The sequence below is a fragment of the Brevundimonas viscosa genome (assembly GCF_900116065.1).
Taxonomy (GTDB): Bacteria; Pseudomonadota; Alphaproteobacteria; order Caulobacterales; family Caulobacteraceae; genus Brevundimonas; species Brevundimonas viscosa.
The window spans coordinates 440,892-549,339 of the sequence record NZ_FOZV01000001.1 but is presented as its reverse complement, the minus strand read 5'-3'; the positions used below and the strand labels follow the sequence as shown (position 1 = coordinate 549,339).

Here is a 108,448-nt window from a genome sequence, read left to right as displayed (position 1 = left end):
CAGGTCGACCCCATACAGATCTACGCCAAGCTGGACGCCGACGTGCGCGTCCGCCTCGACCAGGAGCTCCAGGAGCTGCTGCGCGAAAACCCGAACCTGTTCTGATGCGAAAGGCCCCTCCGATGACTTTCCGCAAGCTCTTCGTCGTGACGGCCGCGATCGCCGCCCTCGGCGTGGCCGCGGGCGCGGCCTTCGCCCAGACCGCCCAGCAGAAGTCGCTCGTCGACGCCGCCAAGGCGCGCGGCGAGGTCGGCGAACTGGCCACCGGCTATCTCGCCTTCCGCACCTCCAGTTCCGACGCGGCCCTGACCGCGGCCGTCGAGGCGGTCAACGCGGGACGGCGCCAGGCCTATGCCCAGGCCGCCCGCGACACCGGCGTCTCGGTGGATGTCGCGGCCGCGCGGGCCTTCGAGACCATCGTCCTGCCGCGCATCAGCTCGGGCCAGTGGTACCGCAACGCCCAGGGCCAGTGGGTCCAGCGCTGACGATCGCGGGGATCGGTCGATGACCTCCCCGCTCGTCCGTTTCCTGCTCAACCTGATCCTCGCCCTGCTGGTCGCGGCCGCGGCGACCTGGGGCCTCGCCGCCGTGTGGCGCGCCATCGGCGGCGGCGACCTCAACGTCCACGGCTGGATCGCCATGTCGCTGGGCGTCCTCGGCACGGTCGGCCTTGCCTGGGTGCTGATGGCCCTGGCCTTCAAGTCGCACCGCGAGGGCTGGGACGACCGGGTCGACAACACCTTCGATCCTGGCCGCGACCCGGGCGACGACTCTTGAGCCCGGCCCCCGGCCGCGCGATAGGTCGGCCATGACCGACCCGGCCGCCCCCTCCGACATCACCTATTCCGGCTATCTGGCGCTTGACGACCTGCTCGCCGCCCAGCACCCCCTGTCGGACCAGCACGACGAGATGCTGTTCGTCATCATCCACCAGACCAAGGAGCTGTGGCTCAAGCAGATCCTGCACGAGGTGGCCCTGGCCCAGGCCCTGGTCCGGGCCGGCGACCTGGTCCCCGCCTACAAGAGCCTCGCCCGGGTCAGCCGCATCCAGGCGGTGATGACCATGAGCTGGGACATCCTCGCCACCATGACCCCGGCCGACTACCTGCGCTTCCGCGGCGAGCTCGGAACCTCCTCGGGCTTCCAGAGCGACCAGTTCCGCCGCTTCGAATACATGCTCGGCCTCAAGGACCGCCGCTTCCTGCGCTTCCACGAGCATCGCCCCCAGGCGCACGCGGCCCTGCAAGCCGCGCTGGCGGCGCCCAGCCTGTACGACGACGCCCTGTCCCAGCTCGCCGCCGCCGGCCTGCCCGTGCCCGCCGAGGTTCTGAACCGCGACGTCAGCCAGCCCTACGAAGCCTCCGAAGCGGTCGAGGCGGCCTGGCTGGAGGTCTATCGCGACACCGCCCGCTGGTGGCCGCTCTACCAGCTGGCCGAAAAGCTGGTCGACCTCGACGACGCCCTCCTCACCTGGCGGCACAAGCACGTGGTCACCGTCGAGCGCATCATCGGCCGCCGCCCCGGCACCGGCGGCACCGCGGGGGTGGCCTACCTCGCCGAGACCCTGCAGCGCCGCTGCTTCCCCGAACTCTGGTCCCTGCGCGGCAAGCTCTGACAGATCCCGCCGACTTGCGGCGGGACAACGCCCGCCGCGCCCGCCGGTGTCACCCTGGTCCCAATCGGGAGACCTCTCATGTCCTTGCGCCTCATCGCCGCGATCGCCCTGGTCTCGGCCAGCCTCGCCTCGCCCGCCCTCGCCCAGCACGCCCATGAAGCTCCGGCTGCGCTCGCCCTCGACCATGGCCAGCGCTGGGCGACCGATGCGCCGCTCAGGCACGCCATGGAGACGCTCCGCGCCGGGGCGCCGGACACGGCGCCGCTGGAGCTCGCCGCCCTCATCGACGCCCAAACGGCCTACATCATTGATCACTGCCGGCTTCCGCCCGAGGCGGACGCCAACCTCCACCTGATCATCGAGCGGCTGCTTGAAGCGGCGGAGCTGCTGCGCGCCGGCGAGGCCGACGCCGGCCGGAGCGGCGCCATCGCCGCCCTTGACGCCTATGGCGCGCATTTCGATCATCCGGGCTGGCGGCCGCTCCGTCCCTGACCGCTGCAACCTCTCCGTCCGTCGCCGGTTGTGGCGGCGTCGGCCAGACCGGAGTCCCGATGCGCCTCGTCCCTGTCGCCGCCCTGCTGGGCTTCTCGCTCGTCGCTTGCGGCTCCGAGCCGCCGCCTGTCCCGCCCGAAGCGCCGCGGCCGCCCGCAGCCCCGGCCGCCCCCGAAGCCCCCGCCACGCCGCCTCCGCCCGCCGGCGCCGAGCGCCTCGCCTTCGTCGACCAGGCCGGCGAACCGCGCCTCCTGCTCGACTGCCTCGGCGGCCCGCGCCCGGCGCTGCGCGCCAGCGTCGCGGAGTTCCGCAAGATCGGCAGCGAGGATCGCCTGACCCTCGGCGCCGGAAACGAGGCCTTCGCCCTGGTCGCCGACCTCGCCGACCCGTCGCCGGGCGTGGTCGCCTCGGGCGCCATCGACCTGGACCTGCTGCGCCGCATCGGCGACCGGCGGCCGGTCTCGGCGGTCTACGGCGCCCAGTCCGTCGGGCCGTTGCGACCGGCCGACGGCATGGCCCCCGACGGTTTCGTGGTCCGCTGCCGCGCCCTCGCCGGGCCCCAGGGCCAAGGCCGGGCCGGGGACCAAGCGCAACCATAAGCAGCGGCCCCGCGTTCCGCTGGCGACCCGTTCCGGGAGCCAGACCATGTCCAACGCCAACCGCCACGACGTCCATGTCCTCAACGGCCTGATCGGGGCGACCCTCGACAGCGCCGACGGCTACCGCGACGCCGCCGAGGGCAGCGCGGACCCCGGCCACCGCGAGCTGTTCGAACGTCGCGCCTTCGAGCGCCGCCGCCTCGCCGAGGAGCTGGGCTTCACCGTCCGCGAGCTCGGCGGCGAGCCCCACGCCGACGGCTCCATCCTCGCCAAGGCCCAGCGCGCCTTCACGGACGTCAAGCACGCCCTGCTGCGCGACGAGCTCACCGTCGTCGGCGCGGTGGAGACCGCCGAGGACCAGGTCAAGGTCCGCTTCGAGAAGGCGCTCGAGGACTCCGCCATCTCCGCCACCACCCGCGAAACCATCCGCCGCGCCTGGGACCAGGTCCGCGAAGACCACGACCAGATGCGCGACCTCAAGCACAGCCTGCAGGGCCAGCGGGACGCGGGCAGCCGGCTGTTTCCGCGGTAGGGCGGGGGGCGGTCGAGGCGGGCCGCCGGTCGGCGAGGGCCCCTTGGACGATCTGTTTCCCGGCCGTCAGTCGAACTACTACCACCGAGCGCGACCTGAAGGTGGCGGCCTTATAAAAGCGATTGCCCAACCATCGGTTATGCTCCAGCTTCACGCTAGGCCGGCAAGGAAGAGGAGATTTCCGTATGCGCGCATGGCGTTCGTCGGTGGCATTTCTAGCGATGGTCGCGGGCCTTGCGGCCGGTGCCGCACAGGCTGATCCCGCGACGGACGAGCGTAATCGCCAAGCCATGATGGCATCGATGCGAGCGCAAGATGCGGCCAACGATCGCGCCGCAGCCGACCGCGCTTTCCAGGCCGGGCTGGCGCAGCAGCGTTCGCTAGGCAGCAGCAGCGGCTCACCCGCTTCTTCGTCGCCGGGGTCGGGCGGCATGGGCACCCCGCTGGACGGGCTGGCGGCTGCACTTGGCAGCGGCGGGCAGTCGACAGGGGGGCCGCAGTCCGTGGTCGATCGCCGCAGTTACATCATCTATCAGCAGGAGACGGCTGAGCAGGTGGTTGCCCGGCTATTCGCCGGGGCGCAAGGAGGCGATCCTGAAAGTGCATGGAACCTGGGCCGGCTGTATTACACCGGGTATGCGGGGGTCCCGCGGGATGATGTCGAGGCGCGCCGTTGGTTTGCCATGGCCGGGGAGCGCGGCCATGCCGACGCGCTGGCAAACCTGGGCTATTTCGCGCACGAGGGCATCGGCGGTCCGCAGGACGAGGCGCTGGCGCTAGACGCCACGGCCCGGGCGGCGGCTGCTGGCAGCACCTACGGCGCGGGGCTGAACGGGCTCTATCGGCTCAGCGGCTTGGCGGACGGACAGCAGGATCCTGTTGCCGTGGCCAACCTGGAGCGTGCGGCCGATGCGGGCGAACTGTTTGCCCAAGCCGCTCTCGGTACAATCGTCTACGAATTGGGCGTCGGCGCTGCGGAGAACTGGGAACGCGCAGCGCATTATGCCCGGCTCGCAGCCGACCAGGGCCACGGCCCGTCGATGACCGAACTGGGGCGGATGATGTTCGTCGGCCGGGGTGTGGCGCAGGATGAACGCGGCGCCGTCGCCATGTTCCGCCGTGCGGCCGAAGCCGGCGATCCAGCAGGCATGTCATTCTTGGGACAGCTGTACATGACCGGCCAAGGGGTCCCTGGTGACGTGGCTGCGGGCATGGAATTATTCCGCCGCGCGGCCGACCTGGGCCATCCCGAGGCGCAAGGCGTTTATGGCCTTTCGCTGATGCTGGGCCAGGGCGTGGCAGAGAACGTTTCCGAAGGTCTGCGCTATATCCGCTTGGCAGCGGCCCACAACGATCCGCAAGCCTTGACCGTGCTCGGCAAGATGACCTTCGTGGGCGAAGGCGGCATCACCAGCGATGAGCGGCGAGGGATCGAACTGCTGCAGGCTGCCGCAGCGCGGGGCTACCAGGACGCCATCGACACCCTGGCTATGGACGAGGTGCAAGACGCGATGACCCGCCTCGGCATGACATCGACGGGTGCACCAGCGTCCGGCAAGAGGGATGTGGCGGGCAAGTCGAAGAGGTGACCATTCCGCCTAAGCCGCCCGGGGGTCGGTTACAGCGGGCGGTCGGGATAATGCTGACGGAGACATGTCAGTTTCCCACCGCTGTTCCGATAGCGTGGCGCCTGGTCAGGAGGAATCAGAACGACAATGCTCGCCACAGTCTTCGCTGCGGCCGCCCTCCTCCAACACGGCTCATGTCAGAGCGGCGGCCCCGATCGATCACGCACAGCGGCGGAAGCCGCTCAAGCTTACGTTCAGGGACTGGCGGCGCGCGATCCCGGACCGATCAGATGGGTGACCCGGCCGGGCGCCCTCTGGCGTTCGCCCTCTGGGACTATGACGGATGCGGAGTTCTATGACCGCCTGCAATCGAGCGAGCTCCCGAACCAGTACCCCGTGACCACTGGAATGATCGGCACGGCGAGGCAGGTTGCGATCGCCACCCGTCTGAGAGGCGTCGAAGGCAGCGAAACCCTGACGGTGCTGACCGTCGAAGACGGATGCATCGTGAACGTTCAACTGTTCTGAGGGCGTCCCGACGTCCGGGCGGCTCGTCGACCTGTCCAGGGGCTCATGGGGCTGTTAGATTTCGGCAGGGCCATCTGAGTGTACGCTCGCGAACAGGCTGAACAAATCTTGCCTTCGGTTGACATATCGTGTTGACGACCGTCGTTCTCCGGGCCAACCCTGCCGGACGGGGTTTGGCCCGGGGGATCATCATGAAGTCCATCGTTTGCAGCCTTGCCCTTGCGGCTGCCGTCCTGTCGCCAGCTGTCGCTCAGGCCCAGAACGCGGGCCTCACCGCGAACTTCGGCGAAATCCGGCTCAACGCCGGCTTCACGCCGGATCCGTACCGGGCCTCGATCACCGCGGGCGGGTCGATCGACGCCTATACCGACACCAACCTGCCCGGTTCGTGCGTTGGCAACATCAGCGCCGCCCCCGATTTCGAGGTGACCTACCGCGCCGGCAGTCTGCCGCTGGTGTTCCGCACCCGTTCATCGACCGACACGACCCTGATCATCAACGGGCCCGACGGGCGCTGGTACTGCGACGACGACAGCTGGGGCGACGGCGACGCCGAGGTGCGTTTCAACCGTCCGCAGAGCGGCACCTACGACATCTGGGTCGGGACCTTCGGCGGCGGCACCGCGGCCGCGAACCTGCTGATCACTGAAACGCCCTAGGCGCGCCGCAGGTAGGTCGGGCCGCTCCGGGTGAGCCGACTGGGGCCGGCTGATTTGCGCGTGTCGGCGTTTGGCCCCCCTCTCATGGAATGTCGGGGTTGCTGGTTTGGGATGTGCGATGTCGATCAGCTTGGCCAATGTACGAGGGACGGTGGTCGTTGGCCTCTGGCTCGCCTTGTCGCCCGCGGACGCTGCTGCACAGGAGCCTCCGCCAGGATTTGTCCGGTATGTCCTGGACGAACTTAACCGTGGGTCCCTTGACATCGAGGACCCGACCAACCGTTCGATCCAGCTGACTGAAACGCCCCCGGGCGTGCTTGTGCCTGTCGACGTCAGCAGGGATGGCGTTGCGGACTGGCTGATCCAGTGGCCGGAGGAGCCACGATTCTGCGGAACCGGAGGCTGTCGCCTCAGCCTGTACGTCAGCGAAAGCGAGCACTTTCTACGCGTTTTTGACCGTCAGGCCTGGGATCCGGAGATCCGGACCATCGGAGACGAGGTCCGGCTGGAGGCTTCGTTTCATCACCTGAACTGCTTGTCCGCCCGGGAGGTCTGTCGCCTTGCATGGTCCTGGGACCCGGTCACACGCAGCCTTTCCGAGCGCCCGAGCGCCGATGGCGAAGCTGTCATAAGCGGCTTTGGCGAGGCGACCGTGGACCTCGGCGACAGCGAGGGGCGGCCCGTGTTGCCCTCCAGCGTCCCGGCGGCTGTCCTTGACCGTCATCTCGCCGGCCGCCGCGCTTGCGGTCCTCCGGACGAGCCGGAGGAATTCACCGTGTCCTACCCCGCCGTAGCCTCGACGCCGGATCTGAACGGCGACGGCGGTCGGGACTGGGTTATCGAGGCGCCCAGCGCCTGCGAAGGCCAGAGCCCTCCGGCTTATGGCTACGAGGTCTGGGTCACCAACGGGACGGAAGAGGCTGTGCGAGCTTTCGTTTCAGAGCCCGGCCGATGGCCACGGTTCAAGGTCGACCGCGCGCCTGCGCAGCTGCTCGACGGTCCCGCTTGTCTTCCGGATACTGCGTGCGGGACGGTCACCCTGGAGTGGGACCCGGCAAGCAGAGCATTCCGACCAGCCTCATCCCAGAGCGCGCCTTCCCAGTCCTGACGCCTTGCCCCCCTGATCGGCGGTTGCCGAGCCGCTGCATGGAGCGAACGATGATCCCGACTCTGGCCCTTGCCGTGGCGCTCCTGCTCTCCGCTGGGCAGCAGCAGTCGGCGCCGCTTGACGGGCGGGCGTACATTCTCAGTCAGAGTGAAGGCCGCGGAGATTATCTCTCGGCGCCAGACCATACCGGGCCGAACGCCAGTACCGCCTGGTCATGGTCGGTCTCGTCGACTCCGGACGGCTCCCCGCTGATTGACGCCTTCCTCAACCAATACGATTGCGAGACATCCAAATTCCGGCGAATCCGCCAGGAACGATACCGAGCTGACCGGCTCTATGACACCCGGCTGTCGGACGCCGGATTCCGGTCGCCGCACTGGCTCGAGATGGAGGGCCGGATCATGAGAGAGATTTGTCGAGGCGGGTACCAAGCCTTGCCACAGGTCGAGAACATTCCCGTCGCGGCGGCCCGGCTGTCCTCCGAACGCCCTTGATCATGAAGTTTCTGCTCGGAGTGCTGTCCGTCATCATCGGACTGGAAGGCCTATGGTCGGCGATCCGGCACAGGCGCCTGCGGGACAAGTCCGGATGGATATACGCCCGGCTGGAGAGACAGCCGCTCTATTTCTGGGTGATGACGGTCGTCTTTGCCTTGATGGTCGGGACCGGCTGCTTTCTCCTGCTCCTAGCGATTACTGACGTCCGGTGATTCGTCGGAAGTAATCGCGGCTGGCGATTCGTTGGCGCCCGTTGGGTCCGTAGCCTAAGGGCAGAAACCGTTCTTGAGGAAGCTTTGGCCGTCCCGGATCGCGTGGGCCTCCCGGGCATCTTGAGCGGCAGAGCGACAAGAAAAGCCCCGGCGGTCTCCCGCCGGGGCCTTCTTCATCTCCCACAGGCGGGAGGCCTGATCAGGCCTCGGTGTTGTCCGCGGCCGGGGTCTCGGCGGCGCCGGTTTCCGGCACGGCGACCTCGCCCTTGACGCTGCGCTGGGTCTGGCGCTCGGCGATGCGGGCCGACTTGCCGCGGCGGTCGCGCAGGTAATACAGCTTGGCGCGGCGGACGACGCCGCGGCGCTTGACCTCGATCGACTCGATGTTCGGCGACAGGATCGGGAAGACGCGCTCGACGCCCTCGCCGAACGAGATCTTGCGGACGGTGAAGTTCTCGTTCACGCCGCCGCCGGCGCGGGCGATGCACACGCCCTCGAAGGCCTGCACGCGCTCGCGCTCGCCTTCCTTGATGCGCACGTTGACGCGCAGGGTGTCGCCGGGCTGGAATTCGGGGATGGCGCGCTTCTCGACGAGGCGGGCCTTTTCTTCGGCAGCGATCTGCTGGACGATGTTCATTCTATTCTCCTCGGGCTTTTTCGCCCTTTAGCTGTGAGTTGGCGAGATACGCCGACCAGAGGTCCGGCCGCCGCTCCCGCGTGGTCTTCTCCCGCTGCTCTTGGCGCCATTGTGCGACCTTCTTGTGGTCGCCCGACAGCAGGACCTCGGGAATGTCGAGCCCCTCGAAGCTCCGCGGTCGCGTGTACTGCGGATATTCCAGGAGCCCGTCCTCGAAGCTCTCCGAACCCAGGCTTTCGGCCTGGCCCAGCACCCCGGGGATCAGTCTTACGCACGCCTCGATCGCGACCATCGCCGCCGCCTCGCCGCCGGCGAGAACTGCGTCTCCGACCGAGACCTCCTCGAACCCGCGGCTGTCGAGCACCCGCTGGTCCACCCCCTCGAAACGGCCGCACAGCACGACGATCCCGTCGGCCTGGGCCCATTCCTTCACCCGCGCCTGGGTCAGGGGCCGGCCCCGGGCGCTCATGTACAAAAGCGGCCGCCGCGGTCCGGAAAGGCTGTCCACCGCCCGGGCCACCACGTCCGCCTTCAACACCGCTCCCGGTCCGCCGCCCGCGGGGGTGTCGTCCAGGAAGCCGCGCCTATCGTCGGAGAACGCCCGGATGTCAAGGGTTTCGAGGCTCCACAGCCCCTTCTCGCGCCACGCCGTGCCGATCAGCGACACGCCGAGCGGCCCCGGAAAGGCTTCCGGAAACATGGTCAGGACGGTGGCGGTGAACATGGCCGGGGCCATACACCACCCGCGCTCAAGCAGCGAGGCCCCGCGGGCCGAGCGTTAGCGCCCTAACAAGCCTGCCCCGCCGCCCAGCCCGACGACCAGGCCCACTGGAAATTGTAGCCGCCCAGCCAGCCGGTGACGTCGACCGCCTCGCCGATGACGTACAGCCCCGGCGCCGCCTTCGCCTGCATCGTCTGCTGGTCCAGCTGGTCGGTGGCGATCCCGCCGAGCGTCACCTCGGCGGTGCGGTAGCCCTCGCTGCCCACCGGCTTCACCGTCCAGCGGTTCACCGCCTCGTCCAGCCGGCGCAGGGCCTTGTCGCCGACCTCGGCCAGCTTGCCGTGCACGCCCTCGCGCTCGCACAGGCTCTCGGCCAGCCGGCGCGGGGTGATGTGGCCCAGCGCCGTGTGCACGGCCTGTTTGCCGTTAGCCGCCTTGGCCGCCTTCAGCGCCGCGAACACGTCCGCCCCGGGGGCCATGGCCACGGTGATCGCCTCGCCCTCGCGCCAGTACGAGCTGATCTGCAGGATCGACGGCCCCGACAGGCCGCGGTGGGTGAACAGCAGCCCCTCCCTGAAGCTCGGCCTACCGCCCTTCGGGCTACTTGAGGCCGAGGACACCACCGCCTCCACCGACAGCCCGGCCAGCGGCGCCAGCGTCTCCAGCAGCCCCGCCTCGAAGGTCAGCGGGACCAGTCCCGGCCGCGTCTCCGTGACCCGGAGCCCGAAGCCCCGCGCCGCGTCATAGGCCCAGCCCGTCGCCCCCATCTTCGGGATCGACTTGCCCCCCGTCGCCAGCACCAGCGACCGGGCCCGCACCACGCTCCCGTCCGACAGCGCCGCCTCGAACCCGTCGCCCGACCGCGCCACCCGTTCCACCGCCACGCCCAGCCGCAGCGTCGCCCCCGCCTCCGCCATGCCGTCCGTCAGCATGCGGACGATCTGCTTCGCCGAGTCGTCGCAGAACAGCTGGCCGAGCGTCTTCTCGTGCCAGCCGATCCCCGCCGCCTCGACCCGCTTCAGGAAGTCGTGCTGCGTGAACCGCTTCAGCGCCGAGGTGGCGAAGCGCGGATTCTCCCCCAGAAAGGCGTGCGGCCCGCAGCCCAGGTTGGTGAAGTTGCACCGCCCCCCGCCCGAGATGCGGATCTTCTCCCCCGGCGCCCGCGCATGGTCCACCACCCACACCGAGCGCCCGCGCCGCCCGGCCTCCCAGGCGCACATCATCCCGGCGGCGCCCGCGCCGACCACCAGCACATCGATCCCGAGCGGCTTCATCCCCGCCCCCTACCACAGCCGCGCCGAAATCCCCGAGGGCGGCGCGGTCCAGTCCAGCACCCGGATGCGCGGCCCCGGCCCCGCCCCGGTCCGGTCGATCAGCAGGTCGGTGATCGCCCACACCAGCGCATCGGCCCGGTCGAGGCTCTCGCCCGCCTCGTCCGGCCCGCCCAGCGCCATCAGCTCCTCCTCCAGCTGCACGAACGCCCCCGCGTGCGTCACCCGCCCCTGTTCGTACAGCGCCGCCACCGGCTCGGCCCGCACCCGCTTGCCCCGGGTCGCCCGCACCGCCCTGAGCTTCACCCGCGACCCCGCCGCGACCAGCACCGAGCGCACCAAGTCGCCGCCCTGGTTGACCTCGGCGACGATGGCCCGCGCGCCGAATTCCTCCGCCGCCCGCACCGCCCGCCGGGCCCAGCCCTCGGGCGACAGCCCCCGCGCCGAGCGGTCGGCCAGCACCACCGCCCGGTCGCCCGTGCGCCCCGCGACCACGATGCCGCAGGCGTCCCCGCCCGCCGTCACGCACGGATCCACCGCCACCACGACCCGGTCCCAGGGGCTACCGCCCTTCAGGCTACTTGAGCCCGAGGGGAGTCTGGCCCTCGCCAGCATCTCCGCCGTAAACAGCGCCCCGTCCAGCTCGACCACCTGGCCGTCCAGCTCCTGCGCCGCCCGCCGCGTGCCGCCGTACAGCGCCTCCAGCCCGGCCAGGAACCCCGGGGCCAGATGCGCCGCATTGTCCCGCGTCCCCGCATGCGTCTCCACGCACGACGCCTCCCCCCGCAGCCGCCGCAGCGCCGCCGTCGGCCTTGGCGTCGTCGTCACGCATAATCTGGGGGCGCATTCCTCCCCCGCAGGGGGAGGGGGACCATCCGAAGGATGGTGGAGGGGGCGAAGCGGCAGTCTCAACCCCATCCGCAGCAGCGCGAGAACTTCACCCCCCGCCCGCCACGCGCAGAACTCGTCCGCCCACGCCGCCTGGAACTGCGGCCCCCGCAGGCTGTCCGGATCCTCCGCCGAAAAGGCCCACGCCGTCGCCCCGTTCGGAAACGTCAGCCGCCGCCGCGTCGGCTCGTACACCGGCCGCGCCCCCGCCCCCCAGCGCGGCAGCGACCGCAGCCCCGACGCCCCCTCGATCATCACCTCGCGCACGTCGTGCAGGGTCGGCCCGATCAGCGCCAGCCGCCCGCCCGGCCCGACCGCCTCGGCCATGTCGGCCAGCCACATCGCCCCCGCCAGGGTCTTGCCGGCCCCGCGCCCGCCGAGGAACAGCCAGGTCGCCCAGTCCCCCGCCGGCGCCCGCTGCGCCGCCCGCAGCACCAGCGACGGACCCGCCGCCCCATCCTCCCCCTCCGGGGGAGGGGGACCATCCGGAGCCGCAGGCGAAGGATGGTGGAGGGGGGCCGCCCCGAACCCCGCCAGCACCGCCCGCTCCACCTTCTCCTTTGCCGCGCAGATGGCCGCCACCGCGGTGAAGTCGGCCTCGGCCGCCGCCGCCGCGATGCTGGCGTTGAAGGCGGCCCGCGTCGCCGCCGGGTCGTCCGGGTCGATCGCCACCGCATAGGCCGCCGCAACCGCCGCCGCGACCCCTTCCCCGACCCCTTCCCCGACCCCTTCCATACGCCCTTCCCCGGCGCCCGCCGCCAGCCCCGCCCGCGTCGCCGCGTCGGCCAGCGCCGCCGCGGCCGCGGCGGGATCGCGCGCCACCCCCGCGGCGTCGCGCGACAGGCCGCGCGCCTTCGCCTGGGAGCAGATGGTCGTCACATGCACGCCGAAGCGCACCGCCAGCACCACGTCAGGCACGCCCGCGTCGCGCAGCCGGAACAGCGCCCGCCATGCGCCCTCGGTCAGCCGGCTGTTGGGATGGCGCCAGTCGTCGCTCCGGTCTTCGAAGGCCGGAACCGCCCGCCGCCCCGGATGCGCCGGCGGCAGGTCCTTGCGCCGCATGCCCAGCCGCCGCGCATGGACGTGAAAGGTGTCCGCCGCCACCCCCGCCTCGGCGATCAGCCGCGCCGCCGGCTCCCCCGCGTGCCAGCGCCGGAACAACCCCCGCCAGGTCTCGTCGTCATGCGCCGCGCTGTGATGTTTGGTCATCCTCGCCCTCCAGGTTCCGTCCAACCCGAAAGCCTAACCCCGCCCCTTCCCATGGCGGGCAAAACGCCTCGTTTCGTTGTTTTCCCTGACGAATTCCCGTGGCGATCCGCGAACTACTGACATTCCTCCCCGTCGCAAGGCGACGGGGAGGGGACCATGCGGAGCATGGTGGAGGGGTGGAGCCGGATAGCCAGCGGCGCCGCGGCGACGAGCCGCCCCCCTCTCCCTCCCCTTCAGAGGAGGGTCGCCGAGCCCCGCGAGGCGGGGTGGAGACGACCCAGCAACCAGCCCGTCCGCCGCCCCCACCCGGTCGCTCCGCGACCCCCCTCCCCGTCCCGGGGAGGGAGAAAAGCCCCCGGACGCGCCCCGCGCGTCCGACCTGCCCGGCCCCCGCCGCCCGCCCCGGCGCGGGTCAGGGACCGGCCCGGCGGGCCGGCCGCGCGAGCGGCGCGCAGCGTCCTTGAGGCGCGCCGGGGCGGGCGGCCCTCCACCTCTCACCACTCCAGGACCGTCAGCTTCCATGGGCTTGCCCCCGCGCCCCGCGTCCCCGACTGTCCGCCACAGGATCACGAGGGGGAGACGACATGAGCTTGGCCGCCCTGACCGCTGTCGCCCTGCTGGCGGCGCCGCCGGAACTACAGGCCGCACCCTTTCCGACGCCGCCCCAGGCCCTGCCCGCCCCGGCGACCGCCGGCCAGTGCCGCCCCGACCCCGCCTCCGCCGAGACCCCCGAAGCCCTCGCCCGCCGCTTTCATGACATCGCCTTCCAGCAGGACATCGAGGCCATGGCCGCCCTGCTCGCCCCCGGCGCCGTCCTCCTCAACGCCCACGACGATTTCCGCATGTCGGACACGGACTTCCTCTCCCTCCTCGGCGTCGGCCGCGCCGGCCGCACCGAAATCGTCCAGACCCTGACCTCCGGCGCCGCCGCGGTCCTGCGCGAGCGCACGGCCACGGGCGGCGAGATCCTGCTGGTGGTCCAGACGGACGGCGGCTGCGTGACGGGGGTGACGAGCTTTTATGATTGAGGGGGCCGGTTAGGGGGCGCGCCCTGTCCATCGACGGGCCCAGCTCCAATTAAGCTTCCTATGCGTGCTTCCGGCACCTTGTCAGCCCGTGAACCACAGTCGGTGCGAAGTTCGATCTGACACGGCAGGGCTACCGCTCCGAAGAGCTCATGAATCGCGCCGCATGTGGCTGGCGGGATGTGGCGATCGCGTCACCGCGACCTCAGGCGCCGACGTGCACCAAGGATCGGATCTGGTCCTGAAAGCGGGAGCGAAGCTCGCCGGCACACTCCCCATAATGCGCCTCCCGATGGTGGCTGGGGCAAAGGGCTATCATGTTTTCCGCAACGTCCGGACCGCCCTCATGCAATGGAACGATGTGATGAGTTTCTAGGTAGAGTGACCCGTCAGGACACCGGAAGCCGCTGACACCGCAGTGTTCACACCGCCCCGCAGAACGGTCTAGGACGGCCTGCCGAACCCTCGCCTCGCGCACATACACGAAGCCTGAATGCTCCCGCCGCCGGGCGGTCCCGCCCAAGTCTGCTGTGATCGAGAACTGGTCAACAACCGCTGGGCCGACCGCGCCTCGTCTTAGAACGTGCTCTCCGGTCGCCCAATCGTAGCTGACGATAGTCCATGGCTCAGGATCGAGTTGGCGCTTGGTTACGGATGATGCGGCAGAGTGAGGGTCAGCAAGATCGCGACGCCGCCCGTCGTTGAGGATTACCCGGATGGTCAGCTTCTCCCGGACGGCAGTTTCCAAGGCTTCCACCAATCGTCGCGCGCGCCGAGCTCGCGGACTTCCTGGACTGCGGAGCGCGAGGGCATCTGCGTCTGCTCGGAAGTTCTCCCGATGGACGATTTGGCCAGCCGGGGTAACCGAGAGGGCTTGGTGCCAGAGGTTCAGAACTATCCCGGCTCCGGGTTCGATGAAGGCCCATTCGTAGCAGTATTTCGGGTTGGTTCTCGCCCCGGCCGCGCCTCTGCTGCTGCTGGCTGACCAATCCGAGACGTCGTGACCGGCCCGACGCACCAGATCGAGAACAGGATCCTTCACGGTGGGACGAAGGCTTTCTAGGCTTTGCGGGGGAGAAGTGTGAAAGGTCATGAACGAAATGATCGCACATGATTGTCGCCGCACCAGTGACAGCTCTCGAGGCGACCGCCGACCTTTACCAGACTGGGCCGACCTAGTCAGACGGTCCGGGAGTGTAGAACGCCGATACAGGGGGAGGGCAGGTTGTGATTGCCGAGAGGGATTGCGACCATTGCCCTGCGTTGCGTGCCCAAGGGTTATATCCTTGGTGGCGGGGGATAGCGCCGCTCGAACGCCTCCCAGATATCATCATCGAAATCGCTGTTTAGCCGCAGCGACCTTAATGCCGATCGCACTTCTTCTCTCGTTGGCTTGTGAGAATCAGGGAGTTGCCCTTCCTCTCGGGCGAAATCGAAGAGGGCGCTTGCTGACGCATAAAGCTCTGCCACTTCTACAACTTCACTGGCTATATATAGATTATCCGGTCGCCGCTGCTCGTCATTCGCCTGCCTTGCTGCGTCTCGCGCCCGAGCTACTCGAACCTGAATGTCTCTGATAAGAGAGGTGTAATATTCAGACTCCTTCGGGGGCGCAAACTGAACTATTTTACGTATATCGTCTAACCCGGTTGGGCTTATACGCGGAAAATCAAGCGACACTGGCGGCGAGTTCGGAGCCAGCTCAACAAGGGCTAGGTGGCTCTTAAGTAGGAGCCACTGTTCAGCAGTCTGCTCGGCAAAGTCACAGACCTCGGTTAGGACCAAGGGCGCCATCGCACGCGCCGCTCGATAAGATCTGTCGGTGCGCTCGCGCTCTTGCTGGTCTGATTGGCGTACCTGCTTATTCAACAAGTAGGCCCCAGCTATAGCGGCCCCCACGGCCATGACACCGGACAGTAATGTCTCGCGTTCTGACACCCAGAGAAAAAGTACTGAAGTCTCCAGGACCTCAACAAAATTGGCGCCGCATGCGCCCTGCCACGGCGGGCAAAGCCATCGCCGAGTAGCGAAAACTGCGAAGAGCACCCCCCAAACACAGAGCGCCACAAGGACGCTCACAAGCGTGACCCTTGCCCAACCAGTCTTCGAAGTCGTCGTGGCGGCGTGGCTCGTCATGCGAGGACAAAATTGGAAGTGCGCATCATGCTGTACGCGCGTTTAGGATATGTAGGCGGACTAACTCGCCGCTCGGTCGACGAGTCGGCTTCGCCTGCACCAGCAGACCACGATCGTCATTGAAGGCTTCGCTGTATATATTCGGAAAGCCGTCATATGCGGGATCCCGAATATCAGCTGGCAGATAGCGACCCGGATCTGAGGCAAGTTCCACCCGAGCTTGACGATTGTGCTTGGTCAGTTGGTCGATGCGAACTGAGAATTCTTCCATGTCTCCGACCTCAACCGGTTCCCCCGACCGGACAGCATCGGCAATCGCTACGTCAATTACGGTCGCATCGGGTGCGCTGCCCCCAATTCGAAGCTGATCAGCTGTGGGTCCAATCGGCGCAACGATCTGCTTTGCTTGGGGCTGCATAAGTTGAACAACATCGACCACCGCCCTGAGGGAACTATCGTGCATCCGCTCGACGGATTGGCGCTCCAAGTGCCTGTCTTCAATGAGCGCCTGCTGCTGCTCCTGAACAATATCGATCATTCGATCTATGTGGGAACCGGCCTCCGTTCGACGTCCGCCATGCCATAGCAGTACCGCGCTTAGCAGGTGCTTTATGTAGTCGGATCCCAAGTTCACGGCGACTTCATACGCGAAGGGAAGAACGCCTGCGGCAGCTACAATCACGCCGTGCAGTTCAACGCACGCTGTTCGGGGAGCCCCAACCTGAACAGAGAGCTCGATACGCTTCCGCCCCCGCGGAACATCCGGCAACACTGCGGCCCAAAGCCCACGATGTATCGCTTCATCGACCCCAATCATGGAGCGGCCGAGGAGGCGCATGTCCACACGATGGTCGCGCGCATCCAGTCCGGCGAATTGGAGAACGAATTCAGCTGCCATAACGCCCTCCCCAGGTATCGGCAGTAAGCCTGTGGTTGACCTAGATGTCGAGTTCGCGTGGCAGCAGCCTTCACATGGACCGCGACGTCAATGCGCCTCGTCCCAGTTCCCCGCCGCCCGCGCCTCCACCACCAGCGGCACCGACAGCGCCACGGCCGGCTCCGCCGCCCCCTCCATCACCCGCCGGATCACCGCGATCGCCGCCTCGGCCTCGCCCGCCGGCGCCTCGAACACCAGTTCGTCGTGCACCTGCAGCAGCATCTTCACCCCTGACAGGCCCTCCGCCTCAAGCGCGCCCGGCATGCGCACCATGGCCCGCCGGATGATGTCCGCCGCCGCCCCCTGGATCGGGGCGTTGATGGCGGCGCGCTCGCCGAAGGCGCGCTCGGCGGCCGATTTGGACAGGATGGCCGCGATGTGGATGCGGCGCCCGAACAGGGTCTCGACCCGGCCGGTCTCGCGCACCCGGGCCTTCATCGCGTCCATGTAGGCGCGGATGCCGGGGAAGCGCTCGAAATAGGTCTTGATGTAGGCCCCGGCCTCGCCCTGGTCGATGCCCAGCTGGTTGGCCAGGCCGAAGGCCGAGATGCCGTAGACGATGCCGAAGTTGATGGCCTTGGCGCGGCGCCGCGTCTCGGGGTCCATCTGGTCCAGCGGCACGTTGAACATCTCCGAGGCCGTGGCGGCGTGGATGTCCAGCCCGGCGGCGAAGGCGCGCTTCAGCTCGGGGATGTCGCCGATGTGGGCCAGCAGGCGCAGCTCGATCTGGCTGTAGTCGGCCGAGATCAGCACATGGCCGTCGGCGGGGATGAAGGCCTGGCGGATCTCGCGCCCCGTCTCGGTGCGGATCGGGATGTTCTGCAGGTTGGGGTCGGAGCTGGCGAGGCGGCCGGTGGAGGCGGCGGCCAGCTGGTAGGAGGTGTGGACGCGGTCGGTCTCCGGGTCCATGGCCTCGATCAGGGCGTCGGTGTAGGTGCCCTTCAGCTTCGACAGCTGGCGCCAGTCCAGCAGCACGCGCGGCAGCTCGTGGGTCAGGGCCAGCTCCTCCAGCACGCTGGCCTCGGTGCCCCACTGGCCCGAGGCGGTCTTGCGGCCGCCGGGCAGGGCCATCTCGCCGAACAGGATCTCGCCGATCTGGCGCGGCGAGCCGACGTTGAACGGGCGGCCGGCCAGCTGGTGGGCGCGCTGCTCCAGCTCGGCCATGCGCAGGCCGAACTCCGAGGACAGGCGGCGCAGGCGGGCGGGGTCGACGCGCACGCCGGCGCGCTCCATCTCCGCCAGCACGGCCGGCAGCGGGCGCTCGAGGGTCTCGTAGACGGTGACGAGGCCCTCTTCCGCCAGCCGCGGCTTGAGGATGCGCCACAGGCGCAGGGTCACGTCGGCGTCCTCGGCGGCGTAGCAGGTGGCCGGCTTCAGCTCGACGTGTCTGAAGGACTTCTGGGCCTTGCCGGTCCCGGCCACCGACTTGAAGGTCGTCGGCTCGTGGCCGAGGTGGCGTCGGGCCAGCTCGTCCATGCCGTGCGGATGGCGGCCGCCGTCCAGCACGTAGGAGATCAGCATGGTGTCGTCGATGGGGCTGACGACGATGCCGCGGCGGGCCATGACGGCGAGGTCGTATTTCCCGTTCTGCGTCACCTTGAGGACGGCGGGGTCCTCCAGCAGGGTCTTCAGCCGGGAGAGCGCCGTGGGCTTGTCGATCTGGGCGATCGGCTCCGGGGCCGGCCCGTCGCCGAACAGCCCCTCCCCCGCCTGCGGCGCCGCCTCGTGCGTCAGCGGCACATAGCAGGCCTCGTTCGGCCCCACCGCCAGCGACACCCCGCACAGCCCCGCATGCGTCGCGCTGAGCGAGTCCGTCTCGGTGTCGAAACCCACCACTCCCGCTTCTTTGGCCCGCGCGATCCAGCGGTCCAGCGCCTCCAGGGTCTGGACGCATTCGTAGGCGTCCATGTCGAAGCTCTGGGCCTCGGCCGGGGCGGGGGCGACGTCGCCGTAGCGCGGGGCCATGACCGGGGCCGAGGGCATCTTCGGGCGGGCGGTGAAGGCCGAGCCGTCCTTCTGCGGCGCCTTGCCGTCGCCAACCCGGGCCCTCAGGCCGCGGAACTCCATGCGGTCGAGGAACTCGCCCAGCCGCTCGGGGTCGGGGTCGCGGACCGCAAAGTCGTCGATCGGCTCGGGGGCCGGGGCGTCGCAGGTCAGGCGGCACAGTTCCCGCGACAGGCGGATCTGGTCGGCGAACGCGATCAGGGTCTCGCGCCGTTTCGGCTGTTTGATCTCGTGGGCGCGGGCCAGCAGCGCATCAAGGTCGCCGTACTCGCCGATCAGCTGGGCCGCGGTCTTGGGCCCGATGCCGGGGGCGCCGGGGATGTTGTCGACGCTGTCGCCGATCAGGGCCTGGACCTCGACCACCTTGTCCGGGGTCACCCCGAACTTCTCGAACACCGCCTCCTCGGCCAGCTTGCGGTCCTTCATCGGGTCCCACATCACCACCGACGGCCCGATCAGCTGCATCAGGTCCTTGTCGGAAGAGACGATCACCGCCTCGCCCCCCGCGTCGCGCGCCTTGCAGGCGTAGGTGGCGATCAGGTCGTCGGCCTCGTAGCCGGGCAGCTCCACGCAGTGCACGCCGAAGGCGGCGGTGGCCTCGCGGACCAGCGGGAACTGCGGGATCAGGTCCTCCGGCGGCGCCGAACGGTTGGCCTTGTACTGGTCGTACATCTGGTTGCGGAAGGTCTTCTCCGAGTGATCGAAGATGGCCACCAGGTGCGTCGGCCCGTCCGGACCCCGCATATCCCGGATCAGCTTCCAGAGCATGTTGCAGTAGCCCTGCACCGCCCCCACCGGCAGGCCGTCCGACTTGCGCGTCAGCGGCGGCAGGGCGTGGTAGGCGCGGAAGATGTAGGCCGAGGCGTCGATCATCCAGAGCCGGACGGCCGGGCCGTCCTGGGTGAGGGGGCGGTCGGGAGTCTCGGGAGCGGCGGCGTCGGTCATGGGCGCAACATAGGTGGGGCGGGGGCCGCCGTCACCGGCGGAAGCTCGCGCCGGGCGCCGCAGGCTGGCACGAAAACAGGGCGCCAAACCTGCCAAACGCGCCAAGCCGCCGTTCGAATGAAAGCCGTTATCGAACAGCTATTTGACGCGATGCGAGACCCCACGAGAGGGGCGGCGGCGTGCCAGATTATCGGAAATGCGTGGCGGGAGGCGCCGCCGTCCTCGCCGCGTGCTGATGAACTTTTCAAAGACCGCCCCACGGCCCCCAAAAGGGCATGGTCGTCTGAGGTGGGCGGGACGGGCCGGGAAACAAGAGGCGGAAAGGAATAAATTCCTTCCTCAGGACACCCAGGTGTTGCGGCATTCGCCCGCCGTCCAGCCGTTGAAGCCGGAATAGACCCGGCACTCGTAGCCCATGCCGGCCAGGGGACCGTGCAGGATGCCGGTCTCGACCAGCGCCCCGCGGCTATCGTAGCGCGGCTGTTTGAAGGACACCCACTGGATGCGGTCGCCGGGGCGATGCGGGCGGTCGGGATCGTGCGTCGTCGGGAAGCTGAGTCCGTGGCGGCTCCAGTCGCAATGCGGCGCCCAGCCGGAACCCTCGTCGTCCAGCCACAGGGGCGGCGGCAGGTTGTCGGTGGTGTTGAAGCGGTAGTGGTCGCGGGCGACGGCGGCGATGACGGCGCAGTCGTCGCCGAGGCTCTCGGTGAGCGGCGGGTGCTCGACGACCTCAGGCCCGGCCGGCTGCCCGGTGACCGGAGGCGAGCCCGCGCAGGCCGCGAGACCGAGGGCGGCGGCGAGGCTGAGGATGCGCATGGCGGCAGCTCCTATTTCGAACGCAGGCCGGTGATGGTCCGACCCGGCGCGATGTCCTCGGCCGAGGTGATCAGGTGAACGAGGGCGGGGCGGCCAGCGTTCCGGGCCGCCGCCAGCGCCGCCGGGAAGTCCTCCGTCCGCTCGCAGCGAACCCCGAAGGCGCCGAAGGCCTCGGCGTATCTGACGAAGTCCGGGTTCCTCAGGTCGGTGGCGATGGTCCGCTGCGCGCCCGGATAGTGGGTCTCCTGGTGCATGCGGATGGTGCCGTAGGTGCCGTTGTCGACCACCACGACCACGGCGTTGATCCCGTACTGGACGGCCGTGGCCATCTCCTGCCCGGTCATCAGGTAGTCGCCGTCGCCGGCGATGCAGATCACGTCGCGGTCCGGGTGAACCGACTTGGCGGCGAGGGCGGCCGGATAGCCGTAGCCCATGGCGCCGGAGGTCGGGGCCAGCTGTGTGCGGCGGGCGCGGTGGCGGTGGAAGCGGTGCAGCCAGGCGGCGAAATTGCCGGCGCCGTTGGTGAGGACGGCGTCGTCCGGCAGGGCCTCGGCGAGATGGCGGATCACCTCGCTCATATTGACCGCACCCGTAACCTCGACCGGCTCGCTGAAGGCGTCGTAGTCGGCCCGGGCGGCGGCGGCCTCATCGGCCCAGCAGCGGCCCGGATCGATCTGCGACAGGGCCAGCGCCGCCAGCGAGTTGTCGGCGGCGGCGCTGAGCAGCGGCGTCCAGACGCGGCCCAGCTCCTCCGGCCCCGGATGGATATGGATCAGGGTTTCGGCGGTGCGGGCACGGTCCAGCAGGGTGTAGCCCTGGGTCGGGTTTTCGCCGAGGCGGGCGCCGACGGCGAGGATCAGGTCGGCCGCCTTGACCCGCGCGGTCAGCTTCGGATTGCAGCCCAGGCCGAGGTCGCCGGCATAGTTGGCGCGGTCGTTGGAGATCAGGTCCTTGCGCCGGAAGGACAGGGCGACGGGCAGGCCCAGCCGCTCGGCCCAGTCGCCGATGGCCGCAGCCGCTTCGTCGCTCCAGCCGGAGCCGCCCAGCACCAGCAGCGGGTGTTCGGCCTCGGCCAGCCGGTCGCGGACCTGTTCGACGAAGGCCGGGTCCAGCGCCGCCCTCGCCGGCGTCACCGGCCGGATCGGGGGCGGACCGCCGTCCTCGTGCAGGATGTCCTCGGGCAGGCCGATCACCACCGGCCCCATGCGCCCCTGCAGCGCCGTGGCGAAGGCGCGCTCGACCACCTCGACGGTGCGCGCCGGGGTCTCGATCTCGGTGGCCCATTTGGCCAAGCCGCCGAACACCTCGCGGTAGTCGACCTCCTGGAAGGCGCCGCGGCCGCGGTCGGACAGCGCGATCTGGCCGACGAACAGGATCATCGGGGTGGAGTCCTGGTGCGCCGTGTGCACCCCGATGGAGGCATGGGTGGCCCCCGGCCCGCGGGTCACCATGCAGACGCCGGGCTTGCCGGTCAGCTTGCCGTAGGCCTCGGCCATGTTGGCGGCCCCCGCCTCGTGGCGGCAGGCGATCACCTCGATGCGGTCGCGCACGTCGGCCAGCGCGTCCAGCACCGCCAGATAGCTTTCTCCGGGCACGCAGAAGACCCGGTCGATGCCGTTCATGACGAGCGTCTCGACGAGGCGGCGGGCGGCGGTGTTCGGCGGCTGGGTCATGGCTCCGCCGTTAGCAGATCGCCCCCCGGCTTGGCCATGCAACCGAACGGCCACGCTTGCGTTCCCGGCCAAGGTTCCAATCCAGCCCCCGCCGAGACCATGAAGAAGATCGCCGTCCTGTCCCTGATCGCCGCCGCCCTCGCCGTGTCGGCCTGCAACACCATCTCGGGCATCGGCCGCGATGTGCGCGCCGCCGGCGACGCCGTCACCTCGGGCGCCGAGAGCGCCCGCAACTAGCCGTCGTAGCGTACGCCGGTGAGGTAGAGGCCCTCGGCCGGGGCCACCGGCCCGCAGGCGGTGCGGTCGCGCGCCGCCAGCGCCGCGGCCACGTCCTCGACCGCCCAGCGGCCCAGCCCGACCTCGACCAGGGTGCCGGTCATCGATCGCACCTGGCGGTGCAGGAAGCTGCGCGCCTCGAACGCCAGGTGCACCTCCTCGCCGACGCGGGTCACCGCCGCCACGTCCAGCGTCTTCTCCGGCGAGGCCGACTGGCAGCCGGCGTCGCGGAAGGTGGTGAAGTCGCGGAAGCCGACCAGCGCCTGCGCCGCCGCGTGCATGGCCCCGGCGTCGAGCGGCTTCTTCACGTGCCAGACCCGGCCGAGGTCCAGCGCCGGTCGCCCGGGCCGGTTGAGGATGCGGTAGAGATAGCGCCGGCCCGTGGCCGAAAAGCGGGCGTGCCACTCCGGATCGACCTCGGCGCAGTCCAGCACCGCCACCTCCTCCTCGATCAGGTGGGCGTTCATGGCGTTCATCACCGTCCGCGCCGGCCACGCCCTGTCGAGGTCGAAGCTGACCACCTGTCCGGTGGCGTGGACGCCGGTGTCGGTGCGGCCGGCGGCGGCGAGGCGGACCCGCTGGCCGGAGAAGGCGGCGATGGCTCGCTCCAGCGCGCCCTGCACCGTCGGCTGGCCGGCCTGGGCCTGGAAGCCGTTGTAGCCCGAGCCGTCGTATTCGACCGTGAGCCGGTAGCGCGGCATCAGGACAGCCGGGTCCCGGCCGGCAGGGGGAAGCCGCGCAGCATCTCGTCGGGGGCTTGAGCCGCCCGGCCCTCGCGTTGCACCCGCACCAGCCGCACCGCCCCCTCGCCGCAGGCCACCCGCAAGGCGTCGTCCAGCACCTCCCCCGGCGCGCCGGAGCCGTCGGCCGGCTGCGACATCAGCGCCTTGATCCGCGTCGGCCCCTGCGGACCGGCGGCCTCGAACCAGGCGCCGGGGAAGGGCGACAGGCCGCGGATGTGGGCGTCGACCTCGGCCGCCGGCCGGGTCCAGTCGATGCGGGCCTCGGCGGGGCTGATCTTGCGGGCGTAGGTCGGCTCGCCCGCCTGCGCCATCTCCGTCACCCCGCCGCGCTCGATGGCGGCCAGGGCGCGCGGCCACAGCCCGGCCCCGACGTGGGCCATGCGTTCCGACAGGGTGGCGGCGGTGTCGTCGGGGCGGATGTCCATCACCTCCGACAGCAGGATCGGTCCCTCGTCGAGGCCTTCCGACATGCGCATGATCTGCACGCCGGTCCGGCGGTCGCCGGCCATGATGGCGCGCTGGATGGGGGCGGCGCCGCGCCAGCGCGGCAGCAGCGAGCCGTGCAGGTTGAAACAGCCGAGCCGCGGCGCCTCGAGCACTTCGGGCTTTAGGATCTGGCCGTAGGCGACCACGCAGGCGGCGTCGACATCGAGACTGCGGAAGGTCTCGATCGCCTCGGCCGTCTTCATGGACGCCGGCGTGAACACCGGCAGCCCCATGGTCTCGGCGAAGGCGTGCACCGGCGACGGCGTCAGCTTCTGGCCGCGCCCCCTGGGCCGCGGGGGCTGGCTGTAGACGGCCACGACCTCGTGGCCGCTGGCGATCAGTTCGGCCAGCGACGGCACGGCGAAGTCGGGGGTTCCCATGAAGGCGAGGCGCATGGCGCCTCCTAGCCCCTCAATCCCAGCGCGTGAAGACGCCGCCGCCCTCGTCCCATTCGCCGCCGGCGTCGAGCGCGTCGTCGAACTGCAGCAGGCGGTCCAGCACGATGCCGGCGATCACGCCGACCGCGGCCACGCCGACCAGCGAGATCAGGCTGGCCACGCCGACCTTCTCGTTGCGGGTCAGACGACGGCGGCCGTCGGGGCCGACGATGCGATCCGGTCTGCGCTTCAGGCGGGCCATCAGGCGGCCAGCCTCGCGGCCTTCTTCACCTTGGCGACGGCGCGATCGCGCTTCAGCCGCGACAGGTGGTCGATGAACAGCACGCCCTGCAGGTGATCCATCTCGTGCTGGATGCACACGGCGTAGAGGCCCTCGCACTCCTCCTCGACCTGTTCGCCGGCGTAGTTCAGGTAGCGGACCCGCACCCGGGCGGGGCGCTCGACGCTGTCGAAATACTCGGGCACCGACAGGCAGCCCTCCTCGTAGGCGAACAGCTCGTCCGAGGCCCAGACGATCTCGGGATTGACGAAAAAGCGCGGGTTGGGCCGGCGCTGCGGCTCGTCCTCGCCCTCGGCCGGCTCGCCCTCGGGTTCGCCGTCGCCGAGGTCCATGACGATGACCCGGCGCGTGTCGCCGATCTGCACGGCGGCCAGTCCGATGCCCGGCGCCGCGTACATGGTCTCCAGCATGTCGTCCATCAGCGCCCGCAGGTCGTCCGTCACCGGCCCCTCGACCGGGGTCGAGACCTGCTTCAGCACCGCCAGGTCGGCGGGGTTGTCGATGGTGAGGATGCGACGGAGAGCCATGCCCGCGAGGTAGTCGCGACGGGCCAGAAGGTCAAGATTTCCGAGTCTTCCACTGGGTTATGCGGCGACGCCCGGAAGCAGCCGCGGCCGGCCGGCTTCATCCAGCGCCACATAGGTGAACACGCCCTCGGTCACCCGCACCGAGCGGGACTGGGCGACGTTGCGGGAGCGCTTCCACGCCTCGACATGGACGCGGATGGAGGTGCGGCCGGTCTTCAGCACTTCCGCATAGATCGACACCTCGTCGCCGACCGCCACCGGCTGGTGGAAGACCATGCCGTCCAGCGCCACGGTGGCGCAGCGGCCCTGGGCGATCTCGAAGGCGGGGGTGGCGCCGGCGAGGTCCATGTGGGCCAGCAGCCAGCCCCCGAAGATGTCGCCCTCGGGGTTGGTGTCGGCCGGCATGGCGATGACCCGGCCCACGGGTTGGCCCGACGGTTGCGTCGGCAGATCGGCGACGTCGGTCACGCGCGGCGGCTCCGGAGATGGGGGAAGGAAGGTGGCGCACCCGACACGATTCGAACGTGTGACCTTTGCCTTCGGAGGGCAACGCTCTATCCAGCTGAGCTACGGGTGCGTGCGCCGGCCGGGGCCGGGAGGAAAGGCCTCTACAGCAGGAGCGCGTCGCCCTCAATCCCGAATGCGCCCCGGCGAACCGGAGGCGCGGCGGCGGGTTTGCAGGATGGGAGAATTTCGATGCGCGCGTTCCTGATCGGCCTTGTCGCCCTGCTCGGCGCCTGCGCCGCCACGCCGACGGCCTCGCCGGCCGGCCCGGGCGGCGACAGCCTCGACGCGGCGGCGCGCGACTACGTCGCCCTGATCCTCGAGATCGGCGAGCACGAGGACGGCTATGTCGACGCCTACTACGGCCCGCCGGAGTGGGCCGCCGCGGCCGAAGCGAACCCGCGCTCCGTGCCGCAGCTGATCCAGGGCGCGGCGACGCTGAGCGACCGGCTGGAGGCGATCTCCACGGCCGGCGCGGACCCGGCCACGGCGCAGAGGAAGCAGTACCTGCTGGCCCACGTCTCGGCGGCGGCGGCGCGCCTGCGCATGCTGTCGGGCGAGCGCATGAGCTTCGCCGACGAGGCCGAGGCGCTTTTCGGGGTGCGGCCGGAGCTGCCGCCGCTGTCCAGCTTCGACCCGGTGCTGGCCGAGATCGACGCCCTCCTGCCCGGCCCCGGCTCGCTGGCCGAGCGGGTGACGGAGTTCAAGTCGCACTACGTCATCCCGAAGGACCGGCTGCAGGCGGTGATGGACGCCGCCATCGCCGAGTGCCGGGCGCGCACGGCGCGGCACATCGACCTGCCGGACAACGAGAACTTCACCCTCGCCTTCGTCGGCGACAAGCCGTGGTCCGGGTACAACTACTACCAGGGCGATGCGCAGTCGAAGATCGAGATCAACGCCGACTTCCCGATCTACACCGAGCGGGCCATCGATCTGGGCTGCCACGAGGGCTATCCGGGACACCACGTCTACAACGCCCTGCTGGAGCAGACCTTTGTGCGCGAGCGCGGCTGGGTGGAGATGAGCGTCTATCCGCTGTTCTCGCCGATGAGCTTCGTGGCCGAGGGCAGCGCCAACTACGGCATCGACCTCGCCTTCCCGGGCGACGAGGCGCTGGCCTTCGAACGCGCCGTGCTGTTCCCGCTGGCCGGGCTGGATCCGGCGATGGCGGAGAAGAAGGCCGAGCTGCAGGGCCTGCTGCGCCGGCTGGCGCGGGCGGAATACACCATCGCCGACAACTACCTCGCCGGCCGCATCGATCGCGACACGGCCATCGACCAGCTGATGACCTACAGCCTGTCGCCGCGCGACAAGGCGGCCCAGCGGCTGCGCTTCATCGACACCTACCGCAGCTACATCATCAACTACGGCCTCGGCCGCGACGTGGTGCAGGCGTGGGTCGAGGGACAGGGCGGCGACCGCTGGGACGCGATGGAGACGCTGCTGTCGAGCCAGATCCTGCCGGCGGACATCGACTGACGCTCACTGCGCCAGCATGCCCCCGTCGATCTTGAACTCGGCGCCGGTGACGAATTTCGACTCGTCCGAGGCGAGGTAGAGGACGCAGTACGCCACATCGTCGGGCTCGCCGATGCGCTTCAGCGGGATGCCGCGGGCCAGCTTCTCGTGGGCCGCCGCCTCGTCGCCGCCGGCCATGGCCACGAAGGGGTCGAGGATCGGGGTCCTGATGAAGACCGGGTGCACCGAGTTGCAGCGCACGTTCCAGCCGGCCTTGGCCGCCTCGAGCGCCACGGTCTTGGTGTACATCCAGACCGCCGCCTTGGTGGCGTTGTAGGCGCCCATGCCGGGGGCGGCGGCCAGCCCGGCGACCGAGCTGATGTTGACGATCGAGCCGGCCCCGGACGCGCGCAGGTGGGGCAGGGCGTGCTTGCAGCCCAGCATGACGCTCTCGAGATTGATCGCCTGGACCCGCCGCCAGTTCTCCAGCGTGTCCTGCTCGGCCCAGACCAGCGAACCCCCGATGCCGGCGTTGTTGACCAGCACGGAGAGGCCGCCCATGGCGGCGACAGCCTGTTCCGTGGCCGAGATCCACTGCGCCTCGTCGGTGACGTCGTGGGCGAAGGCGAAGGCGGCGCCGGGATGGTCGGCGTTGATCTCGTCGGCCAGGGTCCGGACGCCGTCCAGGTTCACGTCCGTGACGGCGACCTTCGCGCCCTCGCGCGCCAGCATCCGGGCCATGGCCTGGCCCAGCCCTCCGGCGGCGCCAGTGACCAGCGCGGCCTTGCCCGCGACCCGGCCGCTCATTTCGCCCCGTCGGCGGCGGCGTCGATGAAGCGGGCCATGTCGAGATCACGCTGCGTCACGCCGCCGGCGTCATGGGTGGTCAGCAGCACCTCGACGCGATTGTAGACGTTCGACCATTCGGGGTGGTGGTCGACCTTGTCGGCGTGGAGCGCCACCCGCGTCATGAAGCCGAAGGCCGCATTGAAGTCAGGGAAGGTCAGCGAGCGGGCGATGGCGGGGCGGTCGCCCTCCGCCTCGCGCCAGTCCGGCAGATCGCGCAGCACGGCGGCGACGTCGAGGGTGTCGGTCATCGGATCCTCCTCCCCCCGCGTATCCCGCTACGGCGTGCGCCACAAGCTGGCGCCGGTTCGCCGGAACACACGGCGAAGCTTCGAGTTTACTGCGCAGGTCTGGCGGAGGAGGATGCATGGAAAACCTGTGGCTCGCCGCTCTGGGCGCTTCTGACCGGGAGCGGCTCGAACCCCATCTCGAGGAACGGCCCTTCCAGCAGGGACAGACGCTCTACGACGCCGGCGAGGCCGTCGAGGTCGTCTGGTTTCCGCTGAGCGGCGTGGTGTCGCTGATGACCCTGCTGGCGGACGATCACATGGTGGAGACGGGCGTGATCGGACGGGAAGGTCTGGTCGGGGTCACCTGCGGCCCCCTCAATGCGCGCGCTTCGAGCCGCGCCATCGCCCAGATCGGCGGTTCCGCCGCCTGTTGCCCGGGGGAGGTCTTCTCGGCCGCCCTGGCGGAGAGCGACGCCATGCGCGACGCCCTGTCGCGCTTCACGGAAAGCCTCCTGGCCCAGGTGCAGCAGAACGCAGCCTGCAACGCCCAGCACCGGCTGGACGAGCGTCTGTCCCGCTGGCTCCTCACCGTGCACGACCGCGCCGGCGGCGACCGCTTCGCCCTGACCCAGGCCGACATCGCGGGCATGCTGGGCGTACGTCGGGCGACGGTCAGCGAGGTCGGATCTGAGCTGGAGGAGAAGGGTCTGATCCGCCGCGGGCGGGGCTGGGTGCAGGTGCTGGACCGGCCCGCGCTGGAGCGCGCTTCGTGCGGCTGCTACGCCATGGTGCGGAGCGTGATGAACGATCTCGGGGTCCCCGCCCCGAACGGCAAGCACTGAGCTGACCTGCGGCTACGCGCGTGGATGACGCCGCCGCCGCGACCCGCTAGACCGCTGCCCATGACCGAGCCCGCCCCGCCCTCCGGCAAGACCTCCTCCTTCGGCTTCCGCGACGTCGACGCGCGCGAGAAGGTGCGGCTGGTCCGGGGCGTGTTCGACAGCGTGGCGTCGAACTACGACCTGATGAACGACCTGATGAGCGCGGGCGTGCACCGGCTCTGGAAGGACGCCGCCGCGGCGAAGCTCAACCCCCGGCCAGGCGAAACCATCCTCGACGTCGCCGGCGGCACCGGCGACATGGCGCGGCGCTACGCCCGGATGGCGCGGCAGGCCCAGGAACGCCGCGGCGGGTCCGACGCTTCGGTGATCGTGCTCGACTACAACGCCGAGATGATCATGGCGGGCGTGAACAAGGGCGGCGAGCCGGAGATGAGCTGGAGCGTCGGCGACGCCATGGCCCTGCCGCTGCCGGACGCCTCGGTCGACGCCTATTCGATCAGCTTCGGCATCCGCAACGTGGCCGACGTCCCGCAGGCGCTGCGCGAGGCGCGGCGAGTGCTCAGGCCCGGCGGACGCTTCCTGTGCCTGGAGTTCTCGCGCCCGATCGCGGGGCCGATCCGCAAGGCCTACGACGCCTGGTCCTTCCACGCCATCCCGCGCATCGGCGAGTGGGTCGCGAAGGACCGCGACAGCTACCAGTACCTGGTCGAGAGCATCCGCCGGTTTCCGGACCAGCCCACCTTCAAGGGCATGATCGAGGCCGCCGGTTTCAGCCGGGTGTCGGTGACCAATCTGTCGGGCGGCGTGGCCGCCATTCACTTCGGGTGGGCGATCTGACCGGACGGATCGACCCCGCGACGCCGCCGCCCCCGCCGGCGACCCTTCCGGTGCGACGGCCGGTGGAGTCCTTCGTGCGCCTGCTCGGCTGGCTGGGCGTGCTGATCCGCCACGACGCCCTGGCGCCGCGCGAGATCACGCCCCTGCTGCCGGTCTGGGCGCGCTGGATCGCCCATCTGCTGCATCTGTTCGCCGGACGCGAGGGCCGGGAGGGGCGGCCCGGCCAGAGGCTGGGCAAGGCCTTCGAACATCTCGGTCCGGTGGCGATCAAGCTGGGGCAGGTGCTGGCCACCCGGGCCGACATCTTCGGCGTCGAGTTCGCCCGCGACCTCGGTCGCCTGAAGGACGCCCTGCCGCCCTTCCCGGTCGACCAGGCGCGGCGGGAGGTGGAACGGTCGCTGGGCCGCCCCGTCGAGAGCCTGTTCATCGACTTCGGCCCGCCGGTCGCCGCCGCCTCGCTGGCGCAGGCCCACCCGGCCATGCTGGCCGACGGCCGCAAGGTGGCGGTCAAGGTGCTGCGGCCCGGCGTCGAGCGCCGCGTCGCCCACGGACTGGATTCGATGCGGCTGGCCGCCGGTCTGGCCGTGCGCTTCGTGCCGCTGGCGCGGCGGCTGGAGCCGGCGGCCTTCGTCGAGACCATCGCCCGCGCGCTGACCCTGGAGCTGGACATGCGGCTGGAGGCGGCGGCCGCCTCCGAGCTCGGCGAAATCATGGGGAAGAGCGCGGCCACAGGCGACATCGGCGGCCACATGACGGCGCCGAAGGTGATCTGGGACGGGGTCGGCAAGCGGGTGCTGACGCTGGAATGGGCGCCGGGTCTGCCGCTGACCGACCCCGCCGCCGCCGAACAGCCGGGCATCGACCGCAACGCCCTGGCGGACAATGTCGTGCGCGCCTTCCTCAGCCAGGCCCTGGACCACGGCGCCTTCCACGCCGACCTGCACGAGGGCAACCTGTTCTGCCACGCCCCGGCCGAGCTGACCGCCATCGACTTCGGCATCGTCGGTCGCCTCGGCCCGGCCGAGCGTCGCTACCTGGCCGAAATCCTGTGGGGCTTCATCAGCCGCGACTACGAGCGCATCGCCCGGGTCCACTTCGAGGCCGGCTATGTGCCGCCTGAGCACTCGGTCGAGGCCTTCGCCCAGGCGCTGCGCGCGGTCGGCGAGCCGGTGATCGGCAAGCAGGCCTCCCAGGTGTCGATGGGCCGCCTGCTGGGCCAGCTGTTCGAGATCACCGACCTGTTCGACATGCACCTGCGGCCCGAGCTGATCCTGCTGCAGAAGACCATGGTCTCGGTCGAGGGGGTGGCGCGGCGGCTCAACCCCGATCACGATCTCTGGGCGGCCGCGCAGCCCGTCGTCGAGCGCTGGATTCGCCGCGAGCTGGGCCCGCAAGCGCAGGCGCGCGACGCCCTGAACGAACTGCGGGAGACGCTGAAGGCGCTGTCGCGGCTGGCCCGGAACCCGCCGCAGCCCCAGACGGTGATCGTCCGCGAGACGCACCTGCCGCGCTGGGCCGGCGTCGCCCTGGTGGTGACCGCCGCCGCGGCGGCCGCCGCCCTCGTTCTGTCGCTTTGGCCCGCCATCGTCTGATCTCGCTACGGAGACGACCCCATGAAGCCGCTTCTCATCGCCGCCGTTCTCGCGGTTCTGCCCGCCGCCGCCCAGGCGCAGGTCGCCGCCGGCACGGTGCCCGACCCGTTCGCGCGGCAGGGGCAGGCCGCCGAGGCCGAGCCCGCGCCGCCGGCGGCGCGCGAGCCGCTCCGGGCCGCCGCTGAACCGACCCTGCGGACGATCATCGCCAGCGCCCAGGCCGGGGCCATGGATTATTCGGCGATGACCGAGGATCTCGCCTCCAAGGTGCGGGAGCAGGAGGCGCAGGTGACGCCGCTGATCCAGAGCTTCGGGGCCCTGCAATCGGTCGAATTCGTGGGCAGCCAGAACGGCGCCGACCTGTTCGCCGTGACCTTCGCCGAGGCGGCCACCCAGTGGGTCATCGGCTTCAACGAGGACGGCAAGGTCGCCGCCCTGCTGTTCCGTCCCGCGGAATAGCAGACGGGCCGACGCGATCGCCGGCCCGCCGTCTTTCTCCGGGCTCTCGCCCTATCCGCGCTGGAACAGCCGGGCCGAAGCCAGGCACGGCCCATCCGCGCAGTCCTTCATGATCAGCCGGGCCCGGTAGGCGCCGTCGGCGGCCGGGGCGATCTCGACGATCGGCACGTCGTCCTCAAGCACGTCGCTGGTCACGACCGTCCCCGCGCCGTCGCGCAGTTCGAGGTCGAGGTTCTCGCACCCGATGTTGCAGACGCCGACGATGCGGTAGGTCTGGCCGCCGCGCAGATTCAGGGTCCATTCGTGCGACCCGTCCTGGGCGATGTCCCGGTGCTGGTCTGCAACGCCCTCGGCCGGTGTGAAGTTCTCGCGCGCCATCTGGACGGCGGCTTCCTGCAACAGGCGTTCGGTCAGGGCCTGGGCTTCGGGATCGGGCGCGGCGGCGGCGGCGGCAGCCGGCGCAGCGGCCGGGGCCGCGGCCTCCGTCTTGTCCGCGCCGCCCTCTCCACAGGCCGCGAGCAGCGTCAGCGACGCCAGAGCCGCCGCAGCGGTCAACGGTTTCAACATACTGGATTTCCCCTCCACGCCGCCGGTCGACGGCGAACGACGATCGGCCGCCGCGCGCGGCGCGTCAATCGTCGTGTCGGGGTCGGCCGCGCCGGCTCTTGATCGTCGACCGCTTGGCCTTGCTCTCCAGTCGCCGCTCCTTCGAGGCGCGCGTCGGGCGGGTGGGCACGCGATACACCGGCCGGATCGAGGCCTCGTCGACCAGGGCCTGAAGCCGTTCGACCGCGTCGGCGCGATTGCGCTCCTGGGTGCGGAAGCGCACCGCGGTGATCAGCACCTCCCCGGCCTGGGTCGCCCGGCTGCCGGCCAGCTTCAGCAGCCGTTCCTTGACCGGCTCGGACAGCGACGGCGAATTGACCACGTCGAAGCGCAGCTGGACGCTGGTCGAGACCTTGTTGACGTTCTGCCCGCCGGGCCCGCCGGCGCGGAAGAAGCGGAATTCCAGCTCGTCCTCGGGGATGACGGTCATCGGACCGCCCGCCTCGCGATGACCACGGCCCGGTCGAGCGCCTGCAGGAAGTTCGAACGGTCCTTCGGCCCGAACGGCGGCGGCCCGGAGGTGGCCACCCCCATCGAGCGCAGGTGCTCGCCGACCATGCGCCCCGCAAGCGCGGAGCCTATCGAATCCGGGGTGAACGGCTGACCGTTGGCCTTCAACGCCTGGGCCCCCGCCTTGAGGCAGCGGTCGGCCAGCGGGATGTCGGCGGTGATCACGATGTCGCCCGGCCCGGCCCGCTCGGCGATCCAGTCGTCGGCGACGTCGGGACCGGCGTCGACCACCACCTGCTCGATCCACGGTTCGCGCCGGGTATTGATCCAGCCGTTGGAGACCACGAACACCTTCAGCCCGCAGCGCTCCGCCACCCGGTAGACCTCGTCCTTCACCGGGCAGGCGTCGGCGTCGATGAAGATGCGGGGGGAAGACAAGGTTCTAGGTTCTAGGGGCTAGGGACTAGGTGTCAGTGGAGCCGCGCAGGCGGGAGCGCCAATCTACCCTAGAACGTAATCCCTAGAACCTAATCCCTGACTCCTACCGGCCGTAGGCCGGCGGCATGGCCCCCTCGCCGCCCTGCGCATAGCGGTCGCGCAGCAGGAACTGGCGGCTGGTCGGGGCCTGCTCCTGGCCGTTGACCCAGATGCGCTCGGCGATGGTCAGCGGCTCCAGCGGATCGCCGGACCAGACCACCACGTCGGCGGCGGCGCCGGGGCGCAGCTCGCCGAACTGGCCGGCCATGCCGAAGATGCGGGCCGGATTGACGGTGATCGCCTCGATCGCCGCCTCGTACGGCAGGCCGTGGGATACGGCGTTGCCGGCGTTGTAGCGGGTCTCGCGGGCGCGATGGATCGACCCCTCGTTGCCCTTGATGGCGATGGTCACCCCGGCGGCGTCCAGCGCCGCGGCGTTCTGCATCCGCGCGGCGCGGGTCTCGAGGCTGCCCGGCAGGTTGGAGATCGGGTTGAGCAGCACCGGCACGTCGGCGGCGGCGATCTGGTCGGCCACCAGCCAGCCCTCCTCGGCGCCGTCGAGGATGATCTTCACCCCCTCCTCGCGCGCCAGGCGGAGCACCTGCAGGATGTCGGCGGCGCGGCGCACGGTGACGATCAGCGGCATCTGCCCGTTCGCCACCGGGATCAGGGCCTCCAGATCGGCGCGAGACAGACTGAGGTCGCGCAGGCCGGCGCGGTCGTAGGCCGCCTTGTTGCGCGCGTAGAGGCGGACCTCGGCCAGGGTCTCCTTGAACTGGACGAACTGGGCCCCGCGGGCCCCGCCGGCGACGCCGGCCCCGGCCTCGCCGAACGGCGCGACCATGGCCACGCGCGGCTTGACCAGGATGTCGGTCCCGGCGGCGAGGTGGATCACCGCCGCCTGGCCGGCGAACAGGCTGGGCGACTGGAAGCCGCCGTGGCCGACGCCGGCGAAGTCGGAATCGTCGTGGGCGTGGCCGCCGCCCCCGCCGCCCGGGTGATTGGGCACCACCACCGCGCGGGTGATGCCGCCCAGCCGGGCCACCGGCAGGGTGATCGACCACGGATCGAGCCCGTAGCTGACGTCAAACGAGGCGCTGATGGTGTTGGCCCCGTTGCGCAGGTCGTCGGAGCCGCCGACCGAGGAGATCTCCGAACCGCCGAGGCCGGAGTCCACGGCGACGAGGCCGGGCGACACCACCTTGCCGCGGGCGTCGATGACCGTCGCGCCCGAGGGGGCCGCGCCGGTCCCGACCGAGACGACACGGCCGTCGCGGATGACCACGGTGCCGTTCTCGATGACCGAGGTGCCGGTCAGCACCCGGCCGCCGGTGATGGCGGTGAGCTGCTGGGCCATGGCGGGGGCGGAGAAGGCCAGCGCGCAGGCGGCGCCGAGGATGAGGCTCTTGAGGCGCATCAGCGGGCTCCCTGCGGAACGTTGGCGGCGGCGACGCCGAAGCCGGGCTGGCCCAGCTCGAAGTCGGACAGCGGCTGGTAGGCCGGGTTCATGCGGTCGAAGGCGAGGCCGCCGTCGACGAACACCTGGTCGGCGCGGGCGTAGACGCTGAACGGATTGGCGCTCCAGATCACCACGTCGGCGCGCTTGCCGGCCTCGAGCGAACCGGTCTGGTCGGCGATGCCGAGCGAGCGAGCCGGGTTGAGGGTGATCCAGCTGATCGCCCGCTCCTCCGGAATGTCCATGCCCATGCGGCGGCCGGCGGCCAGCGCGGCGGCGGCTTCCTGGTTGAGGCGCTGGGTCAGTTCGGCGTCGTCGGAGTGGATCACGGCGCAGCTGTTCGGCGGGGCGTCGACGAGGGCGGCGTTGGCCTCCACCGCGTCCAGCGCCTCCATCTTGAAGCCCCACCAGCCGGTCCACATGTCGGCGCAGATGCCTTCGCGGGCCAGGGTGGGGGCCAGCTTGTAGGCCTCGATGGCGTGATGGAAGGCGGTGATGCGGAAGCCGAACTCCTTCGAGAGGTCGATCATCTGGGCCATCTCGTCGGCCCGGTAGCAGTGGTTCTGCACCAGGATCGAGCCGTCCAGCACGCCGGCCAGGGTCTCGTTCTGCAGGTTGCGGGTGGGCGGCGAGCCCTCGCCGTCCTCGCGCCACTTGTCCCACTTGGCCTTGTACTCGCGCGCGGCGATGAAGGCGGCGCGGTAGCCGGCCATGTTGCCCATGCCCGTGGCCGGGCTCTGGTTGCGGCCGCCATAGACCCGGGACGGGTTCTCGCCGCAGGCCATCTTCAGCCCGTAGGGCGCGCCGGGCATCTTCATGCCCTGCATGGTCACCGAGGGCACGTTGCGGACGGTGACCCCGCGGCCGCCGAACAGGTTGGCCGAGCCGGGCAGGATCTGGAGGGTCGTCACGCCGCCGGCGCGGGCGGCGTTGAAGCCGGGATCCTGCGGCCACAGCGAATGCTCGGCCCAGACCTGGGCGGTGTTCGGGCTGGTCGCCTCGTTGCCGTCGCTCATCCCCTGCACGCCGGGCGAGGGATAGACGCCGAGATGCGAGTGGACGTCGATGATGCCCGGGGTGACGAAGCGGCCGCGGGCGTCGACCACCTGGTGGCCGGCCGGCACCGGGGTCGAGGCGTCGCCGACCGCCGCCACTCGGCCGTCGGTGACGATCACCACGCCGTTGTCGATGCGCTGGCCGGCGCCGGTGAACACGGTGCCGCCGACGATGGCCATGTTCTGGCGCGGCAGGCCGCGATAGGTCGAGGGGAAGGGGTCGGGGTTGGCCGCGGCGTCGAGGCCCCGGGCGAGGGCGGCGCGATCGCCGTTGTCGGACGAGGCGGCGGCGTCGCCGTCCGGGCCGTTGCTTCCGGTGGTGGCGCAGGCGGTCAGCGCCGCGCAGGCGAGGGCGGCGAGGCTGGCGCCCCGCAGGCGGTGAAGTCTCATCGAAGCATCCCCTGATGCGCCCGAGCTGGAGAACGGGGCGCCGGTCGGGAGGGATTAGAAATGGCTCCGCCGCGTCGCGACAAGGCCGGAAACATTACAAGTCTGTAAGGCGTCTCCGCAGATCATCGGTCGTCAATCCGGCGACCGAGATCATCTTGGTGCGGGCCTGTCCGCCGCGCTCCAGACTGACGGCGGATTTCGACACGCCGAGGGTCTTCGCCAGCAGTTTCAGCAGGGCCGCATTGGCCTCGCCCTCGACCGGCCGGGCGCGCACCCGGACCTTGAGGACGGGACGCCCGTCGGCGTCCACGTCCCAGCCGTCGATGCGGTCGAAGGCGGCGCCCGGCGTCAGCCTCACGGCCAGCCGGGCGGCTGCCTCAGCCAAGAGCGGCCATCAGCTCCGGCACGGCCGTCTTGTAGTCGGCGACCAGGCCGTAGTCGGCGACCTGGAAGATCGGCGCGTCCGGGTCCTTGTTGATCGCCACGATGACCTTGGAGTCCTTCATGCCGGCGAGGTGCTGGATGGCCCCCGAGATGCCGATGGCGATGTACAGCTGCGGCGCGACCACCTTGCCGGTCTGGCCGACCTGGTAGTCGTTCGGCGCATAGCCGGCGTCGACCGCGGCGCGCGAGGCGCCGACGGCGGCGCCCAGCTTGTCGGCCAGCGGGTCCATGACGGCGTGGAACTCCTCGGCGGAGCCGAGCGCGCGGCCGCCGGAAACGACGATCTTCGCCGCGCCCAGCTCCGGACGGTCCGACTTGACCATCTCCTCGCCGACGAAGGTCGTCTTCGGGGCCTCGCCGCCGGCGACGGTCTCCACCGACGCCGAACCGCCCTCGCCGGCCGCCGCGAAGGCGGTCGAGCGCACCGTGATGACCTTCTTCGCATCCGAGGTCTGGATCGTCTCCAGCGCGTTGCCGGCGTAGATCGGGCGCACGAAGGTGTCGGGCGCGACCACCTCGACGATGTCCGAGATCGGCGCGACGTCGAGCTTCGCGGCGATACGCGGGGCGTAGTTCTTGCCGTCGGTGGTGGCGGGGGCGAGGACGGCGTCGTAGCCGTCCGCCAGCGGCAGGACGGTGGCCTCGACCGCCTCGGCCAGCGCCTTGCCCAGGCCCGCGCCCTCGGCCAGCAGAACCTTGCGCACGCCGGCGATCTTGGCGGCCGCGTCGGCGACGCTCTGCGCGCCCTGTCCGACCACAAGGATGTCGACGTCCCCGCCGACCTGTCCGGCGGCGGTGACGGTCTTGTGGGTGGTGTCGCGAAGGGCCGAGCCGTCGTGGTCGGCGATGACGAGGACGGCCATTACAGGACTCCCGCGGACTTGAGGGTTTCGACCAGTTCGGCGGCCGAGGCCACCTTGACCCCGGCGGCGCGCTTCGGCGGCTCGGTGACCTTCTGCACCTTCAGGCGCGGCGCCGTGTCGACGCAGTAGTCGGCGACCGCCTTCACGGCGATCTCCTTCTTCTTGGCCTTCATGATGTTGGGCAGGGAGGCGTAGCGCGGCGTGTTGAGGCGCAGGTCGACGGTGACCACCGCCGGCAGTTCGGCGGCCAGGGTCTGCAGGCCGCCGTCGATCTCGCGCGTCACGGTCGCCTTGCCGCCGCCGATTTCCAGCTTCGAGGCGAAGGTCGCCTGCGGCCAGTCCAGCAGGGCGGCCAGCATCTGGCCGACGGCGTTGTTGTCGCCGTCGATCGACTGCTTGCCCATCAGCACGAGGTCGGGCTTCTCTTCCTCGACCACGGCCTTGAGCACCTTGGCCACGGCCAGCGGCTCGAGGTCGCTGTCGGACTGGATCAGGACGCCCCGGTCCGCGCCCATGGCCAGGGCCGTGCGGATGGTCTCCTGGGCCTGGGTCACCCCGATCGAGACCACGACGATCTCGGTCGCCGTGCCGGCGGCGTGATGCTCCTTGCCTTCCTTCAGGCGCACGGCCTCCTCGACGGCGATCTCGTCGAAGGGGTTCATGCTCATCTTGACGTTGGCCAGATCGACGCCGGTCTGGTCCGCCTTCACGCGGGCCTTGACGTTGTAGTCGATCACCCGTTTGACGGGGACGAGAACCTTCATTGCGCTATCCACAAAGTCGCCGGAATGTTGGGTCAGGCAATAGGTACCCCCCGCCCGGCCTGTCAACGTAACGCGGCGTCAACGCGCCAGCCTCCGGATCGTCCCATGCACCGTCTCCTGACCATGAAACGGCTCAGCATCCTGTTTCTCTGCACCTTTGCGGTGGCGGTGGGCCTGACCTTCGCCTGGCAGGGCCTGGTCAAGGCGCCGGAGGAGCGTTGCGAGGCCAGCGGCCGCTGGTGGGACCCCGAGGGCCGCGAGTGCGCCAAGCCGGTCTCGATCGCCGAGATCACCGGCCGGCCCATCGGCGTCAGCCGCGCCGAGGCCTCGGACGCCAAGAACCGGGAACTGATCGCCATCGAGGACCAGCTGCAGGCCCGGAAGGCCGCGCGCGACGCCGACGCCGCGCGCCAGCGCGCCGCCCTGGCCGAACAGCGCTGATCAGCGGGTCGCGCCCGGAACCCACTTCACGTCGTCCGCCCCGTTGGCGTTGGCCCGGCGCGCGGCGACGAACAGGTGATCCGAAAGCCTGTTGAGATAGCGAACGGCGGCCGGGGTGACGGCCTCGCCCGCTTCCATCAGCCGCACCGCCCCGCGCTCGGCTCGACGGCAGACCGTGCGGGCCAGATGCAGGTGAGCCGACAGGGCCGAGCCGCCCGGCAGGATGAAGCTGTCGAGGGCCTTCAGGCTCTCGTTCATCCAGTCGATCTCCTGCTCCAGCCGCTCCACCTGGCCGTCGAGGATGCGCAGCGCCTCCCATTTCGGCGGCGGGTCCAGCGGCGTGGCGAGGTCGGCGCCGAGGTCGAACAGCTCGTTCTGGATGCGTCCCAGCATGGCGTCGATGCGGTCGTTCTGGCCCGAATGCAGCCGCGCCACGCCGATCACGGCGTTGAGCTCGTCGACTGCGCCGTAGGCCGCGACGCGCGGGTCCGTCTTCGACACCGGCGCGCCTGAGGCGAGCCGGGTCTGACCGGCGTCCCCGGTCTTCGTATAGATGCGGTTGAGAACGACCACCGCCTCAGGCCCCGTGCGTGGATTTCCACCACATCCCGACGACCAGCAACACCACCGCCACCGCCTGCAGGGCGACGCGCAGCCGCATCAGCTTGTTGGAGCGCGATCGCGCCTCGGGCCCTTCCTGGTAGAGGGAGCGGATGCCGAAGCCGAGGGTGATCGCCACGGCGGCGATGGCCAGAAGGATGAGGATGTCGAACACGTTCATGTCCGACATCCTACGATCCCCGCGTCAGTAGCGGTAGTGCTCCGGCTTGAAGGGACCGGCGACGGGCACGTTGATGTACTTCGCCTGTTCGTCCTTCAGCACGGTCAGCTTGGCGCCCAGTTTGCCGAGGTGGAGCGCCGCGACCTTCTCGTCGAGGTGCTTGGGCAGGGTGTAGACGCGGTTCCCGTAGGCCGCCTTGTTGGTCCACAGCTCGATCTGGGCCAGCGTCTGGTTGGTGAAGCTGGCCGACATCACGAACGACGGGTGGCCGGTGGCGTTGCCGAGGTTCACCAGACGGCCTTCGGACAGCAGGATGATCTTCTTGCCGTCCGGGAACTCCACGTGGTGGACCTGCGGCTTGATCTCGTCCCACTTGAAGTTCTTCAGGCCGGCGACCTGGATCTCCGAGTCGAAGTGGCCGATGTTGCAGACGATGGCGTTGTTCTTCATCGCCCGCATGTGGTCGACGGTGATGACGTCCTTGTTGCCGGTGGCGGTGACGAAGATGTCGGCGTCGGACGCGGCGTCCTCGAGGGTGACGACCTCATAGCCTTCCATGGCGGCCTGCAAGGCGCAGATCGGGTCGATCTCGGTGACCTTCACCCGGGCGCCGCCCTGGCGCAGTGAGGCGGCCGAGCCCTTGCCCACGTCGCCGTAGCCGCAGACCACGGCGACCTTGCCCGAGAGCATGACATCGGTGCCGCGGCGGATGGCGTCGACGAGGGACTCGCGGCAGCCGTACAGGTTGTCGAACTTGGACTTGGTGACGCTGTCGTTGACGTTGATCGCCGGGAACGGCAGCTCGCCGCGCTCGGCCATCTGGTACAGGCGGTGCACGCCGGTGGTGGTCTCTTCCGACACGCCGCCGATGGCGTCGCGGATGGCCGAGTAGAAGCCGGGCTTCTCCTTCAGGTACCGCTTCATCACCGCGTAGAGGGCTTCCTCTTCCTCGTTGGTCGGCTTGTCGAGGACGGACGGGTCCTTCTCGGCCTTGGGCCCGAGCACGCACAGCAGGGTGGCGTCGCCGCCGTCGTCGAGGATCAGGTTCGGATAGCCGCCGTCGGCCCATTCGAAGATCTTGTGGGCGTAGTCCCAGTACTCCTCCAGCGTCTCGCCCTTGACGGCGAAGACCGGCGTGCCGGCGGCGGCGATGGCGGCGGCGGCGTGGTCCTGGGTCGAGAAGATGTTGCACGACGCCCAGCGCACCTCGGCGCCCAGCGCCTCCAGCGTCTGGATCAGCACGGCCGTCTGGATGGTCATGTGCAGCGAGCCGGCGATGCGGGCGCCCTTGAGCGGCTGGTTCTTGCCGAACTCGGACCGCAGCGCCATCAGGCCGGGCATTTCGGTCTCGGCGATGGCGATCTCCTTGTTGCCGTAGTCGGCCAGGGAGATGTCGCGGACGATGTAGTCGGTCATGGGTCGGTTCCGGTCGCTGTTTCGCGCGGCCTATAGACCGCCCGTCGCCACGGGGCAAGAAACGCATAAAGATGTCTTTATATGTTTGCCCGCGACCGCGCTGGCGGAGCACCGGGTTCTGCGCTCTATTGGCGGTTCAGTCGGCTGGAGGGCGGGATGCGACGAGCAGCGGCGGCATCTGTGGGCGCGGCGATCATGGCTCTTTCGGCGGGGGCGGCATGGGCGCAGGGCGCTCCGCTTCCGGCGACGCCTGACGGAACCGTGACGGTTCTTCACGCAGGGCGGCTGCTGGACCGCCCGGGCCGCGCCCCCCGTGGCCCCTCGACCGTGATCATCCGCGACGGTCGCATCGTGGAGGTCCGGGACGGATTCGTCGACGCTTCCGCCTGGCCCGGCGCCCGCGTGGTCGACCAGCGCGACCGCTTCGTCCTGCCGGGCCTGATCGACAGCCACGTGCATCTGGTCTCCGACCTCGGCGGCCAGGCCGGCTTCCTGTCCGGGATCACCGAGAATCTGCCCACGCACGCCTTCCGGGCGGCCGGGAACGCCGAGAAGACGCTGATGGCCGGCTTCACCACGGTGCGGAACCTCGGCGACGACGGCGGCGTGACCCTGGCGCTGCGCGACGCCACCGCCGAGCACCGCCTCGCCGGGCCGCGCATCGTCGACGCCGGAAACAGCATCTCGACCACGTCGGGGCACATGGATTCCCGGCTCGGCTTCAACGACGATTTTCGTGAGACCGTGCCCCACGACAACGTCTGCAACGGCCCGGAAAGCTGCCGTGAGGCCGTGCGGCTGCAGGTCGGCCGCGGCGCCGACGTGATCAAGATCGCCACCACCGGCGGGGTCAACAGCCGCATCGGCGCGGGCCTCGGCGCCCAGATGTTCGAGGACGAAGCGCGGGCCCTGATCGAGACCGCCCACCTGTACGGCCTGAAAGTAGCCGTGCACGCCCATGGCGCCGACGGCATCAACCTGGCCCTGCGGCTCGGCGCCGACTCGATCGAGCACGGGACCATCTTCGACGACGAGACCCTGCGGCTGTTCCGCCAGTCCGGGGCCTACTACGTGCCCACCCTTTCGACGGTGAACGGCTATATCGAACGGCTGGAGGCGGACCCGAACGCCTATCCGCCCGAGGTGCTGCCCAAGATCCGCTGGCGCATCTCGATCACCGGCCAGTCGCTCGCGCGCGCCGTCCCCGCCGGCGTGCGCATCGCCTTCGGCACCGACGCCGGCGTGTCGAAGCACGGCCGCAACGCCGACGAGTTCGCCCTGATGGTCCAGCATGGCATGACGCCCATGCAGGCCCTGGAGGCCGCGACGGTGAACGCCGCCGACCTGCTGGGTCTGGCCGATGAAATCGGCTCCCTTGAGCCCGGCAAACGCGCCGACATCGTCGCCGTCGACGGCGATCCGCTGCAGGACGTGACCGTGCTGACCGACATGGATTTCGTGATGCGCGACGGGCGGGTGTACCGGAACGACCGATAGGTGGCTGGTGGCTGGCGCCTGGCGGCTGGTGAGGGAAAGGTATGTCGAGCGACGTCCGAAGCTATCAGGATCTGGACGTCTGGCGCTTCGCAGTTGACTGGGCGGAGCTGATCTATCGAACCACCGCCGGCTGGCCCCGGGACGAACGCTTTGGCCTCGTCAGTCAGATCCGGCGCTCCGCCGTCTCTGTCGCGTCGAACATCGCCGAGCGCCCGGCCAGACGAAGCACCGGCGAGTTTCTCCAGTTCGTCGGAATGGCGCAAGGTTCGCTGGCTGAAGCCGAAACTCAGCTTTTGATCGCTGCTCGGCTCGGATATTTGCAGCAGCAGGAGCACCGTGAGTTGACGGAGTCCGCCGGCCGGATCAGCCGCATGTTGGCGTCTCTGGGGTCGGCCCTGAAGCGTCGCAAGAGCAGTTGAATGCCCAGCCACCAGCCACCAGCCGCCAATCACCCCTTCACGCCCCGCCACGACTGGACCCTCGCGGAAGTGGAGGCCCTGTTCGCCCGCCCTTTCATGGAGCTGGTCTACGAAGCCGCGACCGTGCACCGGCGCTGGTTCGATCCGTCGGAGGTGCAGAAGAGCCAGCTGCTGTCGGTCAAGACCGGCGGCTGCGCCGAGAACTGCGGCTACTGCTCGCAGTCGGCCAGCTTCGACACCGGGCTGAAGGCGGAGAAGCTGATGGACGCGTCGGCGGTGATCGCCGAGGCGATGGCGGCGAAAGCGGGCGGGGCCAGCCGCTTCTGCATGGGCGCGGCCTGGCGCGAGCTGAGGGACCGCGACACGCCGAAGCTGGCGGCCATGATCGCCGGCGTGAAGGCGCTGGGGCTGGAGACCTGCGCCACCCTGGGCATGCTGACGGCGGACCAGGCGCGGCAGCTGAAGGCGGCGGGGCTGGACTATTACAACCACAACCTCGACACGGGCCCCGAGTACTACGCCGAGGTGGTGACCACCCGGACCTATCAGGACCGGCTGGAGACGCTGGCCCATGTGCGCGACGCCGGCATGAGCACCTGCTGCGGCGGCATCGTCGGCATGGGCGAGAGCCGGCGCGACCGGGCCGGTCTGCTCCACGCCCTGGCCACCCTGCCGGAACACCCCGACAGCCTGCCGGTCAACGCCCTCGTGCCGGTGACCGGCACGCCGCTGGGCGACCGGGTGAAGCGCGAGGGCGAGATCGATCCGATCGAGTTCGTGCGCACCGTCGCGGTGGCGCGGCTGGTCTGCCCCAAGGCGATGGTGCGCCTGTCGGCCGGCCGCGAGACGATGAGCCCGGAGATGCAGGCGCTGTGCTTCCTGGCCGGGGCCAACTCCATCTTCGTCGGCGGCCGCCTGCTGACCACGCCCAATCCGGAGCAGGACGAGGACGCCCGCCTGTTCGCCCTGCTCGACCTGCGGCCGATGGAGCCCCTCCCGGCGGGCGCCGCCGCCGCCCTCGGCGTCGTCAGCGCGTGTAGTAGTAGTCGGCGATCTCGCAGACGTTGACCCCGAAGCGGGTCAGCTCCTGGCCGTTCGAAAAGCGCGCCCTGAAATCGTAGAGGCAGGCTCCCGACCCGTCGTCGATGTTCATCATCACGCTGGCGCCCGCGGCGAGCACGCCCGCGCCGAGCATGTCTTCCTGCCAGTCGTCGAGACGGGCGTCGGAGGCGTAGAAGTGCGTCATCGTCCAGCCGGTCTGGTTGTGGATGCGCACCCGCCGGTTCAGACCGTCCCGCGACTGCGCCGGGACGGCGGCGGTCCTGTCGGCGGCGATGAAGGGCCCGGCGGCGGCGACCACGGGAGCGGCGGAGAGCACGGCCGCGACGAGGCAGGCGCGAACAGCGGTTTTGAAGGCGATCATCTCATTCTCCTTCGGGGCCGGACCCGCGCCGGCGACCCTGACCACCGCCTTGTGCCGGTCTCGCGGCGCTTCCGCGACTGACGACGCCTGACGGGGAATCCGCCGCGGGGCCTTGCGGCCCATGGGGTGTTTCCCATATCGGCGACAACCGCCGGAAAACCCCCGCACATCGTGGGGCTATCGGGCGAGACACGTAGCAACAGATCGGACCCTTGATCGGGGGCGGTCACGCGCGGCGCTCCCTGGCGAGGCCGCCGCATCGCCCGCTGAACGGAGAGAAAAAAGAGCCCATGGCCAAGATCATCGGCATCGACCTCGGCACCACCAACTCGTGCGTGGCCGTCATGGACGGCAAGAACCCGAAGGTCATCGAGAACGCGGAAGGCAACCGCACCACCCCGTCGGTGGTGGCCATCCAGGACGGCGGCGAGGTTCTCGTCGGCCAGCCCGCCAAGCGCCAGGCCGTGACCAACCCGGCCAACACCTTCTTCGCCATCAAGCGCCTGATCGGCCGCAACTACGACGATCCCGTCGTGGCCAAGGACAAGGGCATGGTGCCCTACGAGATCGTCAAGGGCCCGACCGGCGACGCCTGGGTGCGCGCCCATGGCAAGGACTATTCACCCCAGCAGATCTCGGCCTACACGCTCGGCAAGATGAAGGAGGCCGCGGAGGCCTACCTCGGCGAGACGGTCACCCAGGCGGTGATCACCGTCCCGGCCTACTTCAACGACTCCCAGCGCCAGGCCACCAAGGACGCCGGCAAGATCGCCGGCCTCGAGGTGCTGCGCATCATCAACGAGCCGACCGCGGCCGCCCTGGCCTATGGTCTCGACAAGAACGACGGCCAGAAGATCGCCGTCTACGACCTCGGCGGCGGCACCTTCGACGTCTCGATCCTCGAGATCGGCGACGGCGTGTTCGAGGTGAAGTCGACCAACGGCGACACCTTCCTCGGCGGCGAGGACTTCGACCTGCGTCTGGTCGACTACCTGGCCGACGAGTTCAAGAAGGAGCAGGGCGTCGACCTGCGCCAGGACAAGCTGGCCCTGCAGCGCCTGAAGGAAGAGGCCGAAAAGGCCAAGAAGGAACTGTCCTCCACGACCCAGTACGAGGTCAACCTGCCGTTCATCACCATGAACCAGTCGGGCCCGCTGCACCTCAACATCAAGCTGTCGCGCGCCAAGCTGGAGGCCCTCGTCGAGGACCTGGTCCAGCGCACCATCGAGCCGTGCCAGAAGGCCCTCAAGGACGCGGGCCTCAAGGCCTCGGACATCGACGAGGTGGTTCTGGTCGGCGGCATGACCCGCATGCCCAAGGTGCAGGAGGCGGTGAAGGCCTTCTTCGGCAAGGAGCCGCACAAGGGCGTCAACCCGGACGAGGTCGTGGCGCTGGGCGCCGCGGTTCAGGCCGGCGTGCTGCAGGGCGACGTCAAGGACGTGCTGCTGCTCGACGTGACCCCGCTGACCCTCGGCATCGAGACCCTCGGCGGCGTCTTCACCCCGCTGATCGAGCGCAACACCACCATCCCGACCAAGAAGAGCCAGACCTTCTCGACCGCCGACGACAACCAGTCGGCCGTGACCATCCGGGTCTTCCAGGGCGAGCGGCCGATGGCGGCCGACAACAAGATGCTCGGCCAGTTCGACCTGATGGGCATCCCGCCGGCCCCGCGCGGCATGCCGCAGATCGAGGTCGCCTTCGACATCGACGCCAACGGCATCGTGCACGTGACGGCGAAGGACAAGGCCACCAACAAGGAGCAGTCGATCCGCATCCAGGCCAACGGCGGCCTGTCGGACGCCGACATCGAGAAGATGGTCAAGGAAGCCGAAGCCAACGCCGCGGCCGACAAGGCCCGCAAGGAGCTGGTCGAGGCCCAGAATTCGGCCGACGCCCTGATCCACTCGACCGAGAAGGCCCTGTCAGAGCACGGCGACAAGATCGGCGAGACCGAAAAGGCCGCCATCCAGACGGCGCTGGACGACCTGAAGTCGGCCAAGGACGGCACGGATCCGGAAGCCATCCGCGAGAAGACCAACACCCTGGCCCAGGCTTCGATGAAGCTGGGCGAGGCCATGTACGCGTCCCAGCAGGGCGCGGGCGAGGCCGGGGCGGCGGAACAGCCGGCCGACGACGGCGTGGTCGACGCCGAGTTCGAGGAAGTGTCGGACACGGACGATAAGAAGAGCGCCTGACGAGGGCGCAGAACCTCAAGGCCCCGCTTGTCTTTCCGACGGGCGGGGCCTTTTCATGAAACTTGCATCGAGGGATCGGGCGCCCATGTCAGTCCGGTCGACGCCACCGCTTCAGACGCCCGGGAACAGGGCGCGGGGCGCGGCGGGAGAGTAAGAGGACGAACGCCGGATGGCGCGGGACTATTACGAAATTCTGGGGGTCGAGCGGACGGTCGACGCCGCGGGCCTGAAGTCGGCCTATCGCAAGCTGGCCATGCAGCATCACCCCGACCGCAACGGCGGTTGCGAGGAGGCGATGGCGCGCTTCAAGGAGATCTCCGAGGCCTACTCGGTGCTGTCCGACGAGCAGAAGCGCGCCGCCTACGACCGCTTCGGCCACGCCGGCGTCAACGGCGGCGGCGGCAATCCCTTCGGACAGGGCGGAGCCGGCTTCGCCGACGTCAACGACATCTTCTCCCAGGTCTTCGGCGAAGCCTTCGGCGACGTGTTCGGCGGCCGGACCGGCCGGTCGCAGGCGGGGCCGCGCCGCGGCTCGGATCTGCGCTACGACCTCGAGATCACCCTTGAGCAGGCCTACAAGGGCGCCGACGTCGAGATCGCGGTGCCCACCACCGCCGCCTGCGAGACCTGCGAGGGCTCGGGCGCCAAGCCGGGGACCAAGCCGGTCACCTGCACCACCTGCCAGGGCGCCGGACGCGTGCGCACCGCCAACGGCTTCTTCCAGGTCGAGCGCACCTGCCCCCGCTGCGGCGGCCAGGGCCAGATGATCGCCGAGCCGTGCGGGACCTGCCACGGCCACGGCCAGGTGCGGAAGAACCGCAAACTGCAGCTCAAGGTCCCGGCCGGGGTCGACGACGGCTCGCGCATTCGCCTGTCGGGCGAGGGCGACGCCGGCCAGCGCGGCGGACCGCGCGGCGATCTCTACGTGTTCATCTCGGTGACCCCGCACGAGCTGTTCGAGCGCGACAACCTCGACCTGCTGGTCACCGTGCCGGTGCCGATGACCGTGGCGGCCCTGGGCGGCGAGATCGACGCCCCCTGCCTGGTCTCCGACGCCTGCGACGGCCGCTGCAAGCAGCCGGTGACGGTGCCGGCGGGGGCCCAGACCGGCAAGACGGTGCGCATCAAGGGCAAGGGCATGCCCCACCTGAACGGCCGCCAGCGTGGCGACCTGGTGGTCGAGCTGTTCGTCGAGACCCCGACCGACCTGACGCCGCACCAGAAGGAGCTGCTGCAGGAGCTGGCCGCCTCGCTGGGCGAAAGCCAGACGCCGCGCAACACCAGCTTCGCGGGCAAGGCCAAACGCTTCTGGGCCGACATCCTCGGGGAAACGGCCCAGTGATCACGCCGGGGGGCAGGACTTGAGCGCCATCTTTCACGCCGGCATCTCCGGCGCCCGCGGCCGCATGGGCCGCGCCGTCTCCGCGGTGCTGGACGCGCGCGAGGACGTGGTCGTCGCCGCCCGCTTCGACCGGGGAGAGACGCCCGACGTGTCGCTGTGCGACGTGATCATCGACTTCTCGACGGCGGAAGCCTCGGTGGAGCTGGCGCGGACCTGCGCCGCCCGCGGCGGCCCCGCCCTGGTGATCGGCTCCACCGGCCTGTCGCCCGAGCAGGAGGGCGAGATCCTGAAGGCCTCGGAGAAGATCGCCATCGTGCGCAGCGGCAACTTCTCGCTGGGCGTCAACATCCTGATCGGCCTGGTGCAGCACGCCGCCCAGCGGCTCGACGCCGCCGACTGGGACATCGAGATCGCCGAAGCCCATCACCGCCGCAAGGTGGACGCCCCCTCGGGCACCGCCCTGATGCTGGGCGAGGCGGCGGCAGAAGGTCGCGGCCAGGACCTCCCGGACCTGCGCGCCGCTCCGTGGGACGGCATCACCGGGCCCCGGCCCGTGGGGAAGATCGGCTTCAGCTCGGTCCGCGCCGGCGGCATCGTCGGCGAGCACACGGTGATGTTCGCCTCGGACGACGAGGTGCTGACCCTCAGCCACTCGGCCATCGACCGCGCCCTGTTCGCCAAGGGCGCCGTGGCCGCGGCCGCCTGGGTGCGCAGCCGCAAGCCCGGCCTCTACGACATGCAGGACGTGCTGGGCTTCCGCCAGGCGTGATCAGTGTGCGTGGCGCGTGCGGTGGGCGCCGCCGGTCGCCAGCGACTTGATCAGGAAGAATACGGCGATGACGATGGCGTAGCCGAGGAACAGGGCCAGCAGCGCCATCCAGAAGCCCAGGGTCAGCAGCGGCGGCAGCTCCAGCGGACCTCCGTCCAACACCGGCCGGATCACCCCGATGGCCACGTGCGCCACCGCGGCGCCCAGCGCCGTCGCCCACAGCCGCCGCCAGCCGGTCATCAGCAGGGCCGCGATCACGGCGATGAGCAGGCCCATGACCTGGTTGACGCCGTCGAACCCGCCCTGCGCCAGGCCGAACAGGCCAGACAGGATGGCGCCGATCGAATCGAACAGGGACTCCATACGCCGACCTCCCTCTCATGCGGCCAGCTTGGCCGTGGAGCAGGGTTAACGCCGGTTCTCGGGATTGGCTCCCTAGCGCCCGGTCGAGCCGAAGCCGCCGGCGCCGCGCGCCGTCACGTCCAGGGTCCCGACCTCCACCATCGTCGCCTGTTCGTGGCGGGCGATGATCATCTGGGCGATGCGCTCGCCGCGGCGGACGACGAACGGCTCCGCGCCGTGGTTGATCAGGATCACCCCGACCTCGCCGCGATAGTCGCTGTCGATGGTGCCCGGCGAATTCAGGCAGGTGACGCCATGCTTCAGGGCCAGCCCCGAGCGCGGCCGAACCTGCGCCTCGAAGCCCGGCTGCAGGGCGATCTTCAGCCCCGTGGGGACCAGCGCGCGGGTGCCCGGCTGGAGCGTCAGCGGGGTCTCGTCGGGCACCGCCGCGCGCAGGTCCATACCGGCCGATCCGGACGTCTCGTAAGCCGGAAGCGGCAGGCCTTCGGCGTGCGGCAGACGTTCGACGCGGAGGGTGGTCATGGGCGACGGGACCTGAATGGACGATGTCGCGCTTATCTCCTTTCGGGTCGCGCTTTTCCACCCGCGATGTCGCGCTTGTGGACGCCCGGATATCGACTATTCGCCACCCGGTATGTGGCGGTTCTCACCCGATGTGATCGGCGATGCGAACGGCCAGCTTGCGCGCCACCTCCGCCTTCGATTGGCGGGGCCAGGCCTCGGCGCCCCCGTCCCGGGTGAACAGGGTCACCGCGTTGGCGTCGGCGCCGAACACCTCGCCCGAGACGTCGTTGCCGACGATCCAGTCGCAGCCCTTCCTCGACAGCTTGGCGCGGGCGTTGGCCTCGAGATCGGCGGTCTCGGCGGCGAAGCCGATGACCAGACCGGGCCGCTTCGGCCCCGGCGCCGAGACAGCGGCGAGGATGTCCGGGTTCTCGATCAGCGCCAGCGAGGGCGGCCCGCCAGGGGCCTTCTTGATCTTCCCCGAGGCGACGCCGTCGACGCGCCAGTCGGCCACGGCGGCGCTCATCACCGCCACGTCGGCCGGCAGGGCCGCCTCGACCGCCGCCTGCATCTCGCGGGCGGTCTCGACCCAGACCCGCTCCACCCCCGCGGGCACGGACAGGGCCACGGGGCCGGAGACCAGGGTGACCTTCGCGCCCAGCTCCGCCAGCGCCGCGGCGATGGCGTAGCCCTGCTTGCCGCTGGAGCGGTTGGTCAGGCCGCGCACCGGGTCGATCGGCTCGAAGGTGGGGCCGGCGGTGACGACGGCGCTTCGCCCCGTCAGCGGGCGGCCGTCGGGGCCGGCGAGCAGGCCTTCGATGGCGACCAGGATCGCCGCCGGCTCGGCCATGCGGCCGGGGCCGAACTCGCCGCAGGCCATCTCGCCCTCGTCCGGCCCGACCGCCGCCGCGCCGTGGAAGCCGTCGAAGGCCTTCAGCCGCTCGACGTTGGCCTGCACCGCGGGGTGCCGCCACATGCGGACGTTCATGGCCGGCGCCAGCAGCACGCGCTTGTCCGTGGCCAGCAGGGTGGTCGAGGCGAGGTCGTCGGCCAGGCCGTTGGCGGCCTTGGCGATCAGGCCCGCCGTAGCCGGCGCCACGACCACCAGGTCCGCCCAGCGCGACAGCTCGATGTGGCCCATCGCCGTCTCGTCCTCGGGCATGAACAGCGCCTGCCGGACGGGATGTCCGGTGAGGGCGGCCAGCGACATCGGCGTGACGAACTCCGCGCCGGCGGCCGTGAGCACGCTCATCACCTCCGCGCCCGCCTTGCGCAGCAGGCGGACCAGCTCGAGCGCCTTGTAGGCGGCGATGCCGCCCCCGACGATGAGCAGGATCTTGCGTCCGGACAGCGAGAGCGTGGCCATGCTCCTGATCTAGCGACGCGTTCCGCCGGCGTCGAGGGACGCGGCGGTCAGGGAGAACATTGCATGAACAGTTAACCTGTGGTTAACCTTTCGCGGGGTCGTCCCCCAGCAAGGGAGGGTGTGATGTCGGATTTGCGTACGATCACCGCCGCCACGGCGGTCCTTCTGGCGCTCGCCGCCTGCGACGACGGCGCGTCCGCGGTCGAGACGCGCGAGCGACGGGCGGCGGAGTTGGGGAGCGCAGCGCCGCTCGCGACCTCCGCACCGACCGGGGCGCCGCCCTCGCGCGAAGCGCCGCCGCCGATGACGGCCAACCGTCGCGAGACGGTCGACGAGAAGATCGTCCGGCTGTTTGAGCGCAACGGCGCCGACTTCGAGGCCCGTACGGCTGCCGAGTATCTGGAGAAGGTGCGGGCTTTCACGACCCGGCCGCCGGCGGGCACGGAGCGGGTGGAGCGCGCCAACGGCGACGTCCTGTTCTACCAAGCCTCGACCAACACCTTCGCGGTGGTGGCGCGCGACGGCGCGCCCAGGACCATGTTCAAACCGGACGACGGCGCCGCCTACTGGGCCGAGCAGAAGGCCCGGGCCCCCGACTTCGGCCGGCGGCGGAGCGCCCCGGACTGATCGTCAGGCCGCCTCGTCCTCGCCGCCGTCGGCCAGTTCGCGGATCAGCTCCAGCGCCAGCTTCTGCTGCCGGGTCGACAACTGCGGCGCCAGGCGGCCGATCTCGATGGTGTATCGGGTCGCCGGGTAGTCGTGCTCGTAGGCCGCGCCGCCCTCGGCCATGCCCGCGATCTGCGCCCCCGACAGGCCCTCGAAGAAATAGCCGATATCGACCTTGAAGAACCGCGCGATATCCCAGAGCTTCGACGCCGAGATGCGGTTTGCGCCCTTCTCGTACTTCTGGATCTGCTGGAAGGTCAGCCCGAGCGCACGGCCAAGGTCGCTCTGGTTATAGCCGAGCGCCAGTCTCTTTTCACACACCCTGCGGCCCACGTGCCGGTCGACCGGGTGGGGGCCTTCCTCGCCCTTGCCTCTCGCCATGGTCACTCGCCCTCTGCGTCAAAAGCCACGCCTGAACTGAAATGCGCCCGGGCGCTTCGCCTGTCACGAAAAAACGCACAAACCGGCGGCTCGGTCCTCTTTCCGGTTGCGTACACGATTACGCGCCTCACGCCGCGCGTGAATGAGATAGATCAAATATGCCCGCCGCCTCCAGCTCCACTGCGAAGCTCGCGTGCGAGGCGAGTGATTCGCCCGAGGCGAACGGCCAGCGCCAGCCCGCCGAGCACCGCCAGCCAGAACAGCAGGTCGCCTGCCCTCCCGTACAGGGTGACCGCCGCCGGCGCCGGCAGGCGGGCGTCGATGACGCCGCTCTCGCCCGGATCGAGGCGGGCCCCGTCCACCACCCGCCCCCAAGGATCGATCATCGCGGACACGCCGGTCGGCGTCGAGCGGACCACCGGCAACCCCGTTTCGATGGCCCGGTAGCTGGCGAGATTGAGGTGCTGCAGCGGACCCGAGGTGCGGCCGAACCAGGCGTCGTTGGAGATGTTGACGATCCAGCCGGGCCGGTCGGCAGCGCCGGGGGTGAAGCCGGGATAGAGGCTCTCGTAGCAGATCAGCGGCTGCGCCCGCGGGGCGCCGGGAATCTCGATCGGCGCCGGCGTCGGGCCCGGGCTGAAGTCGAGCGGCATGTGGGTGAGGCTTCGGACGCCCAACGCGCCCAGCAGATCGCCGGCGGGCAGGTATTCGCCAAACGGAACGAGGCGATGCTTGTCGTAGATGGCCGAGACCCGCAGGCCGGCGTCGCCGATATGGGTGAGCACGAAGGCGCTGTTGAAATACCGCGCGCCCTCGGCCGCCGAAGGATCGGCTTCGCCCCGGCCGAGACCGACGATCAGGGTCTGACCCGGCTGCACGGCCTCGGCGATGGCGTTCGCCTCCCACGCACCCGCAGCGAACACCTGGTTCGCCGAGGCGGGCAGCGCCCCTTCGGGCCAGACGACGATGTCCGGCGTCACGACGGCCGGACGGGCCGTCAGGTTCACATAGCGCTCGACGATCCCGTGATAGGCCTCGGGCGACCACTTGGACCCCTGCGGCACATCGGCCTGGACGATCCGCACCAGCGGGCCTCGGGCCTCGACCTGCGCCGACGCGAGACGCAGCTGGCCGCCGATCATCAGCGCGGCGAGCGCTGCGGCGCCCCCTGCGGCGGCGAGCAGACGGATCCGGCGGGGTGCCCGGTCGCACAGGGGACCGAACGCCGCCACGCTCGCCACGGTGACGAAGCCCAGGCCGTAGACGCCGGCCACGGCCGCAAACTGGGAGGCTGCCGAGCCCGCTTTCCAGCTCGCCCCGGCCGGGTTCCACGGGAAGCCGGTCAGGACATGTCCGCGCAGCCACTCGAGCAGGCAGAAGAAGGCGGCGAACACGAGCACCCGCCGCACGCCCGCCGGGGCGAAGCGGCGATAAAGAGCCGTCGCCGCGCCCCAGAAAATCCCCAGCCCGATCGGGAGAAGCGAGGCGGCGAACGGGGCCATCCACGCCTGGGCGGGATTGACCAGAAAGGCCTCGGCCACCCACCAGCAGCTGATGAAGAAGTAGGCGAAGCCCGCCAGCCAGCCCATCCAGAAGGCGCCGCGGAGGGTCGTCGACCGCTCCGCCAGCAGCATCAGCAGCGGGTAGCCGAGCAGGCCCGGCAGGATTCCGAAAGGCGGATGAGCCAGCGCCGCGCCCGCCCCGGCCAGCAGGGCGAGGGCGATGCGCCCGAAACGCAGGATCAGGCGCCGGCGGCGGGTCTCGGGATCAGACGTCGGCTGCATCGGACCTGTATGGGTCGGCCACGCCCAGACGGGCAAGGATCGCGCGCTCCTCGGCCTCCATGGCCTCGGCTTCGGCCGCGATCTCGTGATCGCGGCCGAGCAGGTGCAGCACGCCGTGCACGGTCAGGTGCGACAGGTGGTCGGCAAGGGTCTTGCCCTGTGCGTCGGCCTCGGCGGCGCAGACGCCGAAGGCGAGCACCAGGTCGCCGAGATGCGGCGCGGCGCTCCCCGCGGCGGGGAACGACAGCACGTTGGTTGGACGATCCTTGCCCCGGAAGCGGGCGTTGAGATCGCGCACCGCCGCGTCGTCGGTGAGCAGGGCCACGATGTCGCCCTGCGCCGGACCGAGCGCCGCCGCGGCGGCGCGCTCGACCAGCGCCGCCGCGGCGGGCAGGGCCGCGGTCCACGCCTCGTCCTCGATCTCGACCTCGATCACCGGTCGGGATCTTCCAGATCGGCCCGCGGACGCTGGTTCGTCGCATCGGCGTCGTAGGCGCGCACGATCCGTTCGACCATGGCGTGGCGGACCACGTCCGAAGCCTCGAACTTGAGCATTCCGACGCCCTCGACGCCGTCGAGAATGCGCAGGGCGTGGCCGAGGCCGGAATCGCGGGGATTGAGCAGATCGACCTGCGAGGGGTCGCCGGTGACCACCATCCGCGCCCCTTCGCCGAGGCGGGTGAGCACCATCTTCATCTGCAGGCGGGAGGTGTTCTGGGCCTCGTCGACGATGATGAAGGCGTGGGCCAGGGTGCGGCCGCGCATGAAGGCGATGGGCGCGGCCTCGATCTCGCCCTTGTCGCGCCGGCGGCGCACGTCGTCGGGGCCGAGGATGTCGTTCAGCGCCTCCCAGATGGGGGCGAGGTAGGGATCCACCTTCTCGTTCAGATCGCCGGGCAGGAAGCCCAGCTTCTCGCCGGCCTCGACCGCCGGCCGGGTGATGACCAGCCGGTCGACCTGGCCACGGCGAAGCAGCGAGGCCCCATAGGCCGCCGCGAGGAAGGTCTTGCCGGTGCCGGCCGGGCCGACGCCGAAGCTCAGCTCGCAGCGCGACAGCATCTCCAGGTAACGGGCTTGCGCCGCCGTCTTCGGCGCGATGGCCCCGCGGCGGCCGACGGGCAGGGCGACGGCGTCAGGCACCGTCCGGCCCTGCCCCGGTCGCGGCGCGCTGACCGCAGCGCCGAGCGCGGTGCGGACGTCGGCCTCGGTGATCTCGGCGCCGGTGTCGGCGCGGTCGGCCAGCACCTGCACCACCCGCTTGGCCTGGGCCCGGTCCTTGGGCGAGCCGTTGATCGTCACCCCGCCGCCGGGGGCCTCGATCAGCACCTTGAAGGCGTCCTCGATCAGGGCGACGTGTCGGCTGTTGGGTCCGAGGATCGCGCGCAGGGCGGCGTCGTCCAGGGCCAGGAACTCGGTCTCACGCGCCATCAGGCCGCCTTCTGCTGCATCAGGCGTCCCGTCAGGCTGTTCTGCTGGCCGCGCTCGATCTCCACCGCAAGGATTTCGCCGATCAGATGATCCGCATCCTCGACATGCACCGACTGCAGCCAGGGCGAGCGCCCGATCGCCTGGGCGCCGTGACGCCCCTTGCGCTCGAACAGGACGGGCACGGTCAGGCCGGCGCGCGAGACGTTGAAGGCGAGCTGCTGCTCGGTCAGCAGCGCCTGAAGGGCGTGGAGCCGGGCGCGGGCGACCTCTTCGGCGACCTGCGCCGCCATGGTCGCCGCCGGCGTGCCCGGGCGGGGCGAATACATGAAGGAGAAGGCCGAGGCGTAGTTGACCTGCCGCACCAGATCGAGGGTCTGTTCGAAGTCGGCGTCGGTTTCGGCCGGGAAGCCGACGATGAAGTCGCCAGAGATCGCCATGTCCGGCCGGGCTTCACGGATGCGGGCGATCAGATCGAGATAGGCCTGGCGGCCATGCTTGCGGTTCATCAGACGCAGGATGCGGTCCGAACCCGACTGCACCGGCAGGTGCAGATAAGGCATCAGCTGGGGCAGGTCGCGGTGCGCCTCGATCAGCTCGTCGGTGAAGTCGTTGGGATGGCTGGTGGTGTAGCGAATGCGATCGATCCCCGGGACCTCCGCGAGGGCGAAGGCCAGCCGCGCCAGCGACGACGGGGCCCCGTCCGCGCCTTCGCCGTCATAGGCGTTGACGTTCTGGCCCAGCAGGGTGACCTCGCGCACGCCACGCGCCGCCAGCTCGCGCGCCTCGGCCAGAACCGCCGCCACCGGCCGCGACCATTCGGCGCCGCGCGTGTACGGCACCACGCAGAAGGTGCAGAACTTGTCGCAGCCTTCCTGGACGGTGAGAAAGGCGGTGACCCCGTCGACGCCACGCGTCGCCGGCAGGGCGTCGAACTTGTCGACCGGGGCGAAGTCGGCGCCGATGCGCTCGCCACGGGCGCGGGCGGTGCGGGTCAGCAGCTCGGGCAGCTGGTGGTAGGCCTGCGGTCCGACGACGAGGTCGACGGCAGGCTGCCGCTTCATGATCTCCTCGCCCTCCGCCTGGGCCACGCAGCCCGCCACCGCAATGGTCAGGGCGCCGTCGCGGGCCTCCTTCAGCTGCCGCAGCTTGCCGAGTTCGGAATAGACCTTCTCGGCCGCCTTTTCGCGAATGTGGCAGGTGTTGAGGATGACGAAGTCCGCGTCCTCGACCGATTCCGTCGCGGAGTAGCCGAGCGGGCGCAGCACATCGGCCATGCGCTCGGAGTCGTAGACGTTCATCTGGCAGCCGTAGGTCTTGATGAACAGGCGCTTCGGGCGTGGGCCTGTCTTCTCGTCCGACGGCAGGTCGAGGGTCTCGGTCATGGGCGGCTTTTACCGGCCCGGGCGGCGTTGCGCCACCAGGTCCGACGCGGGCGCCGCTCAGGCGTCGTTATGATCGTCCCGGCGGGCGTGCCGCTTGAAGATCAGGCCCTCCCGGCTGGATGGCGCCGCCCCCTCGACAGGCTTGCCGTAGAGCTCCAGCTTGTGTCCGACCAGCTCGAAGCCGAGACGTTCCGCGATCTCCGTCTTCAGGCGCTCGATCTCGGCGTCGAAGAACTCGATCACCTCACCCGTGCGGGTGTCGATCAGGTGATCGTGGTGATCGTCCCCGGCCTCCTCATAGCGGCTGCGTCCGTCGCCGAAGTCGTGCTTCTCGACGACGCCCGCCTCCTCGAACAGACGGACCGTGCGATAGACGGTGGCGATCGAGATGTGCGGGTCGATGGCCGACGCGCGACGGTACAGCTCCTCGACGTCCGGATGGTCTTCCGCCGCCGACAGAACCCGGGCGATGACCCGCCGCTGCTCGGTCATCCGCATGCCGCGCTCGGCGCAGAGTTTCTCGATCCGGTCCATGACAGCGAGAATAGGCGGCCCCGCTACGGTAGGGAAGCCGGACCGGGGAAATTGAGGGCGAGCAGCAGGGCGTCGCGGCGACGACCCTCGGGACCGCCGTAATATCCCCGTCGCCGCCCGACCTCGCTGAAGCCGAGACGGGCGTAAAGCGCGCGCGCGGCGGCGTTGTCCTCGGCCACCTCAAGGAAGGCCCGTTCGGCGCCCCGGGCCCGGGCGCGCGCCAGACCCTCGGCCGTCAGCTCCCCGCCCAGTCCCTGTCCGCGGGCGGAGGGCCGGACGGCGAGGGTGAGGATCTCGGCCTCGTCGGCCACGACCCGCATCAGGATGAAGCCGTCCGGGCGCTCCGCGGCGAACACGCCCGGCTGGACCAGCAAGGCGGTGAAGGCGGCTGCATCCCAAGGGGCCTCGAAGGCGCTGGCGTGGAGATCCGCCAACCGCTCCGGGCTCGGCGCGGCCTGCCTGCTCATGACCGCGCCGGTCGCGCCTGGCCCGGCAGGCGGCTGGGCGGGGTGGCGTCCGGAGCACGCAGGTACAGCGGTCTGGGGGGAGCCGCGGCCGGGTCGGCGGCGGCGGTCAGCCGGGCCAGCGCGTCGGGCGCCGGTCCCGCCAGACCGAGGATCGCTGCGCCGACGGCCGCGTCGTCGAGGAGCGCCGCGCCCGAACCGACAAGGGCCGCGCCCGGCCCGAAACCCGCCAGTCGCTCGCGCGCCGTCTCGAGCGACAGGGCCTCAGGAGGTCCGTCAGCGGCGCCGGCGCGCCAGAAGCGGGCGTAGACCTGGCCGCGGCGGGCGTCGACGAGGGCCGCCACGTCCCGCGCATCGGTCGATGCGGCGAGCGCGTCGAGCGTCGAGATCCCCACCACGGGCCGGCCCAGCGCCGCCCCCAGGCCCTGCGCGAAGGCGAGGCCGACCCGAAGGCCCGTGAACGACCCCGGCCCCACGGTGACGCCGATCCGCTCCACGCCATCGAGACCGCCGGCTTCGGTCATCGCCTCTCGCGCCAGTCCGCCCAGCCGCTCCTGATGGCCCTTGGCCATCTCCACCGAGCGCACCCCGAGCGGGTTCGGCCGGGCATCGACGTCGAAGATGCCCGCCGAGCACAGGCCGAGAGCGGTGTCGATCACCATCACCCGCATGCCGGAGCTCCCGGCACAGCGGCGGTCAATGGCGCGCGAGCGCGGTGACGATGCGAGCGATAGCCTGACGCAGGTTGCGGTCGGTGATCATCGGAAAGCCGGCGGCCACCGCCCGACCGTCCGCCGTCGCCGCGATCGATCTCATCGCCTCCAGCCCCGCGCGGGTCGAATCCTTCTCGGGGTCGGCGGGAAAGAAGGATTCCACCGAGGTTCCAAGCACCCCGGCCACCCGGTGCAACCGGGACGCCGAGATGCGGTTCTGGCCGGTCTCGTACTTCTGGACCTGCTGGAAGCTCACGCCGATGCGTTGCGCCAGCGCGGCCTGGGACAGCCCGAGCGCCGAGCGTCTCAGGCTGATGCGCGCCCCGACATAGGCGTCCACCTCGTCTGCACCGCCCGGCCTGCCCATTCGCGCGCGCCTCCTGCTCGCAACGGAACAGTTTCATACTCGCGGCGAAGTTGCAACTTTTTCGTTTCATCCGAACTCCAGGCGGGCGATGACGGCCGAGACTTCCCCGGCGGCCGAGCGGGGCAGCGATTCCTCCGTCGCGAGCCCGGCAGGCCCGCCCCGGAGGATCAGGGTCTCGTCCTCCATTCGCTCGTAGAGGCGTGGCAGCAGGCGACCGTCCGTCATCTCCAGCACACATCCCTGCCGGGGCCGCGGCCAGAGCCCCGGGACGTACTCCAGCACCACGCCCGCCGCAGCCCATGGCGCGAGATCGTCGTTGGAGAGTTGCAGCCGACGGACCCTCGCCGGCGGCCCCTCCCAGGCGACGGCGGGGCTGCTGACGCCCCGGGCGGCGCCGGCGGGCTCCGTCGGGTCGCCCAAGGCCCCGGGCCTGACTCCGAGGGCCGCCGTCAACCGTCTCTGGACGTCGGGACGATAGAGGCCCGGCCGCTTGCCGGCCTCATAGAGGCCCCAGCCCTGACCGGTCATGCCCGCGCGTCGCCCGGCCTCGGCCTGGCTCAGGCCACAGGCCCGGCGGAGCGCGGCGAGAGCTTCGCCCAGTCGTCTCGCCTCGCTGTCCGTCTCAAATCGCGCCATCGATCGATCATGGCGGAGCGCGATCGGGAAGACGAGGACGGATTCGTTTCACAACCGGCGCTTCAGAGCACCTGCTCGACCCGCGTCACCTCGGGGATGTAGTGCTTCATCATCTGTTCGACGCCGGCCTTCAGCGTGGCGGAGGACGACGGGCAGCCGGCGCAGGCGCCGCGCATCCGCAGGGTGAGAACGCCCGTGGCCTCGTCGAAAGCGTCGAACAGGATGTCGCCGCCGTCCTGGGCCACCGCGGGGCGGATGCGGCTGTCGAGCAGCGCCTTGATCTCCATGATCAGCTCGGTGTCCGCGCCCGTCGTCGCGGCCGTTTCGCCGCCGTCGCGCAGCAGCGGGGCGCCGGACATGAAGTGATCCATGATCGCGGTGAGCGCCGCAGGCTTCAGCGCCGGCCAGCCCGGTCCGTGCGGCTCCCGCGTGATGGAGATGTAGTCGGCGCCGAAGAAGACCCCGCTGACGCCCTCGAGTTCGAACAAGGCCTCGGCGAGGGGGGAGGCGGCGGCCTCGTCGACGGACCGGAACTCGCGCGGTTCGGGCGCGACGTCCCGGCCCGGCAGGAACTTGAGCGCGTTCGGGTTGGGGGTCGGTTCGGTCTGGATGAACATGGCGCACAAGTGCGCCCGGCGGCCGGACCGTTCAAGGGCGCCCGGTTGCGACGCCCCGCCGCGTCAGGCCAGATCCTCGATGTCGTTTTCGGTCAGTTCGCCGGGGACGATGGTGACCGGCAGCTTGCGGCCGGTGAAGGCGGCGCCCTGCTTGACCATGGCGGTGACGAGCGGACCGGGCCCGCGGCCGCCCTCGCCGGCGGCGAGAACCAGGATCTTGATGTCCGGGTCCTCGCCCACGACCTTGCGGATGCAGTTCTGCGGCTCGCCCCGCTCGATGAGCAGGAGGGGCGTAGAGCCGGCGCGCTCGCCGGCCTCGGCCGCCCAGCGATTGAGCGAGGCCTCGGCCTCGGCGCGGGTCTGGCGCTCGATCTCCTCGCGGACGCCGGACCAGTGGGCGTCGGAGGCCGCCGGCGGGATCACCCGCAGCATGACGACCCGGCCGCCGGTCGAGCGGGCGCGCCGGGCGGCGTAACGAAGCGCCGCCTCGAACTCCGGGCTGTCGTCGACCACGACCAGGAACTTGCGCGGCATCGCCCTCTCCCTTCCAGCCCACACTAGCAGATCGCCCGGCGACGGACTCGCCGGGCCAGCAATCACCCGGCGACCGCCGCGATCTCGCGGATGGCCGCGTTGGCGATGGTCAGCTTGGCGAAGGTCCAGCCGGCGCCCGAGGCCTCGATCTCGTCGACCGAAGCCCGGACGCCCTCGACCGTCGCCAGCCGCGGACCGATCCAGGCGTCGACGGCCGCCTCGGCGGAAGCCTCCGAAGCGCCCACCGAGGCGTCGGACGCCCGCGCCACGGCGCGCGTCAGCACCATCTGCTCGGTCATCAGGTCCTCGATCAGGCGGCGCACCGCGAGCCGGTCGAAGTGATCGGCCGACGGCACGCCGCCGGCGGCGGCGCGAAGCCGGTCGAAGTCGAAGGCGGCCCCGACCTGGTGATACAGCATCGCCATCGCCGGCTCCGGCCAGCCGGCCTCGCGCGCCAGATCCCCGATGTCCGCGGTCGCCACGAGCGGCCTCAACATGGCCAGGTCGCGGGCCATCGTCTCGTCGACCCCCAGCTGGACGAAGGTGCGCACCCTGCCCTCAAGCTTGTCCTGCTCGAACCGGGACAGGACGGCCCCGCCCGCCGCCCGCAGGGCGTCGGCGGTCGACCGGTAGGCGGAAATCAGCGCGTCGACGCCGGCCCCCTCGCGGGTCGCCCGCCGCGCCAGCCAGAAGGTTTGCCGCCGGAGCACGGTGGCGATCTCCTCGTAGAGCGCCGTCTGGGCGTCGGCGCTGATCTTCAGGTCGAGCGCCGAGACGGCGTCCCAGGCCTGGTCGAGACGGAAGATCTGACGCGCGGCCTCGAACGCGATGACCATGGCGCCGGTGTCGCAACGGGCGGAAAGGCGCAGGCGCTCGGGGAAGGTCGCCCCGCACATGTTGACGATCTCGTTCGACAGGATGGTCGAGACGATCTCGCGACGCAGCCGGTGGCCCTGCATCTCCGCCTCGAACTTCGCCAGCGGGCCGGGGAAGTAGCGCACCAGGGTCCGGCGGAAGAACGGATCGTCCGGCGCCTTCGAGGCGACGATGTCGTCGAACAGCTCAAGCTTGGAGTAGGCGGTGAGGACCGCCAGCTCCGGCCTGGTCAGGGCGGCGCCGGACGCCTTCATCTCCGCCAGCCGGAGATCGTCGGGCAGGCCTTCCACCTTGCGGTCGAGCTTACCCTTGGCGCCGAGCCACTGCATGAAGCGCTGCTGGGCGTCGAGCGCTGCGGCCCCTTCGGCCTGCTGAAGGGTCAGGGCGAGGGTCTGGTCGTAGTTGTGGGCCAGCACCTTCAGCCCGACCTCCTCGGTCATCGAGGCGAGCAGGGGATTGCGATCCTCCACCTTCAGCGAACCTGAGGCGATGGCCGCGCCGGTGAGGATCTTGATGTTGACCTCATGGTCGGAGCTGTCGACGCCGGCCGAGTTGTCGATGGCGTCGGTGTTCACCCGTCCGCCGTTGCGGGCGAAGCCGATGCGGCCCGCCTGGGTCAGGCCGAGGTTGGCGCCCTCGCCGATGACCTTGGCGCGGACCTCCACCCCGTCGATGCGGATGGCGTCGTTTGCCTTGTCGCCGACCTGGGCGTCGGTCTCATGCGCCGCCTTGATGTAGGTGCCGATGCCGCCGAAGTAGAGCAGCTCCACCGGGGCCTTGAGGATCGCCTTCATCAGACCGGCGGGGTCCAGCACGTCATCGGAGATGTCGAGCGCCGCCTTGATCTCGGGACTCAGCTCGATCGACTTGGCGGAGCGCGAGAAGACGCCGCCGCCCTTCGAGATCAGGCTGGTGTCGTAGTCCTGCCAGCTGGAGCGCGGCAGTTCGAAGAGGCGCTGACGCTCGACCCACGAGGTCGCGGGATCCGGATCGGGATCGATGAAGATGTCGCGGTGGTCGAAGGCGGCGACCAGCTTGATCGCCTTGGACAGCAGCATGCCGTTGCCGAAGACGTCGCCCGACATGTCGCCGACGCCGGCGACGGTGAAGGGCTGGGTCTGGATGTCCTTGCCGATCTCCCGGAAGTGGCGCTTGACCGCCTCCCAGGCGCCGCGGGCGGTGATGCCCATCTCCTTGTGGTCGTAACCGGCCGAGCCGCCGCTGGCGAAGGCGTCGTCCAGCCAGAAGCCGTAGGAGGCCGATACGCCGTTGGCGATGTCGGAGAAGGTCGCCGTCCCCTTGTCGGCGGCGACGACGAGGTAGGGATCGTCCCCTTCCCAGCGCACCACCGCGGCGGGCGGGACCACCGAGCCATCGGCGGCGATATTGTCGGTGACGTCGAGCAGGCCGGACAGGAAGGTCTTGTAGGCGCGGATCGCCTCCTGTTGCTGCGCGTCGCGGTCGCCGCCGGCGCGCACCACGGCGGGCAGGTGCTTGGGATAGAAGCCGCCCTTGGAGCCGACCGGCACGATGACCGCGTTCTTGACCTGCTGCGCCTTGACCAGGCCGAGCACCTCGGTGCGGAAGTCGTCGCGCCGGTCCGACCAGCGCAGGCCGCCCCGGGCCACGGGACCGAAGCGCAGATGCACGCCCTCGACGTGCGGCGCCCAGACGAAGATCTCGCGGAACGGCCTGGGCAGGGGCAGGTCGTCCAGCTCGCGCGAGGCGATCTTGATCGAGATGTAGCGCTTGGGCGTCCCGTCCGCCGCCGGCTGATAGTAGTTGGTGCGCTTGACGGCGCCGATCAGCAGGGCGAGGCGGCGCAACGCCTTGTCGTGGTCGAGGCTCTTCACCTCGCGCAGAAGCTCCACGATGCGGCGGTCGAGTTCGGCGGCCGCCCGTTCGCGGGCGGCGCCCTCGAGGCCGGACGCGGGATCGAATCGCGCGCCGAACAGGCCGAGGAGCGCGCGCGCCACCTCCGGATAGTCGCGCAGGGCCTCTTCCTGCACCGCCTGGCTGGGGTCGAGGCCGGTCTGCTGGCGGTAGCGCGCCAGGGTGCGGATCAGGGCCGCCTCGCGCCACGAGACGCCGAGCTCCAGCACCAGCCGGTTGAAGCCGTCGCTCTCGGTGCGACCATTCCAGACTGCGATGAAAGCCTGCTCGAACGGCGCGCGCACGGCTGCGAACTCCAGGTCGCCCCCGCGCGGGTCCTCGAGCAGGAACTCGTGGACGTGGATTTCGGGGGCCCCGAGCGGCTTCAGCGAGTGGCCCCATTCCTCGAGGGTCTTCAGGCCCATGTCGGCGAGGATCGGCAGCACGTCCGACAGCGGCACGGCGTTGCCGCGGCGGTACAGCTTGAAGCGGAAGTTGAGCGGACCATCGCATTCGGTGCGGAAGGCCCTGACCGCGACGGCCTCGCCCTCGCCGACCAGCCCGGACGCATTGAGGGAGTCGATGGCCTGGTAGTCGCGCACCGCCTCGGTCGCGTCATAGCGGTCGCGGTATCCCGCGCCGAAGGCGTTGGCCCAGCGCGCGCTCACCGGTCCGACGGAGACTTCGTCGATGTCGCTGGCCCGCAGCGCGCTCTCGAACCGGTCGACCCAGCTCCGGCCGGCTTCGGCGATCTCGGCGGCCAGCGTCGCCTCGTCCGGGCAGGGGTGATCGCCTGGGGTGACGCCGATGATGTAGTGGATGCGGACCAGGGGCTGGTCGGTCAGCTGGGGGTACCAGGCCGAGACCCGGCCGCCCCAGGCGCGGGCGAGGATCTGGCCGATCCGTTCGCGGACCGAGGCATGGAAGCGCTCGCGCGGGATGAAGGCCAGGACCGAGACGAACCGGTCGAAGGGGTCGCGCCGGGTGAAGGTCTTGATCCGCGGGCGGTCGTGCAGGTGCAGGATGCCGAGCGCGATGTCGAGAAGTTCCTCGCCGCCGATCTGGAAGAGCTCGTCGCGGGGATAGTTCTCGAGGATGTTCCTGAGACGCTTGTAGCTGTGCGTCCCCTCGATCTTGCCGGCGGCGGCCAGCGCATTCGCCACCTTGCGGCGGATGAGCGGCACCTCGCTGGCGGCCTTGTCATAGGCCTCGGCGGTGAACAGGCCGACGAACCGGATCTCTCCCGACGCCTTGCCGTCCGGACCGAACCGCTTGACGCCGACATAGTCGAGATAGGCGCGGCGATGCACGCGGGAGCGGACGTTCGCCTTGGCGACCGTGACCGGTTCCGAGAGATTCAACTGGCGCTTCATCGACCGGGTCAGGACCGCCGGCTCGTTGGCCCGGCGCAGCACCGTGCGTTCCGGGTCGGCGAGCACGCCCAGCCCGACGCCTGACAGGGAGAGCGGGGCCTCGGCTTCGTAACCGCCGTCCGCCGTGCGCGGGAACTCGTAGGCGCGCGCGCCCAGGAAGACGAAGTGGTCCGAGGCCAGCCAGCGGAGGAAGGCGAGGTTCTCGGCCAGGATCTCGGGATCGATGACGAGCGGCGCGGCCTCCAGTTCGGCGATCGAACGCTCGATCAACGCCTGCATGGCCCCATGGTCCGCCACCGCCGCACGGACATCGGCCATGGTGGCGGCGAGGGTCTCGCCCAGCGCGTCCCGGCGCTCCTGCGGCAGGGAGTCCATCACCACGATGATCAGCGAGACCCGGCCGTCGGCCCGCTCGACGATGGGGTGGTACATCGAGCGGACGCTGACGTTGGCCTCGGCCAGTTCACCCATCACGCTGTCGACGAGGAAGGGCCGGTCGTCCTGGACGATCCAGAGCACATCGTAGCCGGTGGGATGGCCCGTGGCGCCCGTGTGCGGCCCGACGCTGATCAGGGCGGCCCCGCCGGGCTCGCGGTCGAGCGACGAGCGCCAGACCGCGCCCAGAAGCGCGGCCAGGTCGGCGACCCCGAGCTCCGGCGTCTCGTCGCCGGCGTGATCCTCCAGCACCTGGCCGAGGAAGGATTTCTCCGCGGCGCCGGGCGGCTGCCCGGTCACCGCCTCGAAGCCCGACGCCAGCGCCTCCAGGGTGATCGCCTGAGGGTGCATGGACGCCGTATCGCCGGACATGTCGGGTTTCTCGTGTGCAAAGCGGCATCGGGCCGCGGGTGGAGGCAGGCCGGGCCGCCTGTCGCCTGGACAAGCCGCCCTTGCCTTCGGCTCCTAGGCCAGCCGCGCGCTTCCGGGAAGCCCCCACCGCCTGCGAGGCCGGCGTAACCGCGGCCGCAAACGACAAGGCCGCCGGGCTTTCGCCCGGCGGCCTCTTCGGACCGGCGCCCAGGAGGGGAGGGGTTGGCGCCGATCAATTCCGCCGCAGCCTTGGGGGAGGGGAGGGGGCCGCGGCGACAAGGCGGAGATAGGCGCCGGTTGTGGCCAATCAAGGGCGGGAATCGTCCGGCGCCGGCGATTGCCTGCGGCGGGATGACGCGCTCTCCGGGGCGTCCGGATGATCGGCGTAGGGCTCGCCGTCGCCGGACAGCAGGATGGCCATCCACCGGGAGCCCCTGAACTCCGCGAGGATGGCCATGGCCATCACGGCGAGAGGCGTCGACAGGAACATGCCGACGACCCCCCAGACCTTGCCCCAGAACGCCAGCGACAGCAGCACGACGACGGGGTCGATGTTCTGGTTCTCGCCCTGCATGCGCGGCTGGATGAAGTTGCCGCTGACGAAGAGGATCGCCTGCAGGCCGACCAGCAGCACGGCCGCCTGCCAGTAGGTGCTGAACTGCACGAGAGCGAACAGCGGCGGCACCAGACCCGCCACGGCCCCGCCCAGCACCGGAATGAAGCCGACCACGAAGATGACGAAGGTCCAGAACTCGGCGTTCTGGAGCCCGACGGCGCGCATCAGCACCCAGGCGATGGCGCTGATCAGGGCGCCGGTGACGGTCTGGACCCACAGGTAGCCCTCGACGCCGCTCCGCACCCGCTGGAACACTTCCGCGGCCTCGCTTCGGGCCGCCCGCTCCGGGAACATGCCGACCAGCTTGCGCTTGAAACCCGCCTGCGAGGCCAGCAGGAAGGCGAGATAGATCAGCACGAAGACGGCGCCGGTCACCGCGCCCTGCGCCTGCAGGGCGAAGGCGGTGAGATAGCCGCGGATGTCCAGCTGGGCGATCAGCTCCGAGGCCGTCGGAGCCGTGTGCACGCCGAACAGCGCGGAGACGTCGCCGATGATCTGGTCGAGCCGGGGACCCATCTGGCTGGTCACCCCGGAGGCCTCGTCGAAGAAGTTCAGGGCGCCGTTGGCGATGATGGCGATCGAGGCGAAGAAGCCGAGGATGACGACAATCAGGGCCGCGGCCCCGGCGAGATGCGACGGCACGGGCGTGCGGTCCTCGATGAACCGCTTGAGGCCGTCGATCATGATCAGCAGGAAGATGGCCATCGCCAGCGGCGTCAGGATGTCCGCCAGCCAGTAGACGGCGGCGCCGACCGCGACGATCGCGACAGCCACGAGGGCGTTGCGGGCCACGGTCGAGGTCGGAACGGCGATGGGCGGCTTCATCGGCATATGGTCAAGGTCCGACCGGGTCGCGTCAATCGGCCTTGAACCGTCGCCGTGACCGATGGACCATGAGCGCCGATCCGACCCCGGAGTTCCCCATGCCCGACGCCCCCGCCGACCTGTTCCTCGGCCAGTCCGACAAGCCCGAACACCTGTTGCTGCACCGGGCAAACCGCCACGGCGTGGTGGCCGGGGCCACGGGCACCGGCAAGACCGTCACCCTGCAGATCATGGCCCAGGGGTTCTCGGACGCCGGCGTGCCGGTGTTCTGCGCCGACGTGAAGGGCGACCTGTCCGGCATCGCCGTGCCGGGGACGCCGAACGACAAGCTGCTGGCCCGCGCCGCCGGCATGGGCCTGACGCTTCAGCCGAAGGCCGCGCCGACGGTGTTCTGGGACCTCTACGGCGAGAAGGGCCACCCGATCCGCACCACCGTCAGCGAGGTCGGGCCGCTGCTGCTGGGCCGCATGCTGAACCTGAACGACGTCCAGGAGGGGGTGCTGTCGGTGGTCTTCCACGTCGCCGACAAGGAAGGCCTGCTGCTGCTCGACCTCGACGACCTCAGGGCCCTGCTGGTCCACGTCGGCGAGAACGCCGAGCGCATCGGGCGCGAGGTCGGCCATGTCGCCCCCGCCTCGATCGCCGCCATCCAGCGGGCCATCCTGCAGCTGGAGCAGCAGGGCGGCGCGGCCTTCTTCGGGGAGCCGGCGCTGCGGCTGGAGGACATGCTGCGCACCGGCCTCGACGGCCGCGGCCAGATCAATGTGCTGGACGCCACCCGGCTGATGAACAGCCCGCGCCTCTACGCCGCCTTCCTGCTCTGGCTGCTGTCGGAGCTGTTCGAGCAGTTGCCCGAGGTCGGCGATCCCGACAAACCGCGGCTGGTGTTCTTCTTCGACGAGGCCCACCTGCTGTTCGACGACGCGCCCGACGCCCTGCGCGAGAAGGTCGAGCAGGTGGTGCGTCTGATCCGCTCCAAGGGGGTGGGCGTCTACTTCGTCACCCAGAACCCGGCCGACATTCCCGACAGCGTGCTGGCCCAGCTCGGCAACCGCATCCAGCACGCGCTGCGCGCCTACACCCCGTCCGAGCAGCGCGGGCTGAAGGCGGCCTCGGAGAGCTTCCGGCCCAACCCCGCCTTCGACACCGCCGAAGCCATCCAGTCGCTGGGCGTGGGCGAGGCGCTGGTCTCGACGCTCGACGACAAGGGCGCGCCGCATGTCGTGGCGCGGACGATGATCCGGCCGCCGGACAGCCGACTGGGACCCGCGACCGAGGCCGAGCGCGCCCAGGTCATCGCCGCCAGCCCCGTGCGCGGCCTCTATGACATGCCGGTCGACCGCGAGTCGGCCGAGGAGATCCTCGCCGCCCGCCGCGGCGAGGCCGACCGGGCGGCGGCCGAGGCGAAGCTGGCCGAGGCGCGCGCGAAAGCCGACGCCGACGCCGCCAAGGCGGCAGAAAAGGCCGCCGCCGCCCGGGCGCGGGAACAGGCCCGCCTCGACCGCGAGGCGGCCCGCGCCCGCGCCCCGCGCCGCACCCGCGAGACGCCCATCGAGGCGGCGACCAAGTCGGTGCTGCGCACGGCGGGCAGCACGCTCACGCGGGAGATCCTGCGCGGCATCCTCGGCGGGATGCGGCGGCGGTGAGGTCGCCGCGGCTCCGGGACCGGGGAGTTTCGGCCCTCATCGTCCTCCTCATGGCCGGGGGGCTCGGCTACCGCTGGTTTGAGGACCGGCGAGCGGAGCGCGACCGCCTCGACTTCGAGGCCGCCGCCGGTGCTGCGGCCCTCAAGACCGTCGACGATCTGACGGGCGCACACCTCGTCTCCGTCCAGGCCGATCGGAACGGCAAGGCCTGCGGGTGGATGCGCCTGACGCCTGGCGTCGGGTCCGTGCCGTTCCGTGTGCTCGGACCGGTCACGGAAGGCGACGCGCTCCTCGTTGTCGTACCGCGTCTGGACACCGCTGATCCCGGCGCCTGGGCGGACGCCGCCTTCTCAAAGGCGCTGACCATGGTGATCTGCGAAAATCGCGGCCGCGCGGCGGGCCTTCCGCCTCCGCCGGCCGACGCCCACCTGGCGCCTGAAGTCGACCGGCCGCTGGGGGCGCTTTGGGATCACCCGGGCCCCGAATGGGCCGTGTTTCCGGTCGGCGACGCCGGCCACGTGGCCATGAGCCGTACAGTCGGGGGAGGCGCGACGCGGTCGCCGGTGTTCAGGACCCGTAGCGAAGCCGAGCAATGGACCCGCGGTGAGGGCGCCGCGCTGGCGCGGGAGAACGACCGGCGCGGTCGGAAACGTCTTCGGCAACTCGACGCCTGTCTGGAGCGACACCCGGTCGGCGATCCAACCAGACGATCCTGCTAGAGGGGACGCGGAACCAGCCGCCACATCCTGAGCGGGTGGCGCACCGCGCCGGCTTCCTCGCCCGCCTCGCGCCCCCGGCCCATGTAGAGATCGGCGCGGACCGGACCGCGGATGGCCGAGCCGGTGTCGAGCGCGGTCACCAGGCCGCGGTAGCTGCCACGGGCGCCGACGAGGTTTCCGCCGTCGGCCTCGATCCAGACGAGGTCGCCGTAGCGCCAGTGGTTCGGGTCGACGGCGATGGCGCGCCGGGCCGGGAGGGGCACGCCCGCGGCCCCGGCCGGGTGGCCGCCGTCGTCGGGGTCCAGACGGAAGAAGATGTAGCGGGGGTTCAGCGCCATCACGGCGCGCGCCTCGGGACCACGGTGGTCGGCCAGCCAGGCGCGGATAGCCTCGCCCAAGGTCCCGTCCGGCGGCAACAGACCCTGCTCCGCCATCGGCCGGGCGATGCCGACGAAGGGGCGGCCGTTGTCTGCGGCGTAGGCGGCGCGGGCCTTCGACCCGTCCGCGAAGGTCAGGTAGCCGGAGCCCTGGATCTGCAGGAAGAACAGGTCCTCGGCCCGCATCCAGGCGAGGGCCCCGGTGGGCGGCGCCGCCTCGATCTGCGCCCGCTCCGGCAGGGTCTGGCCGCGGGTCCAGCCCGCCGGCGCCGCCAGCACCGGCGTGTCGAACGCGCCGTCGGGGGCGCGCCGGGCCTCATATTCGGGGGCGAAGTAGGCGGTGAGCAGGCCGGGGCCGCCGTCGCCCGTCGTCGCCGGGACGACCGTAAAGCCGGTCTCGAAGTACGCGCGGGCCAGACTGGGGGTGACGGGGCGGGAGGTGCGCTGCAGGTCGCGCGCCCGCGCGCACTGGACCCGGGCGGCCGGGTCGCGGGCGACGTCGCAGTTCCGGGCCCAGGCCTCGAATGCGGCGAGGTGATCCTCCTCGTTCCAGCCGGGCAGGGCGGCCGGACTGAGCCCTGCGTCCGGCGGCGCGGCCGGCGGGGGCGCGGGCTCCGTTGCGGGGGGCGGCGGCGGGGTGGGAGCGACGGCGGGCGCGGTGGCGCAAGCGGCCAGGGTCAGGGCGAGGGCGGCGAGAGCCGCGGCGAGGCGAACGGGGGCCGGCGCGGCGCGCACGCCGCCGCTCACGCGGTCGCGGGTTCGGTGCGGGCCAGCACCCAGTTGGGGTCGCTGGCGCCCAGCTGGCGTTCGAAGGTCCAGATCTCGGCCACCCGGCGCTCCTCGATCTGCTCCGCGGCGGCGGGATCGGCCGGCTTCACCCGATTGCGCAGCTCGGCGAGGAAGCGGACCTTGGCCACGGCGCGGTTGTCCTCGGCGTTGGCCAGTTCGAGGTCGGCGCGGGCCGGGTGCACGAACTCGGCCGTCTCGGTCTCGCCGCGGGCCTCGCGGGCGGCGATGCCGGCCTCGAACGACTCCATCACCCGCGGCGTCAGCAGGGGGCGGAGCGTGTCGCGGTCGCCGGCGGCGTAGGCGCGCACGATGGTCTCGTGCGCCTGCCGGGCGCCGTCGAGGAAACGGACGGGGTCGAAGTTCGGATCGCGCGCCTTGAGGCCGGCGATGGCAGCGAGGGTGACGGCGTCCAGCACATTGGGGCGGCCGGGGCCGGCCTGTTCCCCCGCCGCGGCAGGCGTTGTCGGGACGGGCGGGCGGGCGCGGGCGTCTTCCTCCGGCTGCCGTCCGACCTTCTTGCCCAGCACGTTGTAGAGCTGGAACAGGACGAAGGCGGCGATGACGGCGAAGATGACGATCTGGACCTGGACCGGCACGGGCAATCCCTGACTGGCGCCCGGGGAGGGCGCGGACGACGATTAGGGGCTGATATGGGGCGGCGCAAGGCGCGGCGCCGCCCTCGCCGGGGGCGCCGCGTTGCCGCACGGGGCGCCCCGTGCTAGTCGCTCGCCCCTTCCGGGCCGCCGCCCAGCCACATTCCAGACAGACTTCGCCCGATGACCGACGCCGCTCCGCCCGCCGACGCGAACCCCACGCCCGACAACGGGGGCCAGCCGCCCGCCGGCCCGGGCTTCCGGATCGTCGCCCAGTACGTGAAGGACCTGTCGTTCGAGAACCCGAAGGCGCCGGACAGCCTCCGGGTCGACGGCAAGCCGGCCATCGACCTCGGCGTCGAGATGAACGCCCAAGGCCGCAAGGACGGCCTGTTCGAGGTCGATCTGCGCCTGACCATCAAGGCCTCCACCGACGCCATGACGGTGTTCAACGTCGAGTTGGTCTACGGCGGCCTGTTCGCCCTGCAGGGCGTGCCCGAGCAGGATATCGAGCCGCTGCTGCTGATCGAGTGCCCGCGCTACCTGTTTCCGTTCGCCCGGGAGATCATCGCCCGCGCGACCTCGGACGGCGGCTTCTATCCGCCCTTCATGCTGGACCCGATCGATTTCGCCGGAATCTACATGGCGCGCCAGCAGCAGATCGCCCGCGCCCCGGCCGAGACCGGACAGGCCTGATCCGGGCGCCGCGGCTCAGGCCGCGGTCGCCTCTTCGGCCGCCACCGCCAGCCCGTAACCTTCCCACAGCGAGCGATCCTTGAGCGTCGCCCGCAGGAAGGCGGCATGCGCCGCGCGCTCGACATCCGTGGACAGGGGCGCGAGCGGCCGCGGGCGGGGGCCGTAGCCGCCGACCGCCGTGGCCTCCACCGTCACCGTAGTGCGGACTGCGGTCAGATCGAGGCGGCGCTCCTTGCCGCCCTTCAGCTCCAGATAGACGTCGGCCAGCAGGCGGGCGTCGATCAGGGCCCCGTGCAGGGTGCGTTCGACCAGGCTGATCTTGAAGCGCTTGCACAGGGCGTCGAGCGAATTGGCCATGCCCGGAAAGCGCTTCTGGGCCAGCTGCAGGGTGTCGATCCAGCGCGTCTCCTCGATCAGGGCGTGACCGCACAGGCCGCACTCGTGGTCGATGAAGTTGCGGTCGAAGGCGGCATTGTGGGCGATCACCGGCGCGTCGCCGATGAAGGCCATCAGATCGTGGACCACGTCGCGGAACTTCGGTGCGTCGCGGACCTTGTCGTCGGTGATGCCGTGGACCCGGATGGCGTCGGGCGGGATCAGCCGCTCCGGATTGACGAAGCTGTGGAAGGTCCGGCCGGTCGGCAGCAGATCCTCGATCTCGATGCAGCCGACCTCGATCAGCCGGTCGCCGGTCTTCGGGTCGAAGCCGGTGGTTTCGGTATCGAGGACGATCTCGCGGGCCATGCCCCTTAATGGCCCGTTTCGGGGCCCGGCGGAAGGCGGCGGCGGGGCGGTTTCCAGTCCGGAGACAGAACCGTCCCCACGATTTCCCGCACCCGCACCCGGGCCGCCTCGAACCCCCCGCCGGTGTCGACCAGGAAGTCGGCGCGGCGGCGCTTTTCGGCGTCGGGCAGCTGGCGGGCGAGAATGGCCTCGAACCGCTCCCGGGTCATGCCCGGGCGGGCCAGCACCCGCTCGGCCTGCACCTCGGCCGGGGCGGTGACGACTACCACCGCGTCGACGGCGGCGTCGCCGCCGGTCTCGAACAGAAGGGGGATGTCCAGCACCGCCAGCTTCACGCCGCGGGCCTCGGCCGCCGCCAGGTCCTTGAGGCGGCCCCGAAGGACCAGCGGGTGGACGATGCTCTCGAGCCGCCGGAAGGCCGCCGCGTCGCGGCCCAGCGCTGCGGCGAGCCGGTCGCGGTCGACCGCGCCCTCGACCACCGAGCCGGGGAACGCTTCGGCGACGGGGGCGACGGCCGCGCCGCCGGGCGCATAGAGGCGGTGAACCGCCTCATCCGCGTTCCATACGAGAGCCCCTTCCTCGGCGAACATGGCGGTCGTGGTCGACTTGCCCATGCCGATCGAACCGGTCAGGCCGAGGACGATCATGCCGCGGCTCGCAGGGCGGAGAGCGCGACGGCGCGGACGTCGACCGGCGGCGGCGAAACGCCGAACAGGGCCTCGAAAGAGGGCCGCGCCTGACCGATCAGCATGGCCAGTCCGTCCACCGTCCCCAGCCCGCGGGCGCGGCCGGCGGCGAGGAAGGCGGTCTCCAGCGGGCGGTAGGTCATGTCCATCAGCACGGCGCCGGCCGGCAGGGCGGCGGGATCGACGTCCGGCGCGACGCTGAGCGCATTGACGACGAGGGCGGCGTCGGCGAGCGCCTCCGGCCCGCCGACCGTGGAGCCGAGGTCCGCCGCCAGCGCCTCGGCGCGCGACCGGGTGCGGTTGATCACCACCACGGAGGCGTCGGCCGCCCGCAGCGCCGCCACGGCGGCCCGGGCGGCGCCGCCGGCGCCCAGCACCACGGTCGTAGAGCCTGCAAGGCGCAGATCCGGGGCCTGCTCCGACAAGGCGGCGAGGAGGCCGGCGCCGTCTGTGCTCTCGGCCCGCAGGCGTCCGTCCTCAAACAGCAGCAGGTTGGCCGATCCGCAAGCGGAGGCGGTCGGGCTGGCGACGTCGGCGCGAGCGAGGGCCTGTTCCTTGAAGGGCGCGGTGACGTTCAATCCGTGCAGTCGGCCGGCCCGGCCCGCTTCCAGCAGCTGGTCGAAGTCCGCAGCGTCGACCGGTTCGAACGGCCGGTAGTCGGCGTCGAGCCCCGCCGCAGCGATCCAGGCGCGGTGGATCGCCGGGCTGAGCGAGTGGCCGATCGGGTTCCCGGCCACGCCGGCGACCAGCCGGGTCACGTGATCAGCACCCCGGCCCGGCGCAACTCGGCCAGCACCGGCCAGAGCGGCATGCCGAGCACGGTGAAGTAGTCGCCGTCCACCGCCTCGAACAGCTGTGCGCCCATGCCTTCGAGCCGGTACGACCCGACGCAGGCCAGCAGGACCTCGCCTTCGGCGGCGAGATAGGCGTCGAGGAAGGCCTCCGAGAAGGCGCGCACCCGCATCTCCGCCGTGTCGACCCCGGACCAGACGACCTGACCATTCCGCGCCAGCGCCGCGCCGGAGTGCAGATGGTGGGTGCGACCGCGCATCGACCACAGCCGGGCCCGCGCCTCGGCGGTCGAGCCGGCCTTCGACACCAGGGCCCCGTCGAAGGCGAGCGTCTGGTCGGCGCCCAGCACCCAGCTCTCCGGATCGTGGCGCGACACCGCCAGCGCCTTCACCCGCGCCAGCTCCTCGGCCAGGCCGGCGGCGTCGGCGGGGTCGTGGGCCGTCTTGACCGCGGCCTCGTCCACGTCCGCGACCTGTACGGAGAACCGTACGCCGGCGCCCTCAAGCATGGCGCGGCGGGCCGCGCTCTTCGAGGCCAGCACCAGACGTTCGCTCGGGGCGCTCACCACGCGGCTCCCACGCGGTGGGTGCGCTTCTCATTGAGCACGTTGATGATCGCCGCCGCCGTCTCCTCGACGGAGCGGCGGGTGACGTCGATGACCGGCCAGCCCCGGCGCTCGAACAGCCGCCGCGCCTTGACCGTCTCGTCACGCACGGCGTCGTGGTCGACGTAGGCGCTGGCCCGGTGGGCGTTCAGCCCGTCCAGGCGGTTCTTGCGGATCTGCACCAGCCGGTCGGGAGACACGGTGAGACCGATCACCAGGGGATTGCGCAACTGCGTCAGCCGCTCGCCGTCCTCCTGGCCGGGCACCAGCGGCACATTGGCGGCGCGGATGCCGCGGTGGGCCAGATAGATGCAGGTCGGCGTCTTGGAGGTGCGGCTGACCCCGCACAGCACCACGTCCGCCGACTCCAGCTGCTGGGTCGTTCCCTGGCCGTCGTCGTGGGCCATGGCGAAGTCGAGCGCGGCGATGCGGTTGAAATAGTCAGTGTCCAGCGCGTGCTGGGCCCCGACCCGGGTCGACAGCGCCGCGCCCAGGTAGCGCGACAGGGCCCCGACGAGCGGATCCAGCGCAGCGATCTGCGGCATGTCCAGCTTGCGACAGCCCTCCTCCAGCTGCTCGCGCAGCTCGCGGTCGACGAGGGTGTGCAGGACGACGCCGGGAGCCGCGGCGATCTCGTCGAGCACCCGCTCCATCTGCCGTTCCGAGCGGACCAGCGCGTAGATGTGCTCGATCGGAATGACCCCGTCGAAACGGGCCACCACCGCCTTGGCCATGGCGTTCAGGGTCTCGCCGGTGGAATCCGACACGAGGTGGACATGGAAGTAGGTGGCGAGCCGCGAGGGCCCCGAGGAACGACCCGGACTCATGGGGACGGTCTGTCCATGATGCGAGGACTCCTGTGGACGGGGCCGGGCGCCGATGCGCGGGCGACGGGCGCCGATTTCCATAGCAAGCGGTGGTCGGGGCCGCGAGCGGGGATGAGGGGGGAGAGACCGACAGCCTGTCCGGCGAGTCGTCCCGAAGGCGACGGCGAGGCCGTCCACGCCCTGTGGAGGACGCCGGTCGGGCGGAACGGCGCCCGCCCGCCATCCGGGCGAGCGGTCCAGCGAGGGCCGGGCCGTTAAGGTCTCGTTAGGACTTTTCCCCGGTTTCGACAGGCGGGCGGGCGCTGTCGATCAGCCTGTGGGTCGTCCGGGCGCCGTCGCGAGGCGATCCCGATATGTTCTGCGGGTTGTCCCCGCCATCCCCGGCCCAGCCTCTTCCTTCGCCTTTTCTCAATTCGAATGATTGGGAAGGGAGAAGGGTGCGACCCTGCTCCGGGCTTGAGCGATGACCGGGCCGCCGGTAAGGCCAAGGGTGCATGACCCCCCCTGACACGCCCCTGTTCCTGAAGGCCCTCGCCGGCGAGACGACGCCCCGGCCGCCGGTATGGTTCATGCGCCAGGCGGGACGCTACCTGCCGGAGTACCGGGCCCTGCGGGCGACGACGCCGGGGTTCATCGAGTTCTGTCTCGATCCGGAGAAGGCGGCCGAGGCGACGCTGCAGCCGATGCGCCGCTTCGGCTTCGACGCGGCCATCGTCTTCGCCGACATCCTGCTCATCCCCCGCGCGCTCGGCCAGGAGGTCTGGTTCGAGGCCGGCGAGGGGCCGCGGCTCGGCGCCCTGCCGCCGGTCGAGGCGATGCGGGAGAAGACCGCCGGGGCCGGCGAGGCCCTGCGCGAGGTCGGCCAGACGCTGTCGATCGTGCGGCGCGAACTGGAGCCGGAACGAGCCCTGATCGGCTTCGCCGGCGCGCCGTGGACGGTCGCCACCTACATGCTGGATGGCGAGGCGCGGACCATCGGCAAGGGCGAGCGGGCCCAGGCGCGGACCTACGCCTACGCGGAGCCGGAGCGGGTCGACGCCGTGCTGGAGGTGCTGGTCGAGGCGACGGCCCAGTACCTGAAGATGCAGGCCGACGCCGGGGCGCAGGCGCTGAAGATCTTCGAGAGCTGGGCCGAGGGCCTGCCCGACGACCTGTTCGAACGACTCGTGCTGCGGCCGCACCAGGCGCTGGTCAGGCGCGTGCGCGAGCTGGGCGTCACCGTGCCGCTGATCGGCTTCCCGCGCGGCTCGGCGGCGCTGGCCGAACGCTATGCGACCGCGTGCGACGTGCAGGCGGTGGCGCTGGACACCGCCTGTCCGCTCGAGGTCGGCAAGCGGGTGCAGGCGATCAAGCCGATCCAGGGCGCGCTCGATCCCCTGCTGCTGCGGGCCGGCGGGCCGCTGCTGGATCGTCGGGTCGACCAGCTGATGGAAGCCTGGGGACAGGGCCCGTGGGTGTTCAATCTCGGCCACGGCATCCTGCCGGACGTGCCGATCGCCCACGTCGAGCAGGTTCTCAAGCGGATCGGCGCCCAATGACCCCGCTGTCCGGCCGCCGCATCGCCGTGGTGCTGTTCAACCTCGGCGGCCCCGACGACCAGGCGACGGTCAAGCCGTTCCTGTTCAACCTGTTCAACGACCCGGCCATCATCGGCCTGCCGGGGCTCGTGCGCACGCCGCTGGCGCGGCTGATCTCCAGCCGTCGCGAAGCCTCGGCCCAGGCCAACTATGCGCTGATGGGCGGCGGCTCGCCGCTGCTGCCGGAGACGCGCAAACAGGCGACGTCGCTCGAGGCGACCCTCGGCGCCCGGCTGCCGGACGACGAGGTCCGGGTGTTCATCGCCATGCGCTACTGGCGTCCGCTGACCGAGGCGACCGCCGCCGAGGTGGCGGCCTTCGGGCCCGACGAGATCGTGCTGCTGCCGCTTTATCCGCAGTATTCGACTACCACGACCGCCTCGTCGCTGAAGCTGTGGAACGCCGTCTACGCCGGCTCGGGCGACAGCCGCACCGTCTGCTGCTGGCCGGAGGCGCACGGCTGGGTCGACGCCCAGGCCGCGGCCATCGCGGCGAAGCTGGACGAGGCGGGCGAGCGTCCGGTGCGGGTGCTGTTCTCGGCCCACGGCATCCCCGAGAAGCTGGTCTCGGGCAAGGGCGATCCCTACCAGGAGCAGGTCGAAAGCACCGTGGCGGCGGTGGTCGCACGCCTGGCAGACCAGGGTCGGGCGGTGGATCACGCCCTCTGCTACCAGAGCCGGGTGGGGCCGCTGAAGTGGCTGGGGCCCTCGACGCCCGAGGCGCTGGAGCAGGCGGCGCGGGACGGAAAGGGGGCCGTGGTCGTGCCGATCGCCTTCGTCTCGGAGCACGTCGAGACCCTCGTCGAGCTCGATATCGAGTACGGCGAACTGGCCCACCGGCTGGGCGTTGCGCCCTACCTGCGGGCGCCGGCGGTCGGCGTGGCCGAGGCCTTCATCGGGACCCTGGCCGACGCCGTGCTGAACGCGCTCGGTCGCACCGGCGTCGCCCCCTACGGGCCCGGCTGCCGCGGCGAGTGGAAGGCCTGCCCGTGCCAGGAAGAGCGGAGGGCCGGATGAGCTGGTACGACCTCGCCCGCGGCCTGCACATTCTGGCGGTGATCGCGTGGATGGCCGGCCTGCTGTTCCTGCCCCGGCTCTACGCCTACGACGTCGAGCAGAACGGCAAGGCGGAGCCCTTGCGCTCGGAGATGCAGGGCCTGCTGCGCCTCTGGCAGGCGCGGCTGCTGGGCATCATCCTGGGCCCCGCGATGGGCGCCGCCTGGGTGTTCGGCCTGTGGCTGCTGTGGCTGCGCAGCGGTAACGGGGCCGACTGGAGCTTCGCCCACCAGCCGTGGATGATCGCCAAGCTCGTCGGGGTGGTCGCGCTCAGCGCCTGGCACGGCTTCCTGGCCGGCGAGCGGAAGAGGATCGTCGCCGGCGCCTCGACCCGGTCGGGCCGGTTCTGGCGGATGACCAACGAGGTTCCCTTCCTGATCGCCATCGTCATGGTGGTGTCGGTGACCACGGAGTGGGCTTTCGGCTGAGCGCGGGAAGGCCTCGCTTGACCTGATCCCCGCGGCGTGGTTTCGCTGCTCCCGAACCGTTCCTGGCTGCGCCGGACGGTGCCTCTCTCCAGCGACGCCTGCCGGATCGACCCCGCGGGAGCCCGTCGTTTCTCCTTTCGGCCGCGAGGCCGCACATCGCCAGCCGCCCCGACCTCGCCCGCCGGCGAGCGCCCGGACGCGCACGCCTGAAGAAGCTGCCCATGACCGACGTCCGCGACACCGACCCGACCGCCCCTGAGGCCGAGACCCTCGACGGCGAACAGAACGCGACCGAAGTCGCCGCCGCCGACCTGCCGATGGTCGACCAGGAGGCCGAGGAGGAGGACGACGGCGAGCCGATCGTCCCCAACGGCCGCATCACCCTGGCGGAGCTGAACGAGAAGACGCCGGCCGATCTGGTCGCCTTCGCCGAGCAGCTGGAGGTCGAGAACGCCTCCAACCTGCGCAAGCAGGACCTGCTGTTCGCCATCCTCAAGGCCCTGGCCGAGGAGGAGGTGGAGATCATCGCCGACGGCGTGCTGGAGATCCTGCCGGACGGCTTCGGTTTCCTGCGCAGCCCGGACGCCAACTATCTTCCGGGTCCGGACGATATCTACGTCTCGCCGTCGCAGATCCGGCGCTTCGGCCTGCGATCGGGCGACACCATCCACGGCGCCGTGCGCGCGCCGCGCGAGGGCGAGCGCTACTTCGCCCTGCTCAAGGTCGACACGATCAACCTGGAAGACCCCGAGACGGTCAAGACCAAGGTCCTGTTCGACAACCTGACGCCGCTCTATCCGGAAGAGCGGCTGCACATGGAGATCCAGGATCCGACCCTGAAGGACCGCTCGGGCCGGGTCATCGACATCGTCGCCCCGCTCGGCAAGGGTCAGCGCTGCCTGATCGTGGCCCCGCCGCGGGTCGGCAAGACCGTGATGCTGCAGAACATCGCCAAGTCGATCGAACGCAACCATCCCGAGGTCTTCCTCATCGTCCTGCTCATCGACGAGCGGCCCGAGGAGGTCACCGACATGCAGCGCACGGTGAAGGGCGAGGTCATCGCCTCGACCTTCGACGAGCCGGCGACGCGCCACGTCGCCGTCGCCGAGATGGTCATCGAGAAGGCCAAGCGTCTGGTCGAGCACAAGAAGGACGTGGTCATCCTGCTCGACTCGATCACCCGCCTCGGCCGCGCCTACAACGCCACCGTGCCGTCCTCGGGCAAGGTGCTGACCGGCGGCGTCGACGCCAACGCCCTGCAGCGGCCCAAGCGCTTCTTCGGCGCCGCGCGCAACGTGGAGCAGGGCGGTTCGCTGACCATCATCGCCACCGCCCTGATCGACACCGGCAGCCGCATGGACGAGGTGATCTTCGAGGAGTTCAAGGGCACCGGCAACTCGGAGATCGTTCTGGACCGCAAGGTCGCCGACAAGCGCATCTTCCCGGCCATCGACGTGCTCAAGTCGGGCACCCGCAAGGAAGACCTCATCACCCCGAAGGACCAGCTGGCCAAGACCTATGTCCTGCGCCGCATCCTCAATCCGATGGGGCCGCAGGACGCCATCGAGTTCCTGCTCGACAAGCTGCGCCAGTCGAAGAACAATTCGGACTTCTTCCAGTCGATGAACACCTGATCCGGCTGCGGCCGTTTCACGTGAAACAGGAGACGGGTCATGAAGGTCAACGTCGAGATCGACTGCACCCCGGCCGAGGCGCGGGCCTTCCTCGGCCTGCCGGACGTGACGCCCCTGAACGAGGCCATGGTCGCCGAGATGCAGAAGCGCATGGCGGAGAACGTCGCGGCCATGCAGCCGGAGGAGCTGATGAAGACCTGGACCAGCTTCGGCCTCCAGGCCCAGGAGCAGTTCCGCAAGCTGATGGAGGCGGCGGTCAAGTGAGCCCCGCGCGTCTCCTCCCCGCGTCGCGGGGAGGGGGACCATCCGAAGGATGGTGGAGGGGCGTGCGTCACACACCCCGCACCCGGATCGAACCCCTCCACCGCTTCGCGGTCCCCGTCCCCAGCTCATGGGGAGGAGACGTCTCGCCATGACCGACACCATCTTCGCCCTCGCCACCCCGCCGGGGCGCGGGGCCATCGCCATTCTTCGGGTCAGCGGGCCGGGCGTGGATGCGGCCCTGGCCGCCCTCGGCGCGCCCGACCTCAGCCCCCGGCACGCCGCCCTCCGCACGCTCTCCCACGCGGGGCGTCGCGTCGACGAGGCCCTCGTCCTCCGCTTCCCGGGACCGAACTCCTATACCGGCGAAGACAGCGCCGAATTGCACCTGCATGGCGGCCGGGCCGTGGTGGAGGCGGCCAGCGAGGCGCTGATCGCGCTCGGCCTGCGCCCGGCCGATCCGGGCGAGTTCACCCGCCGGGCCTTCGAGAACGGCCGCATGGACCTGGCCCAGGCCGAAGCCGTCGCCGACCTGATCGACGCCGAGACCGCCGCCCAGGCGACCCAGGCCCTCGGCCAGCTGGACGGGCGGCTGAGCGAGACCTACGCCGGCTTCCGCCGCGACCTGCTGCGGGCGCTGGCGCTGGTCGAGGCGGAGATCGATTTCCCCGACGAGGAGGTGCCCGACAATCTCGCCCGCACCGCCGGGCCGGTGCTGGACGGGCTGATCGCCGACCTGAGGGGGGCGCTGGCCGGCGCGCGGCGGGGGGAGCGGGTCCGGGAGGGCTATCGCATCGTGCTGATCGGCGAGACCAACGCCGGCAAGTCCTCGCTGTTCAACGCCTTGGTCGCGCGCGAGGCGGCCATCGTCACGCCGATCGCCGGCACCACCCGCGACGTGCTCGACGCCGACCTCGTGATCGGCGGTTATGCGGTGACCCTGTCCGACACCGCCGGGCTCCGGGATTCCGACGATCCGGTCGAGGCGGAGGGCGTGCGCCGCGCCCGCGCCCGGGCGGAACAGGCCGAGCTGCGGTTGTGGGTGCGGGCGCCGGGCGACCCCGAAGGCGTCGCCGCCGCCTATGTCCGACCGGGCGATCTTCTGGTCCTCACCAAGGCCGACCTCGACCGCGCGGCGCCGCCCCCCGACCGGGAGGCGATCGCGGTCAGCACCACGACCGGGGAGGGTCTGCCGGCCCTGCACGACTGGATCGCCGCCCGGCTGGCGCGGGATCTGTCCGGCGCCGACTTCCCGGCGGTCACGCGGGAGCGACATCGTCGTCGGCTGGAGGAGGCGCTGGCCGGCGCAGAGGCAGGGCGTCGCGCGCTGGACGTGGCGCCGGAGATGGCCGGCGACGACCTGCGGCGGGCGGCGGACGCGCTGGCGCGGGTGACCGGGTCGATCGGGGTCGAGGATATCCTGGGCGAGGTGTTCGCCAGCTTCTGCATCGGCAAGTAGGACTGCGCCGTTTCACGTGAAACAGTGCGGCTCCCGGTGGTGGAATCCCCGCTGATCGACTATGTCCCCGGCCATGCAATCCTTCGACGTCATCGTCATCGGCGGCGGGCACGCCGGCTGCGAGGCCGCGGCCGCGTCGGCGCGCACCGGCGCGCGGACCCTGTTGCTGACCCAGAAGCTCGAAACCATCGGGGAGATGTCCTGCAACCCGGCCATCGGCGGGCTGGGCAAGGGCCACCTGGTGCGCGAGATCGACGCCCTCGACGGCGTCATGGGACGGCTGGCGGACGTCTCGGGCATCCAGTTCCGCCTGCTGAACCGCTCCAAGGGCGCGGCGGTGCAGGGACCGCGCAGCCAGATCGACCGGCGTCTGTACCGCGAGGCGATGCAGGCGGAGCTGGCCAGCACCCCCAATCTGATGCTGATGGCGGGTACGGCGGAGCGCCTGATCCACGCGGGGGAGCGCGTGGTCGGCGTGGTCGCAGGCGACGGGACCGAGCTCCGCGCCGCCGCCGTGGTGCTGACCACGGGCACCTTCCTCAACGGGGTGATCCACAAGGGCGACGAGCGGATTCCCGCCGGTCGCCACGGCGAGGCGCCGTCCACCGGCCTGGCCGCCGACCTCTACGGCGCCGGCCTGCGCATGGGCCGGTTGAAGACCGGCACGCCCGCGCGGCTCGACGGCCGGACCATCGCCTGGGAGCGGCTGGACCGGCAGGAGGCGGACGCCGAGCCGGTCCCGTTCAGTTTCCTCACCGAACGGATCGCGGTCTCGCAGATCGCCTGCGGCGTCACCCATACCACCGAAGAGACGCACCGGATCATCGCCGAAAACCTCGGGGAGAGCGCCGTCTACGGCGGTCATCTGTCGGGGCGGGGGCCGCGATACTGCCCGTCCATCGAGGACAAGGTGGTGCGCTTCGCCGACAAGACCTCGCACCAGATCTTCCTCGAGCCCGAGGGGCTGGACGATCCGACGGTCTATCCGAACGGGATCTCCACCTCGGTGTCGGACGCGACCCAGCTCGCCTTCCTGCGCACCATCCCCGGGCTGGAGGCGGTGGAGGTGTTCCGCTTCGGCTACGCCATCGAGTACGACTACGTCGACCCCCGCGAACTGAGCCCGGCCCTGGAGGTCAAGAAGCGGCCCGGCCTCTATCTCGCGGGCCAGATCAACGGTACCACGGGCTACGAGGAGGCAGGGGCCCAGGGCCTGATCGCCGGTCTCAACGCCGCCCGGGCCGCGGCCGGCGCCGATGCCCTGATCCTCGGCCGGGACCAGGCCTACATCGGGGTGATGATCGACGATCTGGTCACCAAGGGTGTGACCGAGCCCTACCGGATGTTCACCAGCCGCGCGGAGTACCGGCTGAGTCTGCGCGCCGACAACGCCGATCAACGGTTGACGCCGCTCGGCGTCGCCGCCGGTGTCGTCGCCCCGGTTCGGGCCGCGGCCTGGACGGCCAAGGCCGCCGAGCTGGCGCGGGCCCACGCTGTTTCACGTGAAACGCTCTTTACGCCCAAGGAGGCGGGAGAGCTGGGCATCCGCGTCAACGCCGACGGACAACGCCGGTCGATCCGGGACCTCCTGTCCTTCCCCGGGGTGACGCTGGAAGCGTTTTTGCGGGTGCGCCCGGAGATCGCCGCCTGGTCGCGGCAGGTGCGCGAGCAGATCGAGATCGACGCCGGCTACGCCGGCTACCTCGACCGCCAGGCGTCCGATGCCGAAGCCCTGCGGCGGGAGGAGGCGTTGGCCTTGCCCGTCGACCTCGACTATGCGGCCATCGGCGGCCTTTCCAACGAGGTGCGCGAGAAGCTGGCCCTGGTGCAGCCGCGGACGCTGGGTCAGGCCGGCCGCATCGAGGGCATGACGCCGGGCGCCCTGACGGCGCTGCTGTCGCACGTGAAGAAGGCGAAGGTCGCGGCGTGAGGAGCCTCCGATCTGTCTCCTCCCCGCAGGGCGGGGAGGGGGACCGCGAAGCGGTGGAGGGGCGCCGCGGCGGCGTGCCTCTCCTTGGCGACCCCTCCACCACCCTGCGGGTGGTCCCCCTCCCCGTCTTTGATGGGGAGGAGATACGACCATGACTCCGTCCGAACTCCAGACCCTCACCGGCGCCTCTGACGCCTGCATGGCCGATCTTGAGGTCTTCGCCCTCCGCCTGGCGGAGGCGAATGCGGTGATGAACCTCGTCGGCCCCGACACCCTGCCGGACATCTGGAACCGGCACTACTGGGACTCGGCCCAGCTGCTGGCCCTGGAGCCGGCGGCCCGGACGTGGGCCGACCTGGGCGCGGGGGCCGGGTTTCCCGGCGTGGTGCTGGCGATCCTGCTCAAGGAGACGCCGGGCGCCCATGTCTGGTTGATCGATTCGCTGGGCAAGCGCTGCCGCTTCCTCGAGCAGGTGGTCGACGAACTCCGGCTGCCGGCCACGGTTATCAACGGCCGGGCCGAGGCGCAGGCGCTGAAGGTCGACGTGGTCACCGCCCGCGCGGTAGCGGCGATGGACAAACTGCTCGGCTATGCACAGCCTTATCTACAACGCGGCGCGCGCGGCCTGTTCCTGAAGGGGGAAAAGGCCGAGCTGGAGGTGGCGGAGGCGCGCCGCGTCTGGCAATTTGACTGCGACCTCTCCGTCTCGCGCAGCGATCCGCGCGGCCGCATCGTATCCGTCCGGAGCCTTCGCCGTGTCAGAAGCCGGTAAGACCCGCGTCCTCGCCGTCTCCAACCAGAAGGGCGGGGTGGGAAAAACGACGACGGCGATCAACCTCGGCACCGCCCTGGCGGCGATCGGGGAGAAGGTCCTGATCGTCGACATGGACCCGCAGGGCAATGCCTCGACGGGGCTCGGTGTTCCACGTGAAACACGGCGGGTGACCATCTACGACGTCGTCGTGGACGGGCGGTCCGTCGACGACGCCGCGGTGCAGACGGCGGTGCCCGGCCTCTGGATCATTCCCGCCGACGCCGACATGTCGGGGGTCGAGATCGAGCTCAGCCAGGCCGACCGACGCTCGTTCCGCCTGCGCGACGCCCTGGCGGCGCAGGGGCGGGACGGTCAGACCCGGTACGACTATGTGCTGATCGACTGCCCGCCGTCGCTGAACCTGCTGACCCTCAACGCCATGGCCGCCGCCGATGCGGTGCTGGTGCCGCTGCAGTGCGAGTTCTTCGCGCTGGAGGGCCTGACCCAGCTGATGAAGACCGTCGACATGGTCCGCCAGAGCCTCAACCCGGCGCTGGAGATCCAGGGGCTGGTGCTGACCATGTACGATCGCCGGAACGCCCTCTCGGGCCAGGTGGCCAACGACGTGCGCGCCCACTTCGGCGAGAAGGTCTATGACTCGGTCATCCCGCGGAACGTGCGAGTGTCGGAGGCGCCGTCGTTCGGCAAGCCGGCGCTGATCTACGACCTCAAATGCGCCGGCAGCCAGGCCTATCTGCGATTGGCCCGCGAGGTGGTGGCGCGGGAACGGAAACGCCGCGAACAGCTCGCCGCCTGAAACGATTAGAAGAACGGAATCAGTATCTTGAGCGAACGACAGCGCGGACTGGGCCGGGGCCTCTCGGCCCTTCTCGGAGAGCAGGCGGGCGAGGCGGTGGCGGTCGACGGCTCCGCGCCGCCGGCGGGGGTGCGCGCCGTTCCGATCGAGAGCCTGAAGCCGAACCCCGACCAGCCGCGCAAGCATTTCGCCCCGGGAGATCTGGAGGAGCTGGCCGCCTCGATCCGCGACAAGGGGGTGCTGCAGCCCATCCTGGTGCGTCCCCAGCCGGGGCAGGACGGGGTCTGGCAGATCATCGCCGGCGAACGCCGCTGGCGCGCCGCCCAGCAGGCGCGGCTGACGGAGGTGCCGATCGTCGTCCGCGAGATGGACGACGTCGAGGTGTTCGAGGTCGCCATCATCGAGAACGTCCAGCGCGCCGACCTGACGCCGCTGGAAGAGGCCGACGCCTACCGGATGCTGATGGAGCGATTCGGCCGCACCCAGGACGCGGTGGCCGGAATCGTCGGCAAGAGCCGCAGCCACGTGGCCAACACCCTGCGCCTGCTGCAGCTGCCGGAAGAGGTGCTCTGGTATGTGCGTCATGGCCATCTGAGCGCCGGCCACGCCCGCGCCCTGGTCAACGTCCCGGGGGCGGCGGAGCTGGCCAAGCAGATCGTCGACGAGGGCCTCAACGTCCGCCAGGCCGAGGCCCTGGCGCGGCGGGCGGCGGAAGGGCCGAAGCCGGCGAAGCGCAAGACGGCGGCCGGCGCCGGTACGGAAGGATCGGCCGATGTGGCGGCGCTGGAGCAGGACCTGGCGGACGCCCTGGGCCTGAAGGTCCAGCTGGCCGATCGCGGCGGCAAGGGCGAACTGACCATCCGCTACGGCACGCTGGAGCAGCTCGACGACCTGTGCCGCCGGCTGATGCGAGGCTGAGGTGACGTCGCCGGCGGAAGGGGTCGTCGACCTCTACAGCCGGCGGGCCCGCGAGTTCGACGCCGACCGGACCAGAACGCTCTTCGAGCGGCCTTGGCTGGACGCCTTTCTGGCCTGGGTCCCGGAGGCGGGAACGGTGCTGGATCTCGGCTGCGGCTCGGGCGAACCGATCGCCCGCCACCTGATCGAACAGGGGCGGAGGGTCACCGGCGTCGACGCCTCGCCGGGTCTGATCGACCTGTGCCGCCGGCGCTTTCCGGACCACGACTGGCGGATCGGGGACATGCGCGGGCTCGAACCGGAGAGGCCGTTCGACGGCGTGGTCGCCTGGCACAGCCTGATCCATCTCGCGCCCGCGGACCAGCCGGCCATGTTCGGGCTATTCGCCCGCTGCGTGCGGCCCGGCGGCGCGCTGTTGTTCACCAGCGGCTCCGAACGGGGCGAGACGATCGGGGACTGGCGCGGCGAGGCGCTGTACCACGGCAGCCTGTCGCTGGCGGACTACCGGGCGGGGCTCGAGACCGCCGGCTTCGACCTGCTGCGCCACGTTTCGGGCGATCCCGGGTGCGGCGGGGCGACGGTCTGGCTTGCGCGGCGGCGCGGTGGCAAGGTGCCGGGATGACCGACAGACCCGAGAACCCGACCGCAGAAGCGATGAAGAAGGCGCTCGCCGCCAAGCGCGCGGGGGGGCCGGCTGCGTCTTCCGGTGGATTCAAGCCCGCCCGGCACGCCGAGAAGGGCGTGGCGCACCAGAACGCGGCGCTGAACAAGCCGGCCTTCCGGCGCGCCTCCAAGCGCGGCTAGAGCCCCAGCCGGCGGGCCCGGGCGGCGATCTCGAGCAGCAGGCGTTCGGCGATCAGCTGGTCCGGCGAGCCCGTGGTCTTGGTCGCCACGTCGGCGGCGTTGACGCTGTCCAGCACCCTGTCGAGGTCCTCGAGCCGCCAGCTGCGCGCCTGCCGCAGCATCTCGGCCTCCTGCTTCCAGAATACGCCCGCCGCCTTGGCGGCCTCCTTGGCCCCGGCGCCATTGGCCTGCAGCACGTTGATGCGCCGGAGTTTGCCGAGGTGGATCGAGGTCTGACGCACGGCCATGACCGGGCTCTCGCCCTCGGCCAGGGCGCGTCTCAGGCCGGCCTGCGCCGGGCCGGGCCGGCCGCCGAAGGCCTGCAGGGCCGCGTCCTGGAGCGAGGCGTCGGGTTCGACGCCGAGATGCTGCTCCAGCTCGGGCACGTCGATAGTCCGGCCGCTGCCGGGACCGATGTACAGCGCCAGCCGCTCGATCTCCTGTCGCATCAGTCCGCGCTCGCGGGGCAGGCGGGCGACGAAGCGGTCCAGCGCGTCCTGGGTCAGCCCGACCTTGTCGGCGGCCAGGGCCTCGCGGGTCATGCGTGCGACGTCGCCGATCTCGTCCTCGTAGCAGGCGATGCCGACCGCCGCCTTGTCGGCCTCCGCCGCCTTGCGCAGGGCGGAGTCGCGGCCGAGCGCCCCGGCCTCGATGACCAGCATGGCGTCCGGGTTGTACTCGCCGGCCGCGTGGGTCTTGAGCGCCGCCGCCAGCATCCTGTCGATCGAGGCTTTCTCGGCCGAGAGGCGCACCCGCACCAGCCGGCGCCCGCCGATCATCGAGAGGGCCGTCAGCGCCTCGTCCAGCCGGCGCTCGTCGCCGTCGAGGTCGCTGTCGGTCAGGACGGTGACGTTGAAGGGGTCGTTGAGATCGGGGGTGATCGCGCGGCACAGGATCTCGGCGCGCTCGGTCACGCCGGAGCGGTCCTTGCCGTGGATGACGGCGGCGCGGACGGCGCGGTCCGGAGACTTCAGGAAGCGTTCGACCTCGGGCCGCTTCGACAGGATCACGGGGCGGACAGGGCCCGCATCAGGTCGAGGCGGATCAGCCGGGCCAGTTCGGCGGCGGCGCGCTCCTCGCCGTCCTGCTGGGCGGCGATGGCGGCGTAGGGCTGGTCGGCGGCGGCGTAGGTGGTGGTCACCGTCTCGACCCCCGAGACCGGTTCGCCGCCTGTGAGCGGCGTCAGCGTCCAGGCGCCGCGCACCGTCAGCTCGTACCGGGCGGCGGTGTCGTCGATGCGTCGGCCGAGCGGCCGACGTTGCTGATCGATGACCGTCTCCAGCCGCCACAGCGGAGCCTGCGATCCGTCGCGCCCCAGGGCGTCCTCGAGCTGCTCGCGCACGCGATAGCCGAGCCGGTCGTCCTGGGTGGTCACGGCGATGCGCGACAGGGAGCCGCCGACGCCGGCGTCGCCATAAAGAGGGGTGAAGCCGCAGCCGGCAAGTCCCGCCAGTGAGACAGCCGCGAGAACGAGGCGGCGCATCAGTTGGCCACCAGGTTGACGATGCGATCCTTGACCACGACCACCTTCCTCACCGTCAGCCCCTCCAGACGGCCCCGGACCTCGGGATCCGCCAGCACGATCGCCTCGACCTCGGCCGGCTCCAGGCCGCGGGCGACGCGGATTTCGCCGCGGCGCTTGCCGTTGATCTGGATCGGCAGCACCACCTCGTCGTCCGCCGCCAGCGCGGGATCATACGCCGGCCACGGCGCGTCGAGGATCATCCCCCCTTCGCCCAGACGCGTCCAGCCTTCCTCGGCCACGTGCGGGGTGAAGGGAGCGATCAGCCGGAGCAGGGCCGAAAGCGCCTCGCGCTTCGCCGCGCCGCCGGCGGCGGCGTGCTCCCGGATGGTGGCGAGGAAGGCGTAGAGCTTGGCGATGGCCGAGTTGAAGCGGAAGCCGTCGATGCCCTCCGACACCGCCTTGACGGCCTTGTGGGTCTCCCGGACCAGGGACGCGTTGGCCTGGTCGTCGCCGGGGACCGACGGATCGAAACCGTCCACCTCCGCCCAGACGCGCTGCACGAAGCGCGAGGCGCCCTCGACCCCGCCGGTGGTCCATTGCACGTCGCGCTCGGGCGGGCTGTCGGAGAGGACGAACAGGCGTCCGGCGTCGACGCCATAGGCATCGACGATCTCCTGCGGCGCGACCACGTTCTTCTTCGACTTCGACATCTTCTCGACGTCGCCGATCGACAACGGGGCGCCGGTCGACAGGCGGGTGGCGACCCGCCGGCCGTCGATGGTTTCGATGCGCACGTCGGCGGGCTCGACCCAGTTCGGACGGCCGACCTCGTCGGTCCCGTCGAAGTAGGTCTCGTGCACCACCATGCCCTGGGTGAAGAGACCGGCGAACGGCTCTTTCACGCTCATCAGACCGGCGTCCGACAGGGCGCGGCTGACGAAGCGGGCGTAGAGCAGGTGCAGCACCGCGTGCTCGACCCCGCCGATGTACTGATCGACCGGCAGCCACTTGTCGGCGGCCGCCTGCGAGATCGGCTCGGCGGCGGTCGGGTCGGCGAAGCGGGCGAAGTACCAACTGGAGTCGACGAAGGTGTCGAGCGTGTCCGTCTCGCGTGTCGCATCACCGTGACACGAGGGGCATTTGACGTGCTTCCACGTCGGGTGCCGGTCCAGCGGATTGCCGGGAACGTCGAAGGTCACATCCTTGGGCAACTCTACCGGCAATTGGTCGGCCGGGACCGCGCCGCAGGCAGGGCAGTGGATGATCGGGATCGGGCAGCCCCAGTAGCGCTGGCGGCTGACGCCCCAGTCGCGCAGGCGATAGATGGTCGCGCCCCTGCCTTGGCCGGCCGCCTCGATGCGCCGGATCGCCTCGGCCTTGGCCGCCTCGATATCCAGTCCGTCGAGGAAGTCCGACCGGAAGATGCTCCCGGGACCCGTGTAGGCCTCGTCCTGCACGGCGAAGTCGTCGCCGGCCCCCTCCGGTTTGACAACCGGCAGGATCGGCAGGCCGTACTTCGAGGCGAACTCGAAGTCGCGCTGGTCGTGCGCCGGGCAGCCGAAGATCGCGCCCGTGCCATACTCCGACAGGATGAAGTTGGCGATCCATACCGGAACCTCGGCCCCGGTGAAGGGGTGGCGGACCTTGAGGCCGGTGTCGAAACCGATCTTCTCGGCCTGTTCGATGTCGGCCTGGCTGGCCCCGCCCTTGCGGCACTCGGCGACGAAGGCGGCCACCTCGGGGCTGGCTTCGGCCAGCGCCTTCGAGACCGGATGGTCGGGCGCCAGGCCCATGAAGCTGGCGCCGAACAGGGTGTCCGGGCGGGTGGTGTAGATCTCCAGCCCGTCAGGAGCCGCGGCCGGCGTCGCGCCGGCCCAGGCCCAGGTCATCTGCAGCCCCTTCGACCGGCCGATCCAGTTTTCCTGCATCAGCCGGACCTTGTCGGGCCAGCGGCCTTCAAGCTCCTTCAGCCCCTCGATCAGTTCGTCGGCATAGTCGGTGATGCGCAGGAACCACTGGTTCAGCTTGCGCTTCTCGACCACCGCGCCCGAGCGCCAGCCGCGGCCGTCGACGACCTGCTCATTGGCCAGGACCGTGTTGTCGACCGGGTCCCAGTTGACCACCGAGTCCTTGCGGTAGACCAGGCCGCGCCGGAACAGCTCGAGAAACCACGCCTGCTGCTTGCCATAGTAGGCCGGGTCGCAGGTGGCGAACTCGCGCGACCAGTCCAGAGACAGGCCCAGCAGCTTCAGCTGGTCGCGCATGGCGGCGATGTTGGACCAGGTCCAGTCGCCGGGATGGATTCCCCGCTCGATGGCGGCGTTCTCGGCCGGCAGGCCGAAGGCGTCCCAGCCCATGGGATGCAGGACGTCGAAGCCCTGGGCCCGCCTCGAGCGGGCCACCACGTCGCCCATGACGTAGTTGCGGGCGTGGCCCATGTGGATGTTCCCCGACGGGTAGGGGAACATCTCCAGCACGTAGTATTTCGGGCGGCCCGTCCCCTCCGTCGGCGTGCGGAAGGCGTCGGCGGCGGCCCAGCGGGCCTGCTGGCGGGGTTCGGCGGTCTTGGGCTCGTAACGGGCCACGGCGGTCCTTGCGGCTGCTCCCCAAGGGCGCGGCCTTAAGGAGGCTGGAGATCAGGGGAGGGGCGTCAGCGCGCCGTCGAGAGGTTGAGCTGGCGGGCCTTGGTGAGGATGGCGTTCTCGAGGTCCGTCTCGGTCTGGGCCGCCACCGGGGCGCCGACCCACTGGCCGGTCTCGTCACGCACTTCCTTGGTCACGGTGACGTTCAGCGCGTCGGCGCGCAGGCGCGTGTCGAGGATGAACACCGTCGCCTTGAAGCGCTCGTTGGGCGTGCGCGGATCGGTGTACCAGTCGTAGTTGACGACTCCGCCCCACGGGTCGGCGCTGGCCAGGGGCATGAAGCTCAGGGTGTCGAGGGTGGCGCGCCACAGGAAGGCGTTGACGCCGATCCCGGCCTGCTGGGCCGTCGCCGCAGGACGCGCCCCGCCAAATCCGGGCAGGCCGCCGCATCCGCCCAGCATCAGACCGGAGGCGATCAGGGCGACCGCTGCGCCGCGTACCAGCACCATAGAGACTTCTCCATACGACCGTGGCCTGCGCCGGACCCTCCAGCGCGGACGCCGGCTCGCCCGAACGCGGGTCGCAGCCGAAGCGAGGCTCTATAGCACGCCGAAAAGGGGCGATGACAAGGCGAAGGCGCGTGGTGGCGGCGCCGCTGCGTCACGACGGCGCCCGATTGGCGGCGGCCCCGTCGGACCGCGTGACGCTCGCGCCACAGGAGTCCGAAGAGTCGCGGGGAACCGGGGAACAGCGCCGCCGTTTCGTTGACCGGGCTGACCGGCGGTGTCTACTTGCCGGACGAGGTTCGTGACGGCTCCCGCCGTCCGACGCGAAGGGCAGGACATGCGCGCAGGCGTCCTCATTGCTGGACTGACGGCGGCGACGGCCTTGGCCGCGGCGGCCGGTGCGGCCGAAGCCCAGACCGCGGCGCGCAGCAACGCGCCGGCCGTCTCGCTGACCGAGGCCCAGGGCGCCCGTGGGGCGCCCGCCGGCCAGACCCGTCTGCGCTTCACCGAGCGCGGCCGCTGGGGTCTCGATCTCAACCTGAGCCAGCCGGTCGGCCGCGAGAGCAACCTCGGCGACGTCGAGGCGGGGGCCTATTATCGGGTCAACCCGCGCCTGCGCGTCGGCGCCGCCGCCGGCCTGGCCGAGCCGGACGCCGATCCTGCCCGCGCTCCGCAGAGCGACCGCCGCGCCGCGCCGCGCTTCCGGCTCGAATCGATCTTCCGCTTCTAAGCTTTCAGGACGGCCCGAACGCCGCCTGGATCGCCTCCACCCCCGCCAGCCCGCACGCGCCGCAACCGATCAGGGCAGGCGCGTTTCTCGCGGTGATCCCCCCCAGGGCGTAGACCGGCCGCGCCGCAGACACCGCGAGCGCCCTGAACCCTGCCGGTCGCAGCGCCGGTCTGGCGGCCGAGGCGCCGCCCGCCACGAAGACAGGTGAGAGCACCATGGCGTGGAGGTTCCCGCCGCGCGCGATGCCGTCGGCGCCGTGCACCGCTCCCGTGACCAGCCAGCCGGGATGGGCGGCGGCCAGGCCCTGCGCCTGCCCAAGGGCGCGCTCCGGCAGGTGGACGCCGTCGGCGCCGACCTCGGCCGCCAGTCCCGCGTCGAGCCCGATCAGCAACCGGACGCCCGCCGCGGCCGTGGCGTCGCGGAGGCGACGGGCGGTCGCGGACGCGTCCGGCGCGCCGAAGTGGCGGAAGACCAGGCCCGCGCCTGCGGGGAGGCGGGCGGCGGTCTCCCACGGCCGCGGCGTCCGCGCGGGGTCGGTGAAGAACAGCAGCGGCGGAAGCCCCCGGCGGGGCGCCGGGGCGCGGCTGACTTCGGCGGCGGTCCGGGCTAGACCGCAGGCGACCTCCCACAGGATTTCGGCGTCGGTCCGGCTCATGACGACCTCTTCCCCCGATCCGCAGGCGGCGTCCAGCGCGGTCGCCGAACGCCTCGAGACCGTCCGGCGCCGCATCGGCCGGGCCTGCCGCATGGCCGGGCGCGATCCGGCCGGGGTCGTCCTGACGGCGGTCAGCAAGACCCAGCCGGACGCCGCCATCGAAGCGGCGCTGGCCGCGGGCCAGCGGGTGTTCGGCGAGAACCGGGTGCAGGAGGCGCAGACGCGCTGGGCCGTTCGGCGCGCGGCGTTTCCCGACCTGGAGCTGCGCCTGATCGGGCCCCTGCAGACCAACAAGGCGGCCGACGCCGTCGCCCTCTTCGAGGTGATCGAGACGCTGGACCGGCCGAAGCTGGCCGAGGCGCTGGCGGCGGCGGCCGAGAAGATGGGCCGGAGCCCGCGGGTGCTCATCCAGGTGAACACCGGGGCCGAGCCGCAGAAGGCGGGCGTCCTGCCGCAGGATCTGCCCGACCTCGTCGGGCAGGCGCGCGGACTGGGGCTGCGGCTGGAGGGACTGATGTGCATTCCGCCGGTCGATGAGGCGGCGGGGCCGCATTTCGCCCTGCTGCGCAAACTGGCCCGGCGGCACGGGCTGGAGGTCCTGTCGATGGGGATGAGCGGGGACTACGAGACCGCCATCCGCTTCGGGGCGACGCATGTGCGGGTGGGATCGGCGCTGTTCGGGGAACGAAATGCCCCCGCCGCGCCCTTCAGGGGCTGAAAACCTTCGCTGCGGGCCCCGCGCCCTTGGCGAACCGGTCAAGCCTCGCCATTCTTGCAGACATGCCCACGCCCAAGACGATCCTGATCATCGACGACGACGACGACCTGCGCGAGGCCCTCGCCGAGCAGCTGGCCCTGCACGAGGCCTTCCGGCCGGTGCAGGCCGCGACCGCCGCCGAGGGCGTGAAGCTGGGGCGGGAGACGCGGGCCGACCTGATCCTGCTCGACGTCGACCTGCCGGACATGGACGGACGCGAGGCGTGCCGGCTGCTGCGCAAGGACGGCGTCTCGACGCCGATCATCATGCTGACCGGGCAGTCGTCGGACGCCGACACCGTGCTGGGCCTCGAGTCGGGGGCCAACGACTACGTCACCAAGCCCTTCCGCTTCGCCGTGCTGCTGGCCCGCATCCGCGCCCACCTGCGCAGCCACGAGCAGTCGGAGGACGCCGTCTTCCGCGTCGGGCCCTACGAGTTCCGCCCTGCGGCCAAGGTGCTGGTCGACGACAAGGGCAAGAAGGTCCGGCTGACCGAAAAGGAAACCAACATCCTCAAGTATCTCTATCGCGCCGGCGCCAAGGCGGTGTCGCGCGAGGAGTTGCTGACCGAGGTGTGGGGCTACAACGCCGGGGTCACCACGCACACGCTGGAGACCCACATCTATCGCCTGCGCCAGAAGATCGAGCCGGAGCCCGGGCAGGCGCGGCTGCTGCTGACCGACGCCGGCGGCTACCGGCTGCAGCCGTAGCCGGTCAGCCGGTTCGCCATTCGCCGAGCGTCGCCCCGTCGGCGGTGAGGAAGGCGACCCGGTCCATCTGCACGGCGGCGACGCAGACCGGACGCTGGTCGGGCCCGGCGGCCCGGCAGCGAATGGCCCGGCCGTCGGGGAAGGCGACGAAGCGCCCCTCCATCAGCACCCGCCATCCATCGGCGGGCCGCGCCGGCGGCGCGTCGCCCTCGCCACGCACCGTGTAGCTGTAGGCCCGGCCGTTGCGGCGCCCGAGGCGCGAACCGCCCGACTCGAACACGGCCGCCAGACCGGCGGTCTGCGGCGACGGCGTCGCCGGGCCGGCGAGGGGATCGGGACGTATGCCGGGGCACCCGTCGCCGGTCATCCACGGCCGGGGAATCCAGAAGCCCTCCACCGCCTCCCACCGCCCATCGGTCGCGCCGGCGACGAGGGCCGAGTCGGACCAGTCGCCGGGGTTGAGGGTCAGCCGGATGGTCTGGCGCGTCTCGTCCCGGCTCCAGCGGGCGAGGCCGTCGCCGGTCGCTTCGGCCGCTTCGGCCGGTCGCGGATCGGGCCCGGCGCAGCCGAAGGCGCTGCGGATCGAGAACTGGCGCCCGACGAGCGCGTCCTGTCCCTCTGCGGCCGCGCCGGCGGCATAGGCCGAGGCGGCCTGCGCCAGCGCCTCGAGCAGGCCCTCCCGGTCGAGGGCGGGCGTCAGCACCGGGGCCGGCGCGGCGGCGGGCGGGGCGGCGGCCGGTTCCGCCGGACTGGCCGGCGGCGGCGTCTCCTCGCGGTCGCAGGCGGCGAGGGCGAGACCCGTGGCCGCGAGGGCGGCGAACGGCCGGAGGCGGGAGAGAGCCGGCATGAGCATGGAACCATCCTAGCACGCGATCCGCTGGAGGCGACGGCGGCGGCGGAAAAGGGTTGACCGCAGCGCCGGGGGAGGGTCTGCACGGCCGATGACCTTCGATCAGATCGCCGCCCTGGTCGTGCTCGTCGCCGTCGTCGGCGTGCTGATCCACGGCCGGGCTCGCGCGGACGTCGTGGCCCTGTGCGGCGCCGCGGCCCTGCTGCTGCTGGGCGTGGTGCGTCCGGTCGAGGTGCAGGCGGCCTTCGCCAGCCCGGCCATCATCGCCCTCGCCGGCCTGTTCGTGATCGCCTACGCCATCGAGCTGACCGGTCTGCTCGGGCTGATGATCCGGCAGGCGACCCGCCTGTGCGCGCGGCTGGGCGCGCGCGGCCTGTGGCTGGTGATCGGGATGTGCGGAGCGCTCGGCGGCTTCCTGAACAACACGCCGGTGGTGGTGCTGGCCGCCCCCGTGGTGCGCGACGTGGCGAAATCGCTGGAGCTGTCGCCGAAGCGTTTCCTGATGCCGCTGAGCCACGTCTCGGTGCTCGGCGGACTGATGACGCTGATCGGCACGTCGACCAACCTGCTGGTCAACGACATGGCGCGCAACGCCGGCCAGCCGGTGTTCGGCATCTTCGAGATCACCCCCGTCGGCCTGGTCATCGCCAGCGCGGGCGCGGTCTGGCTCTACTTCGTCGGAGCGCGCCAGCTGGGTCGCAGCGTCGCAGCCGACGAGGCCGAGGCGCGGCGCCTGAAGGCGGAGGCCGAGGCCAGCGCGGCCCTCGCCAGCCGGCGGCGCTTCTCCCTGTTCCGGTTGCCGAGGATCGGGGAAGCCCGCTCCAACGAGGACGGCTCCGGCGACGCCCACCTCGGCGACGTGACGCTGTTCGGGGCCGCCGACCGGCCGTTCCAGCTGCGGCCGGCGCTGACCGCCCTGGCCATCTTCATCGTCGTGGTGGCGGCGGCGGGACTGGGCCTGGCGCCGATCGCCGCCTCGGCCTTCGCCGGGGCCGTGGCGCTGATCCTGCTGCGCATCCTGACCGCCGACCAGGCCTACGCCGGACTGCGCCCGGACATCCTGCTGCTGATCGCCGGCATGGTGGTCATCGGCATCTCGATCGAGGTCACGGGCCTGGCCCAGATCGGCGCCGACCGGCTGATCGACGTGATCCGGCCCATGGGCCCGCTGGCCGCGCTGATCATCCTCTACGGGGTGACCCTGTTCGCCACTGAGCTGCTGTCGAACGCCACGGTGGCGGTTCTGATCACGCCGATCGCGGTGGCGCTGGCGGAGAGCTTCGGGGTCGACCCGCGGCCCTTCCTGGTGGCGGTGATGATGGCCGCCTCGGCGGCCTTCGCCACGCCGTTCGGCTACCAGACCAACGTCCTCGTCTACAACATGGCCGGCTACAGCTACCTGGACTTCGTCCGCGTCGGCGTACCGCTGAATCTGGTCACCTGGGCGGCGGCCATGGTCGCCATCCCGATCTTCTTCCCGTTCTAGACGTCGAGGTCCATGGTCACCGGCGCGTGGTCGCTGGGCCGCTCCCAGGCGCGCACGTCGTCGTGGATGCGCGCCGAGCCCTTCGCCACCGCCGGGGTCAGCCCCGGCGAGGTCCACAGGTGGTCGAGGCGCAGGCCCCGGTTCGACTTGCGGAAATCGGCGGCGCGATAGCTCCACCAGCTGGCCAGCTTGACCGGTTCGGGGATCTGTTCGCGCACCACGTCGGCGAAGCCGCCGGCCGCCTGCAGCCGCCGCAGGGTCTCGACCTCCAGCGGGGTGTGGCTGACGATCTTCGACATGTAGCGGTGGTTCCAGACGTCGTTCTCGCCCGGCGCGATATTGAAGTCCCCGGCCAGCACCAGCGGCCGCTGGCGGTCGCGGGTCGCCATCTCGGCGGTCAGCCGCTCGTAGAAGTCCAGCTTGTGGTCGAACTTGGGGTTCAGCTTCCGGTCCGGGACATCGCCGCCGGCCGGGATGTAGAAGTTCTGGATCTCGACGCCCTCGACCATCGCCGAGACGCAACGGGCGTGGCCTTCGCGGCAGACGTCGAGCGGCGGTCCGTCGGCGATCGGCCGGCGGCTGGCGATGGCGACGCCGTGCCAGCCCTTCTGGCCGCCCACGCGCAGGTGGGGCAGCCCCATGGCCTCGAACGCGGCGCGCGGGAACTGGTCGGCGGTGCACTTGATCTCCTGCAGGCACAGGACGTCGGGCGTCGCCTCGGCGACGAAGCGGGCGACGTGGTCGACGCGCAGGCGGACCGAGTTGATGTTCCAGGTGGCGATGCGAAGCATGGCGGCTTCCTAGCGGGAGCGCGTCCAAAAGGCTCCGCCTTTTGACGCCTCGCGCCGCCCTTTGGATCGACCCGGCGCGCTCCAGCGGCGCTCAAGCAGCGATCGACCGCGTCGATCGCGATAGCGCCCGACCCTACGCAAAAAAGCGCCCGGCGCGGGGCCGGGCGCTGCAAGGTTCGTCTCTCTCGCCGCCGGGAAGGGGATGAAATCCGAAGCGGGTCCGACCGGCTCCCACCGACCTGTTGCGAAAGTGCCACGGTCGGCGGAAAAAGTCAAACCGCGGCGCGGCGCGCCTAGTTCCGGCGCGGCCGGCGGGTCGGATCGCGCAGCTGGAACAGGCTGGACGACAGGCCGGAGGCGGGGCGGAGCGAAGTCAGCTGGGTGCGGGTGCGGGCGCCCTGCGCGTCGACGATGGTCCACTCGTGCAGGCGCAGCGGATCGCCGGCGAAGGACAGGATGACCTGGCCGTCGTTCGGGCGACGCGAGTCGCGGGCGACGATGGCGAAGGCGCCCGACTGCATGCGGGTGATGCGGTCGATGCGCACGCCCTGGTCGAGCCGCACATTGCGGGCGAGGAAGGTGGACAGCGGGGTCTGGCTCAGCGGCACCTGGCGGAACACGTCGAGTCGCGGATCGTAGCGCTTCACGTTCGAGCCGTCGGAGACCACCAGCAGCCCCTCGGGCCGCGTGTACTCGAAGCGCATCTTGCCGGGGCGCTGCAGCCAGAAGTGACCCTCGCGGCGCTGGGCGCCCGAGGTCTCGACGAAGGTTCCTTGGGCCGAGGTCAGGTTCTGCAGGTAGGTCTGGGCCCGCTGCAGGACAGCGCGGTCCTCGGCGGACAGCCCCGACTGGGCGTGGGCCGGCAGGGCGGCGACCGCGGCGAGGGCGGCGGAGCCGAGGGCGAAGGCGCGGCGCGAGACGGTCATGAGCTTCTCTCCCGTTCGGGATGGTTGTCGATCAGGCCGTCATGCCGGAGGGGTCTGGCGAGGCGATGACCCCAGCCTGACCATATTCCGGCGCCGCGATGAAGCCCCGTTCAGGTTCAGGCGGCCGACGGCGGCCCTGACGAACGCCGTTGCAGCCGGTCCGTTGCCTGCCCGTATCAGACCATCGGCGGCGGGCCGGCGAGGATGTCGCGCTTGCCGGCGTGGTTGGCGGGGCTGACCACGCCCTCCTGCTCCATCCGCTCGATCAGCGAGGCGGCGCGGTTGTAGCCGATCTGAAGGCGGCGCTGGATGTAGCTGGTCGAGGCCTTGCGGTCGCGGGTGACCACGGCCACGGCGCGGTCGTAGAGGTCGTCGCCCGAGCCGCCGCCCTCGTCGCCGAAGGCATTGTCGCCGTCGCCGTCCGGATCGTCGGTGATCAGGTCGAGGTAGTCCGGCTCCGCCTGGGCTTTCAGGTGATTGCAGACGGCCTCGACCTCCTTGTCGTCGACGAAGGGGCCGTGCAGGCGGGTGATGCGGCCGCCGCCGGCCATGTAGAGCATGTCGCCCTGGCCCAGCAGCTGTTCGCCGCCCTGCTCGCCGAGGATGGTGCGGCTGTCGATCTTGGAGGTGACCTGGAAGCTGATCCGGGTCGGGAAGTTGGCCTTGATGGTGCCGGTGATGACGTCGACCGACGGGCGCTGGGTGGCCATGATCAGATGAATGCCGGCGGCGCGGGCCATCTGGGCGAGGCGCTGCACCGCGCCCTCCACGTCCTTGCCGGCGACCAGCATCAGGTCGGCCATCTCGTCCATGACCACGACCAGATAGGGCATGGGCTCGGGGCGGATCTTCTCGGACTCGTAGACCGGCCGCCCCTGCTCGTCGAAGCCGGTCTGGACCGTGCGCTCGAAATGCTCGCCCTTGGCCTGGGCCTCGCGGGCCCGGTCGTTGTAGCTGGCGATGTTGCGCACGCCGAGCTTGGACATCCGCCGGTAGCGGTCCTCCATCTCGCGCACGGTCCATTTCAGGGCGACGACCGCCTTCTTGGGATCGGTGACCACCGGGGCCAGCAGGTGCGGGATGCCGTCGTAGACGCTGAGCTCCAGCATCTTCGGGTCGATCATGATGAAGCGGCACTGCTCGGGCGTCAGCTTGTACAGGATCGAGAGGATCATGGCGTTGACCCCCACCGACTTGCCCGAGCCGGTGGTGCCGGCGATCAGCAGGTGGGGCATGCGCGCGAGGTCGGCGACATAGGGCTCGCCGCCGATGGTCTCGCCCAGCGCCAGCGGCAGCAGGTGAGACGGCTTGTCGTACTCGGTCGAGGCCAGCAGGTCGCGCAGGTAGACGGTCTCGCGCCGGGCGTTGGGCAGTTCGATGCCGATGGCGTTGCGGCCCTGGACGACGCTGATGCGGCAGGCGCGGGCCGACATGGAGCGGGCGATGTCGTCCGAGAGCGCGACGACGCGGCCATGCTTCACACCCGGCGCCGGCACCAGCTCGTAAAGGGTGACCACGGGGCCGGGGCGGATCTGGTCGATGACGCCGCGCACGCCGAACTCCTGCAGCACGCCCTCGAGCATCTTGGCGTTCTGCTTCAGCGCCTCCTCGTCGACGGCGGCGACGCGCTTGGCCGGCTTGGACAGCATGCCCAGCGGCGGCAGGTCGAAGTCGCCCTCGGGGCGGGCGAAGTCGAAGGCGGCCTGGGCGTCGTCGACCTCGCGGCGCGAAGCCTTGGGGGCCTTGACCGCCGCCACCCTGGGCTCGGGCGCGGCGCGAGCGGGGCGCGGCGCGGGCGCCGGCTCGTCCCACGGCGGCATCTCCTCCGGCTCCGGGGCGAGGTTGACCGGGGCGTGCCCGGGTTCGGGCTCGGGCTCGGGCTCGGGCTCGGGGCGAGGCCGACGGGGCCGCGGGGCGGCGGCGGGAGCGGCCTCCGCGCGTCGCGGGGCCGCCCTTCGCGATCCGCTCCAGGCCAGCGCCTCGGAGAGATCGGAAAAGCGCAGGCCGATGGCGTAGCCGATGCCCCACAGCGCCAGCGGGAGGAACAGGACGCCCGCGATGATCGAGCCGCCGCCGAAGCGCAACGCCTCGCAGGCCCACCGCACCAGACCCACGAGGGCGTCGCCCCACAGCCCGCCGAGACCCGCGGCGAGCGGCCACGCCGCCGGCGGGGCGAGGGCGGACAGCGCCGCCGAAAGCGCCAGCACGCCGCCGGTGGCGGACAGCGCCTTCACCGGCGTCGGCTTCAGCCGCTGCTGGATGGCGTCGCCGATCGCCCGCGCCAGGCCGAACGCGACAAGCAGCAGGGCGCCGGGCCACGCGGCCAGGCCGAGCGACTGCATGAACAGGTCGGCGAACAGGGCCCCGTTGGCGCCGAGCCAGTTGGTCGGGGCGGCCGTCGATGCGGCGTTGAGGCTGGGGTCCGCGGGGTTCCACGACAGCAGGGCGACCAGCAGCAAGGCCGCCAGGAGGGCCTGCAGCACGCCGCGGAAGCGCACCACGAAGGGCGCGTCCCACAGGATGCGGGCGCCGATCCAGGCGCGCTGGCCGAGGACGAGGGCGGCGGACATGCGGAACGAAACTCCGGACGGTCGGGACTCGGCCGCCGTTGTCGCCCGGGCAGGGTTAAGGGGGCATTTACCCTCGACCCTATGCCGCACTGGACGCGGACCCGTCCCGGCGCGACAACCCGGCCATGAGCAGCGAACCCTACGACGTCATCATCGCCGGCGCCGGACTGGTCGGCGCGACCTTCGCCCTGGCGGCGGCGCAGGGCGGACTGAAGGTCGTCGTGGTCGATCCGCAGCCGTTCGATGCGCAACTGGCCCCGACCTTCGACGGCCGCTCGACGGCGATCGCCTTCTCGACCTTCCGCATGCTGGATGCGCTCGGCGTCGGCGCGGCGCTCCGGCCGCACGCCTGCCGGATGGATCGCATCCTCGTCACCGACGGACGTCGGCCGGGGGCGGCGTCGCGGGCGCCCTCCTCGGCCTTCCTGCGCTTCGACGCCGACGAGATCGGCGACCGGACCAACGGCGAGCCGCTGGGCTACATGGTCGAGAACCGGCGCATCCGCTCAGCCCTGGCCGAGGCGGTGACCGCTGCCGGCATCGAGGTGCGGGCGCCGGCCTCCGTATCGGGCGTCGAGGTCGGCCCGGGTCGCGCCATCGTGACCCTCCCGGACGGGGCGACGCTGGAGGCGCCGCTGGTGGTCGGGGCCGAGGGGCGCGGTTCGCCGGTGCGTCGGGCGGCCGGGATCGACACGCTCGGCTGGGGCTACGGCCAGAGCGGCGTGGTGGCGACCGTGGCGCTGGGGCGGGACCACGGCAACGTCGCCCACGAGTACTTCCTGCCGGACGGGCCGTTCGCCATCCTGCCGCTGACGGAACAGCGCGCCAGCCTGGTGTGGACCGAAAGCACGCGCCGTGCCGAGGCGCTGAAGACGGCCTCGGACGCCGCCTTCCACGCCCACCTGATGCGGCGCTTCGGGGACTTCCTCGACGAGGTCGCCGTGGTCGGGCCGCGCTTCGTCTATCCGCTGTCGCTGCAGCTGGCCGAGGCGCTGACGGCGCCCCGCATCGCCCTCGTCGGCGACGCCGCCCACGGCGTGCACCCCGTGGCGGGGCAGGGACTGAACATGGGGCTCAAGGACGTCGCCGCCCTCGCCGAGGTGCTGGTCGAGGCGGCGCGACTGGGCGAGGACATCGGGGTGGAGACGGTGCTGGAGCGCTACGCCCGCTGGCGGCGCTTCGACAACGTCGCGCTGGCGGCCGGCTTCGACGGCTTCGTGCGCCTGTTCTCCAACGACCTGCCGCCGGTGCGGCTGGCGCGCGACGTCGGCATCGCCGTGGTCAACCGCATCGCTCCCCTGCGCCGCGCCTTCATGCACGAGGCCGGCGGGGCCACGGGCGACCTGCCGCGGCTGCTGCGCGGCGAGGCCTTGTAGAGCGCCACCGCTCGCTGCCTGAGCGCGGCTTCCGTGGCGTTCAGTCCAGCTTGCGGGCCTCTTCGGGCAGCATGATCGGCACGCCGTCGCGGATCGGGTAGGCCAGCTTCGCCCCCCTGGAGACCAGCTCCTGCCGATCGCGGTCGTAGGTCAGCCGGCCGCGGGTGACGGGGCAGACCAGCACCTCGAGCAGGCGCGGATCGACGGCGGCGGGGGTGTGGAAGGCGTCGGACATTTCGGGGTTCCTACTGGATCGAGCCCATGTCGCCGTCGCCGTCGCCGGCGGCGTCGATGCGCATCAGGGCGGTCAACACGGCGGCGCGGCCGTCGAGGTCGGGCGCCTCGAGCAGGGCCTGCTTTTCCGGCGGCTCGAACGGCAGGGCCATGGCCAGGCTGTTGACCAGGGCCTCGGGCGGGGCGGTCTCGGCGGTGTCCCAGTCGATGTCGAGACCGCGCGTCTCGAGATAGGCCCGCAGCGCCTCCAGCAGGTTCTCCCGGTCGAGATTGCCCTCGCCGGCCGGCGGCGCGACGAGATCCGACTCGTAGGGCGCGAACTGGGCGCGCACCTGGCGGTAGGGCGTCTGCACCGGCAGCTCGCCCTGCACCCGGAAGCGCGAGCAGCCGGTCAGGGTGATCAGATAGCGACCATCCGACGTCTCTGCGAAGCTGGTGATGCGGCCGGCGCAGCCCACCGGCGACAGGCTGGGCAGGCGGCGCGGCCCCCCGGAGGGCTGGATCATGCCGATGATGCGATCCCCGGCCATGGCGTCGTCGACCATGTTCAGGTAGCGCGGCTCGAAGATGTTCAGCGGCAGCTGGCCGCGCGGCAGCAGCATCACCCCGTCCAGCGGAAACACCGGAATGACCTGCGGCAGGTCGGCGGCCCTGACATATCCCTGAGCCACCGGCCCCTCCTCAGGCGAACAGCAGCGACGACAGGCGGCGGCGACCGTCGCGGGCGACCTCGGAGCTCGCGCCCGCCGCCTCGAAGACGGTCAGCAGCTGCTTGCGGGCGGCCTGGTCGTTCCAGTCGCGGTCGGCGGCGACGATCTTCAGCAGATGGTCGACGGCGCCGGCGAGGTCGCCGGCGGCGGCGCGCGCCTGGGCGAGGTCGAAGCGGGCCGCGTGGTCGTTCGGGTCGGCGGCGAGGCGGGCCTCGAGCTCCGCGTCCGCGCCGCTCGGGGCGGCCGAAGCGAGCGACAGCTGGGCGCGCACCGACTGGACCAGCGGGTCCTTCGAGTCGGCGGGGGCCATGGCGATGGTCTGGCGCGCCTGGTCGGGGTCGCCGTCGGCGAGATAGACGCGGGCCATGCCGGCGATGGCCTTCTCGTGGCCGGGCTCGAGGGTCAGCACCTGGGCGAAGGCCTGGGCGGCGCCGCCGAGGTCGTTCAGCGACAGCGATTCCTCGCCCAGCGACAGCAGCTGCTCGATGTCGGAATCGCCCGAGGCGCCGCCGGTCAGCTTGTCGATGAACGCCTTCAGCTGGCTCTCCGGCACGGCGCCCTGGAAGCCGTCCACGGGCTGGCCGTTGACGAAGGCGTAGACCGTCGGGATCGACTGCACGCGCAGCTGCCCGGCGTAGGCCGGGTTCCTGTCGACGTCGATCTTGACCAGCTTGACCGCGCCCTTGGCGGCGCGAACGGCCTTCTCCAGCGCCGGCGTCAGCTGCCGGCACGGGCCGCACCAGGTCGCCCAGAAGTCGACCAGCACGGGCTGGGTCTTCGAGGCCTCGACCACGTCCTTCATGAAGGCGGCGTCGGAGCCCTCCTTGATGAGGTCGTCGGGCAGGGCGGTCGGATCGGCGAGGGTCATGGCGGTCCTGGGTTCGGAAGAGTCATAACGCGGAAGCGGCTCAGATGGTCCCGCCGCCCTCGCCGCTCAAGGTCAGGTCGGTTCGCCGCCGGCTCCGGCGGGGCTGAGCTTCCAGCGGATGCGGGTTTCGGAGTCGGTCCGGGCCGAGCCGCGCACCACGATCTGCAGCGAACGGCGGGTCAAACCCTCGTCGATATGGACCGACGGCTCGATGGCCACGTCCGGCCCGTCGGTGCGGAACCACCAGCCGCGCCCGGAGTGGCCGCGCAGCAGGATGGAGCGCCGGTCGCGAGCCAGCGAGGCCTGGACGCCGGGCTCGAGCTGGAAGCGGACCGCATAGGGGGCGGCGATGGCGCGGACCACGTCCTTCTGGCCCGGCGCGGGATGCAGCCGCTCCTCGGCGCGGAGCTCGTCCAGCCGCTGGTCGAGGTAGAGCCGCCGCTGGTGCAGCAGGCCGAAGTCGTGAACCCAGCCGTCGTGCTCGATCTCCAGCCAGACGGCGCCCTCGCCGTCGCGCTGCTGGACCTCGACGTGGAGGGGGCGGCCGACCAGCCTCGGGCCGAGCAGGTCGCCCTTCCAGCCGCCGAGCGGCTCGCCGGGGGTGGTTTCGCCCAGCGTCAGGGTGGAATGGCCCGGCGGCAGGCGCAGCCCCTGACGGTCGGCGGCGCGCGGGGTCCAGCCGCAGCCGGTGATCAGCCGGTCCTTGCCGCACAGGATCTCCAGCGCCAGCGGCTGGGCGCAGGCGGCGGACGACCACGGTCCACGGGCCGGAGGGGCGGCGTCGGCGACGACGGTGAGAAGCGGCGTGCGCAGGCGGACGAGACCGCCGACCGCGCCCGAGGCGCCCGCGCCGGGGCCGTCGACGGTCTCACCGAGGGCCGCGGCGATCCGGGCGGGCGAAGACGCCGCGCCACCCTGGAAGGCGGCCAGCCGTCCGTCCGGCAGGGTGTTCAGGCGGACGGCGCGGTCGAGCCGCCCGATCGCCGCCTGCAGCGCTTCGGGGACCGGTTCGGACACCTGGCCCAGCCCGTCCTCGAGGGTGAGTAGGTCGAGGAGCAGCTCCAGCCCGGCCTCGGGGCTGCGGCTGGCGTGGGAGCCGTCCGGGAGCACGGCCCGGTCAAGGGCGCGCGGCAGCCGGCGCAGGGCGGCCCGGCGCAGGCTCGCCCCGCCGGGACCCGCGACGGCGCAGCCGACCACGGCGGCGGCGACGAGACGCTCGGCGAGCGTGGCGACGCCGCCCGGCGGGCGCAGCAGCTGGCGCCCGTGCCGGCCGAGAATGTCGGCCAGCCGCAGACGCTCGGCCTCGCTGGCGACCTGACCCATGCGACGGGCGGCGCAGGCCAGGTTGAAGGCCCGACGGGCGAGGATGTCCGGGTCCCAGGCGAACGGGGACCAGCGGGCGAAGACCTGGCCCCAGACGAGGGCCAGCCGCACGGCCTCCCGCGCGCCGCGCTCTCCCTGCAGCATCAGCGAGGGCAGCCAGGCGAAGCTGTGCAGGTCGACGGCGAAGGCCCGGGTCGGGCTGGGGCGGTTGAACGGATCCTCCGGAGCGGGGGCGTCGAGCGCCGCGCCGGCGAGGGTGAAGCGCCCGGAGAGAACACCCTTGCCGACGGCCGGGTCGGCGGGCCGGAAGTCGCGCGGCGTGGAGGCGAAGCCGGGCGCGGCGCGGCCCTTCAGGGTCTGGGCGTAGCCGGGCAGGCCGTAGAGCTCGATCCACAGCTGGCGGGTCAGCAGCCGTCCGGCGATGGCGGGCCAGAGCGACGGCCCGGTGGTCGGGCCGGCGGTGCGCACCGGCGTGCGCATCGGCGCGCCGCGCAGGCCTGGGATCTCGCCCGGCGGCGGGGCTGAACCCTCGGTGCGGGCGAAGGGACCGAGCGGACTCACGCCGCCTTCAGCGCCCGGATGTTGGCGGCGTAGGCGTCGGCGCCGCCCTTGAACACGAACGAGCCGGCCACGAGGGCGTCGGCTCCGGCGGCGACGCAGGCGGCGGCGTTGGCCGCGGTGACGCCGCCGTCGACCTGCAGGTGCGCCTTAGAGCCGGCGGCGTCGAGCAGGGCCCGGGCGCGCTCGATCTTGCGCAGCGAGGACGGAATGAAGGACTGGCCGCCGAAGCCGGGATTGACTGACATCAGCAGGACCAGGTCGACGAGGTCGACGACCTCCTCGAGCACGTTCAGCGGCGTGCCGGGGTTCAGCACCACGCCCGCCTTGGCGCCGAGCTGGCGGATGCGGCCCAGGGTGCGGTGCAGGTGCGGACCGCTTTCGGGATGAACGGTGAGGATGTCGGCGCCGGCGTCACGGTAAGCCTCCAGCCACGGGTCGACGGGCGCGACCATCAGGTGCACGTCGAAAGGCAGGGCCGAATGCGGCCGGATCGCTTTCACGATGTCCGGTCCCATGGTCAGGTTGGGCACGAAGTGTCCGTCCATGACGTCGACGTGGATCCAGTCGGCGCCGGCGGTCTCCAGGGCGCGGACCTCCTCGCCGAGGCGGGCGAAGTCGCTGGCGAGAATGGAGGGGCAGATCAGGGGAGCGGCCATGGCCCCCGGATAGGACGCCCCGGCGGCGCGGGCAAGCGAAGGGGTGGCCAGGCGGCGCCGACAAGCTTTACAGTACGGCGCCGGACAAAGCGGAGCGCGCGATGAGCGAACACCTGGCCACAGTCGAATGGAGCCGCGGGGAGCAGCCTTTTCTCGACAACCGCTACGCTCGCGCCCACGAATGGCGCTTCGACGGCGGGGCGGTGGTGCGCGGCTCTTCCGCCCCCTCCAGCGTGCCGGCGCCGCTGTCCGACCCGGCCGCAGTCGACCCGGAGGAGGCGCTGGTGGCGGCGGTGTCGAGCTGCCACATGTTGTTTTCCCTCGCCTATGCGGCGCGGGCCGGCTTCGTCGTCGACAGCTATCGCGACGAGGCGGTGGGCGTCCTCGGCAAGGACGAGCGCGGCAAGGTGTCGATCACGGCGGTGACCTTGCGGCCCGCGGTCGCCTTCTCGGGTGAGACGCGGCCCGACGCCGCGGCGCTGGAGGACCTGCACCACCGGGCCCACGAGGCCTGCTATGTGGCCAATTCGATCCGGGCGTCGGTGGCGGTCGAGCCCGCCGCGGCCTGAGGCGCGACGGCGACGTCCTCCAGCAGGGCGGCGAAGCGCCGCACCGCCTCCTCGGCCAGTTCCGGGTGGTAGCGCATCGGCGGCGCGGTCATCGGCTCGTCGAAGCTGTGGGTGCCGTCGGCGATCCATGTCTCCACCTCGGCCCCGCAGTCGCGGATCATGGCGTGGACCCGCTCGGCGTTGCGGACGCTGGTCAGGTGGTCGGAGCGGGCGATGACGGCCAGGGTCTTCGGGCAGTGCCGCCACGGCCGCATGCGGTTCAGTGCGGCGACGCCGACGTAGGGGTAGGCGAGGTAGCTGGCCAGCACGCCTTCGAGGGGGACGTCGCCGGGATCGACGAGGCCGAGCATGCCAGGAAGGCGCTCGGAGCTCATCGCCTCCATGATGCCCCAGCCGCCGTGGCTCCAGCCGGCCAGGGCGATCTTCGACGGGTCGACGTCCCGGCGGCGGGACACGCCATCCAGCGCCGCCAGCACGTCGCCGGCCCGCTCGTGGCCGCGCAGCAGCAGGCCGGTGCAGACCGTGGCCATGGCGAAGGTCCGGCTCCAGCCGCGCGGGGCGTAGGAATCGACGATGAACGCCCGCCACCCGGCCGCCTGCGCTGCGGCGGCGTACTTCGGCAGGTGATCGCGCAGTCCGCCGCAACCGTGGAAGAGCAGCACCGCCGGCCGCGGACGGTGGTCGTCCGGGCCGAAGACGGTGGTGTGCGGTTCAAGGCGGGCCCAGCGTCGGGAGAGGGTGTCCATGGGCCGAGCCTAGCCGGGGACGGCCCACCCGTCTCCTCCCCGTCGCGCAGCGATGGGGAGGGGGACCATCCGGAGCCGCAGGCGGAGGATGGTGGAGGGGTTCGAAGTCCGGGCGCGCGTCTTCAACCCCTCCACCACCCTGCGGGTGGTCCCCCTCCCCACTGCGTGGGGAGGAGACGGGCGCGCTCAACCAGCGAGCCGCCGCGCGGCGAGCGATAGCGCCCCGGGGTCAGTGACGGAACACGCGCACGCCGGTGAAGGCCATGGCCACGCCCTGTTCGTCGGCGGCGGCGATGACCTCGTCGTCGCGGATCGAGCCGCCGGGCTGGATCACCGCCGTGGCGCCGGCCGCCACCGCCTCGAGCAGGCCATCGGCGAAGGGGAAGAAGGCCTCGGAGGCGCAGGCGGACCCTTGCGCCAGCGAATGGGCCAGCCCCTTGGCCTCGCCGGCCTCTCTCGCCCGAATGGCGGCGATGCGGGCCGAGTCGCGGCGGTTCATCTGGCCGGCGCCGATGCCGGCCGTCTGGCCGTCCTTCGCGTAGACGATGGCGTTCGACTTGACGTGCTTGGCGACCGTGAAGGCGAACAGCATGTTCTGGATCTCGGTCGGCGTGGGCTGGCGGCGGGTGACGATCTTCAGGTCAGCCGGGGCGATGCGCGAGCGGTCGCGGCCCTGCACCAGGAAGCCGCCGGCCACCGAGCGGAACACCTCGCCGGTCGCCAGCGGGTCGGGGAGGCCGTCGGTCAGCAGCAGGCGCAGGTTCTTCTTGGCGGCG

General features: G+C 71.1%; 117 protein-coding genes and 1 tRNA gene (2 of these 118 only partly in view). 49 read left to right on the top strand and 69 right to left on the bottom strand.

The annotated features are described in order from the left end of the window. From BM333_RS02710 to BM333_RS02650, 13 genes are all read left to right on the top strand, one after another. Positions 1–105, top strand: partial view of a YnbE family lipoprotein gene (locus BM333_RS02710; protein ID WP_092307588.1) — the 3' portion only. The gene continues 87 nt to the left of window position 1, outside the view; only the last 105 of its 192 coding nucleotides appear in the window; the start codon falls outside the window, past its left edge; its stop codon occupies positions 103–105. Positions 106–122: 17 nt separating this feature from the next. Further along, positions 123–485 carry a YdbL family probable chaperone protein gene (locus BM333_RS02705; protein WP_092307587.1) on the top strand — a complete coding sequence of 121 codons (363 nt, stop codon included), beginning with the start codon at positions 123–125 and terminating at the stop codon, positions 483–485. 19 nt (positions 486–504) lie between these two features. Continuing rightward, a complete protein-coding gene (locus tag BM333_RS02700; protein WP_092307009.1) occupies positions 505–777 on the top strand; it encodes a hypothetical protein in 273 nt (90 codons plus the stop codon). A gap of 31 nt (positions 778–808) precedes the next feature. Continuing rightward, a complete protein-coding gene (locus BM333_RS02695) occupies positions 809–1,615 on the top strand; it encodes a tryptophan 2,3-dioxygenase (RefSeq protein WP_092307006.1) in 807 nt (268 codons plus the stop codon). 78 nt (positions 1,616–1,693) lie between these two features. Continuing rightward, entirely contained in the window at positions 1,694–2,107 is a 414-nt protein-coding gene (locus BM333_RS02690) for a hypothetical protein (RefSeq protein ID WP_092307004.1), read from the top strand. Positions 2,108–2,166: 59 nt separating this feature from the next. Further along, positions 2,167–2,706 carry a hypothetical protein gene (locus BM333_RS02685; protein ID WP_092307002.1) on the top strand — a complete coding sequence of 180 codons (540 nt, stop codon included), beginning with the start codon at positions 2,167–2,169 and terminating at the stop codon, positions 2,704–2,706. 46 nt (positions 2,707–2,752) lie between these two features. Next, positions 2,753–3,238 (top strand): PA2169 family four-helix-bundle protein, encoded by a 486-nt coding sequence (locus tag BM333_RS02680; RefSeq protein ID WP_092307000.1) that lies wholly within the window; start codon positions 2,753–2,755, stop codon positions 3,236–3,238. Between the two features lie 185 nt (positions 3,239–3,423). Then, positions 3,424–4,827: an SEL1-like repeat protein gene (locus tag BM333_RS02675; protein ID WP_092306998.1), complete on the top strand. Its 1,404-nt coding sequence runs from the start codon at positions 3,424–3,426 to the stop codon at positions 4,825–4,827. 126 nt (positions 4,828–4,953) lie between these two features. Continuing rightward, positions 4,954–5,334 carry a hypothetical protein gene (locus BM333_RS15555; protein ID WP_143105746.1) on the top strand — a complete coding sequence of 127 codons (381 nt, stop codon included), beginning with the start codon at positions 4,954–4,956 and terminating at the stop codon, positions 5,332–5,334. 191 nt (positions 5,335–5,525) lie between these two features. Further along, positions 5,526–5,993, top strand: coding sequence for a hypothetical protein (locus tag BM333_RS02665; protein ID WP_092307586.1), 468 nt, complete (start codon positions 5,526–5,528; stop codon positions 5,991–5,993). Between the two features lie 118 nt (positions 5,994–6,111). Next, the gene (locus BM333_RS02660; RefSeq protein ID WP_092306994.1) at positions 6,112–7,101 is read left to right on the top strand and encodes a hypothetical protein; all 990 of its coding nucleotides are present in this window, start codon (positions 6,112–6,114) and stop codon (positions 7,099–7,101) included. Positions 7,102–7,151: 50 nt separating this feature from the next. Then, positions 7,152–7,595 (top strand): hypothetical protein, encoded by a 444-nt coding sequence (locus BM333_RS02655; protein ID WP_092306992.1) that lies wholly within the window; start codon positions 7,152–7,154, stop codon positions 7,593–7,595. A gap of 2 nt (positions 7,596–7,597) precedes the next feature. After that, positions 7,598–7,810 carry a hypothetical protein gene (locus BM333_RS02650; RefSeq protein ID WP_092306990.1) on the top strand — a complete coding sequence of 71 codons (213 nt, stop codon included), beginning with the start codon at positions 7,598–7,600 and terminating at the stop codon, positions 7,808–7,810. 199 nt (positions 7,811–8,009) lie between these two features. On the opposite strand, the gene rplS is transcribed toward BM333_RS02650, so the two are convergent. From rplS to BM333_RS02630, 4 genes are all read right to left on the bottom strand, one after another. Continuing rightward, positions 8,010–8,447: a 50S ribosomal protein L19 gene (gene rplS / locus BM333_RS02645; RefSeq protein ID WP_092306988.1), complete on the bottom strand. Its 438-nt coding sequence runs from the start codon at positions 8,445–8,447 to the stop codon at positions 8,010–8,012. A 1-nt stretch (position 8,448) separates the two neighbouring features. Further along, positions 8,449–9,171 (bottom strand): tRNA (guanosine(37)-N1)-methyltransferase TrmD, encoded by a 723-nt coding sequence (trmD, locus tag BM333_RS02640; protein ID WP_092307585.1) that lies wholly within the window; start codon positions 9,169–9,171, stop codon positions 8,449–8,451. A gap of 62 nt (positions 9,172–9,233) precedes the next feature. Then, complete coding sequence (locus BM333_RS02635) at positions 9,234–10,442, bottom strand: BaiN/RdsA family NAD(P)/FAD-dependent oxidoreductase (protein WP_092306986.1); 1,209 nt, start codon at positions 10,440–10,442, stop codon at positions 9,234–9,236. Positions 10,443–10,451: 9 nt separating this feature from the next. Further along, the gene (locus BM333_RS02630) at positions 10,452–12,536 is read right to left on the bottom strand and encodes a DNA-packaging protein (protein WP_245777114.1); all 2,085 of its coding nucleotides are present in this window, start codon (positions 12,534–12,536) and stop codon (positions 10,452–10,454) included. Between the two features lie 584 nt (positions 12,537–13,120). Between BM333_RS02630 and BM333_RS02625 the strand changes: the two genes are divergently transcribed. Then, the gene (locus tag BM333_RS02625; RefSeq protein ID WP_092306984.1) at positions 13,121–13,564 is read left to right on the top strand and encodes a nuclear transport factor 2-like protein; all 444 of its coding nucleotides are present in this window, start codon (positions 13,121–13,123) and stop codon (positions 13,562–13,564) included. A 202-nt stretch (positions 13,565–13,766) separates the two neighbouring features. Here BM333_RS02625 and BM333_RS16315 read toward each other — a convergent pair whose 3' ends face one another. The 5 genes from BM333_RS16315 to BM333_RS02605 all read right to left on the bottom strand — a co-directional run bounded on the left by BM333_RS16315 (position 13,767) and on the right by BM333_RS02605 (position 22,072). Beyond that, entirely contained in the window at positions 13,767–14,654 is an 888-nt protein-coding gene (locus BM333_RS16315) for an HNH endonuclease (protein WP_092306982.1), read from the bottom strand. 1,068 nt (positions 14,655–15,722) lie between these two features. Beyond that, positions 15,723–16,595: a DUF7946 domain-containing protein gene (locus BM333_RS15550; protein WP_143105745.1), complete on the bottom strand. Its 873-nt coding sequence runs from the start codon at positions 16,593–16,595 to the stop codon at positions 15,723–15,725. An 87-nt stretch (positions 16,596–16,682) separates the two neighbouring features. Continuing rightward, positions 16,683–19,583, bottom strand: coding sequence for a DNA polymerase I (gene polA / locus BM333_RS02615; RefSeq protein WP_092306980.1), 2,901 nt, complete (start codon positions 19,581–19,583; stop codon positions 16,683–16,685). A gap of 339 nt (positions 19,584–19,922) precedes the next feature. Continuing rightward, positions 19,923–20,399, bottom strand: coding sequence for a hypothetical protein (locus BM333_RS02610; protein ID WP_092306978.1), 477 nt, complete (start codon positions 20,397–20,399; stop codon positions 19,923–19,925). Positions 20,400–20,410: 11 nt separating this feature from the next. Continuing rightward, on the bottom strand, positions 20,411–22,072 hold the full coding sequence (locus BM333_RS02605) for a thiamine pyrophosphate-dependent enzyme (protein WP_092306976.1): 1,662 nt from the start codon (positions 22,070–22,072) through the stop codon (positions 20,411–20,413). A 99-nt stretch (positions 22,073–22,171) separates the two neighbouring features. Between BM333_RS02605 and BM333_RS02600 the strand changes: the two genes are divergently transcribed. Beyond that, positions 22,172–22,309: an entericidin A/B family lipoprotein gene (locus BM333_RS02600; RefSeq protein WP_092306974.1), complete on the top strand. Its 138-nt coding sequence runs from the start codon at positions 22,172–22,174 to the stop codon at positions 22,307–22,309. On the opposite strand, the gene truA is transcribed toward BM333_RS02600, so the two are convergent. From truA to BM333_RS02570, 6 genes are all read right to left on the bottom strand, one after another. Continuing rightward, positions 22,306–23,049, bottom strand: a complete 744-nt coding sequence (gene truA / locus BM333_RS02595; protein ID WP_092306972.1) for a tRNA pseudouridine(38-40) synthase TruA — start codon at positions 23,047–23,049, stop codon at positions 22,306–22,308. The two genes, BM333_RS02600 and truA, sit on opposite strands and share 4 nt — an antisense overlap. Then, positions 23,049–23,972 (bottom strand): methionyl-tRNA formyltransferase, encoded by a 924-nt coding sequence (gene fmt / locus BM333_RS02590; protein WP_092306970.1) that lies wholly within the window; start codon positions 23,970–23,972, stop codon positions 23,049–23,051. Before fmt ends, truA begins: the two co-directional genes overlap by 1 nt. Before the next feature lie 16 nt (positions 23,973–23,988). Next, the gene (locus BM333_RS02585) at positions 23,989–24,216 is read right to left on the bottom strand and encodes a hypothetical protein (RefSeq protein ID WP_092306968.1); all 228 of its coding nucleotides are present in this window, start codon (positions 24,214–24,216) and stop codon (positions 23,989–23,991) included. Then, positions 24,216–24,782 (bottom strand): peptide deformylase, encoded by a 567-nt coding sequence (def, locus tag BM333_RS02580; RefSeq protein WP_092306966.1) that lies wholly within the window; start codon positions 24,780–24,782, stop codon positions 24,216–24,218. Before def ends, BM333_RS02585 begins: the two co-directional genes overlap by 1 nt. Before the next feature lie 57 nt (positions 24,783–24,839). Continuing rightward, a complete protein-coding gene (locus BM333_RS02575; RefSeq protein ID WP_092307583.1) occupies positions 24,840–25,187 on the bottom strand; it encodes an acyl-CoA thioesterase in 348 nt (115 codons plus the stop codon). Between the two features lie 95 nt (positions 25,188–25,282). After that, positions 25,283–25,359, bottom strand: a tRNA-Arg gene (locus BM333_RS02570). 119 nt (positions 25,360–25,478) lie between these two features. Here BM333_RS02570 and BM333_RS02565 point away from each other — a divergent pair. Next, positions 25,479–26,768 carry a hypothetical protein gene (locus tag BM333_RS02565; RefSeq protein ID WP_092306964.1) on the top strand — a complete coding sequence of 430 codons (1,290 nt, stop codon included), beginning with the start codon at positions 25,479–25,481 and terminating at the stop codon, positions 26,766–26,768. A 3-nt stretch (positions 26,769–26,771) separates the two neighbouring features. On the opposite strand, the gene BM333_RS02560 is transcribed toward BM333_RS02565, so the two are convergent. Both BM333_RS02560 and BM333_RS02555 read right to left on the bottom strand, forming a co-directional pair. Beyond that, positions 26,772–27,554, bottom strand: a complete 783-nt coding sequence (locus tag BM333_RS02560) for an SDR family oxidoreductase (RefSeq protein ID WP_092306962.1) — start codon at positions 27,552–27,554, stop codon at positions 26,772–26,774. Next, complete coding sequence (locus BM333_RS02555) at positions 27,551–27,844, bottom strand: 4a-hydroxytetrahydrobiopterin dehydratase (protein WP_092306960.1); 294 nt, start codon at positions 27,842–27,844, stop codon at positions 27,551–27,553. Before BM333_RS02555 ends, BM333_RS02560 begins: the two co-directional genes overlap by 4 nt. 116 nt (positions 27,845–27,960) lie before the next feature. On the opposite strand from BM333_RS02555, the gene BM333_RS02550 reads away from it, so the two are divergent. Genes BM333_RS02550 through BM333_RS02535 form a run of 4 tightly spaced genes read left to right on the top strand, consistent with a single transcriptional unit; the run spans position 27,961 to position 31,553 of the window. Beyond that, positions 27,961–28,665: a Crp/Fnr family transcriptional regulator gene (locus BM333_RS02550; RefSeq protein ID WP_092306958.1), complete on the top strand. Its 705-nt coding sequence runs from the start codon at positions 27,961–27,963 to the stop codon at positions 28,663–28,665. Between the two features lie 60 nt (positions 28,666–28,725). Next, positions 28,726–29,502, top strand: a complete 777-nt coding sequence (locus tag BM333_RS02545) for a class I SAM-dependent methyltransferase (protein ID WP_092306956.1) — start codon at positions 28,726–28,728, stop codon at positions 29,500–29,502. After that, complete coding sequence (gene ubiB / locus BM333_RS02540) at positions 29,490–31,094, top strand: 2-polyprenylphenol 6-hydroxylase (RefSeq protein ID WP_092306954.1); 1,605 nt, start codon at positions 29,490–29,492, stop codon at positions 31,092–31,094. The genes BM333_RS02545 and ubiB overlap by 13 nt, the downstream gene beginning before the upstream one ends. Before the next feature lie 21 nt (positions 31,095–31,115). Beyond that, positions 31,116–31,553 carry a hypothetical protein gene (locus BM333_RS02535; protein WP_092306952.1) on the top strand — a complete coding sequence of 146 codons (438 nt, stop codon included), beginning with the start codon at positions 31,116–31,118 and terminating at the stop codon, positions 31,551–31,553. 51 nt (positions 31,554–31,604) lie between these two features. Here BM333_RS02535 and BM333_RS02530 read toward each other — a convergent pair whose 3' ends face one another. From BM333_RS02530 to BM333_RS02495, 8 genes are all read right to left on the bottom strand, one after another. Further along, entirely contained in the window at positions 31,605–32,120 is a 516-nt protein-coding gene (locus BM333_RS02530; protein WP_092306950.1) for a hypothetical protein, read from the bottom strand. Positions 32,121–32,184: 64 nt separating this feature from the next. Further along, a complete protein-coding gene (gene arfB / locus BM333_RS02525; RefSeq protein ID WP_092306947.1) occupies positions 32,185–32,589 on the bottom strand; it encodes an alternative ribosome rescue aminoacyl-tRNA hydrolase ArfB in 405 nt (134 codons plus the stop codon). After that, positions 32,586–33,047, bottom strand: a complete 462-nt coding sequence (locus BM333_RS02520) for a YaiI/YqxD family protein (protein ID WP_092306945.1) — start codon at positions 33,045–33,047, stop codon at positions 32,586–32,588. Before BM333_RS02520 ends, arfB begins: the two co-directional genes overlap by 4 nt. Positions 33,048–33,150: 103 nt before the next feature. After that, a complete protein-coding gene (locus BM333_RS02515) occupies positions 33,151–34,503 on the bottom strand; it encodes an amidohydrolase family protein (protein ID WP_092306942.1) in 1,353 nt (450 codons plus the stop codon). Beyond that, positions 34,503–35,987, bottom strand: a complete 1,485-nt coding sequence (locus tag BM333_RS02510; protein ID WP_092306940.1) for an amidohydrolase — start codon at positions 35,985–35,987, stop codon at positions 34,503–34,505. Before BM333_RS02510 ends, BM333_RS02515 begins: the two co-directional genes overlap by 1 nt. Before the next feature lie 94 nt (positions 35,988–36,081). Beyond that, complete coding sequence (locus BM333_RS02505; protein WP_092306937.1) at positions 36,082–36,372, bottom strand: DUF167 family protein; 291 nt, start codon at positions 36,370–36,372, stop codon at positions 36,082–36,084. Next, positions 36,365–37,294 (bottom strand): electron transfer flavoprotein subunit alpha/FixB family protein, encoded by a 930-nt coding sequence (locus BM333_RS02500; protein WP_092306935.1) that lies wholly within the window; start codon positions 37,292–37,294, stop codon positions 36,365–36,367. Before BM333_RS02500 ends, BM333_RS02505 begins: the two co-directional genes overlap by 8 nt. Next, complete coding sequence (locus BM333_RS02495) at positions 37,294–38,058, bottom strand: electron transfer flavoprotein subunit beta/FixA family protein (protein ID WP_092306933.1); 765 nt, start codon at positions 38,056–38,058, stop codon at positions 37,294–37,296. The genes BM333_RS02500 and BM333_RS02495 overlap by 1 nt, the downstream gene beginning before the upstream one ends. Positions 38,059–38,163: 105 nt before the next feature. Between BM333_RS02495 and BM333_RS02490 the strand changes: the two genes are divergently transcribed. Further along, a complete protein-coding gene (locus BM333_RS02490; protein WP_092306931.1) occupies positions 38,164–38,499 on the top strand; it encodes a hypothetical protein in 336 nt (111 codons plus the stop codon). On the opposite strand, the gene BM333_RS02485 is transcribed toward BM333_RS02490, so the two are convergent. The 3 genes from BM333_RS02485 to ahcY are packed head-to-tail and all read right to left on the bottom strand — an operon-like array spanning position 38,500 to position 40,696. Continuing rightward, positions 38,500–39,072: a cob(I)yrinic acid a,c-diamide adenosyltransferase gene (locus BM333_RS02485; RefSeq protein WP_092306929.1), complete on the bottom strand. Its 573-nt coding sequence runs from the start codon at positions 39,070–39,072 to the stop codon at positions 38,500–38,502. 4 nt (positions 39,073–39,076) lie between these two features. Then, entirely contained in the window at positions 39,077–39,289 is a 213-nt protein-coding gene (locus BM333_RS02480) for a twin transmembrane helix small protein (RefSeq protein ID WP_342741654.1), read from the bottom strand. Positions 39,290–39,304: 15 nt separating this feature from the next. After that, on the bottom strand, positions 39,305–40,696 hold the full coding sequence (gene ahcY, locus BM333_RS02475) for an adenosylhomocysteinase (RefSeq protein WP_092306927.1): 1,392 nt from the start codon (positions 40,694–40,696) through the stop codon (positions 39,305–39,307). A gap of 261 nt (positions 40,697–40,957) precedes the next feature. Here ahcY and BM333_RS02470 point away from each other — a divergent pair, with 261 nt between their 5' ends. From BM333_RS02470 to bioB, 3 genes are read left to right on the top strand one after another with little or no spacing between them, the layout of a single operon-like run. Then, positions 40,958–42,193 carry an amidohydrolase family protein gene (locus BM333_RS02470; protein ID WP_218151403.1) on the top strand — a complete coding sequence of 412 codons (1,236 nt, stop codon included), beginning with the start codon at positions 40,958–40,960 and terminating at the stop codon, positions 42,191–42,193. Positions 42,194–42,234: 41 nt separating this feature from the next. Next, positions 42,235–42,612: a four helix bundle protein gene (locus BM333_RS02465; protein WP_092306923.1), complete on the top strand. Its 378-nt coding sequence runs from the start codon at positions 42,235–42,237 to the stop codon at positions 42,610–42,612. Beyond that, complete coding sequence (gene bioB, locus BM333_RS02460) at positions 42,613–43,680, top strand: biotin synthase BioB (RefSeq protein ID WP_092306921.1); 1,068 nt, start codon at positions 42,613–42,615, stop codon at positions 43,678–43,680. On the opposite strand, the gene BM333_RS02455 is transcribed toward bioB, so the two are convergent. After that, positions 43,640–44,035, bottom strand: coding sequence for a hypothetical protein (locus tag BM333_RS02455; RefSeq protein ID WP_092307581.1), 396 nt, complete (start codon positions 44,033–44,035; stop codon positions 43,640–43,642). The genes bioB and BM333_RS02455 overlap by 41 nt on opposite strands. A 290-nt stretch (positions 44,036–44,325) precedes the next feature. Here BM333_RS02455 and dnaK point away from each other — a divergent pair, with 290 nt between their 5' ends. From dnaK to dapB, 3 genes are all read left to right on the top strand, one after another. Next, complete coding sequence (gene dnaK / locus BM333_RS02450) at positions 44,326–46,233, top strand: molecular chaperone DnaK (protein ID WP_092306919.1); 1,908 nt, start codon at positions 44,326–44,328, stop codon at positions 46,231–46,233. A gap of 169 nt (positions 46,234–46,402) precedes the next feature. After that, on the top strand, positions 46,403–47,575 hold the full coding sequence (dnaJ, locus tag BM333_RS02445; protein ID WP_092306917.1) for a molecular chaperone DnaJ: 1,173 nt from the start codon (positions 46,403–46,405) through the stop codon (positions 47,573–47,575). A gap of 19 nt (positions 47,576–47,594) precedes the next feature. Then, positions 47,595–48,344: a 4-hydroxy-tetrahydrodipicolinate reductase gene (gene dapB, locus BM333_RS02440; protein WP_092306915.1), complete on the top strand. Its 750-nt coding sequence runs from the start codon at positions 47,595–47,597 to the stop codon at positions 48,342–48,344. On the opposite strand, the gene BM333_RS02435 is transcribed toward dapB, so the two are convergent. The 3 genes from BM333_RS02435 to coaBC all read right to left on the bottom strand — a co-directional run bounded on the left by BM333_RS02435 (position 48,345) and on the right by coaBC (position 50,577). Continuing rightward, positions 48,345–48,707, bottom strand: coding sequence for a hypothetical protein (locus BM333_RS02435; protein ID WP_092306913.1), 363 nt, complete (start codon positions 48,705–48,707; stop codon positions 48,345–48,347). 72 nt (positions 48,708–48,779) lie between these two features. Beyond that, on the bottom strand, positions 48,780–49,229 hold the full coding sequence (gene dut / locus BM333_RS02430) for a dUTP diphosphatase (protein WP_092306911.1): 450 nt from the start codon (positions 49,227–49,229) through the stop codon (positions 48,780–48,782). 124 nt (positions 49,230–49,353) lie between these two features. Further along, positions 49,354–50,577 (bottom strand): bifunctional phosphopantothenoylcysteine decarboxylase/phosphopantothenate--cysteine ligase CoaBC, encoded by a 1,224-nt coding sequence (gene coaBC, locus BM333_RS02425; RefSeq protein WP_092306908.1) that lies wholly within the window; start codon positions 50,575–50,577, stop codon positions 49,354–49,356. 123 nt (positions 50,578–50,700) lie between these two features. Here coaBC and BM333_RS02420 point away from each other — a divergent pair, with 123 nt between their 5' ends. Further along, entirely contained in the window at positions 50,701–51,204 is a 504-nt protein-coding gene (locus BM333_RS02420) for an S-type pyocin family protein (RefSeq protein ID WP_092306906.1), read from the top strand. 3 nt (positions 51,205–51,207) lie between these two features. Here the strand turns inward: BM333_RS02420 and BM333_RS02415 are convergent, their stop codons facing one another. The 14 genes from BM333_RS02415 to BM333_RS02350 form a co-directional block, all read right to left on the bottom strand. Beyond that, on the bottom strand, positions 51,208–51,624 hold the full coding sequence (locus tag BM333_RS02415) for a helix-turn-helix domain-containing protein (protein WP_092306904.1): 417 nt from the start codon (positions 51,622–51,624) through the stop codon (positions 51,208–51,210). A gap of 152 nt (positions 51,625–51,776) precedes the next feature. Continuing rightward, positions 51,777–53,408 carry an apolipoprotein N-acyltransferase gene (lnt, locus tag BM333_RS02410; protein ID WP_092306902.1) on the bottom strand — a complete coding sequence of 544 codons (1,632 nt, stop codon included), beginning with the start codon at positions 53,406–53,408 and terminating at the stop codon, positions 51,777–51,779. After that, entirely contained in the window at positions 53,392–53,844 is a 453-nt protein-coding gene (gene ybeY, locus BM333_RS02405; protein WP_092306900.1) for an rRNA maturation RNase YbeY, read from the bottom strand. The genes lnt and ybeY overlap by 17 nt, the downstream gene beginning before the upstream one ends. After that, positions 53,841–54,836: a PhoH family protein gene (locus tag BM333_RS02400; protein WP_092306898.1), complete on the bottom strand. Its 996-nt coding sequence runs from the start codon at positions 54,834–54,836 to the stop codon at positions 53,841–53,843. The genes ybeY and BM333_RS02400 overlap by 4 nt, the downstream gene beginning before the upstream one ends. After that, positions 54,836–56,218 (bottom strand): tRNA (N6-isopentenyl adenosine(37)-C2)-methylthiotransferase MiaB, encoded by a 1,383-nt coding sequence (miaB, locus tag BM333_RS02395; RefSeq protein ID WP_092306896.1) that lies wholly within the window; start codon positions 56,216–56,218, stop codon positions 54,836–54,838. Before miaB ends, BM333_RS02400 begins: the two co-directional genes overlap by 1 nt. Positions 56,219–56,275: 57 nt before the next feature. Continuing rightward, positions 56,276–56,752, bottom strand: a complete 477-nt coding sequence (locus BM333_RS02390) for a Fur family transcriptional regulator (RefSeq protein WP_092306894.1) — start codon at positions 56,750–56,752, stop codon at positions 56,276–56,278. 23 nt (positions 56,753–56,775) lie between these two features. Beyond that, positions 56,776–57,219, bottom strand: a complete 444-nt coding sequence (locus BM333_RS02385) for a GNAT family N-acetyltransferase (protein ID WP_092306892.1) — start codon at positions 57,217–57,219, stop codon at positions 56,776–56,778. Beyond that, on the bottom strand, positions 57,216–57,887 hold the full coding sequence (gene tsaB, locus BM333_RS02380; RefSeq protein WP_092306890.1) for a tRNA (adenosine(37)-N6)-threonylcarbamoyltransferase complex dimerization subunit type 1 TsaB: 672 nt from the start codon (positions 57,885–57,887) through the stop codon (positions 57,216–57,218). Before tsaB ends, BM333_RS02385 begins: the two co-directional genes overlap by 4 nt. Before the next feature lie 25 nt (positions 57,888–57,912). Beyond that, positions 57,913–58,296, bottom strand: a complete 384-nt coding sequence (locus BM333_RS02375) for a helix-turn-helix domain-containing protein (protein ID WP_092306888.1) — start codon at positions 58,294–58,296, stop codon at positions 57,913–57,915. A gap of 66 nt (positions 58,297–58,362) precedes the next feature. Beyond that, complete coding sequence (locus BM333_RS02370) at positions 58,363–58,932, bottom strand: helix-turn-helix domain-containing protein (protein WP_092306886.1); 570 nt, start codon at positions 58,930–58,932, stop codon at positions 58,363–58,365. Positions 58,933–58,994: 62 nt separating this feature from the next. Then, on the bottom strand, positions 58,995–59,549 hold the full coding sequence (locus tag BM333_RS02365) for a NifU family protein (RefSeq protein WP_092306884.1): 555 nt from the start codon (positions 59,547–59,549) through the stop codon (positions 58,995–58,997). A 63-nt stretch (positions 59,550–59,612) separates the two neighbouring features. Beyond that, positions 59,613–60,083, bottom strand: coding sequence for a universal stress protein (locus BM333_RS02360; RefSeq protein ID WP_092306882.1), 471 nt, complete (start codon positions 60,081–60,083; stop codon positions 59,613–59,615). 62 nt (positions 60,084–60,145) lie between these two features. Then, positions 60,146–64,990: an NAD-glutamate dehydrogenase gene (locus BM333_RS02355; protein ID WP_245777113.1), complete on the bottom strand. Its 4,845-nt coding sequence runs from the start codon at positions 64,988–64,990 to the stop codon at positions 60,146–60,148. 328 nt (positions 64,991–65,318) lie between these two features. Then, positions 65,319–66,452, bottom strand: coding sequence for an AI-2E family transporter (locus BM333_RS02350; protein WP_092307580.1), 1,134 nt, complete (start codon positions 66,450–66,452; stop codon positions 65,319–65,321). Positions 66,453–66,550: 98 nt separating this feature from the next. Here BM333_RS02350 and BM333_RS02345 point away from each other — a divergent pair, with 98 nt between their 5' ends. Further along, complete coding sequence (locus BM333_RS02345; RefSeq protein WP_092307579.1) at positions 66,551–68,098, top strand: helicase HerA-like domain-containing protein; 1,548 nt, start codon at positions 66,551–66,553, stop codon at positions 68,096–68,098. A gap of 50 nt (positions 68,099–68,148) precedes the next feature. After that, the gene (locus BM333_RS15855) at positions 68,149–68,817 is read left to right on the top strand and encodes a hypothetical protein (RefSeq protein ID WP_092306877.1); all 669 of its coding nucleotides are present in this window, start codon (positions 68,149–68,151) and stop codon (positions 68,815–68,817) included. On the opposite strand, the gene BM333_RS02335 is transcribed toward BM333_RS15855, so the two are convergent. Together BM333_RS02335 and timA are read right to left on the bottom strand one after the other, a co-directional pair. Continuing rightward, on the bottom strand, positions 68,814–69,929 hold the full coding sequence (locus BM333_RS02335) for an MltA domain-containing protein (protein WP_092306875.1): 1,116 nt from the start codon (positions 69,927–69,929) through the stop codon (positions 68,814–68,816). The two genes, BM333_RS15855 and BM333_RS02335, sit on opposite strands and share 4 nt — an antisense overlap. A gap of 8 nt (positions 69,930–69,937) precedes the next feature. Beyond that, the gene (gene timA, locus BM333_RS02330) at positions 69,938–70,579 is read right to left on the bottom strand and encodes a TIM44-related membrane protein TimA (protein ID WP_092306873.1); all 642 of its coding nucleotides are present in this window, start codon (positions 70,577–70,579) and stop codon (positions 69,938–69,940) included. Positions 70,580–70,759: 180 nt separating this feature from the next. Here timA and secB point away from each other — a divergent pair, with 180 nt between their 5' ends. Then, positions 70,760–71,272, top strand: a complete 513-nt coding sequence (secB, locus tag BM333_RS02325; protein WP_092306871.1) for a protein-export chaperone SecB — start codon at positions 70,760–70,762, stop codon at positions 71,270–71,272. 15 nt (positions 71,273–71,287) lie between these two features. Here the strand turns inward: secB and dnaQ are convergent, their stop codons facing one another. Genes dnaQ through BM333_RS02300 form a run of 5 tightly spaced genes read right to left on the bottom strand, consistent with a single transcriptional unit; the run spans position 71,288 to position 74,925 of the window. Continuing rightward, complete coding sequence (dnaQ, locus tag BM333_RS02320; protein ID WP_092306868.1) at positions 71,288–72,016, bottom strand: DNA polymerase III subunit epsilon; 729 nt, start codon at positions 72,014–72,016, stop codon at positions 71,288–71,290. A 5-nt stretch (positions 72,017–72,021) separates the two neighbouring features. Further along, a complete protein-coding gene (gene coaE, locus BM333_RS02315) occupies positions 72,022–72,663 on the bottom strand; it encodes a dephospho-CoA kinase (protein WP_092306866.1) in 642 nt (213 codons plus the stop codon). Next, positions 72,660–73,460: a shikimate dehydrogenase family protein gene (locus BM333_RS02310; RefSeq protein ID WP_218151402.1), complete on the bottom strand. Its 801-nt coding sequence runs from the start codon at positions 73,458–73,460 to the stop codon at positions 72,660–72,662. The genes coaE and BM333_RS02310 overlap by 4 nt, the downstream gene beginning before the upstream one ends. Beyond that, a complete protein-coding gene (locus tag BM333_RS02305) occupies positions 73,457–74,059 on the bottom strand; it encodes a Maf family protein (protein WP_342741653.1) in 603 nt (200 codons plus the stop codon). The genes BM333_RS02310 and BM333_RS02305 overlap by 4 nt, the downstream gene beginning before the upstream one ends. Next, positions 74,056–74,925 carry a pyruvate, water dikinase regulatory protein gene (locus BM333_RS02300; protein ID WP_092306862.1) on the bottom strand — a complete coding sequence of 290 codons (870 nt, stop codon included), beginning with the start codon at positions 74,923–74,925 and terminating at the stop codon, positions 74,056–74,058. Before BM333_RS02300 ends, BM333_RS02305 begins: the two co-directional genes overlap by 4 nt. 494 nt (positions 74,926–75,419) lie before the next feature. Between BM333_RS02300 and hemE the strand changes: the two genes are divergently transcribed. From hemE to BM333_RS02240, 12 genes are all read left to right on the top strand, one after another. Continuing rightward, the gene (gene hemE / locus BM333_RS02295; protein ID WP_092306860.1) at positions 75,420–76,463 is read left to right on the top strand and encodes a uroporphyrinogen decarboxylase; all 1,044 of its coding nucleotides are present in this window, start codon (positions 75,420–75,422) and stop codon (positions 76,461–76,463) included. Further along, a complete protein-coding gene (gene hemH / locus BM333_RS02290; protein WP_092306858.1) occupies positions 76,460–77,518 on the top strand; it encodes a ferrochelatase in 1,059 nt (352 codons plus the stop codon). The genes hemE and hemH overlap by 4 nt, the downstream gene beginning before the upstream one ends. Beyond that, positions 77,515–77,985, top strand: a complete 471-nt coding sequence (locus BM333_RS02285) for a CopD family protein (protein WP_092306856.1) — start codon at positions 77,515–77,517, stop codon at positions 77,983–77,985. Before hemH ends, BM333_RS02285 begins: the two co-directional genes overlap by 4 nt. A 221-nt stretch (positions 77,986–78,206) precedes the next feature. Then, positions 78,207–79,619, top strand: coding sequence for a transcription termination factor Rho (gene rho, locus BM333_RS02280; RefSeq protein ID WP_092306854.1), 1,413 nt, complete (start codon positions 78,207–78,209; stop codon positions 79,617–79,619). A 39-nt stretch (positions 79,620–79,658) separates the two neighbouring features. Further along, entirely contained in the window at positions 79,659–79,883 is a 225-nt protein-coding gene (locus tag BM333_RS02275) for a DUF6489 family protein (protein WP_092306852.1), read from the top strand. A gap of 148 nt (positions 79,884–80,031) precedes the next feature. After that, the gene (gene mnmE, locus BM333_RS02270) at positions 80,032–81,339 is read left to right on the top strand and encodes a tRNA uridine-5-carboxymethylaminomethyl(34) synthesis GTPase MnmE (protein ID WP_092306850.1); all 1,308 of its coding nucleotides are present in this window, start codon (positions 80,032–80,034) and stop codon (positions 81,337–81,339) included. A 73-nt stretch (positions 81,340–81,412) separates the two neighbouring features. Continuing rightward, on the top strand, positions 81,413–83,269 hold the full coding sequence (gene mnmG, locus BM333_RS02265) for a tRNA uridine-5-carboxymethylaminomethyl(34) synthesis enzyme MnmG (protein WP_245777112.1): 1,857 nt from the start codon (positions 81,413–81,415) through the stop codon (positions 83,267–83,269). 151 nt (positions 83,270–83,420) lie between these two features. Beyond that, a complete protein-coding gene (rsmG, locus tag BM333_RS02260) occupies positions 83,421–84,041 on the top strand; it encodes a 16S rRNA (guanine(527)-N(7))-methyltransferase RsmG (RefSeq protein WP_092306847.1) in 621 nt (206 codons plus the stop codon). Continuing rightward, entirely contained in the window at positions 84,025–84,840 is an 816-nt protein-coding gene (locus BM333_RS02255; RefSeq protein WP_092306845.1) for a ParA family protein, read from the top strand. Before rsmG ends, BM333_RS02255 begins: the two co-directional genes overlap by 17 nt. A 27-nt stretch (positions 84,841–84,867) precedes the next feature. Further along, the gene (locus tag BM333_RS02250) at positions 84,868–85,758 is read left to right on the top strand and encodes a ParB/RepB/Spo0J family partition protein (RefSeq protein ID WP_092306843.1); all 891 of its coding nucleotides are present in this window, start codon (positions 84,868–84,870) and stop codon (positions 85,756–85,758) included. A gap of 1 nt (position 85,759) precedes the next feature. After that, positions 85,760–86,380 (top strand): class I SAM-dependent DNA methyltransferase, encoded by a 621-nt coding sequence (locus tag BM333_RS02245; protein WP_092306841.1) that lies wholly within the window; start codon positions 85,760–85,762, stop codon positions 86,378–86,380. Next, on the top strand, positions 86,377–86,562 hold the full coding sequence (locus BM333_RS02240) for a hypothetical protein (RefSeq protein ID WP_092306839.1): 186 nt from the start codon (positions 86,377–86,379) through the stop codon (positions 86,560–86,562). The genes BM333_RS02245 and BM333_RS02240 overlap by 4 nt, the downstream gene beginning before the upstream one ends. On the opposite strand, the gene holA is transcribed toward BM333_RS02240, so the two are convergent. The 4 genes from holA to BM333_RS02220 form a co-directional block, all read right to left on the bottom strand. Further along, on the bottom strand, positions 86,559–87,611 hold the full coding sequence (gene holA, locus BM333_RS02235) for a DNA polymerase III subunit delta (protein ID WP_092306837.1): 1,053 nt from the start codon (positions 87,609–87,611) through the stop codon (positions 86,559–86,561). The genes BM333_RS02240 and holA overlap by 4 nt on opposite strands. Further along, positions 87,608–88,084, bottom strand: coding sequence for an LPS assembly lipoprotein LptE (gene lptE / locus BM333_RS02230; RefSeq protein WP_092306835.1), 477 nt, complete (start codon positions 88,082–88,084; stop codon positions 87,608–87,610). The genes holA and lptE overlap by 4 nt, the downstream gene beginning before the upstream one ends. After that, positions 88,084–90,651, bottom strand: coding sequence for a leucine--tRNA ligase (gene leuS / locus BM333_RS02225; protein ID WP_092306833.1), 2,568 nt, complete (start codon positions 90,649–90,651; stop codon positions 88,084–88,086). Before leuS ends, lptE begins: the two co-directional genes overlap by 1 nt. Positions 90,652–90,716: 65 nt before the next feature. Then, on the bottom strand, positions 90,717–91,157 hold the full coding sequence (locus tag BM333_RS02220; protein WP_092306831.1) for a DUF3576 domain-containing protein: 441 nt from the start codon (positions 91,155–91,157) through the stop codon (positions 90,717–90,719). A 334-nt stretch (positions 91,158–91,491) separates the two neighbouring features. On the opposite strand from BM333_RS02220, the gene BM333_RS02215 reads away from it, so the two are divergent. Further along, a complete protein-coding gene (locus BM333_RS02215; protein ID WP_092306829.1) occupies positions 91,492–91,884 on the top strand; it encodes an NtrZ family periplasmic regulatory protein in 393 nt (130 codons plus the stop codon). Positions 91,885–91,888: 4 nt separating this feature from the next. Here BM333_RS02215 and BM333_RS02210 read toward each other — a convergent pair whose 3' ends face one another. Next, complete coding sequence (locus BM333_RS02210) at positions 91,889–92,539, bottom strand: thiamine phosphate synthase (protein WP_218151401.1); 651 nt, start codon at positions 92,537–92,539, stop codon at positions 91,889–91,891. Between BM333_RS02210 and BM333_RS02205 the strand changes: the two genes are divergently transcribed. Further along, positions 92,538–93,257 carry a YggS family pyridoxal phosphate-dependent enzyme gene (locus tag BM333_RS02205; RefSeq protein ID WP_092306827.1) on the top strand — a complete coding sequence of 240 codons (720 nt, stop codon included), beginning with the start codon at positions 92,538–92,540 and terminating at the stop codon, positions 93,255–93,257. The two genes, BM333_RS02210 and BM333_RS02205, sit on opposite strands and share 2 nt — an antisense overlap. A 62-nt stretch (positions 93,258–93,319) precedes the next feature. Next, positions 93,320–94,006 (top strand): response regulator transcription factor, encoded by a 687-nt coding sequence (locus tag BM333_RS02200; RefSeq protein WP_092306825.1) that lies wholly within the window; start codon positions 93,320–93,322, stop codon positions 94,004–94,006. 4 nt (positions 94,007–94,010) lie between these two features. Here BM333_RS02200 and BM333_RS02195 read toward each other — a convergent pair whose 3' ends face one another. After that, a complete protein-coding gene (locus BM333_RS02195; protein ID WP_092306823.1) occupies positions 94,011–94,859 on the bottom strand; it encodes a hypothetical protein in 849 nt (282 codons plus the stop codon). A gap of 88 nt (positions 94,860–94,947) precedes the next feature. On the opposite strand from BM333_RS02195, the gene BM333_RS02190 reads away from it, so the two are divergent. Continuing rightward, the gene (locus tag BM333_RS02190) at positions 94,948–96,342 is read left to right on the top strand and encodes an SLC13 family permease (RefSeq protein ID WP_092306821.1); all 1,395 of its coding nucleotides are present in this window, start codon (positions 94,948–94,950) and stop codon (positions 96,340–96,342) included. Here the strand turns inward: BM333_RS02190 and xth are convergent. The 3 genes from xth to BM333_RS02175 all read right to left on the bottom strand — a co-directional run bounded on the left by xth (position 96,339) and on the right by BM333_RS02175 (position 100,629). Continuing rightward, entirely contained in the window at positions 96,339–97,133 is a 795-nt protein-coding gene (xth, locus tag BM333_RS02185; RefSeq protein ID WP_092306819.1) for an exodeoxyribonuclease III, read from the bottom strand. The two genes, BM333_RS02190 and xth, sit on opposite strands and share 4 nt — an antisense overlap. Before the next feature lie 293 nt (positions 97,134–97,426). Then, the gene (locus tag BM333_RS02180; RefSeq protein WP_092306817.1) at positions 97,427–98,059 is read right to left on the bottom strand and encodes a LolA family protein; all 633 of its coding nucleotides are present in this window, start codon (positions 98,057–98,059) and stop codon (positions 97,427–97,429) included. A gap of 176 nt (positions 98,060–98,235) precedes the next feature. Further along, complete coding sequence (locus BM333_RS02175; RefSeq protein ID WP_092306815.1) at positions 98,236–100,629, bottom strand: FtsK/SpoIIIE family DNA translocase; 2,394 nt, start codon at positions 100,627–100,629, stop codon at positions 98,236–98,238. A gap of 125 nt (positions 100,630–100,754) precedes the next feature. Between BM333_RS02175 and BM333_RS02170 the strand changes: the two genes are divergently transcribed. After that, positions 100,755–102,005 carry a UbiH/UbiF/VisC/COQ6 family ubiquinone biosynthesis hydroxylase gene (locus BM333_RS02170; RefSeq protein WP_092306813.1) on the top strand — a complete coding sequence of 417 codons (1,251 nt, stop codon included), beginning with the start codon at positions 100,755–100,757 and terminating at the stop codon, positions 102,003–102,005. Between the two features lie 40 nt (positions 102,006–102,045). Here BM333_RS02170 and BM333_RS02165 read toward each other — a convergent pair whose 3' ends face one another. From BM333_RS02165 to rpe, 5 genes are all read right to left on the bottom strand, one after another. Next, positions 102,046–102,240 carry a Trm112 family protein gene (locus BM333_RS02165; RefSeq protein WP_092306811.1) on the bottom strand — a complete coding sequence of 65 codons (195 nt, stop codon included), beginning with the start codon at positions 102,238–102,240 and terminating at the stop codon, positions 102,046–102,048. 10 nt (positions 102,241–102,250) lie between these two features. Continuing rightward, positions 102,251–102,910 (bottom strand): LON peptidase substrate-binding domain-containing protein, encoded by a 660-nt coding sequence (locus BM333_RS02160; RefSeq protein ID WP_092306809.1) that lies wholly within the window; start codon positions 102,908–102,910, stop codon positions 102,251–102,253. 10 nt (positions 102,911–102,920) lie between these two features. Beyond that, a complete protein-coding gene (trxA, locus tag BM333_RS02155) occupies positions 102,921–103,817 on the bottom strand; it encodes a thioredoxin (RefSeq protein ID WP_092306807.1) in 897 nt (298 codons plus the stop codon). Positions 103,818–103,889: 72 nt separating this feature from the next. After that, entirely contained in the window at positions 103,890–105,701 is a 1,812-nt protein-coding gene (locus tag BM333_RS02150; RefSeq protein WP_092306805.1) for a heparinase II/III family protein, read from the bottom strand. Continuing rightward, a complete protein-coding gene (rpe, locus tag BM333_RS02145) occupies positions 105,698–106,357 on the bottom strand; it encodes a ribulose-phosphate 3-epimerase (RefSeq protein WP_092306803.1) in 660 nt (219 codons plus the stop codon). Before rpe ends, BM333_RS02150 begins: the two co-directional genes overlap by 4 nt. A 101-nt stretch (positions 106,358–106,458) precedes the next feature. Here rpe and BM333_RS02140 point away from each other — a divergent pair, with 101 nt between their 5' ends. Beyond that, positions 106,459–106,926: an OsmC family protein gene (locus BM333_RS02140; RefSeq protein ID WP_092306801.1), complete on the top strand. Its 468-nt coding sequence runs from the start codon at positions 106,459–106,461 to the stop codon at positions 106,924–106,926. Here BM333_RS02140 and BM333_RS02135 read toward each other — a convergent pair. After that, positions 106,872–107,672, bottom strand: a complete 801-nt coding sequence (locus tag BM333_RS02135) for a dienelactone hydrolase family protein (RefSeq protein ID WP_092306799.1) — start codon at positions 107,670–107,672, stop codon at positions 106,872–106,874. The genes BM333_RS02140 and BM333_RS02135 overlap by 55 nt on opposite strands. A gap of 229 nt (positions 107,673–107,901) precedes the next feature. Beyond that, positions 107,902–108,448: the final stretch of a bifunctional phosphoribosylaminoimidazolecarboxamide formyltransferase/IMP cyclohydrolase gene (gene purH / locus BM333_RS02130; RefSeq protein WP_092306797.1), read on the bottom strand. It continues 1,058 nt past the right edge of the window; only the last 547 of its 1,605 coding nucleotides appear in the window; its start codon lies off the right edge, out of view; it ends in the stop codon at positions 107,902–107,904.

What these genes read in the sequence shown, in the direction of transcription:
- BM333_RS02705 (WP_092307587.1), top strand. Translation starts at nt 123, where the DNA reads ATGACTTTCCGCAAGCTCTTCGTCGTGACGGCCGCGATCGCCGCCCTC.
- BM333_RS02700 (WP_092307009.1), top strand. Translation starts at nt 505, where the DNA reads ATGACCTCCCCGCTCGTCCGTTTCCTGCTCAACCTGATCCTCGCCCTG.
- BM333_RS02695 (WP_092307006.1), top strand. Translation starts at nt 809, where the DNA reads ATGACCGACCCGGCCGCCCCCTCCGACATCACCTATTCCGGCTATCTG.
- BM333_RS02690 (WP_092307004.1), top strand. Translation starts at nt 1,694, where the DNA reads ATGTCCTTGCGCCTCATCGCCGCGATCGCCCTGGTCTCGGCCAGCCTC.
- BM333_RS02685 (WP_092307002.1), top strand. Translation starts at nt 2,167, where the DNA reads ATGCGCCTCGTCCCTGTCGCCGCCCTGCTGGGCTTCTCGCTCGTCGCT.
- BM333_RS02680 (WP_092307000.1), top strand. Translation starts at nt 2,753, where the DNA reads ATGTCCAACGCCAACCGCCACGACGTCCATGTCCTCAACGGCCTGATC.
- BM333_RS02675 (WP_092306998.1), top strand. Translation starts at nt 3,424, where the DNA reads ATGCGCGCATGGCGTTCGTCGGTGGCATTTCTAGCGATGGTCGCGGGC.
- BM333_RS15555 (WP_143105746.1), top strand. Translation starts at nt 4,954, where the DNA reads ATGCTCGCCACAGTCTTCGCTGCGGCCGCCCTCCTCCAACACGGCTCA.
- BM333_RS02665 (WP_092307586.1), top strand. Translation starts at nt 5,526, where the DNA reads ATGAAGTCCATCGTTTGCAGCCTTGCCCTTGCGGCTGCCGTCCTGTCG.
- BM333_RS02660 (WP_092306994.1), top strand. Translation starts at nt 6,112, where the DNA reads ATGTCGATCAGCTTGGCCAATGTACGAGGGACGGTGGTCGTTGGCCTC.
- BM333_RS02655 (WP_092306992.1), top strand. Translation starts at nt 7,152, where the DNA reads ATGATCCCGACTCTGGCCCTTGCCGTGGCGCTCCTGCTCTCCGCTGGG.
- BM333_RS02650 (WP_092306990.1), top strand. Translation starts at nt 7,598, where the DNA reads ATGAAGTTTCTGCTCGGAGTGCTGTCCGTCATCATCGGACTGGAAGGC.
- rplS (WP_092306988.1), bottom strand. Translation starts at nt 8,447, where the DNA reads ATGAACATCGTCCAGCAGATCGCTGCCGAAGAAAAGGCCCGCCTCGTC.
- trmD (WP_092307585.1), bottom strand. Translation starts at nt 9,171, where the DNA reads ATGTTCACCGCCACCGTCCTGACCATGTTTCCGGAAGCCTTTCCGGGG.
- BM333_RS02635 (WP_092306986.1), bottom strand. Translation starts at nt 10,442, where the DNA reads ATGAAGCCGCTCGGGATCGATGTGCTGGTGGTCGGCGCGGGCGCCGCC.
- BM333_RS02630 (WP_245777114.1), bottom strand. Translation starts at nt 12,536, where the DNA reads ATGACCAAACATCACAGCGCGGCGCATGACGACGAGACCTGGCGGGGG.
- BM333_RS02625 (WP_092306984.1), top strand. Translation starts at nt 13,121, where the DNA reads ATGAGCTTGGCCGCCCTGACCGCTGTCGCCCTGCTGGCGGCGCCGCCG.
- BM333_RS16315 (WP_092306982.1), bottom strand. Translation starts at nt 14,654, where the DNA reads ATGACCTTTCACACTTCTCCCCCGCAAAGCCTAGAAAGCCTTCGTCCC.
- BM333_RS15550 (WP_143105745.1), bottom strand. Translation starts at nt 16,595, where the DNA reads ATGGCAGCTGAATTCGTTCTCCAATTCGCCGGACTGGATGCGCGCGAC.
- polA (WP_092306980.1), bottom strand. Translation starts at nt 19,583, where the DNA reads ATGACCGACGCCGCCGCTCCCGAGACTCCCGACCGCCCCCTCACCCAG.
- BM333_RS02610 (WP_092306978.1), bottom strand. Translation starts at nt 20,399, where the DNA reads ATGCGCATCCTCAGCCTCGCCGCCGCCCTCGGTCTCGCGGCCTGCGCG.
- BM333_RS02605 (WP_092306976.1), bottom strand. Translation starts at nt 22,072, where the DNA reads ATGACCCAGCCGCCGAACACCGCCGCCCGCCGCCTCGTCGAGACGCTC.
- BM333_RS02600 (WP_092306974.1), top strand. Translation starts at nt 22,172, where the DNA reads ATGAAGAAGATCGCCGTCCTGTCCCTGATCGCCGCCGCCCTCGCCGTG.
- truA (WP_092306972.1), bottom strand. Translation starts at nt 23,049, where the DNA reads ATGCCGCGCTACCGGCTCACGGTCGAATACGACGGCTCGGGCTACAAC.
- fmt (WP_092306970.1), bottom strand. Translation starts at nt 23,972, where the DNA reads ATGCGCCTCGCCTTCATGGGAACCCCCGACTTCGCCGTGCCGTCGCTG.
- BM333_RS02585 (WP_092306968.1), bottom strand. Translation starts at nt 24,216, where the DNA reads ATGGCCCGCCTGAAGCGCAGACCGGATCGCATCGTCGGCCCCGACGGC.
- def (WP_092306966.1), bottom strand. Translation starts at nt 24,782, where the DNA reads ATGGCTCTCCGTCGCATCCTCACCATCGACAACCCCGCCGACCTGGCG.
- BM333_RS02575 (WP_092307583.1), bottom strand. Translation starts at nt 25,187, where the DNA reads ATGCCGGCCGACACCAACCCCGAGGGCGACATCTTCGGGGGCTGGCTG.
- BM333_RS02565 (WP_092306964.1), top strand. Translation starts at nt 25,479, where the DNA reads ATGCGCGCGTTCCTGATCGGCCTTGTCGCCCTGCTCGGCGCCTGCGCC.
- BM333_RS02560 (WP_092306962.1), bottom strand. Translation starts at nt 27,554, where the DNA reads ATGAGCGGCCGGGTCGCGGGCAAGGCCGCGCTGGTCACTGGCGCCGCC.
- BM333_RS02555 (WP_092306960.1), bottom strand. Translation starts at nt 27,844, where the DNA reads ATGACCGACACCCTCGACGTCGCCGCCGTGCTGCGCGATCTGCCGGAC.
- BM333_RS02550 (WP_092306958.1), top strand. Translation starts at nt 27,961, where the DNA reads ATGGAAAACCTGTGGCTCGCCGCTCTGGGCGCTTCTGACCGGGAGCGG.
- BM333_RS02545 (WP_092306956.1), top strand. Translation starts at nt 28,726, where the DNA reads ATGACCGAGCCCGCCCCGCCCTCCGGCAAGACCTCCTCCTTCGGCTTC.
- BM333_RS02535 (WP_092306952.1), top strand. Translation starts at nt 31,116, where the DNA reads ATGAAGCCGCTTCTCATCGCCGCCGTTCTCGCGGTTCTGCCCGCCGCC.
- BM333_RS02530 (WP_092306950.1), bottom strand. Translation starts at nt 32,120, where the DNA reads ATGTTGAAACCGTTGACCGCTGCGGCGGCTCTGGCGTCGCTGACGCTG.
- arfB (WP_092306947.1), bottom strand. Translation starts at nt 32,589, where the DNA reads ATGACCGTCATCCCCGAGGACGAGCTGGAATTCCGCTTCTTCCGCGCC.
- BM333_RS02515 (WP_092306942.1), bottom strand. Translation starts at nt 34,503, where the DNA reads ATGCGCCTCAAGAGCCTCATCCTCGGCGCCGCCTGCGCGCTGGCCTTC.
- BM333_RS02510 (WP_092306940.1), bottom strand. Translation starts at nt 35,987, where the DNA reads ATGAGACTTCACCGCCTGCGGGGCGCCAGCCTCGCCGCCCTCGCCTGC.
- BM333_RS02500 (WP_092306935.1), bottom strand. Translation starts at nt 37,294, where the DNA reads ATGGCCGTCCTCGTCATCGCCGACCACGACGGCTCGGCCCTTCGCGAC.
- BM333_RS02495 (WP_092306933.1), bottom strand. Translation starts at nt 38,058, where the DNA reads ATGAAGGTTCTCGTCCCCGTCAAACGGGTGATCGACTACAACGTCAAG.
- BM333_RS02490 (WP_092306931.1), top strand. Translation starts at nt 38,164, where the DNA reads ATGCACCGTCTCCTGACCATGAAACGGCTCAGCATCCTGTTTCTCTGC.
- BM333_RS02480 (WP_342741654.1), bottom strand. Translation starts at nt 39,289, where the DNA reads ATGTCGGACATGAACGTGTTCGACATCCTCATCCTTCTGGCCATCGCC.
- ahcY (WP_092306927.1), bottom strand. Translation starts at nt 40,696, where the DNA reads ATGACCGACTACATCGTCCGCGACATCTCCCTGGCCGACTACGGCAAC.
- BM333_RS02465 (WP_092306923.1), top strand. Translation starts at nt 42,235, where the DNA reads ATGTCGAGCGACGTCCGAAGCTATCAGGATCTGGACGTCTGGCGCTTC.
- bioB (WP_092306921.1), top strand. Translation starts at nt 42,613, where the DNA reads ATGCCCAGCCACCAGCCACCAGCCGCCAATCACCCCTTCACGCCCCGC.
- BM333_RS02455 (WP_092307581.1), bottom strand. Translation starts at nt 44,035, where the DNA reads ATGATCGCCTTCAAAACCGCTGTTCGCGCCTGCCTCGTCGCGGCCGTG.
- dnaK (WP_092306919.1), top strand. Translation starts at nt 44,326, where the DNA reads ATGGCCAAGATCATCGGCATCGACCTCGGCACCACCAACTCGTGCGTG.
- dnaJ (WP_092306917.1), top strand. Translation starts at nt 46,403, where the DNA reads ATGGCGCGGGACTATTACGAAATTCTGGGGGTCGAGCGGACGGTCGAC.
- BM333_RS02435 (WP_092306913.1), bottom strand. Translation starts at nt 48,707, where the DNA reads ATGGAGTCCCTGTTCGATTCGATCGGCGCCATCCTGTCTGGCCTGTTC.
- dut (WP_092306911.1), bottom strand. Translation starts at nt 49,229, where the DNA reads ATGACCACCCTCCGCGTCGAACGTCTGCCGCACGCCGAAGGCCTGCCG.
- coaBC (WP_092306908.1), bottom strand. Translation starts at nt 50,577, where the DNA reads ATGGCCACGCTCTCGCTGTCCGGACGCAAGATCCTGCTCATCGTCGGG.
- BM333_RS02420 (WP_092306906.1), top strand. Translation starts at nt 50,701, where the DNA reads ATGTCGGATTTGCGTACGATCACCGCCGCCACGGCGGTCCTTCTGGCG.
- BM333_RS02415 (WP_092306904.1), bottom strand. Translation starts at nt 51,624, where the DNA reads ATGGCGAGAGGCAAGGGCGAGGAAGGCCCCCACCCGGTCGACCGGCAC.
- lnt (WP_092306902.1), bottom strand. Translation starts at nt 53,408, where the DNA reads ATGCAGCCGACGTCTGATCCCGAGACCCGCCGCCGGCGCCTGATCCTG.
- BM333_RS02400 (WP_092306898.1), bottom strand. Translation starts at nt 54,836, where the DNA reads ATGGCGCGTGAGACCGAGTTCCTGGCCCTGGACGACGCCGCCCTGCGC.
- miaB (WP_092306896.1), bottom strand. Translation starts at nt 56,218, where the DNA reads ATGACCGAGACCCTCGACCTGCCGTCGGACGAGAAGACAGGCCCACGC.
- BM333_RS02390 (WP_092306894.1), bottom strand. Translation starts at nt 56,752, where the DNA reads ATGGACCGGATCGAGAAACTCTGCGCCGAGCGCGGCATGCGGATGACC.
- BM333_RS02385 (WP_092306892.1), bottom strand. Translation starts at nt 57,219, where the DNA reads ATGAGCAGGCAGGCCGCGCCGAGCCCGGAGCGGTTGGCGGATCTCCAC.
- tsaB (WP_092306890.1), bottom strand. Translation starts at nt 57,887, where the DNA reads ATGCGGGTGATGGTGATCGACACCGCTCTCGGCCTGTGCTCGGCGGGC.
- BM333_RS02375 (WP_092306888.1), bottom strand. Translation starts at nt 58,296, where the DNA reads ATGGGCAGGCCGGGCGGTGCAGACGAGGTGGACGCCTATGTCGGGGCG.
- BM333_RS02370 (WP_092306886.1), bottom strand. Translation starts at nt 58,932, where the DNA reads ATGGCGCGATTTGAGACGGACAGCGAGGCGAGACGACTGGGCGAAGCT.
- BM333_RS02365 (WP_092306884.1), bottom strand. Translation starts at nt 59,549, where the DNA reads ATGTTCATCCAGACCGAACCGACCCCCAACCCGAACGCGCTCAAGTTC.
- BM333_RS02360 (WP_092306882.1), bottom strand. Translation starts at nt 60,083, where the DNA reads ATGCCGCGCAAGTTCCTGGTCGTGGTCGACGACAGCCCGGAGTTCGAG.
- BM333_RS02355 (WP_245777113.1), bottom strand. Translation starts at nt 64,990, where the DNA reads ATGCACCCTCAGGCGATCACCCTGGAGGCGCTGGCGTCGGGCTTCGAG.
- BM333_RS02350 (WP_092307580.1), bottom strand. Translation starts at nt 66,452, where the DNA reads ATGAAGCCGCCCATCGCCGTTCCGACCTCGACCGTGGCCCGCAACGCC.
- BM333_RS02345 (WP_092307579.1), top strand. Translation starts at nt 66,551, where the DNA reads ATGCCCGACGCCCCCGCCGACCTGTTCCTCGGCCAGTCCGACAAGCCC.
- BM333_RS15855 (WP_092306877.1), top strand. Translation starts at nt 68,149, where the DNA reads ATGGCCGGGGGGCTCGGCTACCGCTGGTTTGAGGACCGGCGAGCGGAG.
- secB (WP_092306871.1), top strand. Translation starts at nt 70,760, where the DNA reads ATGACCGACGCCGCTCCGCCCGCCGACGCGAACCCCACGCCCGACAAC.
- dnaQ (WP_092306868.1), bottom strand. Translation starts at nt 72,016, where the DNA reads ATGGCCCGCGAGATCGTCCTCGATACCGAAACCACCGGCTTCGACCCG.
- coaE (WP_092306866.1), bottom strand. Translation starts at nt 72,663, where the DNA reads ATGATCGTCCTCGGCCTGACCGGTTCGATCGGCATGGGCAAGTCGACC.
- BM333_RS02300 (WP_092306862.1), bottom strand. Translation starts at nt 74,925, where the DNA reads ATGAGTCCGGGTCGTTCCTCGGGGCCCTCGCGGCTCGCCACCTACTTC.
- hemE (WP_092306860.1), top strand. Translation starts at nt 75,420, where the DNA reads ATGACCCCCCCTGACACGCCCCTGTTCCTGAAGGCCCTCGCCGGCGAG.
- hemH (WP_092306858.1), top strand. Translation starts at nt 76,460, where the DNA reads ATGACCCCGCTGTCCGGCCGCCGCATCGCCGTGGTGCTGTTCAACCTC.
- BM333_RS02285 (WP_092306856.1), top strand. Translation starts at nt 77,515, where the DNA reads ATGAGCTGGTACGACCTCGCCCGCGGCCTGCACATTCTGGCGGTGATC.
- rho (WP_092306854.1), top strand. Translation starts at nt 78,207, where the DNA reads ATGACCGACGTCCGCGACACCGACCCGACCGCCCCTGAGGCCGAGACC.
- BM333_RS02275 (WP_092306852.1), top strand. Translation starts at nt 79,659, where the DNA reads ATGAAGGTCAACGTCGAGATCGACTGCACCCCGGCCGAGGCGCGGGCC.
- mnmE (WP_092306850.1), top strand. Translation starts at nt 80,032, where the DNA reads ATGACCGACACCATCTTCGCCCTCGCCACCCCGCCGGGGCGCGGGGCC.
- mnmG (WP_245777112.1), top strand. Translation starts at nt 81,413, where the DNA reads ATGCAATCCTTCGACGTCATCGTCATCGGCGGCGGGCACGCCGGCTGC.
- rsmG (WP_092306847.1), top strand. Translation starts at nt 83,421, where the DNA reads ATGACTCCGTCCGAACTCCAGACCCTCACCGGCGCCTCTGACGCCTGC.
- BM333_RS02240 (WP_092306839.1), top strand. Translation starts at nt 86,377, where the DNA reads ATGACCGACAGACCCGAGAACCCGACCGCAGAAGCGATGAAGAAGGCG.
- lptE (WP_092306835.1), bottom strand. Translation starts at nt 88,084, where the DNA reads ATGCGCCGCCTCGTTCTCGCGGCTGTCTCACTGGCGGGACTTGCCGGC.
- BM333_RS02220 (WP_092306831.1), bottom strand. Translation starts at nt 91,157, where the DNA reads ATGGTGCTGGTACGCGGCGCAGCGGTCGCCCTGATCGCCTCCGGTCTG.
- BM333_RS02215 (WP_092306829.1), top strand. Translation starts at nt 91,492, where the DNA reads ATGCGCGCAGGCGTCCTCATTGCTGGACTGACGGCGGCGACGGCCTTG.
- BM333_RS02205 (WP_092306827.1), top strand. Translation starts at nt 92,538, where the DNA reads ATGACGACCTCTTCCCCCGATCCGCAGGCGGCGTCCAGCGCGGTCGCC.
- BM333_RS02210 (WP_218151401.1), bottom strand. Translation starts at nt 92,539, where the DNA reads ATGAGCCGGACCGACGCCGAAATCCTGTGGGAGGTCGCCTGCGGTCTA.
- BM333_RS02200 (WP_092306825.1), top strand. Translation starts at nt 93,320, where the DNA reads ATGCCCACGCCCAAGACGATCCTGATCATCGACGACGACGACGACCTG.
- BM333_RS02195 (WP_092306823.1), bottom strand. Translation starts at nt 94,859, where the DNA reads ATGCTCATGCCGGCTCTCTCCCGCCTCCGGCCGTTCGCCGCCCTCGCG.
- BM333_RS02190 (WP_092306821.1), top strand. Translation starts at nt 94,948, where the DNA reads ATGACCTTCGATCAGATCGCCGCCCTGGTCGTGCTCGTCGCCGTCGTC.
- xth (WP_092306819.1), bottom strand. Translation starts at nt 97,133, where the DNA reads ATGCTTCGCATCGCCACCTGGAACATCAACTCGGTCCGCCTGCGCGTC.
- BM333_RS02180 (WP_092306817.1), bottom strand. Translation starts at nt 98,059, where the DNA reads ATGACCGTCTCGCGCCGCGCCTTCGCCCTCGGCTCCGCCGCCCTCGCC.
- BM333_RS02175 (WP_092306815.1), bottom strand. Translation starts at nt 100,629, where the DNA reads ATGTCCGCCGCCCTCGTCCTCGGCCAGCGCGCCTGGATCGGCGCCCGC.
- BM333_RS02170 (WP_092306813.1), top strand. Translation starts at nt 100,755, where the DNA reads ATGAGCAGCGAACCCTACGACGTCATCATCGCCGGCGCCGGACTGGTC.
- BM333_RS02165 (WP_092306811.1), bottom strand. Translation starts at nt 102,240, where the DNA reads ATGTCCGACGCCTTCCACACCCCCGCCGCCGTCGATCCGCGCCTGCTC.
- trxA (WP_092306807.1), bottom strand. Translation starts at nt 103,817, where the DNA reads ATGACCCTCGCCGATCCGACCGCCCTGCCCGACGACCTCATCAAGGAG.
- rpe (WP_092306803.1), bottom strand. Translation starts at nt 106,357, where the DNA reads ATGGCCGCTCCCCTGATCTGCCCCTCCATTCTCGCCAGCGACTTCGCC.
- BM333_RS02140 (WP_092306801.1), top strand. Translation starts at nt 106,459, where the DNA reads ATGAGCGAACACCTGGCCACAGTCGAATGGAGCCGCGGGGAGCAGCCT.
- BM333_RS02135 (WP_092306799.1), bottom strand. Translation starts at nt 107,672, where the DNA reads ATGGACACCCTCTCCCGACGCTGGGCCCGCCTTGAACCGCACACCACC.